Raw genomic sequence first — 103,872 nt, 5'->3', positions numbered from 1 at the left:
ATCGCCCGCGAACTCTACCGAATCATCACCGCAAACCAGCCTCAGCCGACCACTTGACATCCATAGGAGCATCTACGCTCGGCGAGCAGTCGGAGTGGGGTGGCGCAGCAATCTGTGTGGACGGGGTACTAGCTCTTCACGCCGCCCGCGGTGAGGCCGGAGATGATGCGGCGCTGGAACAGCAGCACCATGATGACCAGCGGGATCGTAACCATCGTGCCCGCCGCCATGATCGCCGCATAGGGCTGCACGAGCGGGTTGTTGCCGGAGAAGCGCGCGATCGCGACGGTCACCGGTTCGGTCCGGTCGCTGGAGAGCAGCCGGGCTAGCAGGTATTCGTTGACCGAGGCGATGAAGGCCAGGATCGCGGTGGTGAAGACCGCTGGCGCGGCCAGCGGCAGCATGACCAGTCGGAACGCCTGCATCTTGGTCGCGCCGTCGATGCGCGCGGCTTCTTCGAGCTCCCAAGGCAATTCGGCGAAGAACGAGGCCAGGATGTAGACGGTCATCGGCAGCACGAACGAGATGTTCGGGATGATCATCGCCTGGTATTCACCGATCCAGCCGAGATTGGTGAACAGCTGGAACAGCGGGGTGACCAGCACCACCACCGGGAACATCGATGCGGACAGGATCAGTCCGGAGACCAGGTACTTGCCCTTGAAGGTCAGCCGCGCCAGCGCGTACGCGGCGAGTACGCCGAGCACCAGCGCGGCGGCCGTCGTCACCGCGCCGATGATCACGCTATTGGTCAGCGCCTTGCCGAAGTCGTTGCCGCGACTGGTGTCGAAGGCATTGCGGAAGTTCTCGAGCGTGACGTGGGTGGGCCACGGGGTGTTGTCGAAGGTGTAGTCCGGATCGCGGAACGCCGTGACGGCCATCCAATAGAACGGGGCAAGGCCCCATACGAGCACGATCAGCGCACCCAGGTACAGCCGCACCGGACCCAGTCGCTTGGTCCAGGGTGTGGGTGCCGCATTCTTTTGGGCCGCAGGCTTTTCGGTGATCACCGTGGTCATCAGTGCGCCTCCCGCTGTTCTTCCTGGGTCCGAACGGCATTGGCGCCCAAGACCTTTACCAGCAGGAACGCCACCGCGAAGATCAGCAGGAAGGTGATCGTCGAGAGGGCGGCCGCACTATTGGGGCCCTGGCGAACCTGTTCGACCACCAGCGCCGAAATCGGGCGGGTGGACGGATTGCCCAGCGTCATGATCGCGGGCAGATCGTAGAGGCGCAGGCCGTCCATGGTGCGGAATAGCACCGCGACCAGCAGCGCGGGCTTGAGCAGCGGCAGGGTGATCTGGGTGAAGCGCTGCCAGGCCGACGCGCCGTCAACCCGCGCCGCCTCGTACACATCGGCCGGAATCACCTGCAGACCGGCCAGCAGCAGCAATGCCATGAACGGCGTGGTCTTCCAGACGTCGGCGGCGATCACCGCGAACCGCGCGGGCCAGGCCTCCGAGGTCCACAGGATGTGGGTGCCGAAGACCCGGTTCACCACGCCGTCGTACTGGAACATGAACTCCCACAACCGGGCGGTGACCGCGGTCGGAATCGCCCACGGCACCAGCACCGCGGCACGCAGCAGGGCGCGGCCCTTGAAGGTCTTGCCCATCACCATGGCCATGCCGAGGCCGAGGGTCGCCTCCAGGGTCACCGTGATCACCGTGAAGAACAGCGTCACACCGATGGCCAGCCAGAACTGCGAGCCGAGGTTGCCGGTCGGGCAGGAGACCGTCTCGCCTGCCGCCTGACACTGCTGCAGCAGCCAGTGCGTGTAGTTCGAGAAGCCGGCGCTGCCGCCCTCGACGAACATGCCGGTCGCCGGGTCGAGCCCGGGGTCCTTCTGGAACGACATGTACAGCGCGCGGAAGACCGGATAGCCGACGACCACCGCGAGGGTGATCAGCACGGGCGTGACGAATAGCCACGCCTTACCGGAACGCCGCAGCTCCAACGCCAATGTTCCACCGAATCCGCGCTTGTTCGGCACGGGAGTGGCCGTTCCCGAAGGATCCGACACCGTTTCTACTCTCCTACAAGGTGGTCGGGTCCGCTGCTCTTATGCCTACGACCCGGCTGTCTCGATGCCCTTTTGCATACCGGTGATCGCGTCGTCGACGGACTTGGTTCCGTTCAACGCAGCATAGGCGTTGTCCTGGATGGCCTTCGACACCGCCGGGTAGAACGGGGTAACCGGACGCGGCACCGCATTGGCGATCGAATCCTTGAGCGCGGGCAGGTATGGCATCTTCGCGATGAGCGCCGGATCGTCGTACATCGACGCGCGCACCGACGGCAGCGCACCGGCCGCGACGATGTGCTGCGCGTCCTCGCTGATCAGGTAGCGCAGGAAGTCCAGCGCGGTGGCCTTGTTCTTGGAGAACGCGCTGATGGCCGCGTTGTAGCCGCCCAGCGTCGAGGCGCCGACGCCGTTCTCACCCGGCAGCGGCGCGACCCCGAACTTGTCCTTGACCGCGGAGGATTCCGAACCGGCGTCACCGAAGGTGGACGGCCAGTTGCGCATGAACAGCAATTTGCCGGTGTTGAAGGCGTTGGCGCTCTCCGGCTCCTTGAAGGTGATGGCTTCCTTCGGGATATCGCCGTTGCGGTACGCGTCGACCAGCACCTTCAGTCCGGCGCGCGCCTGCGGGGTATTGACGGTCGGGGTCTTGCCGTCCGCGCCGACGAAGGTGCCGCCGTAGGCGTTGATGGCCTCGGCGGCGTTCACCGTCAGGCCCTCGTACGGTGCGAGTTGGCCTGCGTAGCAGCCGATGTTGTTCTGCTTGGCGATCGGGCACTGCGCCAGCATCTCGCTCCAGGTCTTGGGCGGATTCGGCACCAGGTCCTTGCGGTAGAACAGCAAGCCGCCGTTGGTGTTTCGCGGCGCGGCGTAGAGCGTGTTGTTGTAGGTGGCGCTGGCGACCGTCGGGGAGAGCAGGGCGGAGGTGTCGATCTTGAAGGTGTCCTTCAGCGGCTGGATCCAGCCCTTCGCGGCGAATTCCGCGGTCCACGGCACGTCGAGGGCGACCACGTCATAGCTGGACTGCTTGGAGCGCATGTGTTCGACCAGGTCGTCGTACTGCTGCGAGGCGTCGTTGGACTGCTCTTTGAACGTCACCTGCTCGTCTGGGTGCGAGGCATTCCAGCGCTCGATCAGCTGCTTGACCGCGCCGGTCTCGGTGGTGTCCTTGCCCTCCACATAGGTGATCGGGCCGCGACCGGTGAGGTTCTGGCTGGACGGATTACCGCCGTTATCGCTGGAGCAGGCACTGGTGAACGTCGCCATGAGCAGCGCCGCAGAGGCGGCCGCCACCGTCGCGCGGGGCACGAGCGACGAACGTAGGGACGACACCTTCTTCAAAGCCATCGCGAACACTCCAAGGTCGAGACGTGAGCAGCAGCACACCTTGCAGGTGCACAAGGCAAGATACATGGTTGTTATATGTGACGCAGCGATTGCGCCCGTAAACGGGCCGGGTCCGACGTCACGGCCGCGCTGTCGCAGCTGCTCGTTAGGCTGACCGTGATGACTTCGCCGAATGCGGTTCCCGACCGGATGCTGACCCGGATCGGTGGGTTGCTGCGCCAAGCCGAATCGACCGATAACGAACACGAGGCCGAGGCGTTTCTCGCCGCGGCCCAGCGGTTGGCGACCAGATCCTCGATCGATCTCGCGGTGGCCCGCGCGCATATCGCCGGACGTGAGCGCAGGCCGACCCCGGTGCAGCGGATGATTCCGATCGGCGAACCGGGTAAGAAGGGGCTGCGCACATATGTGCAGCTGTTCGTGGCGATCGCGGCGGCCAATGATGTGCGCTGCGATGTTGCGCGCACCTCGACCCAGGTCTACGCGTACGGCTTCGATTCCGATATCGATGCGTGTGAAGCCCTCTACACGAGCCTGCTCGTGCAGATGGTGCGTGCGTCGGATCAGTACATCAAGTCGGGCCGATACCGTTCGGCCACTGTGGAAAAGATCGTCACGGAGAAGCGCTGGGGCCGCCAGGTGCAGCGCCGGATCCAGGCCCCGGTCGCCCCGGTGACCGCCCGCCTGAACTTCCAGATGGCCTTCGCCGCGCGAATCGGCCGCCGCCTGGCCGAGGTGAAGGCGGAGGTAGAGGCCGAGGTGGTCCCCGCCACCGCTGCCGCAGGTACCGCACTTGCCCTGCGCAATAAGGAAATCGAGCTCACCGATTTCTACAAGCGGACCTCGGAAGCCCGGGGCACCTGGCGCGGGCCGCAGGCTTCGGCCGGACATTCGGCGGCGGCCCGGCGGGCTGGTGATCGTGCGGGTCGGGCGGCGCGGTTGGGGACGTCGCTGGAACTGGGGGCTGCGCGTGGGGAATTGCCTGGGGGGCGGGGTGAGTGAGTTGGGGCGGTCGAGTGCCGCGCGGTTGGGTAGGTTTTCCGAACTCGGTGGCACGCGTGGGCGATTGCCCAGAGGTGAGTTGGGTGAGCTGGCGGTTTCGTTGAGTATGGGGGCGGGTTGCTTCCGGACTGGGCGCCGCATGGGCAATCTGCCAGGATTGCGGGTCGAAGTGAGTTGGGTGCGCCGGTGAGGTTTTGTTGTGCGTGGGGCGTGCCGCGCGGGTGGGTGGGTCTTCTGAACTCGGTGGCGCGCGAGTGCCCGGGATGTGGGGCGACATGAGGGCATCGAGCGTATGAGCGAGACGGAGCGCCAGGAGTTTCGTTGCGTGTGGGTTAGCGGGCTTGGACTCGGCGGGCTGGGTGGGGCGAGGTGGGTGGCTCGGGCGATACCGGATCAGCCGCGTGGTGAGCGCATGAGCTGGGTACGGTGAGTGCGCGAGATGGCCAGCGCGCCAAGGTGTATGACGCCGAGCAGCTGGTGCGAGGGGTCTTCGATCGGGCGGATGAGTACGGTAATCGCACGGTGGAGATCTACGGTTCGCACCTCACGCTGCCGATCGAGCGTCGCTTCGCGTCGGTTGAGTCGGTGCAGGTCTATGCCGATAAAGTGCTGAGTCTCAATTGGGTTCGGGCGCAATGGGAGCGCGCCGCCACGCCGGTGCGGGTCCGGTCCCGCGCCGGAACCTCCGCCGCCCACTATGAGGCCGCGGAAGCGGTGCTTGCGGTCCCCCTGCACACCGGCGCGACCGCGTGGGCACTGCGCGAGCTGGTGATCCTCCACGAACTCGCCCACCACCTCGAACCAGCGGCCGCATCCGTCGCGCCCCACGGCCCCGAATTCTGTAGTCGCTACCTCGAACTCGTCGACGGCATCATCGGGCCCGAAGCAGGTCTGGTCCTCCGCTCGTCCATGCTCAGCTGTGGCGTCCGCCTGAGTTGACGCCTGACGTGTTTCCATCGCGGCCCCGCGGGCAGCCGCCCGTGATGTCGGCAATGCCGGGTCGACACGGGCACCGATCGTTGAGGCGAGTGGAATGGCGGTGCGAATGTGCCAGCCGCTGTTTCGTTGGCCTCGATCAGCGGGGCGGGGGAAGTGCGCGGACTCGGGTTAGGCGGTCTTCCCACCAGCGGATTCGTGCAGGGTCGGGGTGGCGGTAGCGCTCGAGTCGGGCGGGGTCGGGAGTCGGGGGAGTTTTCGGGACGGGCATGAAGCCGTCGACCGGGCGGAGGGAGTCGGCAACGAGGTCGCCGTCGAGGAGGGACAAAGTGCCGAGGCCGCAGGCGAATTCGAGGGTGGGCAACGCGGCGGCAAGGGCGAGTTGGGCGGCCAGGCCGACGCTGGTCTCGAGGGCCGAGGACACCACGCAGGGCAGTCCGGCGGCCTCGGCGACCCGGAGTGCGCGGCGCACCCCGCCCAAAGGCGTGCATTTGAGTACCGCGATATCGGCCGCTCCGGCCACCGCCACGCGCAGCGGATCCTCGGCGCGGCGGATGGATTCGTCGGCGGCGATCCGCACATCGACCCGCCGCCGCACCGCCGCCAGTTCCTCGATGGTGCGGCACGGTTGTTCGACGTACTCCAAACCGCCTGCGGCACGGTCGATCTGCTCGATATGCGCAACGGCGGTCTCGACATCCCAGACCGCATTGGCATCCACGCGAACGGATCCATCCGGCCCCAGCGCATCCCGGACTGCCTCGACCCGTGCCAGATCCTCGTGCAGTGAATCGGCGTGGTCGGCGACCTTCACCTTCGCCGTCCGGCACCCTGATCCGGCCACGATCGCATGCGCCCGTTCCGGATCAACCGCTGGCACCGTGCAATTGATCGGAATCCGTTCGCGCACCGGCTCCGGCCACCCGACCGTCACCTGCTCGACGGCAGTCGCCAGCCACCCCGCCGCCTCCCGATCGTCGTACTCGGGAAACGGACAGAACTCCCCCCACCCCAACGCCCCCCTGATCAACATCCCCTCGCGCACCGTAATACCGCGGAACCTGGTCCGCATCGGAATGGCGTATACAAAGCTATCGCTCATCACCTCCAGCCTAGAGGCCACCAACACCGCCCGTTAGACGGCATCGACTCACCACCGGCGCCCCCCCAGCCACCCGGCCCTCTTCACCCCCACTCCCAGGAGATCCCGCCCAGCATCGCCACACTGCCAACCCCCCAAACCCCATGTCAGCCGAGAATGCGCTGGTGCAGGGGTGCTCTCGACGTTTACCTGCATGAGCGCATGGTGATCGTTTGTCCAGGGGGTTGGGGCAGGCTGAGAGGGGGCGGGGAGGCGAGGGGGATTGTGTCAGCGGGGCTGGGGTGGAGTGGCCTGTGTGGGACGTCGGCCATGGTGTGCGGGTGTTTTGGTGCGGCGGAGGGGGTGTGCTGGGGGTGGAGCGGCGGTCATGCTGGGGGTATGGGATCGGGGCATTGGGGGGTGCGGGTGGCGAATGCCGTTCGGGTGGTGGTCGGGGCGGTTATTGCGGTTGGGTTTTCTTGGGTGGTGGCTGCGTTCGTGCCGTTGTACGAATTGCTTGGGCGGGGGGCGGATCCGGCGGGCGGTGTGCGGTATCTGCCGGTGGCGTATTGCGTTGCGTGGGTTGGTATCGCGCTGTCTGTGGTGGTGGTTGGGGTTATGGTGCTCGGGAAGATTCGGTATCGCCGTCGGATCGCGTGGGTGCCGTTGGTTGCGGTGCCGTTGGTTGCCGAGTCGTGGTTGCTCGGGTTTCTGATTGCGGTGGTGTTGGTTTCGATCTGAGCTCGGGTGGTTGTCCTTGCTGTGAGCCGGGCACCGAATCGTCATAGCCCGCCTTGAACTTCCAGCCCACCGCGACAGACGCTGGTCACCTGGTTCGATCTGAGCTCGGCCGGTTACTCTTGCTGTGAGCCGGGCACCCGCATGCGGGCTACCCGGCTCAGCGGAACGCCGTGGTCAGAGGCGTTCGAGGATGGTGGCGTTCGCCAGACCGCCTGCCTCACACATGGTTTGCAGGCCGTAGCGGGCGCCTCGCTCCTGCATGGCGTGCACCAGTGTGGTCATCAGGCGGGCGCCGGAGGCGCCGAGTGGATGTCCGATGGCGATGGCGCCGCCATTGACGTTCACCCGGGACAGATCCGCCCCGGTGTCGTGGGCCCAGGCCAGCACCACCGGCGAGAACGCCTCGTTGATCTCGACCAGATCGATATCCGAGAGTTGCAACCCGGCGCGCTGCAAGACCTTTCGCGTGGCTGGGATCACCGCGGTCAGCATGAGCAGCGGATCGTCACCGGCCACCGCGAAGCTGTGCAGCCGGGCCAGCGGCTTCAGGCCGAGTTCCTTGGCGCGCTCGCTGGTCATGATCAGCACCGCGGCACTGCCGTCGCTGACCTGGCTCGCGGTCGCCGCGGTGATCTGCCAGCCGATTTCCGGGAAGCGCGCGGCCATGGCCTCGTCGTAGTAGGCGGGGCGCAGTTTGCCGAGGGTCTCGAGGGTGCTGCCGACCCGGATGCCCTCGTCGGTTTCCAATCCGGCGATGGGTGCGAGCTGACCGGTGAACGCGCCGTTCTTCGTGGCCAGCGCGGCCTTTTCGTGGCTGCCGAGGGCGAATTCGTCGAGCTGGGCGCGGGTCAGCCCCCAGCGCGCCGCGATCAGTTCGGCGCTGATGCCCTGTGGCACCAAACCCTCCGGGTAGCGCTCGGCGAAGCCGACGCCGGAGATGTCCTTGGACCCGATCAGGTTGGCGCCCATCGGAATTCGGCCCATCGACTCGACACCCGCCGCGACCACGATGTCGTAGGCGCCGGCGATCACGCCCTGTGCGGCGAAGTGAATGGCCTGCTGGCTGCTGCCGCACTGGCGGTCGACCGTGGTCGCGGGAACGGATTCCGGATAGCCCGCGGCCAGCGCGGCGCGCCTGGTCATATTGGCGCCCTGCTCGCCGACCTGGGTGACGATGCCGCCGATCACATCGTCGATGAGCGCCGGATCGATGCCGCTGCGGTCGACGACCGCGCGCAGGCTGTGCGCCAGCAGGTCCACCGCGTTGACGTTATGCAGCGCCCCGTTCGGCTTGCCCTTGCCGATCGGCGTGCGTACCGCTTCGACAATCACCGCGTCTCTCATGGTGGTTCCTTTCGAACCGCGAGCCAGACCCCTTTGCCTGGCTCTATTGCCTTATAGTCAAATTAACGTCTGGATATAGTCACCTCAAGTCAGATATCGCTATGATGTTCGTCATGGCAGCCGTAATGGAAGGATCGCTGGCCGATCTGAGCGCGTGGAAACCCACGGAATGCTCGATCGCGAAGGCAATGGACATCGTCGGCACCCGCTCGGCGATCCTGATCCTGCGCGAGGCCTACTACGGCACCACGCGCTTCGACGGCTTCGCGGCGCGCGTCGGCATTACCGACGCGGCGGCCTCCGGCCAGCTCCGCAGGCTCACCGAGGCGGGCCTGCTCACCAAACGGCCGTACCAGGAGGAGGGCAAGCGCACCCGACACGAGTACGTGCTCACCGATATGGGCCGCGACCTGCTGCCCGCTGTGCTCGCGCTGATGCAGTGGGGCGATACGTACCTGCAGCCGGGACCCGCACCGCTACTGCTGGTCGAGGAGTCGAGCGGCGCGCCGGTCCGGGTTGAGGTCCGCAGTGATGAGGGTCGTGAGATCGACCTGGAAGAACTCGGGATCAGGCTCAACCCCGACTATGCACGCGCCCGATCAGCGAAGTGATCGCGCGGATGTCGTCCGAGCGTCGAGCGCAGCCCGTCGGCCCACACCGCCGATCCACGTTGGTGCCGCACCACTGGCCCGTGCTGGTGCTGCATCGCCGCCCCGTCTTGGTGCCGCGCGGCTTACCGCGCTGGTCCCATACCGCCGATCCGCGCTGGCGCTGTACTACCGACTCGCGTTGGCGCTGCACCGCTGATCCGCGCTTGGTCCCGTTCTGCTGATCGCGTTGGCGCCGCTGCGTCGATCCGTGCAGGCGCCGAACCGTTCGTTGATCCGCGTTGGTCCCGTACCGCCCGTGGTGCTGCGCACTGCCGATTCGCGTTCGTGCTGCACCGCTGGCTTGTGTTGGTGCTGCGCGGCTGATCACGTTGGTGCTGTACCGCCGATTCGCGTTGGCGCTGCACCGCTGATCCGCGCTTGGTGGCCGCGCACTGCCGATTCGCGTTCGTGCTGCACCGCTGTCTGTGTTGGTGCCGCGCGGCAGACCGCGTTGGTGCCGCGCACCGCCGATTCGCGTTCGTGCCGCACCGCTGACTGTGTTGGCGCCGGAGCGTCGTTCCGTGCTGGCGCCTTCCACGCCCCGCAGTGGTCCCGTACCGCCCGTTGATGTCGCGTACCGCGGATCCGCATTCGCGCGGCATCGCTGGCTTGTGTTGGTGCTGCGCGGCTGATCACGTTGGTGCTGTACCGCCGATTCGCGTTGGCGCTGCACCGCTGATCCGCGCTTGGTGGCCGCGTACCGCGGATCCGCATTCGCGCGGCACCGCTGGCCTGTGTTGGTGCTGTATCGCTGATCTGTGTTGGTGCCATTGCGCTGGCCCGGGCTGGTGCTGTACCGCCCGCCCGCGTACCGCGCGATCCGCGCTGACGCCGTACCGCTGATCAGCAGAAGACGCCCTCAGCCGGTGACAACCGCGTAGTTGATGTCCTCGGTGCCGAGCTTGTTGTAGAGGTGGACCCACAGTAGGACGAGGGGTTCGGTGCTGCGGGCGGTTACTACGCCGCCGAGGTCGATGATCTGCTCGTCGGTCCAACCGAAGGATTTCAGGAGGTCGGCGACCTCGGATTTGGCGGACTCGTCGTCGCCGCTGAGGAAGACGTTGTGCCGACCCGGGATTCGGGACGGGTCGACCATGAGTTGATTGTTCATGGTGTTGAGGGTTTTCACCACGCGCGCGGCGGGGAAAGCCTGTTGGATCTGCTCGGCGACGCTGCCTGCCTCGGGGGTGGCCAGCTTCGGTGGGAATCCGGCGGAGAAATCCAGTGCGTTCGATACGTCCACAATGACTTTCCCGCTCAGATTCGCCGCACCGGCGGCGGTGAGCGCGGCCAGTGAGACGGTGCCGGACGTCGCATTGATCACCAGTTCGGCATCGGCGGCGGCATCGGCGAAAGTGCCATGGGCGCTACCGGTCTCGCGCGCCCACTCGGTCGCTGCCGCATTGTCGGCGGTGCGCGAGCCGAGCGTCACCGCATGCCCGAGTTCGACCAACTTGCTCGCCAGCCTGCGTCCGACCTGCCCGGTCCCCAGCACCGCTACCTTCAACGTCCGCTCCTCGCGTCGATCCTCGTTCGAGCGTCGAGTTTAGGAACACGGGGTGGTCTTCGCGTGGCCTTCCGCCGTGGGCGAACGCCACCGGCGTTGTCTCGGCGAGCGCGCCGATGCATGCCGACTCGCTCGAAAATTCAAGGGGGAAGCATGTCGTCCGCATCGCCGCGCCGGTGGGACTGCCTGTTGCCATTGGCTGTCGACGTTCTCATGTTCGGGGGCTTCGCGCTCTACATGAAACCCCTGTCCATGTACGAGGACTCGTATCCAGCCGCCGCTCCGCCCGGCTTGTGCGCCGCGACCGGTACCAGCCTGTTCCAGCGTTTGGTGCAAGACGGCGTGCCGAAAGGCGATCTACTCATCGGGTTCCGGCGAGGCTTGCCAGTACCGCACCGCCGAAGACCGTCGGATCGACTCCGATACGTATGGCTTCTTGGATGTGCGGCTACGGCGTCATGACCAGGTCAGCCGGGACTCGGGTGCCGACCGTGCCGCCGACGCGCTCGCCTCATCCTGTGCGAACACCGCGCTCGCCGGGTCGCTTCAGACTGCGACCAGTCTCCGGGACGCGGCCTGTACCGCCTACAACGACGGGCGCAAGGACGGCACCGCATACGGTTCGGCCGTGGTCCGACGCGGTGCGGACCTGCTCTGGGTGGAGTACTACACGCACCCCGGCGCCGCCGGACAAGCTCAGCAGGCGGTCACCGAGACAACGCTAGCGGCCCCAGCGGGCGTCCAATGATCGTAATCTGTTCTGCGCGTGCACTTTTCGCCCTTTACGGATCGGCAAAAGTACACGCGCAGGGCAGTTCAGGCCAGGCGACGACCGTCGACAGCGGAGAAGAAGTACGTGTGCTCGGACGTGGCCGTCAACTGCACCCGAGTGCCCTTCGCCGGCGGGTTACGCCAATCCGCCCGCGCCACGATGGTTTCGCCAGCACCGTTCGTCGCGCCCTCGGCGATGGTGCGGCCGTAGATGTACGCGTCGGAGCCCAGCTCCTCCACCACATCGACCTCCATCTGAATGCCCGACTTGTCCACCGCCGCGCCGAACTCCAGGTGCTCCGGCCGGACACCGACCACCACCGAACCCTCGGCCGCATCCGCGACCGACCGCGGTACCGGCAGCGCGGCCCCGCCGAGTTCCACCGCGCCGTCGGCGACCGGCAGCGTGAACAGATTCATCGCGGGCGACCCCATGAATCCGGCGACGAATACATTCGCCGGATTCCGGTACAGATCGCGCGGTGTCGCGCACTGCTGCAGCAGCCCGTCCTTGAGCACCGCGACCCGATCGCCCATGGTCATCGCCTCGACCTGGTCGTGCGTGACGTACACGGTGGTGGTGCCGAGGCGACGCTGCAGCTGCGCGATCTGCGTGCGGGTCTGCACCCGCAGCTTGGCGTCCAGATTCGACAGCGGCTCGTCCATGAGGAATACCTGCGGCTGGCGCACGATCGCCCGGCCCATCGCGACGCGCTGGCGCTGACCGCCGGACAGCGCCTTCGGCTTGCGGTCCAGATACGGCTCGAGGTCGAGCAGTTTGGCCGCCTCCAGCACCCGCCGCTCCTTCTCCGCCTTGGCGACCTTGGCGAGTTTGAGCGCGAAGCCCATATTCTCCGCGACCGTCATATGCGGATAGAGCGCGTAATTCTGGAACACCATCGCGATATCGCGTTCCTTGGGTTCGGCATGTGTGACGTCGTTCTCGCCGATCAGAATGCGTCCGTCATCGACGTCCTCGAGTCCGGCGAGCATGCGCAGCGAGGTCGACTTACCGCAGCCGGACGGACCGACCAGAACGAGGAATTCCCCGTCGGCGATCTCCAGATTCAGCTTGTCGACGGCGGGTTTGGACGAGCCCGGGTACAGCCGGGTCGCGCTATCGAAGGTCACGGTGGCCATGACAGATCACATCCCATCACCGGCAGGAACGTGCCGGACGATCCGAGTAAGGGTTGACCGGCGATACTACTGGATGTGCTCGCTTCGCACACGATGTGCTCGAGTTCGCGCAGGAATCGGGTCGGATCCCGCATCGACGGTGAAATGGTAAGCGCTCGAAGATCGGCGACTTCTTATCGGTCGCTCGCCGGGGTCAGCCGGTAGCCTCGATCGGGGAACCAGTTCGAGCGACGAGGAGCAGGCTCATGACCCGACCGGTTCGAATCGGAGTACAGCTACAGCCTCAGCACGCGCCCGACTACGGACTGCTGCGCGATGCCGTACTGCGCGCGGAGGACGCGGGCGTCGATATCGCCTTCAACTGGGATCACTTCTACCCGCTGGCCGGCGATCCCGACGGCGCGCATTTCGAATGCTGGACCATGCTCGGCGCCTGGGCCGAGCAGACCGAACGGATCGAAATCGGCGCGCTGGTCACCGGCGGCGGCTATCGCAATCCCGATCTGCTCGCCGATATGGCGCGCACGGTGGACCACATCAGCGCCGGCCGACTCATTCTCGGCATCGGCGCGGGATGGTTCCAGAAGGACTACGACCAGTACGGCTATGAATTCGGTACGGCGGGAACCCGGCTGGCGCTGCTGAAGGAGAATATGGCCCGGCTCAGCGCCCGGCTGAAGAAGCTGAACCCGCGGCCGACCCGTGATATCCCGATCTTGATCGGCGGCGGTGGCGAGCGCAAGACGCTGCGGCTGGTCGCGGAATACGCCGATATCTGGCACACCTTCGCCGATCTCGAGGCGATCACGCACAAGAACAAGGTGCTCGCCGACCACTGCGCGGCCGTCGGCACCGATCAGGCGAAGATCGAGCGCTCGGTGCAGTGGCCGGGTGCGGAGCAGGCCGCGACCTTCGTCCAGGCCGGGGTGACCCTGTTCACCGTCGGGGTCAGCGGGCCGAAGTTCGAGCTCAGCGAGGTCGAGCGGGCGATCCGGTGGCGTGATGAGTTCAATCCGGAGCCGGTCAGCGGTTTGGCGTAGGCGGCGCGGAACTCCGGTCGATGGCCGGATTCGAATCACCGTGATCCGAATCCCGGGATCGGGCGGTGGTGCCCTGTCCGCGCACGCCCGGCGGCCGTGAGCTGGGACGGTGTGCTGCGACCGACTGCGAGCGCTCCGGGGTAGCTGCGGATTAGCGCCGATCGGACGCTAGGGTTACGCGTCATGGCTGGTCTGCCCGCTGTGCGGTCTCGTGCGCTGATCGCCGTGATATTGCTTGCCGTCGGCCTAGCCGCCACGGCCTGCGGTTCCGGCGACCATTCAACCGATCGAAATCAATGCACACCACCCGGGCTGAGTGCGGCATCGGCCGCACCGACGAATCTGGGCTCGGCCGCCTCGGCGGGTGCGGACAAATACACCACCGCGAGCACCCTGCCGCTGTCGGCAATCGATGCCAGCAAACTGCGGCTGAGCACGCCGGGCAAACTCACCGTCGGCACGCTTTCGGACGCACCGCCGAGCATCTGCTTGAATTCGGCGGGCTCGTTCACCGGCTTCGACAATGAGCTTTTGCGCGCGATCGGTGCGAAACTCGGCCTCCAGGTGGAGTTTTCGGGCACCGAATTCGCGCCGCTGCTCTCGCAGGTCTCCGGCGGTCGCTTCGATATCGGTTCGTCGAATATCACCACCACTGCCGAGCGCCGCGAGCGCGTCGGCTTCACCAATGGCTACGACTTCGGCTATTTCTCCCTGGTCGTCCCGAACGGCAGTGCCATCAAGGGCTTTTCGGATCTGGGGCGCGGCACCAGAATCGCCGTTGTGCAGGGCACGGTGCAGGACGATTACGTGGTCAACCAGCTGCATCTGGATCCGGTGAAATTTCCGGACTACGCCACCGCGTACGCAAATCTGAAGACCGGTCAGGTCGACGCCTGGGTCGCGCCATCGGCGCAGGCCGAGGGCCAGGTGAAGCCGGGCGATGGCACCTCGATCATCCAGAACACCTTCAGTCTGGACAATTTCGTCGGCTATGCGGTCGCCAAGAACAACCAGCCGCTGATCGATGCGCTCAATAGCGGTCTGGACGCCGTGATCGCCGATGGCACCTACGCCAAGCTCTACACCGAATGGGTGCCGCGGCAGCTGCCGCCCGGATGGAAGCCCGGTTCGAAAGCCGCACCCGCACCGCAACTTCCGGACTTCGCCGCCATTGCGGCCGAGAAGAAGCCGACCGACGCTGGGGCGAACGCGCCGAAATCCACACTGACGCAGTTGAAGGAGACCTTCTTCGACTGGTCGCTGTACCGCAAGGCATTTCCCGACCTGTTCAAGACCGGTCTGCCGAATACCCTCATCCTGGCCGTGGTTTCGGGTGTTCTCGGTACCGTTCTCGGCATGCTGCTCGCGGTGGCGGGCATTTCCCGGACCCGCTGGCTGCGCTGGCCCGCCCGCGTCTACACCGATATTTTCCGCGGCCTGCCCGCCGTCGTGATCATCCTGATCATCGGCCTCGGCATCGGCCCGGTGGTACGAAATATCACCGGCAACAACCCGTATTGGCTCGGCGCTATCGCACTCGCCCTGCTGGCCTCGGCGTATATCGGTGAAATCTTCCGCTCCGGAATCCAATCCGTGGAGCCGGGGCAGCTGGAGGCCGCGCGTGCCATCGGCTTCGGCTACCGCCAGGCAATGACATTGGTGGTGATCCCGCAGGGTGTGCGCCGGGTGCTGCCCGCGCTGATGAACCAATTCATCGCGCTGATCAAGGATTCGTCGCTGATCTACTTCCTCGGCCTGCTCGCCACCCAGCGCGAACTGTTCGCGGTCGGCCGAGATCTCAACGCGCAGACCGGAAATCTCTCGCCGCTGGTCGCCGCGGGCCTGGTCTACCTGCTGTTGACCATTCCGCTCACGCACCTGGTCAACTACATCGACCGCCGCATGCGCACCGGCCGACCCGACCAACCCATCGACCAGGTCGAGGCGGCCACGATTACGGAAGGGCGCGGATAGATACATGAGCGAGCGAAGCGAGCGAATCGAAAACACAGCGCCTAGAGGCGGTCATGCCGGAACCGAGCGCCAGCGAGGTGGAGGCATGAGTGCCTCCCTGACCGGAACCGGCCTGCATCTGACGCTCGGCCACAACCATGTGCTGCGCGGCATCGATATCCACGTCGACGCGGGGAAAACCACCACCGTCATCGGGCCGTCCGGCTCCGGCAAGTCGACGCTGCTGCGCGTGCTGAACCGCCTGCACGAACCCGATCAGGGCGACGTGCTGCTGGACGGCAGATCGGTGCTCACCGAGGACCCGGATGAGCTGCGCCAGCGCATCGGCATGGTGTTCCAGCACTTCAATCTGTTCCCGCACAAGACGGTCGCCGAAAATGTGGCGCTCGGGCCGCGCAAGTTACGTGGGCTGTCCAAGGATGCGGCACGTGCGCTGGCCGTCGAACAGCTGGAGGTGGTCGGCCTGGCCGCGAAGGCCGATACGCGTCCGGCGAATCTGTCCGGCGGTCAGCAGCAGCGCGTCGCGATCGCCCGCGCGCTGGCCATGCAGCCGGAAATCATGTTCTTCGACGAGGCCACCTCGGCGCTGGATCCGGAACTGGTGAAAGGCATTCTCGCGCTGATGGCCGATCTGGCAACCGAGGGCATGTCGATGATCGTGGTGACCCACGAAATGGGTTTCGCGCGCAGCGTCTCCGACAGTGTGCTGTTCATGGACGCAGGTCAGGTCGTCGAAACCGGCACACCCGACGCGCTGTTCGACAATCCGCAGACCCCACGCCTGCAGCGCTTTCTCGCTCAGGTTCTGTGACCTACAGCACACTCCTAGTAAACTCAATAGATGCGCACCTGCTAATGTGTCGACGCTCTCGGCGCTATACGTCCAGCGATGGAAACGAGGAGGTCTGATGGCCACAGCGCATATCGAGCACACCGAACACCAGCACGTCCACGGCCCGGATTGCGGCCATACCAAGGTGGTCCACGGTGACCACGTCGAATACGCCCACGACGGCCATCTGCACCGCGAACACGCCGGCCACTACGACGAATGCGAACCGACCGCACACGTCGAACACCCGGGTCACGACCACGTCCACGGTCCCAACTGCGGCCACGAAGCCGTACAACACGGTGACCACGTCGACTATCTGCACGACGGTCACCGCCACGCCGCCCACAACGGCCACTACGACGACCACTGAGTTCGATCGCTGCACACCGGGGCTGGTGGCGCTCGCACGGCACGATTGTGCTGTGCGAGCGAGTGTGGGGGCGGATCAACACCAGTGGAGCCGGAGCAGGTCAAGGGCGCGATCGAGGAGCGCCTCGGTACGTGGTCCGATACCGCACGGCGCAGGTCGCCCGAAACTGCCTCGCCAGCAGACGCGGGCTCGCGTAGACATGGCGGATGGGTGATTCAGGGGTCCGAGTGCGGCTGCTGACCGCCGACGACTGGTCTGCATTCCGGAGTATTCGGCTGCGTGCCTTGGCCGACGCGCCGCAGGCATTCGGGTCGACACTCGAGCACGCGCGGGCCAGGACCGATCAGGATTGGCGGGAGCTGCTGGCCCATCGAGCGCAGTTCGTGGCCAGTGTCGACGGCAGCGACGTCGGGACGGCTGCGGGGCTGGATGATCCCGAACGGTCAGGAGCGCACCTGATTTCGATGTGGGTTGCTGGAAAGGCACGGGGAACAGGGGTTTCGGATCGCCTCGTGCGAGCTGTGGTCGACTGGGCGGTCGATACGGGGCATCGCAAGGTGTGGTTGGAGGTTGCGGCGGGCAACACGGCGGCCGAGCGGTTGTATCTGCGACACGGGTTCGTGCGCACGGGAATACAGGGGATGATCGGGCCCGCAGATCCACGGCCGGAATTCGAGATGCTGTTGGAGCTGTGATGACGACCCGCCTGAAAACCGGTGCCGCACTGCTGATTCTGTCGATCTCGTACTACGTCATCGAGCTGATCGTGGCCGCACGCTGGCCCGCGCCGCATGACTACAGCTGGTCGCGCAATATGATCAGCGATCTCGGTGTCCCCGAATGTCTCGGTGAAATGCACCGATACGGCACCCCGCGGGACAGGTTCATCTGCTCGCCCTGGCACGCACTGATGTCCGCAGAATTCGTGCTGCTCGGCATCCTCGTGCTCGCCGCCGCGGTGCTGCTGTCGCCGATGCTTCCGAAAAGGCCACTGGCCAGGTCGATTCCGTATCTGGCCATGATCAATTGCCTCGGCAATGTGTTGGTCGGCGTCTTCCCTGGCAGTGCGGGCGAGGTGCCCGATGGCAATCACCTTCGCGCCGTGCTGCATCCCACCGGCGCATACCTGGAACTGTTCTCCGGCATCGCGATCATGGCGATCATCGCCTGGCTGTACCGGCCGCATCGCGGTTACACCGCATTGACTCTCGCCCTGCTGGCCGTGAGCATCTTCGGCATGGTCGCCGCGCTGACCAGCGAGAACTTCGCGCCGGGTGCGGCCGAACGCCTGGCCATCGACCCCTTCGTCTGGTGGCGAATCGGCACCGGTGTCGTGCTGCTCGCGATGGCTCGACGCGGCACCGCGCCGATCACATACGTATAGGTCGGCGAAAAGTACTTATAGATGACTGATTCGGCGCACCCTGCTCTGCCCATAACGTAGTTCCTGTCAGCAAGAACGACAGAAACCGCAGATCAGAAGCCTAGGAGGCCATCATGAACGAGCTCGTCGCACAGTACCTGGAAGTCTGGAACACCACCGATGCCGCCGCACGCAAGGCTGGAATCGAAGCCGTGTTCACCGCCGACGCCACCTACACCGACCCGCTGGCCGCGGTCGCCGGACACGACCAGCTCGACGCGGCCATCGCCGGAGTCCAGGCCCAGTTCCCGGGTTGGGTGTTCACCCTCGCCGGACCGGTCGACGCCCACCACGACCAGGTGCGATTCACCTGGGAACTCGGCCCCGCGGACGCACCTGCCGTCGTGATCGGCTTCGATGTCGCGGTCGTCGAGGACGGGCGCATCGCCAACGTCTACGGCTTCCTCGACAAGGTTCCCGCCGCCGCCTGACCTGCTCCCCGCCGCCGCCATCGGGTCTACCGATGGCCGCGGCCCCCGATCATCCGAAATCGTTACCCCAGAAGGAAATACAGCCATGACCACCACCGCCCCCGCCTACATGTCCACCCTGCTCGCCCCCGGCCAGAACCTGCTGCGCGCCGCCCTGCGGCTGGATGCCGTCATCACCGGCGTCAACGGCCTTGCCTACCTGGCACTTTCGGGCCCGCTGGAATCGCTGCTCGGCCTCGACCGCGAGATCGGTATCCCGATCGGCATCTTCTTGACCCTCTACGGCATCGGCGTCGCCCTGGTCGGCATGGCCAAGACCATCAATACCAAGGCCGCGGCTGTCGCCGCCACCGCCAATGCCGCCTGGGTCGTGGTCAGTCTCGCCGCGCTCGTCGAAGGCGTGCTCGAACTGAACCTGGTCGGCTCGATCTGGACCGTCATGCAGGCGGCCACCGTCGGCGGCTTCGCGGCCCTGCAGTACCTCGGCATCCGCAAGGCCCGCTGAATCTTGGAACCAACCGACCAACTCCGCGAAACGCGGCATCGGCAGTGCTTACCCACCCCGCCGGCTCCGCCGGCTGCCGTCCCCATAAGCCGATGCCGCGTTCGGCGTTTGTGGTCGGTACCGCCCTCTAGAGTCGAGCCCGTGCTCGAGGCAACCACGATTCCCACCGAGTTCGGCACCTTCGACGCGTTGACCAGCGGCGCACCCGGTGGCCGCGAAGTCATGCTGCTGCACGGCTTTCCGGAGGCCGCCATCGCATGGGAATTCCAGCTCACCGCGCTCGGCGGCGGGGGCTGTCATGTCGTCGCACCTGATCAGCGCGGCTATTCGCCCGGCGTGCGCCCCGATAAGGTCGCCGACTATCGCGTGGTAGAGCTTATCGGCGATGTCATCGCCATTGCCGACCAATTGGGTTGGCAGCGTTTCGATCTCGTCGGCCACGACTTGGGTGCGCACGTCGCGTGGGCGGTTGCGGCCGAATTCCCGGGACGGATCCGCACCCTGACCGCCATATCGCAGCCACACCCCGCCGCCTTCCTACAGGCCATGGCCGAGGACGAGGACCAGGCCCAGCGCGCCCAGCACTTCTCCTACTTCCGCCAGCCCCGCACCCCCGAACGCGCCCTACTCGCCGATGACGCCGCCGCCCTGCGCAAGATCTTCGACTGGAAGATCCCGCAGGAGCGCATCGACGACTACATCCGCCGCCTCACCCGCCCCGATGCCCTCACCGCGGCCCTGAACTGGTACCGAGCCCTCCCGCTCGCCGGTCCAACCGCCCCGATAGCCGTCCCGACCCTCTATGTCTGGAGCACCGAGGACACCGCCATCGGCTCCACCGCCGCCCTCGGCACCGCCAACCACGTCACCGCCCCCTACCGCTTCGAAATGCTCGAAGACATCTCCCACTGGATCCCCGAAGAAGCCCCCGAATCCCTCACCCGGCTACTCATGCAACACCTGCTCACCCACCGCTCGTAAGGCGCGTTGAAATGTCTCTACCTGGTGACTCGTTCCCTCGACCCGACCGGTGCCGGTCGGGCACGATGGACCATGCGATGGAAGCCCGCGGTCAACGCGTTCGCGATCACCTTCGCCGACCGCTGGCCACGCCCGAACCTACTGAGAGAAACCGCCGGAAACACCTTTAGCGAGATAGACCCTCGAGATCGGGTGCCGTGCGGGATGGTGCTAGTTACGATCCGCTCGCTGCGGTGTCGCAGCGCTTTATGAACGAGTCTCCGGTAGGCGTGTCGTCGATCAAGATGACGTTCACCTGCCCGGAGACCTCGCGTGGAGACGACATCGGCTTGCGCACGTCACGACCTGACCGACGGCCAATGGGTGGTGCTCGAACCGCTGCTGCCGAGTGCTGGAAAGCCTGGTTGCTCGGCGGTGCATGCCAAGCGGAGGCTGATCGACGGCATTCGGTGGCGTACCCGGGCCGGGGTGCGGTGGCAGGACGTGCCGCCGTTATACGGGCCTTGGCAGTGTGTGCTGGCTGTACTGCCGCTGGCCGCAGGGCTGATCAGCTGGGACGTGTCGGTCGACGCCGGCTTCTGAGCCGTGATTCGAACAGATCCCAGGCCGGGTCAGTATCCGATGGCCTCGCGGAGAAGCAGCACGGTGCCGCGCCCCGGTCGGGGTTCCGCGTTGAGGATGAGCAGGCGGTTCACGGCGCTCGGCATCCCGTACACCGCCTGGGCGCGGGCGCTCTCCAGCGGGAGAGCGTGCTCCTCGACGCGGCGCAGCGCCGTGCTCAGGTCGGGCACCAGCTTCTGCGCGCCGACGATCCAGACCGCATGGGCGGCGCCGCCCGCGTTGGCGGGGATCTGGCTACCGCTGCCCGAGGCGAGGACGAGCGAGCCGGTCTCGGTGACTGCGGCGACGCTGTTCACGACGAAGTCGGGGCTGGCGGCCAGCCTTCGGATCTCGTCGGCGCCGGTGGCACGGTCGATGGCCAGGACGCGCGGCCTGATGGCGTCGTATCGGCCGCCGGCGTTGATGTCCTCGTCGATGCCGGACAGGCGGAGGGTCTCGCTTGCCCCGGTGAACACGCTGGCGCCCTCGGGGATCAGGTCCTTGATTCGGGCGCGCGCGGCCGCGGCGTCATCGAGGATCTCGGCGGCGAAGCCGTTGGCACGCAGCGCGCTGGCTGCCCGCTCTAGTCGTTCGGCGGATGCCGGTTCGGCGAAGGATGCGGTCGGAGCTGGGCTGGCCGTGGCGTCTTCCGGATCGGCCACGGAACCCTGTGCCGCGCGGGGCGCCGAGCCCGCCAGCGGGGAGGTGTCGAGGTACCTGACCTCGTACACCCGCTCGGCGAACTTCCAGCCTTCCGCGGTGCGCTGGTAACGGTCGTGGTAGACGGCGTAATTCAGCCCTTGCCGCCGGTCGAGCGTGCGCGCGAGCTCCTGGATGTAGGCGCGGCCGGTCGCGGTATCGCCGTCGAGCTGGATTGTGCCGGGGTGTGTGGTTTGCACGAAGAAGTCCCACTGGCTCTGTAGCCGCTCGCCAACGACGCGGATCTCCTCGCGGCCGACCAGCTCGGCGGGGATGTTGGGCATGCGCAGCGCGCCGTCGGGCGTGAACAGCGACGCCAGGCGGGCTCGGTCGCGCATCATCGCCGCGTCGCTGAACTCGCCGCGCAGTGCCTCGATCTCGACGCGGTCCGCGATGTCCTGAAAGTCGGTCATCGGAGTCCCCTCTCTGTAGTGATGTCGTCCTCGCCAGTACGACAACGCAGCCCTTCGGAATGTGAGGCGGCGCGTCGACCTCACATTTCGATGCGCTGTCCTGTCGTAACGGATAGCTGCACAGATATGAGCGAGGGAGACGGCGACACGATGACCACCCGATCCGAGCCGGGCGACGACCAGACCGATCCGGGCCTGAGCGCGATCATGAGCGAGCGGCGCCAGCTGATCAACCTCGCCTATCGACTCCTCGGGTCCCTCGCCGACGCCGAGGACGTCGTGCAGGAGACCTACGCCCGCTGGTACGCCATGTCCGCAGCGGAGCAGCAGGCCATCGACTCACCTGGTGCCTGGCTGAGGACGGTCGCCAGCCGCGTCTGTCTGAACCTGCTGGGCTCGGCGCGGGCCAGGCGGGAGACGTACGTGGGCGACTGGATCCCGGAGCCGCTGCCCGAGCCGACTGAGTGGATCACTGGGCGCCACGGCGTCGGCGGGATCGACCCAGCCGATCGGGTCACCCTCGACGAATCGGTGACGATGGCCTTCCTGGTCGTCCTCGATTCGATGACCCCGGCTGAGCGCGTCGCGTTCGTCCTGCACGACGTCTTCCGCTACCCCTTCGGCGAGGTCGCCGAGATCGTCGGCCGCACTCCGACGGCGTGCCGCCAGCTCGCCTCGTCCGCCCGCCGCCGCATCCGCACGGCACAGGCCCCGGCGGGCCCGAGTGCCGAGCAGGCCGGCATAGTCCGGGACTTCAAGGTGGCGTGGGAGACCAAGGACATCGACACCCTGATCAGCCTGCTCGACCCCGACGCCACCGCGACCGCCGACGGCGGCGGGCTGGCCGTCACCCATCTGCACCCGATCGTGGGCGGAGCTCAGATCGCACATGCCTACGCCGAGATCGCCCGGGTGTCGGGCCATCGCACGACGTTCCTGGAACGCACGGTCAACGGCCTGCCCGGCTTGGTAGCGCAGCAGGACGGCAGCATCGCGACCGTGTTCGCGTTCGAGATCGCGGGCGACCGGATCAGGCACATCTGGGCGGTGCGCAACCCCGAGAAGCTACGTCCCTGGCAGATCGGCTGAGGAGCGATCCGAAACACCGCATCGTGGCGCGAAAAAGCTTGTCGGATACGGCCCAAGGGGGCCAGTGAGGTGAAAAGTCGCGCTTACGGCCATCAGGTCGGTGTCGCACGGACCGAGATCGCGTTCTACGAGTGGTCGGGTCGTACGAATACGTTCCACCGCAATCAGATTCGCGGTTCGCTGGGATTTCGTGAGTGCAGCGTCGCGGACGCGGACGCGGTAACCGATTGGCTGGTCGCGCAAGTCACTCAGAGCGAGAGGTCGGCCGATCAGGTCCGTGCGCGGCTGCTTGCGCATCTGCGTGCCGAGTGGATCGAGCCGCCTACCGGCGGCCGGATTGATCGCGTGGTCCGGTCGGCGTTGAGCCGCGGGGAGGAGCTGCTGTTCGAGCGGGTTGCGTCCCGGTTACCGGATGAGGCAGCTGGCCGGATGGTCGCGTTGATCGGCGTCGGCGGCAACGAAGCCGAGACCGAGGACGGCCCGACGGTGTTCGCCGCGATCCGATCCGACCCTGGCGCGGTCAGCTTGAATACGATGACCAGCCAAACTGTACCCACGGCAGCGCCGGAGGATTCTGCTGCGTGCACCCGGATGTGCAGGGATGGCCGGTACAGAGCGGTCGCGTGCCTGCGGCTCTTGGGCGGAGAGACGTCCGGCAAGATATTCCCAACCGTGGGATTCAACATGCTCCGAACTACAGTTCGAACACCCCGAATCCGATGAGGTTTGTCGATGACCCGCACCACACCACCCCGAGTTGTCGACGCCGCAGCCGCGTGTCCCGCACTGGCGCCGCTGGCTCGTCCCGCGACCCGGCTACACCCGCGCAGCGGCGCACCATCGGTATACGACAGTTCGATCGGCGGCCCTTTGCTGTGGCCGACCGATGAACCGTGGCCACACTGTCACGGGCCTCACTACTGGGACTCCTTAACCAACGCGTGGAATCCCCACGAGCTCAACCCGTTACAGTCGTTGGCGGATGCCAAGCTGACGCGACACAACCCCGAACCGTGGCCGTCGATGGCCGATGTCCCGAATGCCATGTTGCCGGTGGCGCAACTGTATACGCGTGACGTCCCCGGGCTACGTCCGCCACCGGGCAAGGATCTGCTGCAGATACTCTGGTGCCCGTTGGACAACGCCGACGCCATGCCCGAGACCGCGCTGGTGTGGCGCACCGCCGCCGACGTCACCGACATCCTGAACACCCCACCGATACCGGCAGCGGTGGAATACGGCTACGACTACATACCCTTGCCGTGCACGCTGGAGCCGGAACGCATCATCGAATACCCGAGCGATTTCAAAGAACTCGGCGGCGAGCCGCTGGAGCAAATGCGACAGTGGGCGAGCCAGCAGCACACCGGGATCGATCCGGATGACATCGAGCGCTGGTACATCGACAACATATGCGTTGCACCCGGGTGGAAGGTCGGCGGCCATATCCGGTGGGGCACCACGGACCCCTTTCCACAGCCATGCCCCACCTGTGGTTCTGAGACCGAACCGCTGCTCACCGTCGCCTCGTGCGAATGGGACGCCGGAACCCACAGCTGGATACCCTACGAAGATCAGGCCCTCGCAGATGATTACAGCACGACCACAGGCCCCGACGTCACAATTGCTCGCGGTTACAACATGATCCTTCGCGTCTGCCCAACGTCACCCGATCACCCCCACATCCAACTGATGCAATAGGCCCGTATCAATGGCCAACCAGTCAGCCTGCGATGGCCACTGACACGGATGTGGTGTCGCGGGCCGGCGTCGCCGCCGCCATCTGGCGGCTGCGCTCATCCAGCAGCGGCTCGGCCGCGGGCATCTGCTGTCGGTACCCGAACTCGCCGGACTCGCCCACGATTTGGGACACGCATCCAAAGTTGTTGGCACACAGTCCAATATGACAAATGGCCGCAGTGCGTCGTTCAGCTGATCACCCTGCGGCACTGTCGAATCCGCGCTGGCCAGAGATCGCTAACGCGACTTTTCTCCTCACTGGACCCCTCGTGCCGATACCAGGACTGGCACATTCGGATCGGTCAGTACCGCATCGTCCACGGGGTCGACGATCAGGTGGTGACCGTCTGCATCGTCGCGAAGCGCTCGGACGCCTACCGATAGGCGCTGGTCACGTTCGGACGGTGGCGAAGGCGGACCAGAGGAGGGGGGAGTGTTCGATGGTGCGTTCGGTGCGCCAGGTAGTCAGGCGGGTGCGTTGCCAGGTGGCGAGGGTGGTTATGGGGTCGGGGTGTTCGTGGGCGGCGTCGATGGCGCAGATGGCGTCTTGTAGGGGGTGGGCTTCGGGGGGTGCTCCGGCCAGGCGTTGGAAGGCGAGGTCGGTGGGGAGGGGCCAGCGGCTGGCGGTGACCAGTTCGGCGCCTCCGTTGATCATGGCGGCCACCAGGCCGAGGGCCTCGCTGAAGCGCATATCGCCGCCGCTTTCGCAGGCGATCAACGCGACCCGGCTGGGGATCGGCCAGAGTTGCGGTCCGGCACTGGGTTCCGTGGTGAGGGTGTGGGTGCCGAGTAGCAGGTCCTTGGCCGAGAGCGGGCGGTGCGCTCGAATGGGTGTGGCGAAGCCGATGGCCTCGGCGGCGCAGGCCAGATGTAGTTCGGAGGCCTCGCTCTGGCCGGATTCGGGGGCTGCCGCGGTCACATGCCCCACATAGGTGAGGCGGCTGGCGCCACTGCGCAGCGCCTCGCTCAACCAGCTCCGATCGATATCGGTGCGCCGGAATACTTCGATCGGATCGTCGACCGCGGGTACCAGCCTGCCTTGGTCGCGGTATTCGGCGACACGTTGGGCAAGTGGCGCTTCGGGATCCATCCGCCCGAGCACCGACCCGAGTGCGGAGTCGGCGCGGAAGCCGGGGACGCGCGGGTCGAGGACCGCCACTACCGGCAGCGCCCGCGTCTCGGACCAGGTGCGCGCCGTCCGGTCCGGGCCGTACACAATGCTGGCCGGGGCGAGCAAGCTGATATCGGCGATATCCACCAGGCGCAGCTCCGGATCGGGAGCGATGATCTCCCAGGGGATCTGGGCCACGCGGGGCGAGGGCTGCAACCGAATATGCGGGCGTATGCCACGCACATACAGCTCGTACAGTTGCGCGGCCAAACCGTAGGGCAGAAGTGCGCGAGAAAGCGCCTGCGCGACGAGATATTCCGAGTCATATGACGCGAAAGCGCCCGTCGTCATGGCGCGTTCGAGTCCGCCGGGTTCCGCGGGGTGGGGCAGCGCCGCCACCAGCTGGGTGACGGCCTCGCCGACCGCCGTACCGGGCAACATGCTCGCGCCCCGGTCATAGCTGTTTCCGAGCCAGCGCCAGGACATGTACAGATCGCCCGCGTCCGCCATCCGCACGATGACGGTGGGTTGTTCCGGTGCGGTCATGCGGGCAATACCCGGCTGTCGCGCACCCGCTGTCCGTAGCGTCGCTCGGCGGCATCGATAAAGGCGGCCAATGCGATATGGCCATCCGGTGCCACGGCCACCCGCGGCGGCGGCGCCACCGGAAGTCCGGCACCGGCCGCGACCTCGGCCAGCGCCGTGCCGAGCTGCGGTGCCGATCCACTCTGCGGCCCGGTCCCGACCTGCACACTCGGCATCTCCTCGACCGAAACCGCTGGCGGATCGAATAATTCCAGGGGCAGCCGGGGCGGCGCACCGGCCGTTGATCTAGCGATATCCAATGTCGTACCCGCGCACTGAGTTTCGATGAGATCCACGATCAGCGGACCATTGCCGGACAGATAGGCGAACCGGAATGCCAGCCGCACCGCCGGATCGGCGATCTGACGGTTCCACTGCTCGCGTTGATTGCCATTGGGCAGCGTGTGGCGCACGGCATCGATGGCCAGCGCCGACGGAACCGCGAGTTCGATCGCCCGCGCCAACAGCGCGCCATCCGGCGCTTCCGCCGCCTCGATAACCGATTCCAGCAGCGTCGCATGCCAGAAATCGATTTGGGCGCAATGCAATCCGAGTCCGCGCTCGGCATAGGCGGCGAATGCCTCGGCGATGAGCACTTCGCCCGCGTCGTAGCGACCGGTCGCGTAGGCCACCGTGGCCAGGCGCACGCGCACATCGGCGGCATCGAGCACCGCGCCCGATTCATGGAAGTACCGCAGGCTGCTGCGGTAGCGCAGCTCCGCCGCGTCGATGTCATCGCGTCGCTCGGCGAGAAAGCCCATGGTCTTCAGGCCGACACCGGCCCGATAGCCGAGTCCGGCCCGCTCGAAATACTCCTGGCTGGACCGCAGCGGCGGTTCGGCCGCGTCGAACCGATCCGATCTGACGTACATGACGGCCAGATTCTGTTCCGTCTCGGCGACGGCATTGCGGTCACCGGCCGCGTCGAATGCCGCGAGCGCCTGGCGCATGAAGTCGACGGCGAGTTCGCGCCGTCCGGTCTCGAAGTAGATCCCGCCGAGTGTCGAAAGCGGATGTCCGGCCAGATGCGGTGCGAAACGCACTGCGGCGTCCAGTGATTCGGTGGCAAGCTCGATGGCGTAGGCCCAGCTCTGGCGGTGGAACGCCACCGCGGTCAGCGAGAGCAGACAGGCCACTCGCTGCATGCTCTCGTCATTGTGTTCGGTGAGCAGCGCCCGCGCCTTTTCCAGCGCCTGCTGCGCACCGTCGAGATCGCCGATGTGCTGTAGCGCCTGGGAGAGATTGATCAGTGCGGCGGTTCGCTTTTCGATCGCATCGTCGGGCATCTCCGCGAGCGCGGCGCGGAACATCACGATCGCCTCGGCATGATCGCCGAGTTCATCGCACATGCTCGCGGCATTGATCAGCGCGCTGATCCGCAGGCCATTCGTGCTCGTCCGGGCTATCTCCTCGAACAGCCGCCTGGCCGCGCCGACATCGCCGCGCTGGTAGGCGGCGGCTCCTTCGGCCAGTCGCGCACGGCCGTCATCCTCGGACATCTCAGAAGTCCGAATCCGATGCGGCGGCGGCGATCTCGGCCAGGAGCGGTGCGTCGACGGCATCATCGGAGCCGGTGGCCCGACGTAGCCGCGCCGCCGCGAGTTCGCGGATCCGCCGACGCATTTCCGGGCCGCCCAACTCCGGATCCGGGGTCGCACCGACGCCTGGCACGTAGACATCCACCGCCGAGACCGAATCCGATGGCGTGGTCGTCGCACCGGTCCAGAGATCGCCGATCAGGTTCAACTCCGCCTCCGCGGTACCGACCGGCGTGGTGATGAATGCCCGCGGGTGCAGATGTGCCGGTGCGGCCGAATCCAATTGGGGTGCGGCAACCGCGGTAATGCGAACCGTCGTGGTCCCCGAATCCCGTATAGATTCCCACGACACCGCCCGCTCGGATGCATCGATGAGCCCCGGCGGGCACCGCCGCCAATCCCAGCCACCGGTGCCGCGTCCGAGCGACAGCGCACCGGCCGGACGGTCCGTGCCGCCACCGGCCGCCAGCGCGTAATCTGCTGCGCGAGCAGATACTTCGACGGCTGCGGTGATATCCACAGCCTCACCGTCCGATGCGGTCTCGTCATCGATGAGCAATTCGCACTCCGCGCGCAAGGCGGTGATCTCCTGGTCGAGCAGCCGGTCGTCGAGCGGGGTGATGCCATCGATCGTCGATGCGGGCCACCAGCGTGTGGCCCAATACGCGAATCCGAGCCGCCAGGCGGCGGTTACGAGTTCAGGCACCGCTGGTTCGGCCGTGAATTCGGCTCCGTCGGTGAATTCGGTATCGGCGATGGCCACGGCGATCCGTTCGCCGTACACCGCCCACAGCCAGTCGTGTGCCAACTCGACATTGTCGATAACGGCGGCCGGAATCGTCTGTCCGGCAAGCAGACTCCAGGACAGATGCCCGCCGACCACCTCCAACACCATGGCATCGATCGCCGCCGCGGCATCGAGTACGGTCGGCGCACCCTCGGGCACGACGGTCCAGATGCCGTCCGCGGTCCGTCCGATCCGCACGGTCGCGCTCATCAGCTCGCCCTCGATTCCGCCGGATCCGGCTCGGTGACCAGGGAACTCGCGCTCAGCGCCTGTTTGACCCGCATCCGGTGGTCCAGCATTACCGAGCGGGCCACGCCGTCGAGCAGATCCCACAGCTCGTCCGGCTCGTAGACGCCGACCTCCCGGACATCGCGGCCGTGCAGCCGGACCCACAGTCGTCGCAGATAGGGCCGCCATGGCGTGCGCAGTTCGGCAGCAATGGCGGCCAGCGGGCCATCGAGCAGGTCGATATCGGCGCGCACCGCGAGCCGCCGGGCCTGCAATACATATGCCTCCCGCTGCCAGCGGCCATTGATCAGCCGATGCGCCGCCGTTTCGGCCGCCTCCGACCCGGCCGGGCTCACGCCATCGGTACTCGCCAGCGCGGCGATCGGCCGCAGCCCGCGTGCGAGCGTCGCTCCGGCCGTGGCCGCGACCCGCAGTGATTCGTCCAAAAGCGCCCATGGCGCACAGCTTCGGGCGATTTCGGCGGTCACCAGTTCCGGAATGGGCGGCAGTTCGGCCCGTTCACTCGACGCCTGCAGCACGGTGAATACGCGTTCGTAGATGCTGCGATCGAATGGCAGCCCCAGACTGGCCTTCGAGGCCGAGGAACCGAGCGCGGGTGATTGTGGCAGCGGGTGCGCGGTGAGACCGAGTTGCTGTGCGGTCGGCGCGGATATGCTGTCCCACAGCCGAATTCCCCCGTGCGTTCCGGCGTGGGTGGCGACCAGCTGATCGAATGTCGGCTGCCCGTCGGCCTGCCCACCGCCGCGGGCCGCCGCACACGCGTCGAGCAGCACCGTGAAGATTTCGGCGTGATCGCCGGTCGGTCCGCCCACCGGACGGCGTCGCCACGCGATATCGATCAACCCGGTGAGTTCGGTGATCCGCGCACCCGCGGTGATGTACTCCTTGAGCGCCTGCGTGGTGCGTCCCGCCGCGAATTCGTGCACATCGCGCAGCGTCGCCTCGGCGATGGCCCGGTCGCGGTGCGGATCCGGCATACCCGATGTGGTGGCGAGTTCGAATGACCGCTGGAAGTACAGATCCTGCGGATTGCCCTCGGTGATCCGCAGCGCCCGCCGGACCTGTTTGAGCAGGGAGAACCAGGCGGCCGTCGCGCGGAGCACATCGGCGGCGGCGTGTATCCGGGTGGCGAGCAGGGTCGCGCCGTCGGCGGTGAGGATCGGCCCCGCACACGTCGGATGTTGAACCGGACGGATAACCAGCGGATCCAGAATCAGTTTCACCGTCCGCCGCAGCGGCCCGCCGTGGGGGCCACTGAGCGGTTCGACGCCGTCGAGTCGGCGCCAAACCTCGTCCAGCACCATCGCGCGCGGCCGTCGCATTCGACCAGGTTAACGGAAGTTTGTCCGTTTCAGACTCCGAAAAACCTGGGATCGGTAGGGCGCGTTCGATTTCTACCTTTCTCGTATCGGCCCAACACCGGGACCGAACGAAGCAAAGGAACAAGTCATGAACACCAAGTCGGTCCGCATCTCCGCCGCCCTCACCGCAGCCGCCGCCGCTCTCGCCCTCTTCGTCACCGGGTGCAGCGACAACTCCAGCAGCTCGTCGCCCACCTCGGCCAAGCCGGGCACCTCGGCCGCCCCGGCCCCCGCACCGGCCCCGGCACCGGGCAAATCGGTCGCCTTGGTCGACGGCAAGGCGCTCGACGGCAAGTTCGAGACCACCTGCGCCAAGCAGGGCGACACCATCGCCCTCGCGCTCAGCGACACCAATAACGCCACCTACGGCACCCTGAGCGTCAGCGCCTCCATCACCGGCACCGATAACGTCCAGGCCGTCGCGGTCGCGGGCAGCAAGGGCGGCTCCAATGGCCTGCCCTACGCCCTGGGCTTCGGCAATGGCATGCCCGGCGGGTCGGCCAAGGTCGTCAAGGACGGCAATACCTACAAGGTCACCGGCGAGGGCGTCGGCGCGCCCGACCTCACCAATCCGACCGCGGGGCCGAAGACCTCGAAATTCGACATCACCTTCGCCTGCTCGACCGTGGTCGGCGGCTGATCCGGACGAAGCACCCCGGCCCGCTCACGCCCCACAGCCACCGGGCGTGAGCGGGCCGAGCAATCCAAATCCATTCACACACAGGGGAATACCATGAAGAACATCGCCCGCTCGCTCGCCCTCGGCTTCCTCGTCCTTTCGATCGGCTACTACCTCTGGCACGGCCTCACCTACACCAGCTCGGGCCCCTTCGACGACGGCACCCTGGCCTGGGTCGGACCACAGATGGCGCTGCCGATCATCGCCGTCACCATCGTCCCGCTGGTCTTCGCCTTCACCGGCGAGGGCATCATGGCGGCCTTCACCGGCAACAACAGCTCGGCCTTCCGCAATGGCCTGGTCGGCATCGGCACCGTCAAGTCCTTCCGACAGACCGGTCTGACCGTCAACGACCAGCCGCAGATCCGCATCGACTTCAGCGTCGAGGGCGTCGACGGCAAGATCTTCGACTCGCACGCCAAGATGATCGTGCCGCTCACCGAACTCGCCCTGCTGCAACCCGGCGTCGTCCTGCCGGTGCGCTATCTTCCCGATCGCACCGATAAGGTCGAGGTCGACCGCTCCGGCGATATGTCTGCCGCGCAGCACGCCATGAACGAGTCCATGATCCGAAAGGGCTTCACTACCAAGGCCAAACTCGATATCGCCGAGCGCGGTATCGCCGCCCAGGCCGTGGTGCGATCGCTGTCGGTTCCCGGCGAAATTCGCAACGGGCACTCCAAAATCGAGCTCGGACTTGTCGTAACCCGCCCGGACGGAACGACTTTCACGACCGGTGTGGAGAAGTTTCTGCCGCCCGCCAGCGTCGGCCAAGTCCAAGTCGGCCGCATACTACGGGTGCACTATCTGCCGGAGAACGAACAAGAGGTCGTAATCGCCCTGCAAATCAATGCCTAGCCCGCGCGGCAAATGTTGCCCTCGCTCACCCGGAGCGGGGGCAATATTCGTTTGTGCACAACCCTAGAAGATCCGGTGGCTGAAAAAGCTGTGGTGGCAGGTCGGGCGCTTGCACATCGCGCCGCCGCCCGCAATGAAGCCGACACAGGTGGGATGGGTACACCTGTTGCAGCCGCCGTCGCCCTCTGTGGACAAATCGTCGTGGTCGATGAGTACGAGGCGGGCCTCGTCCATCGCGCCCGCGAGAATCCAATCGAGATAGTCGAGGGCTGCTGGGCTGAGATGGATTTTTCCTGCGGACCGAGTCATCGCACTGCTCCTGACTTGATACCTAACTCCAAGTTAATCGATCCTCAGGGCGGAAACGCAACGGCAGCCGTAAGCGCTACGCGACCGGGTCGGAAGTTGAGGGTTACCTAATTGGTCGGACGTTCATCTGAGCGTTTCCTGTGGATTGCCTGAGAGGCTTACCGTGCGGTCGTGACTCCCAAGCCCATCGCCTTGTTCGTGAAGAGGGACGGCCAGCCGAAGCGGTCGGCCATCACCTGCCAGTACAAGTGCGGTAACGCCTGCTTCCACGAGGTGCCCAACACCTCGGACAACGAATACTTCGGTGATGTGGTGCGCGCGGCGCTGTCGCGGCGCGGTCTGCTCAAGGGCAGCGCTGGTGTGGTGGTCGCGGTCGGCGCCGCCGGTGTGCTCGCGGCCTGCGGTGACGACGATAAGGTCGAATTGGCGGCGGGCGGCTCGCTGGTCGACGGCGTGCCGGTGGGCACCAATTTCAAGCCGGTCGCGGCGAATTCCGATGACGCCCTGGTCATTCCGGAGGGCTACGAGCACAATGTCGTGATCCGCTGGGGCGATCCGCTTTTCGCGGACGCACCGAAATTCGACCCGGACAAGCAAACTGCGGCCGCACAAAGCAAGCAGTTCGGCTTCAACAACGATTTCGCGGCGCTGCTGCCCATCGAAGGCCAGGCGAACACATATCTGCTGGTGGTGAATCACGAGTACACCACCGAGCCGCAGATGTTCAAGGGCTACGACAAGGCGAACCCGTCACTGGAGCACTACCAGACCGCGCTTGCCGCGCACGGACTCTCGGTGGTCCAGGTCAAGGGCGAATCCGAAACCGGAAAGCTGACACCGGAATTCGGCAAGTACAACCGCCGCATCACCGGCACTACCGAGTTCACCGTCACCGGCCCCGCGGCGGGCAGCGTCTTCCTGAAGACGTCCGCCGACCCGACCGGCGCCAAGGTGCTCGGCACCCTGAACAACTGTTCCGGCGGTATGACTCCCTGGGGCACTGTGCTTTCCGGTGAAGAGAACATCAACCAGTACTTCGCGAACGCGGACAAGGTCACTGACGAGGCCGCGAAGGCCGGGCTGAAGCGCTACGGTTTCGCGAATACCTCGGAGCGCAAGTGGGAGATCCACGAGCCCCGCTTCGATCTGGCCAAGGAACCCAATGAGGCCAACCGATTCGGCTGGGTCGTCGAGGTGAATCCGTGGGACGCCACGGCCGCACCGATCAAGCACACCGCGCTGGGCCGGTTCAAGCACGAGGCCGCGACCATTCACGTCGCCAAGGACGGCACCGTGGTCGCCTATATGGGCGACGATGAGCGCTTCGACTACATGTACAAGTTCGTATCCTCGCGAAAGGTGCAGTCCGGCACCGGCCAGGCGAGCATGCGGCACAATCTGACGATCCTGGATGCGGGCACGCTCTACGTCGCCAAATTCACTGGCGACCACCCGGACAAGATCGACGGCAATGGCGCCGTGCCATCGGATAAAGGCTTCACCGGTACCGGCCAATGGATTCCGCTGCTGGTCACCGGCGAAGACGGCAAGGCGACGTCGAAGGTCGACGGCTTCACCGCCGAACAGGTTTCGGTGTTCACCCGATTGGCGGCCGATAAGGTCGGCGCCACCAAGATGGACCGTCCCGAGGACTTCGAGGCGAATCCCAAGTCCGGCAAGGTCTATGTCGCGCTGACCTATAACGAGCAGCGTGGCAAGGAGGGCAAGCCCGGCGTCGACGAGGCGAATCCGCGCAATATCAACAAGTTCGGACAGGTCCTCGAAATCGACGACGACCACGCGGGTACCAAATTCACCTGGAATATCCTGATGCTGTGCGGTGATCCGAAGACCACCGACACCTATTTCGCCGGATTCGACAAGGGCAAGGTCAGCCCGATCGCCGCACCGGACAACCTGGCCTTCGACGACTACGGCAACCTGTGGATCTCCACCGATGCCTCACGCGCCAACGGCGCGAATGACGGTCTGTTCTCGGTGGTGCTGGACGGGCCGAATCGCGGTGAGACCAAACAATTCCTGACCGTTCCGTTCGGCGCGGAGACCTGCGGCCCGACGGTTTCGGAGCATCGGGTCACCGTCTGCGTCCAGCATCCGGGCGAGCGCGATGATGCGACCGCCGAAAAGCCCGCCTCGCATTGGCCCGATGGCGGCGATAGTCTGCCCCGACCCGCCGTAGTTTCGGTGTGGAAGAAGGGTGGCGGCCGGATCGGCACCTAGCCGAGGGCCGCGCAGCACACGAAACCGCTACTCGAACCTGCAGGGAGTAGCGGTTTCGTGCTGCGGCGTGAGCGACGGGCCCGGAGGCGGTAGCTTGCGTAACCACGGAGGGCCCCGGGAGCGCCGCGAATTGGATACAGCTCAGCCCGCCATATTCGCGTAGCGTGCGAAATCGCCTTGGGCACCGCTGTACACATTGACATCGGTGCGGCCGGCAATACCGGGAATGCTGCCGCCATCGGTGGTTTGCCAGAACGTCCAGGTCGGCCAGCCACCGGGCACCTCGGGTTGTTCATTGCCGCGGTAATCGGCGATCCAGAGCGGATACCGGGTGAATTCATTGGTATTCGCCATAGCTGTCTTCCAGAAATTCGGATACGTGTAGACGATCGGCACTCGCCCGGTCAGCGCCTGCACGGTATTCAGATACCGCCGTGTCCAGTCGATCAGCCCGGCCGGATTCAGCCCGCCCGTACTCTCCAGATCGAGTACCGGCGGCAGATCCAGTGGTCCGTTCTGTCCGAGCACAACCGTCGCATACAGCGCCGCCTGCGGCTCCGGCGGCAGATTCGGGCGTGCGTAGTGATATGTCCCGCGCGCGACGCCGGCCGCCCGCATCAGCAAGCTGTCCGGCACGAAATACGGATTGAGGTAGCTCAATCCCTCGGTCGCCTTGACCATGGCGAAATCGTGTCCCGCCCGCTTCACGGCGAACCAGTCGATGAACCGCCCGTCCACATGCTGCCATGACGACACATCCGGCCCGGTTCGGTCGGCCTCCGCTGTTCCGGCGGAGGTTGCGACAAGGATGCTGCCCAAAGTGATCGCGGACAGCGCCACAGCGCGAGTCGATCTCCAACGAGTGCTATCCATGCCATTCGACGATAGCGACTGGCGCTCCATGTGACCAGTGTTACGTATGGGGTATTTGCGCAGTATTGACTAGATAGCGTTGCTCGATGTCACGTTGGCAGCGCCCGTGCCGAGCCATTGCCCGTCGTCCGTGGCCGGGCCAGTGTCCGTGCGCGAACCGTTCGCGGCGTCAGCCGAGCCAGTCCAGCACCGAGGCCGCGGTCCAGGACTGCTGCATGCTGCCGAGCGGTTCGCCGGTGAAGGGTTCGTAGTATTCGGCGAAGCTGCCGTCGCTGGCCTGACGCAGCCCCTCGGCGCGGAGCATGAAGGAGCGCTCGGCCCAGCCGCGGCGGGCGAAGACCCAGGAGAACAGCCAGCTCATGACCGGCCAGACCGGGCCGCGCCAGTATTCGCGCGGACGGAAATCCTTGGAGACCGGCGAGGTCGACGGCGGCAGGGCGTAGCGCAGGTCCGGGTGGCCGCAGAAGCGCGGTCCCTCGAACAGGCGCAGCAGGCTGCGCTCGGTATCGCGGGGCAGCCCGCCGCACAGCAATGGGGCGAACATGGCGAGGGTTTCGGTGTTGATCCAGCGTTGCAGGCGCACGTCGAAGTCGCGCGCCGCGCCGGTGCGGGCGTCGGTGGTCGCGACCACGCCAGCGCGGAAGCGCTCCGCCCACGAATACAGATCGCGGACATCGGCATGGGGCTGCTTGTACTCCTCGCCGATGTTGGCGAGTACCTCACAGGCCAGCGCGAAGATCGCGGTGACGAAGACATCCTCGACCGCGAAGCTCATGGTCGATGCGAGCAGATAGTCGTCGTATCCGGCGCGGCGCATCTGCTCGACCAGCCACAGGTAGCGGTCGTATTCGCGATCGCTTGGCCGCTGCGAGGGGTCGGAGACGACCAGCACGTCCTCGCGCTGGTACGCCGGCAGGTCGCCGGGGACCACATTCGCATAGGCGCGGTCCCAGCGCGGCGAATTGTCCATCCCGGATTCCCAGCCGTGGTACAGCGTGATCCGGCCGCTCTCCTTGGGATCGCGGGCATGGGCCAGCCAGCGATGCCAGCGCACCAGATCCGGCCAGCGCCGGTTCAGGAATTCCTCGGCCACCGCGCGGGTGCTGCGGCCGTGGCGGCGGGAATGGTCCAGGATGCGCTGCACCGCGATGGCGTGCACCGGCGGCTGGGTGATGCCGGAGGTGTCCGGACCGTCCGGGGCATTGGCGGCCAGTCTGCGGCACTCCCAGCGGGCCGGGCCGGGAAAGTAGCCGTCCACGCCATTGGCGAAGACGATGTGCGGGATCATCCCGTTCTTCCACTGCGCCGAGAGCAGGGTGTCCAGTTCGATGACCGCGCGCTCGACACTCAGCGGGGCGAGGCCGACCGCGACGAAGGCGGCGTCCCAACTCCACATGTGCGGATACAGTCGGGGCGCGGCACTGGTCATGGTGCCCAGATCGTTGCCCCGTAGCAGATAGGCGGCGCGGGCCGCGAGCTGTGTTGGGGTGAAACCCGGGTGTGCCATCCCTTTATTCTGCGATGACACCCGCAGATACGCGCGCTCAGTGACGTCCGTCTCGGGCTGGGTGTCGCGGGCCACCGGCAGATAGTCGGCAGTGGTCTGCGATCGGCTCATCGTCGACTGGTGTGCGGCGGATCTCACTCTGGCATGCCCCGTCCGTGAATCTCTGTGTTCCCGATATGCGTCCATCGCCACCCGCGCTGGCCGTGCCACCGCCCCTGACGGGTTTTCGGCACGCCGGATACGGTGAGCCCCATGATCTCCGCTGTGACCAGCACACCGAAGCCGACCGCGCTGATCACCGGCGCCAGCCGCGGGCTCGGCGCCGCGATCGCTCGCGAACTCGCACCGACCCACGATCTTTTGCTCGGCGCCCGCTCGGCCGAGGCGCTGCGCGCGATATTAGGCGAACTGCCCGGAGCCACCGGATGGCCGGTCGAGTTGACCGACTATTCCGCAGTGGCCGAAGCGGTTTCGCCGATTCGGCGGCTGGATGTGTTGGTACACAATGCCGGTGTCGCCGAACTCGGTTCGATCGCCGATTCGTCGGTGCAGCAGTGGCGAAACACCTTGGAAGCCAACGTAATCGCGGTCGCGGAGTTGACCCGTCTGTTGCTGCCCGCCCTGCGCGCGGCCAATGGTCATGTGGTGCTGATCAATTCGGGTGCGGGCTTGCGGGCCAATCCGGGCTGGGCCTCTTATGCGGCGAGCAAGTTCGGACTGCGCGCCTTCGGTGACGCGCTGCGGCTGGAGGAGCCGACACTGCGGGTGACCTCGATTCATCCCGGCCGCATCGATACCGATATGCAGCGCGAGATCATCGCGGGCGAGGGCCGCGAATACCGCCCGGAGGAGTTCCTGCGCCCGGAGACCGTCGCGGGTACCGTCCGTGCCGCCATCGACACACCGCGCGACGGCCATCCCACCGAGATCGTGCTGCGACCCTACTGATTCGGCGCACCGTGCTTCCGGCGGGTGCTCACCACGGACAAAACGGCAAAATGATGTCACTTTGTCGACTTGTTGTTCCGAGGTTCAGCTCGCGGACAGTTTCGCTCGGTACAGTGTGAATTGTTACCTGCGCGTTACGCCGATGGGCGGCGGGGTGCTGTTCGAGTGAAGTAAAAGGGTTTGGATCGTGGATAGACGTCGGCTGCTGACGCTGCTTGCTACGGGGACCGCGGCGGCATTGACCGGCTGCGTGAAGGCGGAGGGGGAGCCGTTCAACAGCGGTTCGGCGGGCGGCGGGCCCATTCTGCCCGCACCGGCGCCGCTGCTGCCGCCGCCCCCGATCGGACCGAAGACGCCGATTCCGGCGCAGACGATCACCGCGCTGCCCGGTACGGGCACCAGCATGGCGCTCACGGTCGATGACGGCGCGAGTCCGGAAGTGGTCGGTGCCTATATCAAGTTCGCCAGGGATACCGGCGCCCGATTCACCTTCTTCGTTACCGCGTACTACGACTCCTGGGCGATTCACCGAGATGCGTTGCGGCCCTTGGTCGATTCCGGTCAGATCCAGCTCGGCAACCACACCTGGGACCATGCCGATCTGACCAAGCAGTCCGCATCGGGCATCTCCTCCCAATTGGAGCGGGCGAAGTCCTATCTGCGGAACAACTTCGGCGTGGACGGCACGCCGTACTACCGCCCGCCCTTCGGCCGCCACAATGCCACGGTCGACAAGGTGGCGGCGGATCTCGGCTATACGGTGCCGACCATGTGGTACGGGTCGCTGTCGGACTCCGGTGTGATCACCGAGGAGTACCTGTTGCAGTGCGCGCGTAAGTATTTCAATCCGCAGACGATCATTATCGGGCACGCGAACGCACCTGCGGTTACCCATGTCTATGGACAGCTGGTGGACATCATCAAGGAGCGCAATCTGTCCATGGTGACCCTCAACGACGTCCTGCTGCCGCCGCGCTGACTGTTTCCTGGAGCACCGAAACTCCGACAAGTCATCTGGGGGCAACTCACAGCGGTTTTGCTCCGAGACATCTTCGCCCAGAGACACTTTCGCCCGGGCATGCGAACGATGCCCGGGCGAAAGCGTGACTCAGGCGACGATATTGATCAACCGTCCCGGCACCACGATCAGCTTGCGCGGCGCGCTGCCACCGAGCGCGGCCACGATCTTCTCATCGGCCAGCGCCGCCGCCTCGATGGTCGCGTTATCGGCGTCGGCGGGCACCTGAATTCGGCTGCGCACCTTGCCGTTCACCTGGATCGGGTACTCCACCGACTCCTCGACCAGCAGCGCCGGATCCGCCACCGGGAAGGGACCGTGCGCGAGGGATTGTTCGTGCCCCAGCCGTTCCCACAGTTCCTCGGCGATATGCGGCGCCATCGGGGCCAGCATCAGCACCACCGGCTCCACTACCGTGCGCGGCGCACCCGTGGGATAGCTCTTGGTCAGATGGTTGGTCAGCTCGATCAGCTTGGCGCCCGCGGTGTTATCGCGCAGCGCGGCGTAATCGTCGTCCACACCGGCGATCGTCTTGTGCAGCAGGCGCAGTGTCTGCTCCGACGGCTTCTCGTCGGTGACCCGCGTCGTGCCGGACTCCTCGTCCACCACCAGTCGCCAGACCCGCTGCAAGAACCGGTGCGCACCGACGACATCCTTGGTCGCCCACGGCCGTGAGGTGTCCAGCGGCCCCATCGACATCTCGTAGAGGCGGAAGGTGTCGGCGCCGTACATATCGCACATCTCGTCCGGCGAGATGGCGTTCTTCAACGACTTTCCGATCTTGCCGTACTCCTGGAACGCCTCGATCTCGATGCCGGTGGTCGGATCCGGGAAGTAGTGCTTGCCGTCGCGCTCGATGATCTCGGCGGCGGGCAGATACGCGCCACGTGCGTCCTTGTAGGCGTGCGCCTGGATGTAGCCCTGGTTGAACAGGCGCCGGTACGGCTCGTAACCGCTCACATCGCCGAGATCGAACAGCACCTTCTGCCAGAACCGCGCGTAGAGCAGATGCAGCACCGCGTGCTCGACACCACCGACGTACAGGTCGACACCGCCCGGATCGTGCGGGCCGTGCTCCCCGGTGCGCGGGCCGAGCCAGTACTGCTCGTTTTCCTTGGCGCAGAACGCGTCCGGATTGGTCGGGTCGGCATAGCGCAGCTGATACCAGGAGCTGCCCGCCCAGTTCGGCATGACATTGGTGTCGCGCCGGTACTGCTTGGGTCCGTCACCCAGATCCAGTTCGACATGCACCCAATCGGTCGCCTTGGCCAGCGGCGGCGACGGCTCGGAGTCGGCGTCCTCGGGATCGAAGGTCACCGGCGCGAAGTCGTCCAGCTCCGGAAGTTCGACCGGCAGCATGGACTCCGGCAGCGCGTGCGGTGCGCCGTCCTCGTCGTAGACGATCGGGAACGGCTCGCCCCAGTAGCGCTGGCGGGCGAACAGCCAGTCGCGCAGCTTGTACTGGACGGTGCCCTTGCCGTGGCCGTCGGCCTCCAGGCGGGCGATCACCGTCGCCTTGGCCTCCTCGACGGACCGGCCGTTGAGGTAGTCGGAGTTCACCAGTGTGCCGTCGCCGGTGTAGGCCGCGGTCGCAATGTCGCCGCCGGAAATGACTTGCACGATCGGCAGACCGAATACCGAGGCGAATTCCCAGTCGCGCTGATCGTGTCCGGGCACCGCCATGATCGCGCCGGTGCCGTATCCGGACAGCACATAGTCGGCGATGAAGACCGGCACCTGGGCGCCGTTCACCGGGTTGGTCGCATAGGCCCCCAGAAAGACGCCGGACTTCTCCTTGTTCTCCTGACGTTCCAGATCCGATTTGGCCGCGATCGCCTTGCGGTATGCCGCAACGGCTTCCGCGGGAGTTCCGGCGTCATCGAAGGTCCAGCGCGGATCGACACCAGCGGGCCATTCCGCGGCGGTCAGCCGGTCGACCAGCTCGTGTTCGGGCGCCAACACCACATAGGTGGAACCGAACAGGGTGTCGGGTCGGGTGGTGAAGACCTCGATGTGCTGACCGTCGGCGGTGAACTTGACCTGTGCGCCACGGGATCGGCCGATCCAGTTGCGCTGCATGGCCTTGACGTTCTCCGGCCAGTCCAGTCGATCGAGATCATCGACCAGCCGGTCGGAGTAGGCGGTGATGCGCATCATCCACTGCCACAGCCGCCTGCGGAACACCGGGAAGTTGCCGCGCTCACTGCGGCCGTCGGCGGTGACCTCCTCATTGGACAGCACCGTGCCGAGGCCGGGGCACCAGTTGACCACCGAATCGGTCTGGTACACCAGGCGATACGAGTCGAGCACCGCCGCGCGCTGGGCAGCGGGCAGATCGTTCCAGGCCCGACCGTTGGGGGTCGGCCGGGCACCGGAGGCGAACTGCGCCTCCAGTTCGGCGATCGGGCGGGCGCGGTCCAGCTCCTCGTCGTACCAGGCGTTGTAGATGCGCAGGAAGATCCACTGCGTCCACTTGTAGTACTCCGGATCGGTGGTCGCGAACGAGCGCCGACGGTCATGGCCCAGACCCAGCCGGTCCAGCTGGCGTTGCATGGTGGCGATATTCGCCTCGGTGGTCTCGCGCGGATGCGCGCCGGTCTGCACCGCGTACTGCTCGGCGGGCAGGCCGAACGCGTCGTAGCCGAGCGCGTGCAGCACATTGCGTCCGTGCATCCGGTGATAGCGGGCGAAGACGTCGGTCGCGATATAGCCGAGCGGATGTCCGACATGCAGACCCGCACCGGAGGGGTACGGGAACATGTCCTGAACGAACAGTTTGTCCGCCGGAGTGGTGCCCGCGAGCGGGCCTACCGGGTTCGGCGCGTGGAAGGTTCCGCGCTCATCCCAGGTCCGCTGCCACCGGCGCTCGATGCGGCCGGCAAGGCCAGCGCTGTACCTGTGCTCCGGTACATCGCTTTCGGTTGCACGAGTGTCCGCCACGGTCCTGCCTTCTTGTTCTCGCCGATCCCGTCATAAATGTGTCTATCAGGGTAGAACGTCCGGGCCCGGGCACCGAAAATCGGGCCGGGCTCGACCCGTCGGCGCGGTGCGCTAGCCTTCTTGGGTGTTCGTCGTCGCTCTCACCCTGTTCGTGCTGGCCTTCGTGGCCATCGCAACCGGCGTGCTCGGACTGACCGGCCGTCTGCCCCGCAATCGCTTCATCGGAGTGCATACCGAAGCGGCACTGCACGACGATGACACCTTCCGCATTGCCAACCGCGTCGCCGCCCCCACCTCCGTGGCCGCGGGCGCACTGCTGTTCGCGGGCGGACTCGTCGCCCTCGCCGCAGGCGGCCTTCCTGCGATCATCGTCGCGGTGGTCACAGCGACGGTGGCGCTGTTCACCCTCGGCGCGGGTGCGAATGCCGCAGCTCGCGCGGTCGAGGCGCTGGTTCCGGCCGAGCAGATCGGCGGCTGCGGTTCCTCTTGCGGTGCGTGCTCGTTGCGTGACACCTGCGCCCCGGCCAACTAACGCGCGGTCGCGACCAGCGCAGACCCCGATCACGACGTCATGCGTGCTGCTATTCGACCCATTTTCGGAGGTGCTCGGCAATCTCGGGCACGTCCATGTCCCCGACTGCGACGGCAATCATGACCGATTCCTGTTCGTCAGGGAGCGCGACCAGCACGACGCCGTTACGTTCGAGCATGAGCGCCGCCGCAAGGAACGCGGTGCGTTTGTTGCCGTCGATCAGCGCGTGATTGCGAGCAAGCGAATGCAGCAATGCAGCGGCCTTGTCGAACAATTCCGGATATGGATCGACGCCGAAAACCCTGGTGGACGGACGCGCGGCGGCGGAGGCTAGCAATCCGTAATCCCGGATCGCGTCGGTACCGCGGTTCACGGCCCGCGCGATCAGGAGAAGTTCGTGGACCGTCAGGTATCGGATCACGCGAGCCGTTCCAGCAATTCGGCATGCCGTTCCATGGTGCGCGCCAGCATCGCCTCGAACACTTCCTGGTTCGCGGTGAGATGTAGGTGGATCGCTTCCTTCGCGATCTCTTGCTTCGAGCGGCCGGTGCGCGCGGCTTCCTCGCTCAGCATGCGGTCGTCGTCATCATCGAGTCGCAAGGTCATCGCCATAACATGCATGATACCTGCCAGATACCACGTTAATCGATCGCATACCAGTCGACCTGCCGGTAGTTGAGCGCCAACACGCGATGTGAGCGAGGGGCGGGGGCGGGGGCGGCGCAGTCGAAACCACACAGGTCCGGCGAACGCCGCCGATCCAACACCACCTAGCGCAGTGACTCCAGTGCCTTCAGCACCGCGTAGTCCGCCTCGGGATCCCCGACGGCGATGCGGGCGCTGCCGTCGGGATATGCCTTGGCCGCGATGCCCCCCCGGCGTAGCGCCGTTGCCACGCCCGGCCCGGGCAGGTACAGGAAATTGGCGTTGCTGCGGGGGACCTCGATATGCCTGCTCCGCAGTGCGCTGCGCAGGGCCTCGCGCTGGGTGGTGATGCGCAGGATGCGCTCGGCGAGTTCGGGTTCGGCGGCGTAGGACGCGGCGACCGCGGCGACCGCCGCCGAACTCATCCCGAACGGCAATTGCAGCCTGCGCACCCGCCCGATCAATTCGGGTCCGCCGAAGGTGTAGCCGATGCGCAGTCCGGCCAGCCCGTACGCCTTCGAAAAGGTGCGCAGCACCAGCAGATTCGGATGCCGATCCAGCAGTGCCACGGTGTCGACCTGATCCGTGAGATCGAGGAATTCGGCATAGGCCTCATCGAGGATGACCGGCACCCGGCGCGGCACCGAGCACAGAAACGCCTTCAACTCACTGGCCGGAATCACCGTGCCGGTCGGATTGTGCGGACGGCAGACCACCACCAGACCCGTCCGCTTGTCAATGGCCCTTGCCATCGCCCAGAGATCCTGATTGCCCGCGGCATCCAGGGGCACCGGGACGACCTCCAGATCGGCCATCTCCGCCATGATCGGATAGCCGTCGAAGGTCGGTGCCCCGTAGACCATTCCGGCCCCGCGCGTGGTCAATGCCTGAATGATCTGCATGGCCACCCCGGTCGCGCCGGACCCGACGACCACCTGATCCGAATGCACGCCGATATGCCCCGCGATCAGTCTGGGCAGCCGTCGCGGCAGGAATTCCGGATAGCGGTTGGCATGGGCCAGTACGCCGTTCACCGCGTGCAGCACCGAAGGCAATGGCGGAAAAGGGTTTTCGCTCAGGCTCAGATCGAACCGCAGCTGCGGCCGCTGACTCTGACTCCGGCGCTGCTGCGAGGGCCGCGACTCATCGGCCAGCCGCATACTCATCCGGCCGCACCCCAGCGCACCGCCGCGGCTCCGGCGAAGTCACCGGCATGTGCGAAGGCCGACAGCAGCACAACCGATCCATTGCGCAGCCGACCCGCCCGGTTCTCGGTATCGAGCGTGACGGGAATGCCCGCGGCGAAAAGGTTTCCGCACTGGTCGAAGGTATCGGGATGGCGCTCAGGGGGCAGTTCCAGCGCATCGTGCCAGTTGCGCAGGAACAGCCGGTTCGGCTGATTGGTGACGAAGGTGTCGATATCGCGGCCCTTGACCCCGATCCGCTCGCACACCGCCAACGCCACCTCCGGCACCAGGCGATTGCCGCGCGCGAACACCTTGGTGATCTTGGATTCGGTGAAGCTGACGCAGCCCTCCCCCTCGCCCGGCTGCCAGTACTTGCGCTCGCCGTTGGTCGAGAACTCCATATCCCCGGCGAATTCGGGATAGGTGCGGCATTCGATATCGAGGATCGGCGCGGAATCGTCCTTGACCAGCAGTCCGACCCCGCATCCGTCGCCGGGTACCGGGGCCTGGGCGAGTTTGCGGATCTCGGTCTGGGTGAAGACCGGGCCCGCGCAGTTCTGCGCTGCCACGATGAGTGCGGTGCGCGCGTCGGTGGTCTGCAGAATCATCCTGGCCATCGCCATCATGTGCACGAACGCCGCGCAACCGCCGTTGTGTATGTCGTAGACGAATCGGGGCTTCATACCGAGTCGTCGGGCGACTTCCGGACCGCAGCCCATGACCGGATTGTCCGGCAGCTGGGTGTGGGTGATCAGCACATCGATATCGGTGATCGCTTTTGCGCCGTGGCGTTCGATCAGCGGCGCGACGGCGCGCTCGACCATATCCACCGCGGTCTCGTCCTCGGCCACGTGGTGGCGCGCCTTGGGCGAGCGGAACATGACGTTCTTGGCCATCCGATCGGATCGGCTGTACTGCGTGAAGTATTCGGTGCCGACCGGTGCGCCCGGCAGATAGCTCGCCACATCGACCAGGCTGACCGTCGGCAGTCCGGTGGCCTCGGGGGCAGCGGGTCCGTCATAGTTCGAGATCATGGTGTGGCCTCACTTCATCCAGTCGGGCTTGATCGGAAGGCCGTGTGCGGCACGGTATTCGCAGATCGCCTTGAGGTTGTCCATCTCGAGCTGGTGCCCGGCGGAGAACATGTCCCAGAAGTCGCCCACCCACACCGGCCGCTTTTCGGGAGCCGTTTCGGGATAGGGGTTTTCCTCGTAGAACGGGTGACGGCAGTTGACCCACAGCACCACCGACCCCGGCTTGTTGAACACCACCTGGGCATCGATCACCCGCAGCAGGTAGATCATCCACAGGTGCTTGCTCTGGTCCCAGGCACAGTGGTAGTCGACGGTCATGGCGTCGCGGTGCGCGACGGTGCGGGTGAAGATCTTGGTCTCCGGGCCGAGCCGGTCCCAGGCCAGCCACAGCCCCGGTTCCTCGGTTTCGACGAATCCGCGCAGGCTGTAGGTCCATTCCTCCAGGCAGCGGGTATCGGCGAGGTACTCGAACACATCCTGCGGCGGTGCGGCGATATACGCCTGCACCGGACAGTATTCGCCGAAGACCTGGTCGTGCGGATACACCGACCGCAACATGTCCATGATGATCGGGGTGGTGGCGTCCTTATCGGAGTTCTCGATCCGCAGTACTCCGGGGATGACGGCGTCGGGGATATCGCTGAGGGCGGGCAGGGCGCTGGTCGTCACTGCATCTTCTCCAATGTGGCGAGGAACGGGATGAAGGGTGGAACTTCGTCGGGGTCGACGTCGATGGAAATGAACGACGGCCCTTCGGTTTCGACACATCGCCCCAATGCGATGGCCAGGTCTTCGGTGGTACGTACGGAGTACGCGGGAAGTTCAGGGAACATCGCGTCGATGCCCGCGCCCAGGTGCGTGGGCCGAAATCGGTTGAAGCTGTAGCGATCCTGGTAATAGAGCTGTTCACGGGTGACACACATGGCGTGCGCGTTGTTGTTGAGCACGATGAACGTGACCGGCAGATCGTGTTCGATCGCGGTGTGCAATTCCATGCCGTGCATGTAGAACGAGCCGTCACCGGCCACGACAACGGTGCGCCTGGTCCCGGAGGGGCCGCGATGGCGCGCGAATGTCGAACCTATTGCGGCGCCGAAGGCGTAGCCCATCCCGCCCATCCCGAGCGCGACCACGAATCGGCCGCCGCGCGGCACCCGCAAGTGGTGCACCACCGCAGCACCGGTATTGCCCGCATCGGCGAATACGTCTGTGCCCTCGGGCAATAGCGCTTCGATGGTTTCGACCAACTCGCGATAGCGCACACCGGGACCGGTCGCCTCGGGCACGCACAGCGGTGTCAACGGGGTATGCGGGCGCTCGTGGCGCGACATCCTCATGTCGCCGCTGAATTCATCGGCGAGCGCGGCCAGATCGAGCGCGAGATCGGTGCTGGCGGCGTGGATTGCGGTCACGTACGGCGCGGTGACTCCGATATGCGCGACGGTGCCCTCGGCCAGCAGCTCGTCCAATCCGGTACGCGCGGTGACCGGCATCGGGGTCCCGACGATCAGGCACAGGGCCGCGGAGCGCAGCGCCGCCGAAAGCTCGGCATGCCCCATGCTCCCGGCGACACCGCAGTACGCGGGATCGGCATTGTCGTAGGTGTCCTTCGCATCCGGTGCGACGCCGACCGCGGCATCCAATGCCCTTGCCAGCCAGGCGAGTTCGGCACGGGCGTCGTCGCGGGCCACCTGGTCGCCGGCGATGATCACGATCTTGCCCACCTTGCGGGCCGCGATCAGCGCCGCGCGCACCCGGGCCAGTCCGCCGTCATCGCGCCGGTACCGCGGCGCTGTCAACCGGAACGGCGGGATATCGCCGATATCGCTGCGCTGCACGTCCTTGGGCAGCAGCAGTACGGCGGGCCCGCCGCGCCGGGCGCCGTCGACCGCCCTGGCCACCATGTCGGGAAGGTCGGCGGCGGTCTCCACGCGGGCGCAGAACTGGGTGATCTCGGCGAACATCCGGGTCGCGTCGATGCTGCCGGCGAGTCCGCTGGTGTCCTGGAACGCGCCGCGCCCTGCCGATGCGGTCGGCGGCTGCCCGACCAGCGCCAGCACCGGCACCCGCGATGCGTACGATTCGGCAAGTCCGGCAACGAGATTCATCGCACCGCCGCCGGAGGTGGCGGCGACGACGCCGAGCCCGCCGGTCGAGCGAGCATAGCCGTCGGCCATGGTCGCGGCCGAAAACTCGTGTTTGGCAACGATTCCGGTGACGTCGTAGGGCGTGTCGAAGAGCGCGTCGTAGAGATCCTCGATGTTCGCGCCGTCGACACCGAAGATATGTCGCACGCCCAGGGTCGAAACCGCTCGAACCAGATAATCCACGACCCTGCTCGGCATCGGCACTCCTCTCGCACAGGCGCGATCGCACATCGCGTACAGGTGAACTACGAGTCGGACTGCGGAGCGGTTCAATGACTCGCGCAAGATGTACCTCGAAAAAATCCCGATGTGGGCGGCGCTTGTGTGTACGTATACATCTACGTATAGTGATGGCATGCCCAACAAGACGATCTATGTTGCCGATGACGATCTGCCCCTGTTCCAGCGTGCGCAGGAGCTGGTCGGCGGCAATCTCTCGGGAGCGGTGACCACCGCGCTGCGGCGGTTCATCGAGCTGGAGGAGGGCAGGCTGGAGGGCTACGACGAGGTAGTGCTGCGGGTCGGCCACAACGGTGTGCGTCAGGTCCGCTTCTCCGGCGCCCTGCTCGGCGAATACCGTGACGTGAACGAAGAGCGCATCGAACACGTCCGGGTATTTCGCAGTCGGAAGGGCAAATTCGTCATGCACGCCCAGTATTCGAACTGGGACGAATACCCGCAGAATTCCAATTGGATCAAGGATCTGACGAACTGGCGTCGCATGCTCGGCGTGGGCGATCAGGACTGGGGCGACTTCATCTTCGAGGTCGTCGATTCGCTGGGTGAATTGAAGGGGAAGATTCCGGACAAGCTCTATGAGCGGGTGGCCCGGATCGCCGACCGTCCACCGGTCGAGGAACTCGACATCTAGCCGAATCATTCGGCCGAACAACCGAATACCACCACGAATCGCCGCACCGGACTCCGGGCGCGGTGTGGGTAACCCATGCTGTCATTCGCATTATTTAATGAAATTTTCCACGAAAGGACGACCATGACCAACGGTCATCGCGCCCCGGCCATTTCGGCGCTGGGTCTGCGTAAATCGTTCGGTGAGCAGGTGGTGCTCGATGGCATCGACATCACCGTCCCGGCGGGCACGATCTATTCGCTGCTCGGTCCGAACGGTGCGGGCAAGACCACCACCGTGCAGATCCTCACCACCCTGCTGCGCCCCGATGCGGGCGAAGTCCGGGTCGACGGCCATGATCTGAGCACCGAACCCGATGCCGTGCGCAGCGCGATCGGTGTCACCGGTCAGTTCTCCGCGGTCGACGAATTGCTGACCGGTCGCGAAAACCTGATTCTCATGGCCGATCTGCACCATCTGCCGCGCCGGGAGAGCAAGCGCCTTGCCGCCGAACTGCTCGAGCGCTTCGATCTGGTGGCGGCGGGCGATAAGACCGCGGCCACCTATTCCGGCGGTATGGTCCGGCGGCTGGATCTGGCCATGACGCTGGTCGGCGATCCGCGCATCATCTTCCTCGACGAGCCGACCACCGGCCTGGATCCGCGCAGTAGGCGGGCCATTTGGGAGATGATCCGCACACTCGTCGACGACTACAGCGTGACCGTCTTCCTCACCACCCAATACCTGGAGGAGGCCGATCAGCTGGCCGACCGGATCGCCGTACTCGATCACGGCCGGATCGTCGCCGAGGGGACAGCCGCCGAATTGAAGCGGCGGGTACCCGGCGGGCATATCCGACTCGAGTTCGCCGACCAGATCGGACTCAGCGCCGCGGCGACGGCATTGGGGCCGGAGGCGCGCGTTGTCGATGACGCGGGCGAGGCGGAGTTCACCCTCGCGGTCCCGAGTGACGGCGGCGTCAAATCGCTGCGCGCGGTACTCGACCGGCTCGACTACGAGCAGATCGAGGTCGCCGGACTTTCGGTGCACACCCCCACCCTCGACGACGTATTCCTCACCCTCACCGGACATCCCACCGCGGAAAAGGAGACCGTGCGATGAGCACGACGGCCTACGCACTTGCCGATTCGAAGACGATGTTGCGGCGCAATCTGCTGCATGCGAAGCGGTACCCGAGCATGACCATCAGCATCATCGTCATGCCGATCCTGCTGCTGCTCATCTTCAACTTCGTGTTCGGTGGCGCATTGGAGAAGTCGTCCGGCGGCAACTACATCGACTACCTGGCCCCGGGCATGCTGCTGTTGATCCCGGCCTATATGACCGCGGGTGTGGCGGTCTCGGTCTGCACCGATACCACCAAGGGTATTGTGAATCGCTTTCGCACGATGGCGATTTCGCAGCCCGCGTTCCTCGCCGGACATGTGGTGGGCGCATTGATCCAGGCCCTGCTCGGCATCGCCGCGATGGTCGGTGTCGCACTGCTCGTCGGCTTCCGGCCGTCGGCGAATGTGATCGAGTGGATCGCCGCATTCGGACTGCTCGCCATGCTCGTACTCGCGCTCACCTGGCTCGCGGTCGGGATGGGTCTGGTCGCGTCGACTCCGGAGACTGCGAGCAATATGCCCTTCCCGCTGATCATGCTGCCATTCCTGGGCAGCGGCCTGGTCGGTACCGACACCATGCCGGTCGGCCTGCGTCAGTTCGCCGAGTACCAGCCGTTCACCCCGATCACCGAAACCATCCGCGGCCTGCTCATGGGCACGGAGATCGGCAATAGTGGCATCATCTCCGTCGCCTGGTGCATCGGCCTCGGGCTGGTCGGATACTTCTGGTCGACCTCGGTCTTCCGCAAGTCGGGACAGCGCTGAATCGCATTGCGCCCGAATATGTTCGATCCCCTCGCCGAGTTCGGCGAGGGGATCGAATCGCGTCAGACCGTGCCGGAGAGCAGCGTTTCGCCCGTCGACGCCAACCGGATCTCCACCGCCTGGATCTGGTCCGGTGCCTTATCGACGGTCCGGTCGATCGTCAGCTCGGTCCCCGGCCCGGCGGGCCACTGATCGAGTTTGCTCTGACTGCCGTCGGTGCCGATGACGTACAGGTCGAGATTCCAGCTGTAGCGCTGATCGCTCGGCCCATAGCTACAGGTCATCACGATCCGCGCCTTGCTATCGGCGCGAAGGACTTTGAAGCTGGCCGTCACCGGATTCGGCTTGATCGATTGCATACTGCGTTCGGCCACAACCTGTTCGGTGGTCGTCGTTTGCGTCGCGGTCATCGAGGTGACCACCGGAATCGCGATGGCCACCGCCGCGGCGGCCGCCGCGAGCGCGGTGCCGACGGTAACCCACCGACCGCGCCGTCTGCGCCTTTCGGCCACCGCGGCGAGCCGGGGCAGCAGCTGCGCGGGCGGCTCGGCCTCGGCCGCAGGGGCCTCCAGCGGCTCGATCATCGCGAGCGCGGTCTCGGGTTCGACCAGGGCGAGCAGACCGGGTAGTCCGGCGAGATCGGATACCGCGGCCTGGCAGACCGGGCAGCCAGCCAGATGCTCCTCGTACTCCTGCCGCTCGAGTCGGGTCAGGGAGCCGAGTACATAGGGTGCGTCCCACGTCGAGTAGTCGTCGGCGATATCCGTCATCGGTTCGTCACCCCCATCTCCTGTAGTGCCAGCCGTAGCGCCCGCATGCCGTAGTGCAACCGGGATTTCACCGTGCCCGCCGGGATATCGAGTTCCTCGGCGATCTGGTGCGTGGAAAGACCTCGATAGTAGGCACGCACGATCACCTCGCGATGATCGGCGCTGAGCCGACCCAACGCGTCCGCGACCAGCCAGCCGTCCAGGGCCCGATCGGCCTGATCCGGTGCGGCCCGCTCGGGCGGGTTGTCGGTGCGGAACTCGCGGCGGCTGCGCGCGCTGCGATGCTCATCCACGGCGAGATTCCGCGCGACGGTGAACAACCATGCACGCGCCGACGTGGTCGATTGATCGAGCACATTCGGGCGCTGCCAGGCCCGCAACAAGGTCTCCTGCACGATGTCCTCGGCCCGACCCGGGTCGCGAACCAAACCGAGCGTGTAGCGCCACAGCGCCGCGGCATGTTCCTGATAGAGCGCCCGCATGAGCTCGGCTTGTTCTTCGGGCATTTGTCACGTGCTCCTCCGCTGCCTCGCGCCTTTTGCCGGTTTTGGTGTGTTCGGTTGGCTTTGTAGTCGGCCGGCGGCTGTTGGGGTGATCGGCTGTTGGACGTCCCCGACGAGTTATCCATGTGTCGCCCGATCAAGTGTCGTGTCGCATGTCGGTATTGCCTCCTCCATGCAGACCACGTGCCTAGTTGCGTTCTAGTTCAATCGGGTGTGTCGCGAGCAGCGACAGCGGAAGCGGCTGGCGGCGCAGGACGTGGGCCCACAGGTCCGGGCGGCCGGTGCTGATCGGATCCGAGGGCAGGGCGGAGAGCACGATCCAATCGTTGTTCTGCAGTTCGCCTTCGAGCTGGCCGAAGGTCCAGCCCGCGTAGCCGGCGAATATGCGCAGCCCCTCGATCAGCGGGGTGATCTGATCCGGGTCCGCGTCGAGGTCGATGAGCACCACGCGGCCGTCGATCCGGCGCAGGCCGGAGACACCGTCGATCGAGGCGCCGACCCGAACGGTGCCGAGGCAGAGGGCCGCGTCCCGTTTGACCGGGCCGCCGATGAACAGCGTGCGCGGCGCGGCCGCCGCCTCGGTCCAGCGTGGCAGTACATCGTGCACCGCGGTATCGCTCGGGCGGTTGAGCACCACACCGAGACTGCCCGCCTCGTTGTGTTCGATGATGTAGACGACGGTACGCCGAAATGTCGGCTCGACCAGGTCGGTCGCCGACACCAGCAGGGTGCCGGCGCGCACCACCTGCTCGCCGTGCCGGGAATCGCGTCGCCGACGGTCACCGTGTCCGCCGCGAGTCTTCCGATCGTCCGGGTCATCTCCGCGTGCCACTCCGACATCATCGCACCGTCGCGGGCCGTTCGTCGGTCAAGCGGCGTGGCGGATTCCGTTACTGTGTGGCCATGGAACGGCCCGAGGTTCTCCTCGACAATGCGGACACTGTGTACGACTTCTATCGCGAACACCAGCAGAACCGGCTGAAGGCGTGGGGTGCCTATGCCATTCTCGGACGTCGATACCATCCACGCGTCGCCTACGCCGAGGGCGCGCGCAAGCTACTGCACGAGGTGATCGGCCAGCGCAGGCCGCTGCTCCTCGCGATCAACCACCTCTCCGAATCCGATCCCTACACCGTCGCCGCGGCGGCCTGGCACAGCGAATTGCGCCCGGTGATCGGGCGGGTGCGGGTACTGGCCAAGGACGAGCTGTTCCTCGATGACAAGCAGCGCCGCAGGATCGACATGATGGGTGGGATCCCGGTGTTCCGCGGCAAGGACCACGGTCTGCGGGCGGTGAACGCGGCCGGTCAGCGAATGATGGACATCTGTGCCGAGCGGATGGCCGATGGCGATGGGATCGCGGTCTTTCCGGAGGGCACCTGCAATGAGATCGATCACACCGAGGTACAGCCGGTGGGCAGCGGGATCGGTCACATCGCGTTCCGTGCGATGAAGCTGGGTGCGCGGCCCGTGCTGGTCAGCATGGCTTTGAACTATGGACCCCGAGCGGATCCGACGGTGCCGGTCACCAAGGAAGAGGCCAAGGCGGCCAGCGTCTACTTCGGGGTTCCGGTCACCGAGCTGCCCGCCAAGCCCGCGGAGATCGCCCGGCTGGTCCGCACCGATCTGCAGCAGGCACTCGACGGGGCCGTCGCCGCGTACTGAACCCCTGCCTACTGGGGCAGGCCCAGCTTCTCGCGCGCCCACTGCGGGACCAGCGCGATGTACTCCGGTCGCGACTCGATGAAGTGATAGACCATCGGGCACATCGGCAGGATGCCGAAACCCTCCCGACGCGAGGCGTTCAGTGCCGCCTGCACCAGCACCCGGCCATAGCCCTGGCCTTCGTGCTGCGGATAGATCTCGGTGTGGACGAAGGCGCGTTCGGAGGCCGTGTCCTGGTATTCGGTGTATCCGGCGATCGCACCGTCGACATAGATCTCGAAGCGTTCCAGCATGGCGTTGTTACGGACCTCAGTCGACATGGCTCGACGCTACTCGGTGTGGGTGGGTGACGGTGTACCGCAACACTAATCGGCTCCGATCCGGTGCTCGACTTGTCTACCGGTGCCGGGCTGGCAAGAATGCTCTTGGTCGCGCCGAACGCCTCCACCGGGAGTGAGGAACGGCCGGGCGGAGGTACGAAACATGATGAGGGTGCTGGGCAGTTCGCAAGTACTGGGCAGTTCGCAAGTACTGGGCAGTTCGCAGGTACCGGGTATTTCCCGGGTACTGGTCGCGGTGGCAGCCGCCGGCCTGATCAGCGGATCGATCATCACGGCCCAGGCCGCGGCCACACCCGGTGCCGCCTTCGGCGCCTGCCCGGACTCATCGGTGACCGAGGGACGCGGCGTGCAATGCGCGGTGATATCCGTTCCGATGAATTACGCCGAACCCGACGGCGCGCGTATCGAACTCACCGTCAGCCGGATCGCCGCCACCGCGCAGCGCCGTGGCGTCATCGTCGCCAATCCGGGTGGACCCGGCGCGGACGCGCTGGACTACTGGGCGCGCCGGATCGACTCGCTGCCCGCCGAACTCAACGAGCACTACGACCGGGTCGCGGTGCAGCCGCGTGGACTGCGCTGGGCCACGCCGCTGCGCTGTGCTACCCAGGCCGTCGATACCTCGAAATCGGCTGATGGTGAACAGGTTTCACTCGGCGGCGGTAACCGCAACGATATCAAGAAGGCCTGCGACGCCGCACTGCCCGGCTACCTCGACACCATCACCACCGAGAGCACCGCGCGCGATCTGGACCAGGTGCGCGCCGCGCTCGGCGTCGACCGGATCAGCTATCTCGGCACCTCCTATGGCACCTATCTCGGCGCGGTGTACGCATCGCTGTTCCCGAACCGGGTGGATCGTATGGTGCTGGATTCCAATGTCAATCCCGATTGGGTGTGGACCGAGGAGTTCGCCCAGCAGCAGGTCGCTGGCAAGCAGCGGCTCGATGATCTGTTCGCCTGGATCGCCGAGCACGACGGCGAATACCGGCTCGGGGATACGGCACTGCAGGTCTACCAGAATTGGGTGCGGCTGGTCGCGGACCAGGGCGGCGGCTGGTATGCCAATCTGACCCCGCCACCGGCCAGTGTCGCCGATCTGCCGGGAGCGCTGCCCGAACCGCTCGCCGAGATCGCCCGCGACGGCTTCAACGGCAGCGTGGAGCAGGCGGGCAAGGTGCAGAATCTGGTGCGCCTCATGCTCACCGGCGGTGCGTCCGCGCAGGTGCCGCTGGTCGGTGCGACCGCGGTCGCCACCTACACCCGCACGTTCTGGCCGACCTTCGCCAGGGCGATGGCCGATGCCAATATTGATCCGAAGAACGTCCGCCAGCTGCTCGCCATCGAGGGTGCCACCAGCACCGATCCCACCGGCCGCTTCGTCTTCTCCGCCATAACCTGCAATGAGAACGCGGTGCGCGGCCGGCTCGAGCTGATCGGCTCGGCCTTCGCAACCATCGCCTCGGGCGGCAATGCCATGGACGCCCGCGCCGATCTGGTCCGCTCCGGAACCGCCTGCGGTAGCTGGAAACCGGTGACCAAACCGGTGCCGATCAACGGCAAGGACCTGCGCACCCGCCCGCTGCTGCTGCAGAGCCGCCACGACGCGCTGACCACCTACGAGGGCGGCCCGGCCATGGCGCGTGCCATCGGCGGCTCGCTGATCACCGTCGAGGGCGGTGATCACGGTGCCTTCGGCCGCGGCAACACCGTCGTCGACGAGGCCGTGCTGACCTACCTGCGCACCGGCCAGGTCACCATCGACCACGCGGATCAAGCGCCGCTGCACTAGGCGGGTGGATATCACCCCGTCGGCGGGGTGCATGGAGCAGTGGCTGACCGGGGCACGTACTCGTGGTGGGTGGCGGCGGGTATTTCGGCTGGCGCGCTGGGGGTTTCGGTGTGGCGAGACTGGTGGTGTCGCCTACTCGCGAAGTCGACGCCGACCGATAGCCCTGAGCGCGGCCACGACCAAGGGTGACCTGGGGCAGCGCCGCCCTCGGCGCGTGCCGCACCGACTGGATCGCACAGGGCTATCCACAGATCGCGCCTGAACGCGCAACGAGGGTGATGGAAGCACATTCGACCGGGCGCTGCTTTCGTGGCATAGCAGGTCGGCGATGGCCCGCGCACTGCCCGACGTGCGTCCGCCGGAGCCACCCCGGACAATGTGGGGATGACGTCCGCGCTTCGGGTGGTGATCGCCCCGGATAAGTTCAAGGGCTCGCTGACCGCGCCCGAGGTGGCGGCGGCGCTGGCGGCTGGCATCGCGCGCGCGTGCCCGGACGCCGAGATCCGGCAGGTGCCGGTCGCGGACGGCGGCGACGGAACCGTCGACGCATTCGTGGCGGCGGGCTGGGAGCGGATCGAGGTCGATGCGCCGGGGCCAACGGGAGCAGCCGACACCGCGGCCTATGCGGTGCAGGGGACCACGGCGGTAATCGAATTGGCCGCGGCGGTCGGACTGACGAAACTGCCAGGGGGACAACCCGATCCGCTCGGCGCGCACACCTACGGACTCGGTGTCGTCATTGCACACGCATTGGACCGCGGCGCCACCGATATCGTTCTCGGCCTGGGCGGCAGTGCCTCCACCGATGGTGGCGCGGGCATGCTGCAGGCCCTCGGTGCGCGCATCATGGACGATGACGGCAATGAATTGCCCACGGGCGGAGCCGCTTTGGTACATGTCGCGGGAGTGGATCGCACCCGATTGCATCCGGGCATTTCGGCTGCGAATTTCACCTTGGCCTGCGATGTCGACAACCCACTGCTCGGCCCGACCGGCGCGGTCGCGGTATACGCGCCCCAGAAGGGGGCGACGCCGCCGGATCTGCCCATCCTCGAGGCGGCACTGACGAACTGGGCGGCCGTCGTCGCACCGGAATTCGCGGATGTCCCCGGCGCGGGCGCGGCGGGCGGTACCGGCTTCGGCGCGCTGGCGGTGCTCGGCGCGCAGGTGCGCAGTGGCATCGAGGTGGTTCTCGAACTCCTCGATTTCCCAGCACTTCTCGACGGCGCCGCCCTTGTCGTCACCGGGGAGGGTGCCCTCGATGCGCAGAGTCTGCACGGCAAGGCCCCGATCGGCGTCTGCGAGGCGGCGCGCAAGGCGGGTGTCGCGGTGGTGGCCGCCGTCGGCAGAGCGCAGTTGACGCGTGATGAGATCCGAGCGGCGGGTTTCACCGCCTGCTACGCCCTGGCCGATCTGGAGTCGGATCCCGTCCGCTGCATTGCCGATGCGGCACAGTTGCTGGTCCGCGTCGGCGAGCGGATAGCCGTCGACAACATCGGAAATTGATCTGCTCGCAACCCGAATTCAGGCCGACTGCCAGTCCCCCTCCAGATCAATACCTGCCCTACCCACCCCAACTGCTCGCCGAGCGTCGTCGTGGCGGTCGAATACGGTCTGCGCGACCACCATTCGACTACGTTCTGCATAACCCGGTCCCAGGGCTCGATATGGCAGGAGTTGTCTGGACGCGGCACTAGCCCGCGGCGGCGAGCAGGTTGCCGAGGAGTTCGTCGCGGTGTGCATCGCCCCAGGTCTCGAGCGGGCGCAGGGCGACCGCGAGTTCTTCGCCGAGTGGGGTGAGCGAGTATTCGACGCGCGGGGGGACTTCGGGGAAGACCTCGCGGTGGACCACACCGCTGGCTTCGAGATGGCGCAGGTTTTCGGCGAGGACCTTTTCACTGACGCCGGTGAGCAGCTTGCGAATCCGACCGAAGCGCTGCGGGCCGGCCCCGAGCACCCACATCAGATGCAGCTTCCATTTGCCGCCGACGACATCGATCGCAATCGACATGCCGCACACATCGTGATCCGCGTCACTGCCCATATCCACCGCACTCCTTCTGAGCTGAATTCGAACCTCGAGGTAAGCAACCACACCTCAACGTTCGGTCTTCCCGACCCTACGTGCGAGAACGACCATGGATTCCGGCCGTAGCGACTGCTCGCAGGTCGCTCGAAAGGGTCAGCAGCGATTGCTTGCAGGTCGCTCGAAAGGGCCAGCCGACCGATCGAACGAGAACCGAAGGAACACAATGTCCGAACAGACCACCGCTGGATCCGTCTCCGTCCTCGGCCTCGGGCCGATGGGCCAGGCCATGGTCCGGGCCTTCCTGGACGCCGGTATCGAGGTGACGGTGTGGAACCGCAGCATCGACAAGGTCGATGCCATGGTCGAACTCGGCGCGAAGCGGGCCGCCACGGTCGCCGAGGCGCTGGACGCCAATTCGGTGAGCGTGCTCAGCCTTACCCACTACGCCGCCATGTATGACGTGCTCGGCCAGGCAACCGACCACCTGGAGGGCAAGGTGATCGCGAATCTGTCCTCGGATTCTCCGGAAAAGGCCCGCAAGGGTGCGGCCTGGGTGCGCGAGCACGGTGCGGAGTTCATCTCCGGCGGCGTCATGTCGGCGGGGGACAATATCGCGCATCCGGCGTCGTTCATCTTCTACAGCGGTCCCCAGCAGGTCTTCGACGCGCACGCCGAACTGCTGCGCCCGTTGAGCCCACAGGAATACCTCGGTGTGGACGACGGGCTCGCGCAGGTCTTCTACCAGGCCGGACTGATCATTTTCCAGCCGTGGATGCTCGCCTTCGATCAGGCGCTCGCGGTGATCGAAAAGTCCGGTCACAGCATCGACCAGTTCCTGCCCTTCGCGCTGCGCTCGGCCGCTGCTTACCCGTACTTCATCGAGGATTTCGCGACCGCGGCGAAGGCGGGCGGCTGGGGCACCCTGGCCAGCCTGAAGATGATGGACGCTGGCGCGCAGCACATTATCGAGGCCAGCGAGGAGGTCGGCGTCGACGCGACACTCTCGCACGCGTCGCAGGGGCTGTGGCGGCGTGCCATCGCGGCCAGCGAGCAGGCGGACAAGGCGGTTCCGGTGTACCAACTGTTCGTCGATCCGCGGGACTGAATCTCGGTGCTGCCGAGCCGGATCAGCGAACCGTCGGGCTATTCGCCGACGACCCGCGCCGATTCGGCGGTGGAACCGAGTCGAGGGAAGGGGCTGGTGGAGAAGATAACCTCCACCGCCACTTCGAAATACGCTGCGATCCGCAATGCGAGATGCAGGCTCGGACTGTATTCGCCGCGCTCGAGGTAACCGATCGTCTGATAGTGCACGCCGAGCGCCTCGGCCAACTCCCGCCGGGAGATGCCGCGCTCGGCCCGCAACATGGCGATGCGGTTGTAGATGACCTCAGTAGGCACGCTGAATCGCCCTCTCGCGGCGCGCCGCCACGCTCGACCCGGACTCGCGACGTGCCATCCTACGCAGCACCACCGGGGCCAGCAGCAATCCGGCCACCGCCCAAACGCCGAGCACGGCAATGGTTTCCAGATGCCGCCAGGAGTGGCCGAGTTCGATGGCGACCGCATCGCCGGGCAGCATCGCCGCGCGCATGCCGATGCCGACCCAGTAGATGGGGAACACCTGCGCAATGCCCTGTAGCCAGCCCGGCATCGAGGTGATCGGGTAGAAGATGCCGGAGATGGTGACAATGCCCATGACCGGCATCGCGAGGAACCCAATATTGCGGGGATTGCTGAACAGCGATCCGAGCACCGCGCCGGCCGGCATGGTCGCGATCATGCCGAGCGCGACAATGCCGATCAGGCTCAGCCAGGAGCCGACGCTGTCCATCGCGGTGCCGTCGACCAGGAAGAGCCCGGGTATCAATATCACCAGGAACGGGACGACCACCGAACCCGCGGTCGTAACGATCTTGCCGATCAGATAACCCACCATGCCGTTCGGTGTCGCCTTGGCGCGCAACAGTGTTCCGTCCTCGCGCTCCATGGTGAGCGCCTGGGCGATGCCGAACATGCCATTGAAGGCAACGAACATGCCGAGGATGCTCGGCAGGGCCAGTGATCCGAGCCCGAGGCCGCTCGCCTGGAATTTCGCATCGCGCATGAAGAACAGCACGACGATCATGGCGACCGGCCAGAACAGCATGCCCCACAGGTCCTGGGGCGTGGTGAGCATTTGCCGCAGCTCGATCAGTCCGCGCCGGGTTCCGGCCCGTACCGCGGTGTCGATCGGATTCATCGCGCGACCTCCTCCAATGAATGGATCTCGGTGTCGAGCCTGCCGGATTCGTATTGCTGCACGAGCTTCATGTAGGTGTCCTCGAGCGAGGCGCGCCGCACCTCCAGTTCGCCGATCTCCTCGCCGTGCTGCCCGAACAGCTCGTGGACGAATTTGGTCGACTCGGTGGTGGTGTGCACGAATCGCTGTCCATTGTGGGTCCACCGGATTTCGGCCTCACCCGCGATGCGACGCGCTAATTCGTCGGCCGAGCCATCGGCGATGATCCGGCCACCGGCCAGGATCATGATGCGGTCGGCGAGCTTCTCGGCCTCATCGAGATCGTGGGTGGTGAGCAGGATGGTGGTCCGGTCATCGGCGAGTTTATGGACCAGATCGTGGAATTCGCGTCGGGCCTGTGGATCGAAGCCCGCGGTCGGTTCATCGAGGAACAGCAGTTCGGGACGGCCGACGATGCCGATCGCGACATCCAAGCGGCGACGCTGTCCGCCGGACAGCGATCCGATCTTGCTGTTCGCCTGTTCGGTGAGACCGACGGCGGCGATGAGTTCGTCGGTGTCCCATGGCCGTTGGATCGTATCGGTGCGGTACGGCACGTAATAGGTGCCGAGATGCGAAAGTATTTCACGCACACGCCATTTCGCATGGTCGCGCCATGACTGCAGGACCACGCCGAGCCGGGCTCGCCAGGCTTCGTCAGCGCGTGCGGGATCCATGCCGAGCACCTCGACGCGGCCCGCGGAGCGCATGCGGAAGCCCTCCAGAATTTCGATGGTGGTGGTCTTGCCCGCGCCATTCGGTCCGAGTAGTACCAGCACCTCGCCCGGTCGCGCTTGGAACGTCACATTGTGCAGGACGTCGGTCGTGCCGTATCGCATGCGCAGTTTCTCGACGTCGATCGCGACGCCGTCACCCAGAGTCATCTCATCCTCCCGTTGTGAGATCGGGATGATTCGTAGCATACCTACTACATATCGCCATGACAATGCTGTTCTCATCCGTCGGCACGCGAGCACCGCCCGAAGGTCACCTTCGAACTCGAACCCGCCACAACCGATCTCGCAAAACTGACCGTCATCCACAACGGCTTCCCCGTTACCTTCTTCGTGGCCTTGACGCGGGGCCACGGTCGCCAGTCCCGGTATGACTTCTTCCCCCTGTCGCACTCATGATCCGGGGGGTGGTGTCGCCGGGTGCTGGTGGCGTCGACGGACCGCTGATGGGGACAGGGCTGCTCGTAGGTCTCTTCGTAACGTCGGTGCCGGGCGTTGACGCCAGATCGGGCGGCCGTTCTGGGTTTTCGACGCGATGAGGAACTGCGAAGTGGCACAGGCGTATGCCGTGTTCTGCGGCATTGACGTGGGAAAAGGCGAACACCACGCGGTCGGTCTCGATACCGGCGGCAAGCGGTTGTTCGACAAGGCACTGCCCAACGACGAAATCCGGCTACGGGCCGTGTTCGACCAGCTCGCCGCCCGCGGCCCGCTACTGATCGTGGTCGACCAACCCAACACCATCGGCGCCCTGCCGGTCACCGTCGCCCGCGCCTGCGGGCACGACGTCGCCTACCTGCCCGGCCTGTCGATGCGTCGCATCGCCGATCTCTATCCAGGACAAGCCAAAACCGACGCCCGCGACGCCTACATCATCGCCGATGCCGCCCGCACGATGCCGCACACACTGCGCCGCGTCGACACCGGCGACGAAACCCTCACCGAACTCGGTGTCCTGGTCGGCTTCGACGACGACCTCGCGGGCGAAGCGGCACGCACCAGCAACCGCATCCGCGGCCTGCTCACCAGCATCCACCCAGCCCTCGAACGCGTGCTGGGACCGCGGATCTCGCACTCAGCTGTCCTGGAAATCCTGTCACGTTGCGGTGGGCCGCAAGGAATCCGAGCTGCGGGCAAACGCAAACTCACCACGATCGCCACCAGACACGCCCCGCGCATGGGTGCACGTCTGGTTGAGGAGATCCTGGCCGGCGCTGCCCGCGCAAACTGTCACCGTTCCCGGCGCAAATGCCGCCGAGATCGTGCTGCCGAAACTCGCTGATTCATTGAAAACGGTTCTACTGCAACGCAAGAGCATCGCTGAAGATATCGAGAGGATGCTCGATGATCACCCTCTTGCCACGGTCCTGACCTCGATGCCCGGCGTCGGGGTCAGGACCGGAGCCCGCATCCTGCTAGAGCTCGGCGACGGCTCGGCGTTCGCCTCGGCCGGACACCTCGCCTCCTACGCCGGAATCGCACCGGTCACCCACCGATCCGGCAGCTCGATTCGCGGCGAACACCCCGCACGCTCGGGCAACCACAAACTCAAACGCGCCCTGTTCCTGTCCGCGTTCGCCGCCTTGCACGACCCGGCCAGCCGCGCCTACTACACACGAAAGCGTGACGAAGGAAAGAAACACAACGCCGCCCTCATCTGCCTGGCCCGCCGCCGCTGCGATGTCCTCTACGCCATGCTGAAAACCAAACAGCCCTACCGGAACTCGACTCCCCCACCGACCCTGAGCCGATACGGGCGCCTCAATAACGAGGAAAACCCGAACAGGCGGGTAGTGCCCCGCCGATGCGGTCGGCGACACGACGGCGCAGTAACTCGTACTCCCCGACCCTGCGCCGCAGCGGCCCCGAAGGACGGACAATCCTGCCGTTCGTGACGGTTTCCCCGAGCTTGAACTGCTCGAAAGTCAGATCCACTTCCACCCCATCGGGCAGCCGGTTCCACCAGTGATAACCACGCTGCTCACCGTCCAAATACACTTCGCCGAGCATCAGATCGCCGCCGAAAACGTCCTGCACGACCAGCGCGGTGATATCACAATGCCCCCATGCCGGATTGCTGAACTCCCATGCCGCCCTGGCCACATCGTCGGGCGAACACGTATCAGCAGCCCAACTGCCGCGCAGAGCCTGCTCGATCACAGTGAGCGTGAAGGAAGCCACACAGCCAGCCTGCCACCTCAATGGAGTTCGCCCCAGGCAAATGTTGACAAAGAACATAGGGACACCCCCCCGCAGCCAAGCCCTCTAAGGCATCAGCACCAACTGGCCCGCCATCCTCTCCAGCCTCAAAACCCCGGGCCTGGACAAGTGATCACCATGCGCTGGTGCAGGCAAACGCCGAGAACACCCCTGCATGAGCGCATTCTCGTAAGTTTCGAGGAAGGGAGAGCGGTGCTCTTGACTTGGAGAGGGGGGAGTGGAACACTGATCTCAATAGAGAGCGGTGCTCACGAGTAGGAGAGAACGATGGATGCCAGGACTCGTTACATTGGTCCCAGTGGGCTTGATCCGATCATGAATCGGGTTGCCAACTGGCTGCCTCGGCTTGGGATCAGTGTTATGGGGTCGCGGTTGTTGGCGGTGCGGGGGCGTAAGAGTGGGGAGTGGCGGACGACGATGGTGAATCTGTTGACCGATAGCGATGGCACTCGGTATCTGGTTGCGCCGCGGGGGCATACGCAGTGGGTACGGAATTTGCGGGTTGCGGGGGGTGGTGAGTTGCGGCTGGGGCGCAAAGTTGAGGCATTTGCCGCGACCGAGGTGGCGGATGCGGACAAGGTGCCGTTGTTGCGGCTGTACCTGCAGAAGTGGGGGTGGGAGGTGGGGAAGTTCTTCGAGGGGGTTACCAAGGATGCCAGCGATGCGCAGTTGGCCGAGATCGCGCCGGGGTTCCCGGTTTTCCGGCTTGCGTAGTGCGACAGAGCAATTCGGTTGAACTCGAAGCGTTCGATGGCGTGACGCCGGGTATGCGGAATGCGATGCGGCGTTGTGGGGGGCTATGCCGCTTGGCGGTCGGTCGAGCTGGTCCGGCCCAACTGCCGCCTAGCGCTTGATCAGGAATTCGATGGCGGCGGCATAGCCCTGGATTCCCATTCCGGCGACCACTGCGGTGGCGATGGGGGAGATGTAGGAGTGATGCCGAAACTCCTCGCGCGCATGCACATTGCTGATGTGCACCTCGACAATGGGGAGTTCCGGAATCACCAGCGCATCACGCAGCGCCACCGAAGTGTGCGTCAGCCCACCGGGATTGATGACAATGCCGGATTCGACGCCGCGCGCCCGATGGATCCGATCGATCAGCGCTCCTTCGGAATTCGACTGGAACGCATCGATCTCGCGGCCGTACCGCGCGGCGGTCTGCCGGCACAGCTCGATGACATCGTCGAGCGTGGCCGACCCGTAGACCTCCGGCTGGCGGGTGCCGAGCATATTGAGGTTGGGTCCGTTGAGAACCAGGATCGGACCAGGTGTCGACATGGACAAGACACTAGTCGCAGCGACCGCTAGCAGGTCGCTCGACGATCCGAACTAGAGTCCCTGCGGACCTTCCGACCGCAGGTCGTCCACCTTCCGCATGGCGGTGCGCAACTCCTCGAGCCAGGCCTCGGCGTGTTTGCCCGCCAACTTCACCGTCCAGGCCAGCGCATCCGCCCGCGATCGGGCCACGCCGGAATCGACGAGGGTGTCGAGCACCTTGCGCTCCGGCTGACGCAACCGGGTCATGACCGGAACGGCCAAGTGCGTGAACATGGTTCGTTCACCATCCACCGAGACGCCCCAGGCGACGCTGCGCCCGTAGCGGCGCTGGGCCTCATCCGCTATCCGCATCCGCGCCGGGCGGGTGGTCTCGCGGAATCGGGCGATGGCGCCCTCCTTCGTCGCGGCCGGAACCTCCTCGGCTGGCGCATCGGCGTCGGCCTGCTCCGCTACCGCGGGTTTTTCCGGCTGCGGGATCGGCAGTTCACCGATCACCACGATTTCGTCGCGGTCGATTTCGATGACGGGCTGTCCGGTGAACCAATCGCTTGGCAACCGGCCGGCGAACCAGTCGGGGGCATCCGCTGGGTCGGGTAGATCGGCCTGCTGCCAGCCGCCCGGTCGTCCGAAACCCCGTCCCCGATGATCGTGCCTCATTTGGGAATCACCTACTTACTGTCGCTCGTGTATTTCATTGATTACAAGATTACGTCGCAATTGGTGTCCGTGGTTCCGCTCTGTGCGAACGGTTTCGGCGAAGGGCGGCGCGGGTATGCCGCAGAGAGGGTGTGCGCTGGTCAACGGGGTCCTTCGCCCCCGAAACGCCGACGTACACCGTTTTCGTCCGACTTTGCGTTCCGGCCGGTACGGTTGCGGCGCCGGATGTCGCGGCGGGACCGGGGAACGCCTATGATCAGCCACTCGAAGCAAGGGTTTCGGGCACAATCGGAGATGCTGAGCATGGCTAACGTCCGGGCTGCGGCGGCACGGCGGACAACTAATTTCAGGTACGGTGGTCTTGTTACTGGAGTGACAAGAGTAAAGAGTGGGCGACATGGATGTGTGGGGATCCCGCCGCTATCGCGTCCGGGGCGCAATCGCACTCGCCGTGGCGGCGGCATTGGCTATCACGATCGGATCGTGTGGAACCGACCAGAAACGCAATGAGGCCGAAAGTGTCGTAGACCGCTTCACCGAACTGCTCGACAATCAGAACTATGCCAAGGCGGCGGAGCTGACCTCCTATCCCACCGCCGCGTCAGCAACGCTGAAGCAAATGTTCGCGGGTTTGCAGCCGGGCAAGGTCGACTACCAGAAGACCCAATTCATCGGTCTCGGCGCCGAGGGCGGACTGTTCAGCATGGACGTCGCCTGGGACTTCGGCGAGAACAAGACCTGGAAGTACAGCCTGCAGGGCAATGTGCGGAAGTTGGCGATCGGCTGGCGGATCTCCTGGGATCCCGCCGTCGTCATGCCGCAACTGGACCACAACCGCACGGTCCGCCTCGTGCGCACCACACCCACCCCGCCACCGCGGGTCACCGATATCGTCGGCGACGCGCTGATGACCGAACAGGTCATCAATGTGATCAAGCTCGATCCGGCCAAGACGACCGATCCGGTCGCCTCGACCGACGCACTGGCCAAGGCCATCGCACCGGTCGCGCCGCTGATCACCGGACCCTCGCTGCTGCAGCAACTGTCGTCCGCACAGGGCAAGCCGATCGTCGCGGTGAATCTGCGCGAACCCGATTTCGCGATCCTGGAGCCCGCGATGGCCCGGGTGCCCGGCGTGGTGATGGAGAAGCAGCCGCGGCTCATCTCCGCCGATCGCCGGACCTGGTCGCCGATGCTGGACGCGCTGCGCAAGGTGTGGCAGGACAGTCAGGATCAGCATTCCGGTTGGGGCGTGCAGATTTTCGAACAGGACGGTCGCTACGTCGGGCAGATCGCCGGATATCAGGGACCGCCCGGTCCGGACATCGCGGCCACCATGGATCAGCGCCTGCAGCGGGCCGCCGAGGATGCCGTGGTGAGCGTCGGTACGCCCGCCTCGATCGTGGCGATCCGGCCCTCCAGCGGCGCGGTCGTCGCGGTCGCGCAGAACACGCAGGCCAGCGAGCACGGCTCGGTCGCCTTCACCGGGCTGTATCCGGTCGGCACCAATATCGACCTGTTCCGCACGGTCGCCTCGGTCCTGAAGAACAAGGCACCGCAGGACGTTTCGGTGCCGGATGCGGCCGAGGCCGCGCCGAATCTCGGTGTTGGCGTCGATTACAAGGTGCCCGGACTGGATGAGGTCACCGGGCGGGTCGCGGTCGCGGGTCGCAGTGCCGAGCAGGTCCGTCAGGGCGGCGGCACGGATGCGGTACTGGCCAGCCCCTTCGGCATGGCGATCGCCGCGGCCGCCATCGCGCGCGGACAGGTGCCGCCGCCGATGATCGAGGCCGGACGGCCGAGCACCACCGACGCGCAGGTCGGCGGCATGCCACCGGAGCTGACCGACCGGCTGCGCGGACTGTTGCGCGATGGCGCGGGCCGACCGGAATTCGCGCCGCTGCGGCCGTTCCGCGATGTCACGGGATTCGTGGCCACCGCGGGCAATGATGGTTGGCTCATCGCGAATGCGGGGGATCTGGCCTTCGCGATCCATATCAATGACGCCGACAGCGGCGATGCGACCGCGCGGATGGCCGCCAGGATGCTCCAGTACCTGGCGTCGCCGGAGCCCTGATGGCTCAGTTGACGGCCTTGATGGCCGCGCGCCAGCCGAGCAGGAACAGTGCGAGCACGCATGCCGCGACAATGATGAAACTGAATGCCGTGCCCTGACCGCTGATCACGCGCAGCACCATGCCGCCGCAGAGCGTGCCGAACCAGACCAGAACTCCGGTCGGCCACAGGGCGGTCCCGTCGAAGTGCGCGGCGCGCCCCGCTTCGTCACGCATCCGGCTCGCGACCGCGACGGCCGCCACCCAGCCGATTGCGAGTCCGATTCCGAACGGCCAGAACGTCTTCAGCAATCCGGTGAGTATCGCCTCATCATGACTGCGCCTGCCGATCGCGCAGAACAGGACCACCAGCAGTGCATCGACCAGCAACGGCACCAGTTTCTTCACGCGGGCCAGCGTAGTAGTGCCCGTTTCGGCCGCTCGGATGCGGCACCTGCCGGTCAACTCCGGTGCTATATGCCCGCACGGTCCGAGTCTTACGAGCGACCTTGGCGGCCCGGACCGCCGCCACGGTCATCGAACTCGGCCGAGTCGCACGAAGGGTAGGCGTCGAGTCTCGACGACTCGGACGCGAGGCCCACCCGCCGCCCGACCACCACCCCTCATCGAATCGCTACGCGATGCTGAATATTCGGAGGCGCGCACACGCAGCGTCGAAAGCGCTGCCGATGTCACAGCGTTCGGCGCTGCTCGAATTCCTTCTCGAGCTCCGCATCGTCGGCCTGTGGCGTGCGGAACAGGAAGGCGAAGACGATCCAGCCGATGATCGCGACCAGGATGAAGCTCACCAGGCGATAGACGAAGGCGGCGGCGACGGCCTGGGTGATGGGCAGGGCCGCGCCCGCCGTGAGGCCGTAGATGAGGGTCGCGTCGACGTAGACGATGCCGCCGGGCGCGAACGGGATGGAACCGACGGCCTTGCCCGCGGTGAACGCGATGAGCAGACCGGCCAGCTTCGGATCGGCGCCGACCGCGTAGCAGGCGGCGCCGAGGCAGGCGACATCGGCAAAGCGGTGCACCAGCGCCCAGCCCGCGACCAAGACACCGTCGCGCTTGCCCAGATCCACCGATTCCAGCTGCGAGAGCATATCGGCGACCTTGCTCATGCCCTGGTCGGCGGGCCTTTTGCGGATTCGATTGAGCAGCGCGAGGCCGCGGCGCAGTACGGCCTCCAGCGCGCCCGGATTCCTCGACAGGTAGTTGCCCGCCCACACCAGCGCGATCACGCCGACCACTGACAGGATGAGTTTGAACGGCCCGACCTGGTTGCCGACCAGCAGTGCGCCGCCGACGCCGAGCAGGGCGAGTCCGGCGGTGGCCACCACGCCGGAGATCACCAGCTGCCAGGAGGCAACGATCGGACTTGCGCCCCAGCGGCGGGTCTGGCGATAGGTGAAGGCGGTGGAAAACACCTGTCCGGCAGGCAAAGTCACCGACATTGCGGTGGCGCCGTAGACGACGGCGACGGATTTGTGCTGGCGGACATCGACACCGCCCGCGTGCAGCAGCTGTTTCTGAACCCGGCTGAATCCGCTCATCGACAGTGCCGCCATCCAGATACAGGCGGCGACCCAGCCCCAGTGAATTTCGGTGAGCTTATTCCAGGAATCGTGCAATCGTGGCCAGAGGTAGTAACCCTCGCCGATGAGCAATGCCAGCAATGCCATACCGGCGACCCATTTGACCCACCAGAATCTTCCCCGCTGGCCGCGCTTCGCTGGGCTGTCGGTCGGGTCCTCGGGCGGCGGCGGTGCCGGATCGCCTGCTAGTTCCCCGTTGGCCGTCACGCGGTCAGCCTAACTAACCGATCGTTCGGCTGTCTGCATCGACGTGCAGAGCCGGGATTCAATCGCCGGAGCTCTCCGGCGCAACCCAGGCCGGCTCGTCCGGTTCGGTCGCCCGCACCGCGGTGCTCTCCTGCGGCCAGGCCAACCTGGTCTTGCGCCGCCGCCCACGCAGCTGGACTTCGTCCCCGGTCAGCCAAAGGTCCTGCTCACTTTCATCGGCGAAATACAGCGCGCTGCCGGAGGCGAGTACGCGGCCGGGGCGATCCTTTGCCAGCTCGGTCAGCCGCGACGCCTCGTTCACCGGATCGCCGATCACGGTGTATTCGAAACGGTTTGCGGCGCCGATATTTCCGGCGACCGCCAGACCCGCCGATACCCCGATACCGATATCGAGTCCGGGCACCTCGCGCAGGGCTTCGCGCAATTCACGGGCGGCGGCCAGGGCGGCGGTCGGTGCGTCCGGCCGGTCCAGCGGAGCGCCGAAGATCGCCAGCGCGGCATCGCCGACGAATTTATTGACGAACCCGTGGTGCCGGTCGATGACATCGACGACGATGCGGAAGAACTCATTGAGCAGGCTGACCACCTCGGTCGGCGGACGCTCGGCCGCGGTCGCGGTCGACCCGACCATATCGACGAACAGCACGGCCACGAATCGGGTCTCCCCGCCGAGTTCGGTGCCGTAGTCGAGTGCGCGCTGCGCCACCTCCTCGCCGACATGCTGGCCGAAGAGTTCCTGCAGCTCGCGGCGCTTGGCGGCCTCTTCCATCATGCGGTTGAAGCCGACCTGTAGCAGTCCGATCTCGCTGCCGTCGAACACCTCGACCTGCACGTCACGGGCGCCCTCCTGCACCCGTTCGATGGCCTGGCTGAGCTGGCGCACCGGATCGGTGATGCTCGATCCGGTCAGCATGGACAGCGCGAGTGCCTGCATGATCACCACACCGCACAGCAGCAGAATGGAGATGGCCAGCGACTGCGCCGAGAACTTCACATCCGACGAGATCTGGGTGACGCACAGCAGCACAATGGCGATGGTGGGGGCGAATGTGCCCATACCCCAGGTCATCGCCATTCTGGTGCCGACGCCCGGGGTCAGCGAGCGGTCGAACGAACCCTCGGTCAGTGCCTCGGCGGCGACCGGGCGCAGAATCCGCTCGCCGAGCATATAGGTGAAGCCGAAGACGATCGTCGCGGCCATACATTCGGTGACGATGACCGCGCCCGCCAGTTCCGGCGCGTCCACGATGATGGTCGCCGCCAGGATGGCGCCGCCGATCAACCACAGCACCAGATGCAGGATCGCCTGTCGCAGCGGCGCGTGCAGTGCGGCCATCTGCTCCTGCCGGCTCGGCGGCCCGCCGCGCATCTGCCAGCGCATGACCGGCCGCAGCATCAGTGCCGCCGCGGCAAGGCTCAGCAAACCGCCGGTGGTGAATACCAGACCGGGAATCACCAGGCCAGTGCGTCGCGCACCGGCCGCCTCACCCTCGGGAACCGGGAGTCCATATTGGATGAACGCCCACACCAGGACCGCACCGAAGGCATTGGCCAACAGCATCGATGTCAGGTACAGCGGCCAGCGCGTTCGCATGGTCTGTTTGACCGCTTCCAAAGGCGCTGACACGTGACCAATCTAGCGTTTCGATCATGTGTGCATATCCGCGGCGGTCCGCGCCGATTAGGCTCGCGGAGGTGACCGACCAGAAGGTAAGTGCTACGGGGAAAGCCACTGCTGTGCGGTCGGCTGCTGATTCCGTCCACCCGTTTGTCCGGATCTCCGCGGAGTGGGCGTGGCGGCTGCTGGTGATGTTCGCCGCGCTGCTCGCGCTCTCGGCGGTGGTGCAGCGGTTGGCGACGGTGGTGATCCCGCTCGCCATCGGATTGCTGGCCGCCGCACTGCTGGCGCCGCTGGTGGATTGGCTGCAAGGGCTCGGGGTGCCGAGGTCGGTAGGGGTCTTCGTCGCGCTCGTCGGATCGATCGGCGTGGTCGCGGGCATCATGACCTTTGTCGTCGAACAGTTCGTCGAGGGTGTGCCGCAGCTGTCCGACGAGATCACCCACAGCATTCACGAGATTCAGGACTGGCTGATCAATGGTCCGCCGCATCTGAGCAATGAACAGATCCGCAATGCGGGCGACACGATCGTCAAGACGATCCAATCGAACCGGGAGGGTCTCACCAGCGGGGCGCTGACCACCGCGACGGTGATCGGGCACATGCTCACCGGCGCATTCCTGACGCTGTTCATTCTGATCTTCTTCCTCTACAGCGGCGATCAGATCTGGCACTTCGTCACCCGGATCGTGCCGACGCCGCATCGGGAAAAGGTGCGCACCGCAGGGCAACTCGGCTTCGGCACGTTGGTCGGATTCGTCCGCGCCACCGTGGTCGTCGCGCTCGTCGATGCCATCGGCATCGGTGCTGGCCTGGCGATTCTCGGGGTGCCACTGGCGCTGCCGCTGGCCTCGCTGGTGTTCATCAGTGCGTTCATTCCGATCGTCGGTGCATTTCTGGCCGGGACCATCGCGGTCTTCATCGCGCTGGTGACCAAGGGCTGGGTGACCGCACTGATCGTGCTCGGCATCATCATCGCGGTGATGCAGCTGGAGAGCCATGTGCTGCAGCCGTTGCTGCTCGGGCGGGCCGTGAGCATCCATCCGCTGGCGGTGGTGCTGGCGATTGCCGCTGGCATCGTGCTCGGCGGGATCGCTGGCGGTTTGCTGGCGGTGCCGTTCGTCGCGGTGATGAATACCGCGATCCGCTCACTGCTGTCCGAAAGCCCGGAGGAGGCGTTCGAGGAACTGCACACCGGCGAAGGGCACAGAATGTATTCGGCGGAGCCGGATAAACCGGAACCCGGCCGGTTCGACGTGGACGCGACATTGGCGCGGGAGGCGGCCAGGGAGCACCCGGGTGGGGACGAGACCGATGACGCGGCCGGACCGGACTGAGGTCCGACCTGCCGAACTGAGCGCGGCCGATGCGGCAACCGCGCCGCTGTGGCGGGCCGTACAGGCGTTGCGGCTGGTCACGCTGCTCTACGCGGTCGGCCAGCAGATCGCCTCGGTGCAGTACTACCAGCACCAGCAGCTGAGCTGGGTGCTGATCGCGGTAATGGCGGTGTGGTCGGGCACCTCGGCATTCATGTTGTCGCAGTGGCACTTTCCCGAGGTGGTGCGGTTGCGGTGGTGGGTGGTGATCGGCGACCACGTGGTGGTTGTCGCACTCATCGCCTCGACCCGACTGGTCGCCGATTACGGCTGGTACCACGGGCATCAGACGCTGCCGACCACACTGTGGGTCGCCAATGCCGTTGTCTCGGCAGCGATCCTGCGCGGGCCGGTGGCCGGTGTGCTCTCCGGAGTGCTCATCGCGGCGGTGATCGTGACGGTGCGCGAACAATGGGGGCAGGACGTGTGGGCCGATGCGACCGCGCCGGTGCTCGTCTCCATCGGTCTCGCGCTCGGTCTCGCGGCCGATACCGCGCGGCGCGCCCAAGGCCAGCTGGAACGGGCCGTGCGGCTGACCGCAGCCGCCGAGGAGCGGGAGCGGCTGGCCCGTGAGGTGCACGACGGTGTACTACAGGTGCTCAGCTACATCACACGGCGCGGCAACGAGATCGGCGGTTCCACCGAGGAATTGGCCCAGCGCGCCGCGGAACAGGAAGTGGCGCTGCGGGTACTGATCTCCGAACAGGGCAAACACGGGGATACCGGTGGCGCCGATGTCGATCTGCGACCGCTGCTGACCGCGTACGCGACGCCGTCGGTATTCGTTTCGACACCGGGTGGGCCCGTCCGGGTAGGGCGCTGGACGGCGGGGGAGATCGCGGCGGCGGTGGCGAACGCACTGTCCAATGTCGCGCTGCATGCCGGACCGGAAGCGAAAGCCTATGTGCTGCTGGAGGATACCGGCGACGAGCTGATCATCAGCGTGCGCGATGACGGCGTCGGCATTGCGCCGGGTCGCCTGGCCGAGGCGGAAGCCGAAGGGCGCATGGGTGTTTCGCGCTCCATTATCGGCCGGATCGAAACGATGGGCGGGACGGCGGTGCTGCTGACCGAGGCGGCGGGCGGTGTCGGATTCGGCACCGAATGGGAGTTCCGGGTACCACGTACAGGAGGTGCGGTGTGACCGATGTCGGTGCGGCCGAGGCGATTTCGGTCATGGTGGTCGATGACCATCCCATGTGGCGGGACGGTGTCTCGCGAGATCTGGCCGAGGCCGGATTCGAGGTGGCCGCCACCGCGGACGGGGTCGGATCGGCCACCCGGCGGGCGGCGGCGGCGCGGCCCGCGGTGGTGCTGATGGATATGCAGTTGCCCGATGGGAACGGGGCGCAGGCCACCGCGGAGGTGCTGCGGGTATCCCCGCAGAGTCGGGTGCTCGTCTTGTCCGCCTCGGCCGAGCGCGGTGATGTGCTGGACGCGATCAAGGCGGGGGCCTGCGGATATCTGGTGAAGAGCGCGTCGGTCAGCGAGCTGATCGAGGCCGTGCGGGCCACCGCGGCGGGACAGCCGGTGTTCACACCCGGGCTGGCCGGGTTGGTGCTCGGCGAGTATCGGCGGATGGCGACCGCGCCCGCGCAACCGGATGAACCGCATCGGCCCGCACTGACCGAGCGCGAGACCGAGGTGTTGCGGATGGTGGCGAAGGGCTTGTCCGCCAAGCAGATCGCCGCCCGGCTCGGGCTCAGTCATCGGACGGTGGAGAACCATGTGCAGGCCACATTGCGCAAGTTGCAGTTGGCCAATCGCGTCGAGCTGACCCGTTACGCGATCGAGCAAGGGCTCGAATAGCGCGATATCGGCTCGGCGGCGGTCACTGATTTCTTGCCCGCCACTCCCGGGATCCCTGGTGCTGGAAATACCGGAACTGCTCGGGCCGCAGACCCGGCCGATCTCGACGGCACTCGACAGGCCCATCGCCGCCAGCTCGTCGACCATCTCGATGGGCGCATGTCGCTGAGTGTCCGATTCGACCGGAGTCGATTCGGGGCTTGCCTTGCCCGAACGCATCTGTGGATTCACGTGACCACCTCGAACTCATATCGAAGGCATCGGGCGGCGGATGCCCGTGACGTGCACCGGTGCGAGAGGGGGCCGGGGATTCGGGTCGGGGGCCGCGCTGGAATCGGGGTTTGCCCTGATGCACCGAGCGCCCGGGGCTCGGTAATCTCGAATTCATGGGTGGCCCCGATTCGGTATCCAATAGTGTCGGCTCCGGTGACGTCGTCGGCGACCGTGCACTGCGCGTCTCCGACGCCGAACGCGAGCACGTCGGTCAACTGCTGCAGCGGGCCGTCGGGCTCGGCATGCTCTCGCTCGGGGAGTTCACCGAGCGGATGGATACCGCGCTCGCCGCCAAGACCCGCGGTGAGCTCAATGCGGTACTGGTCGATCTGCCCGGTGTCCGGCTCGTCGGCCAGCCCGCCGCACCGCCGTCGACATTCGTCAACGCCGCGCCCGGCGTCGCGAAGCGGCCGGTATCGCCGCCGCCGTCGGTTCCGGCGCATGCCACGCCCGGCAATGTGATCCGCAGCCGTCTGTCCGGCGTCAATCGCCGCGGCCCATGGCAGGTTGCGCCATCGCTGCACCTGAACAACTGGCTCTCCGGCGTCACCCTCGATTTCACCGAGGCGATCATGTCCACGCAGGTCGTCGAGGTGAATGTCGATGACTATCTGAGTTCGCTCACCCTGATCGTCCCCGCCGAGGCCACCGTCGACCTCAATGGCGTCGACCTGATCGGCTCCAGTGTCAACAACAAGGTTCGCACCGGCCCACCCTTCGGCCCGCTGCACCTGGTCGTCCAGGGCCGGATCCGCTTCGGCTCGGTGACCGCCAAACACACCCTGCGCGCCCAATGGCGCAGGTTGATGCGCAGCTGAACGCCGGACTAGTCGTTGACGCCGATGCGGCGGGCGAAGGCGCGCAGCGGGACTCGGCGGTCATGGTCGAGCAGTTCGGAGACGATATGCCTCGGCAGGGTCTGGTATTTGATCCAGTCGGCGCCGCCAACGCGTTCGGCATTGAGTAGTGCGTCGAGTGCGCGCTTGTGCTGGCCGGTTCGGGTCAGGGCGACGGCGGTGTCGGTGAGGTGGCGGGCCCGGGAGGCCTGCGGGAGACCGCAATTCGCGGGCATATCCTTCGCGGCGGCCAGCGCCTCCGGATAGCGTTCGGAGCTCACGTTCACATCGACCGTCTGCATGACGACTTGTGAAGGGCCGAAATAGGTTTCGTAGTCGTGCCGGTCGCTGCCGATGCGCAGTGCAACCTCACCGGCCGCTTGGACCAGCGACAGCGCTTCGGGCACATCCTGCGCGCGGCCCGCCGCGGTGGCGCCCTGCAACACCAGTGAGCCGTACGCGGACAGATGCGCGAGGGTTTCGTCGCCCTCGGGTTCCAGGCTCGCCGCCGCACGCAGCGCGACCTTGCGCGATTCGTCATAGCGGCCCTGCACCAGCAGCTGCCAGGCGACCGAGCCGCGGATGGTGGCCAGCAGCAGCGGATCGTTGCCGAGTTCGGCCGCGGCCAGTGCCTGCCGGATCGCCAGGAATGCCGGATCGGTCTGGCCGAGGTGCACCAGTGTGCAGCCGGTGACCCAATACATCCGGGCGAGTAGTTCATTCGCCGGGGCGACCGTGCCGTTGTGGGCGGCGTGCACCGTAGCCCGCAGTTGGGTGAGCCCCGACGGCAGGATCGTGGTCAGCAGTTCGTAGCGGCCCGTCCAGTAGGCGCCCCACGCGTAATCGACTGCGCGACTTGCCTCGTCGAGGCCGATCGCGTCCTCGTGGGGCATCTCGCCGAGCAGATCGTCGACCGGAGTCAGCGCGCGCCGGATCGCGACGATGCCCGCATCCGGATTGCCGGAGGGTATGCCGTGCCGCTTGCCCACCAGGTCCGAGATGTCGACATCCAGTGCGCGCGCGAGCTTTTGCAGGCTGGCTATGGATGCGGTCTGGCGGCCACCCTGTTCCAGTTTGCGCACCAGGTCCACGCTGACACCGGCTTGGTCGGCGAGTTGGCGCTGGGTCAGCGCCTTGCCGCGGAACAGCCGAATCCGCACGCCGATCGAGGAATCGTCCATCTAGCCAAGTCCTTTGTTACATCCTTGTTTCAGCGTACGACGTTAAGTGATTGCGCTCACCCAAAGTGGGACATTACGTACGACTCGTGCATGCTCAGTTGGAATACCGTTGCCTTTCTGCAACTTTGAGAATGCAAAGGGCGGCGGCAATGATCACCATGCCGATTACCACCGTGCGAGCTCTCCGCGCCGATCGCGCGCTCGAGCCAGGTGCACACACCAATCGATCCGCGCGCCACATCCAGCGCGTGCGCGAACAGCACGGCCCGCTACGCGCAGGGGGCTGCCCGGTCTGCTGGCGAGGTGAAGGGTAGGCCATGTTCGAGCGCTGTCACTCTCCCAATGAAGTCGCGCATATGCTGCGACATCGGTACGGGTTGCCGGTTCAGCTGCTGGCAGGTCGCCCGATGATCACCACCGGCTCCATCCTCGGCGCCCTGGTGATGCCACCAGATCTGGGCCGCAAGGTCCTCGCCACCTTGGAGCGGGGCTACACGGCCCCCGTGGTCGCCGATCCAGGCGAGCGCACCTGGACCTTCCTCGTCGCACCTCCGGGCTCGTCGAGCCCCGTCGATATCAGCGTGCGCCGCTGCCTGGCCGGACACCACGTGACCGTCATCCCCGGCGGCCGCTACGTCATGCTCCCCACCACCGACTCCCAACTCGGCTGGCACTGGGCAGGCGAACCGGCCCCCGGCGTTCTGCGCATGCCACCCCGTTCAGCGGTGATCAACGCGGTCCACCAGGTCACCACAATGCGAGCCCCGACCAAATGACCGCTGCGCCCCGGCTGACCCCACCTGCAATGCGGGTGCGGGTCGGTCGGAGTGTCACGCTGTAGCACCGTGCTACCGAAGCGGTAGGCGAAGCCGCGCAGGCGTCTTGCCGACTTGATGATCGCCTCGACGGCGATTGCCAATGAATTACCGCTGTTCACTATCAACCCCAATGGTTTCGTCGGCTTGGAGCGGCTGTTGACGGTGGTGCCGGTCGCACGACCCGCCGGGTAGATCTGTAGGACCCTTCGACCAACGCGGCGCCGCAAGTCGGGTAGATATCTGGGGTTCCCCGAGGATTTCTACTCATGTGTCGGCGTGGTGTGCGAATCAGCATTGGGGTATGACTACGTCTATCGATCCCGCGCTGATTTCGCGGTTGTCAGGGGAGTTCACGGCGTTGGGAACGCAAATGGGCGTTCTGGGCCGAGACCTGGATTTGCTGCGCTGCCAGATCGAGGCGAGTTCGGTTGCGGCATCTGAGGTTTCGAAATATGCGGCAGATGCACCGGCTGCCGTGGATTCGCCGCTCGATTCCGTTGACGTGCCATCCGGTTCGTCTGTTCCTGCGTCGACGCCGTCAGCGCAGCTCGGTTTCGAAGGCGCAGTCTCAGGGGACCTGGCGGGTCGCCGGAGGCAGTTGCCAGAGGCCGTGCCGCCGGGAGCATCCGGGATGGGTGCGATGCCTGATGCTCCAGCCGTACCCGCCGCCGGTGAGGTGCCTGGTGAGCCTGCGGCGGGTGCGGACCCCGGCGCTCCAGCCATGCTTGCTCAGGGGGCGGTGCCTGGCACACCCGCGGTGGGGGCGGAGGGGTCCGGATCGGATCCTGTCACGGGAACGGAGCGGATTCCGGTGCCGCCTGCTATGTCTTCGGGTTGGGCACAGCCGGTGCCCGCGTATGGGGTCGGCTATACGCAACCGGCTGCTACTGCGGTGTCCGGTTGGGCGGCCGTGGCAGCTCCGGCTGGGGTGGCGGGAGTTCCGGGTGGGTACGGGCAGCCGGTGGGTGTGCCGCCGGGAGCAACGGGAACTCACGGTGGGTACGGGCTGATCGGTGTGCCGCCGGGAGCAATGGGAACTCGTGGTGGGTACGCGCCGGTGGGTGTGCCGCCGGGAGCAACGGGAACTCACGGTGGGCACCGGCCGATGGGTGTGCCGCAGCGGACGGGGGTGGTACCGCCGGGGATGCGGCCGCCTGGGCCGCCGGTGCGGGGTGGGGCGCGTGCGCCGCGGACGCCCTGGTGGCAGCAGGAGGGGATGATCAGTCGGGTATTGGCGGTGGCCGGGGTGGCGGTGACGCTGATCGGGGTGGTGATGCTGTTGGTGCTCGCGGCGCAGGCCGGATTCTTCGGTCCGGTGCCGAGAGTTGTTGCGGGGGCGGTGTTCTCGGTGGCATTGGTTGGAGCCGGTGTGCGGGTGTTCGGGCGAGCCGGTGGACGGGTCGGTGGAATTGCGTTGGCGGCCACGGGTATTGCGGGGGCATATCTGGATGTGGTTGCGGTGACCGCGATCTATGGGTGGCTGCATCCGGTGGTCGGGCTCGGGGTGGCGTTGGCCGTTGCCGCGGGTGGGGTCGGGCTGGCGCTGCGCTGGCAGTCGCAGCCGCTCGCGGTGCTGGTGGTCGCGGGTGCGGCGGTGTTGTCGCCGTTCGTGACGTCGGAATTGGTACTGCTCGCCTTCCTGATCGTGCTGCAGTTGACCTGTGTGCCGGTGCAATTGGCGCGCGATTGGCCGTTCCTGCATGCGGTGCGTACGGTGCCGGTGACGTTGGCGACCTTGGTCGCCATTGCGGTGGCCGCCGTTGGCGATCCGGCACCTGGCCGGATCTACTGGCTGCTCACCGCCGCGGTGGCGATCGCATCGATCGGGCTGGTCGGCGGTTTCCTGGTGGTGCGCAAACGATCCGGGGATATTGTCGCCGCGCTGGCCTTCGCCCTGTCGGCGGTTCCGCTCTTGGCGGCACCCGCGCTGTTCGAGCGGCACTCGGCTGCCTTGGTCGCCGGGATCTACGCGGCGGTGCTCTTGGCCGTGGCGGCATTGTCAATGGCGCCGAAACTGCGTGAGCTGGTGCGGATTCCGGGTTCGATCGCACTCGTCACCGCAATAGCCGGTTCCTTCGCACTGCTCGAAGCCTGTGTCGGGATCACCCGGGTGTCGACCCTGCCGATCGCGCTGTTCCTGGTTGCGCTGGGCTTCCTTCGGGTGGCAGGTCAGCAATGCTCGCGTGTCACCGCCGCCTTCGGTGCGGCCTACACGATGGTCGGCGCCATGGCGTACTTCATCACTGTGACGCCGGAAGCGCTTGCGACACAACGGATCGCGCAGGAGCGCATGGGCATCTCCACCGCATTGGGGGCAGTCCTCGCACTGGCCGTAATCGCCGCGGGCGTCTGGTGTGCCCGGAGACTCCCCGGCATGACCAGGGGCGGCACCGATGAATCGACGCTATTCGTCGTCGCGAGCATCGCGGGCCTGTATGCCGTAACCGCCGCGACGGTCTCGATCGGCATCGCATCCGGTGCCGCCGACGGCTTCATCATCGGCCACAGCGCCGCCACCATTATCTGGATGGCCGCGGCCACCGCCGCGCTGCTCTTCGGTCTGCGCAACCTATCCCGCTCGGCCGCGGTGGCGAAACTCGCCCTCGGCTCCGGACTCCTCGTCACGGCCGCGGCATTGGCCAAACTGTTCCTATTCGACCTCGCCACCCTCGACGGCCTCGTCCGAGTGGCCGCCTTCCTGATAGTCGGCGTCCTGCTCCTGCTCGCGGGTACCCGCTACGCCCGAGCCTTCGCCGAAGCCGGTGCCTCGAAACGAAATTCAGACGACGCCCCAGCCAACTGACGGCGCCTTACATCGGCGGCGGCCTCCCGGCTACCCAGTCGCTGAATCGTGCATCCACGCCCGGAATCCGGTCGGCATTACCCTCCGCTGCCACAGCTGCACGGCCGCGACCCAAAGTTGCGGCCGCACAGTCATTTCTGTCGGCACCCGAGGCAATCTCGTGATCTGCGATTGCCGCACGGGACGGCGCACCGGACTACCCGAAGCCGACGGGGATGCGCTGGCCATCGATATCGCGCCCACCGTAGTGTCTGTCGGCTACCACTGACCACATGCCGCCGCTTTACCTGTCGACGGTCACGTGGCGCTCGGTCCTCTCGACGCACTGAACGTCGGCTACTCGTTCCCCTTGCGACGCAGCAGTTCGTTCACGCTGACGGTGCGGCCATCGGCGCTGTGGTGGCGGCCCCCATCGGGTTTGCCGATGCCGCGGCGGTTGGAGCGCAATTCGGCCATCCAGTTTTCGATGCTGCTCCGGTTCTGGTCCGGGACTTCGTCATTCGATGGCGGGGTGGCGGGTTGTTCGGGCGCCGCGTGGTGGGCCGGGTGGTCCGACGAAGCCGTCGGCAAAGGTGTGGGCTGGCCCGGCGGTGGCGGCATCGGCGCAGGCGTCGGCGGAATCGGATACGTCGGCTCGGACGCCCCTGGAATCCCCGGCAGCGGACGCGGCCGAACGACCGGTTCGGCCACCCGGCGTACCGGCGGCGCGGGCTGCACGGAAGGTATCGGAGGCGCAGACGGATTCGCCCGCGGCCGCGTCGGATCATGCGGCGCGGCAACCGGTCGCGGCGGCACCGGCGGATCCGCCGGGATCTTGGTCAGATGCTGCGTCGGCGCACCGGCCTCGATCTCCTCGATCGTGCGCGGACGGCGCGGGCTGCGGGCCCGGGTCGTGGCGTTATCGGAGAGCGCGGGCATCTGCATGGTCGGCGGATCGGTGATCGGGGTGGTCTTGACCAGGTCGACGAGCTCACCGCCACCGGGCCGCTCATCATCGAGAATCGGCTCGCCGAGTCCGACCTTCTGCTGCACCTTTTTCATCCACGTCGGTGCCCACCAGCAGTCATCACCGAGCAGTTTCATGGTGGCCGGGACGAGCAGCATGCGCAGGATGGTGGCGTCGATGAACAGCGCCGCGATCATGCCGTAGGCCAGGTACTGCATCATCACCAGATCGGAGAACGCGAACGCGCCGGTGACCACGAGCAGGATGAGCGCGGCGGCGGTGATGATCCGTCCGGTCTGCGCGGTACCGATGCGCACCGCCTCGGTGGTCGATGCCCCCTGGGCGCGCGCCTCGACCATGCGCGACAGGAGGAATACCTCATAGTCGGTCGACAGACCGTAGATGACCGCGATGATCAGCACCAGCACCGGCGACATGATCGGCTGCGGGGTGAAGTTCAGCAGGCTCGCGGCATGCCCGTCGACGAAGATCCACGTCAAAATGCCGAGTGTGGAACCCAATCCGAGCGCGCTCATCAATGCGGCCTTGATCGGCAGCACCAGTGAGCCGAAGGTGAGGAACATCAGCAGCGTGGTCACGAACAGGACCAGCGCGATCATCAACGGCATCCGATGCAGCAGCGCATCGATGCTGTCCTTCTGGATCGCGGGCTGACCGCCGACATACATCTGCACGTCGTCGGGCATGTCGAGGGAGCGCAGATAGTCGATGGTCGGATCCGGGTTTTCGGAGTCCTCGAGCGTCGCGCTGGTGCTGTAGACATCCGGGTCGGAGGTGGAGCGCGACGGCACATTGAAGGTGCCGTTCAAGCCGGGCGCCTGTTTGGCCGCGGCCCACACCTTGCCGACGTCATTGCTGTTATCGGAGACGAAGACCAGCTGGATCGGATCGGATTTGCGCAGCGGGAAGATCGAGTCGAACTTCGCCTGCGCCAGTCGAGTCGAATTGTCCGGCGGCAGATACCGCTCGTTGATACCGCCGAATGCCAGATTCTTGACCGGAATGATCAACAGCAGCAACAGGATGCAGATCGGGATGGCGATCTTGAGCGGATGCTGCATCACCCAGCGGGTCGACTTGCCCCAGAAGCCGTTCTCGACTTCCTCGGCGGTCTTGGTCTTGCGGAATCGCTTGAACCCGAGCATATCCACCCGCGACCCCAGGATGCTGAGCATCGCGGGCAGGATGGTGATGGCGGTCAGTGCGGCCAGCGAGACGGTCGCGATGGAGCCGTAGGCAATCGATTTGAGGAAGCCCTGCGGGAACAGCAGCATGCCGCCGAGGCTGGCGATGATCATGGTCGCGGAGAACACAACGGTACGACCCGCGGTCATCACCGACCGGCGCACGGCCGCGCGCGTGTCATAGCCCTCGGCGAGTTCCTCGCGGAACCGGCTCACGATGAACAGGCCGTAGTCGATGGCCAGACCGAGACCGATCATCGAAACGACCGGCGAGACAAACGAGTTGACCTCGGTGAACTCGGTGGCGAAGCGCACGATGCCCCAGGCGCCGATCACCGTGAGACCACCGACGATCAGCGGCAGCGCCGCCGCGACCACACCGCCGAAGATGAAGAACAGCAGCACCGCGACCGCGGGGATGGCCAGGATCTCCATCCGCTTCTGGTCGGCGGCCATGGTGTCGTTCAGCGTGCCCGCCACCGCCTGCAGACCCGCGACCTGCACATCGACGCCGGGAATGGCGAAGGCGTCCTTCACCTTCCGGAAGTTGCGCACCATGGCGGTGTCGTTATCGCCCTTGATGGCGATCGAGGCGAAGGTGTACTTCTTATCCTTCGAACCGAACGTCAACGGTGACGCCGGACCGGTTTCGGTCTGCCAGTAGGCGCCGTTGACCTTGGTGATCTCGTCCGGATGCTCGCGCGGCAGCTTGTTCAGGCTGTCGACGACCTGCTGCCGGAATGCGGAATCGTCGATCGTCTTACCGTCCGGCGCGGTGTACAGCACGATGACATCGCTCGTGTGATCGCGACCGAAGGCATCGTCGGACAGCTTCGCAGCTTTGGCCGACTCCGACGTCGGGTCATCCCATCCGCTGGAACTGAGATGGTCCTCCAGGCCGAGGCCATAGCCGCCAAGTGCCAAGAGTCCGGCCGCGACAATGCCGATGACGGCGAAGCGCAGTCGGTAGACCAGATCGCCCCAGCGTGTGAACACTAAGCGACTCCTTGAGCAGGGCGAGAGGTGAGCAGCGCCGACAGCGGCCGGAACGGCTGCAGCCAGGCACCCTCGTCGGGCAACGAGTCGAGGCTGACCCGGGGCAGCGGTTCACGGAACACGCCCGGGATGTCCTCGAGGTCGATGAATTCGAGGGTATCGGATGTGACGGCCCAACTCGCATGCTCACGGAAGCCGAGTATCTGAACAGGGATTCCGTTGGCGGCCAATTGTTCGAGTGGTTCGCGAAATGCCTGGCCGTCGGCGGAGGCGACCATGATGCCCGCCAGTCCGGCGCCGCGACTGCGTAGCTCGATGTGCGCGAGCATATCCGCGTCCACATCGGAGTCCTCGTCGATCTTGGGCTTGGCGAAGACCGCGTAGCCGACATTGCGCAGCGCCTCCACCCACGGCCGCACCACATCCGCGGTGCCCGGGGCGATATTGGTGAAGACGGTGGCTTCCGGCTCGACCCGGGTCACGCTGCCCACCGATAGCTCGGCGGTGCGCGCGAGCAGCCAGCGGCCGAGCGCGTCGAAGCGCGGTCGATAGGCAGCCGTCGGACGCCCGCCGAGGATGGCGCCGAGTCCCATATCGAGGTTCGGGGCGTCCCAGACCAGCAGCACCCGACGCACATCGGGCCCGGTGGCACCGATCACCTCGGTTCCGGTGCCGTGCATCTCCCCGGCAACCTCTACGACGTCACTGATGCTCATGCTTTCGCCTCGCTGGCGCTCGGCTCCGACATGGCCGTCATGACGGCTGAGCTAATCACTCGCTCGCTGGGCTCGCTCATCATCCGATCTTCCCCCATATGAACTCGTTGATGGCGCTTCCTGCGCGATGTGCCTTGCCTTCGAATTTGGTGACCGGCCTTTCGAAGCCGATCGGCGCGCTGTCGCGATGTTCCGCGCTGTGTCCGCCGGTGGTCTCGTTCAGGCCGATGAGCTGTGGTTCCGCCGCGCCGACCTCGGCGATGAATTCCGCGTAGTCGGCGTGGTCGGTCGCGACGTGCAATACCCCGCCCGGCCGTAGGCGATTCGCGATCAGCGCCACCGTCGATGGCTGCAGCAGCCGTCGCTTGTGGTGTCTGGCCTTCGGCCATGGGTCGGGAAAGAAGACTCGCACGCCGGTGAGCGACTGCTCAGCAATCATATTTTCCAGCACGTCGACGGCATCACCGCGCAGCAGGCGGATGTTGTCGATGTGCTCGCGCTCGACGCGCTGCACCAGTTGGGCGAGGCCGGGTTGGTAGACCTCGATGCCGATCAGGTTCAAATGGGGTTCGGCCTGTGCCATCGCCGCGGTGGCGGTGCCTGTGCCACAACCGATCTCGATGACCAGCGGGGCCTCCCGCCCGAACCAGGCCGTGGCGTCCAATGGCTCGTCGGCCACATCGCGGCCGATGCGCGGCCAGGTGCGATCCCAGGATTGCTGCTGGGTCGCGGTCAGTGCGCCCCGGCGCGAGCGGAAGCTCGTTACTCGGGGGTACAGGCGGGAGCCCGAGCCCTTTCGGGATCCACCGTCCGCCGGAGCCGAAGCTGTGGACGGCGGTCCGGGAACTGACTCGGCAGTGTGGTTCGCGGCGTCGTTCACGCGGTCCATTGTCCAGCATCGGATGATCAGGGCGGCAATCGGCCGCTGGCGATTGCCTGTGGGTCGCTCGAAAGGGGCCCTTGGCGACCTGGTCGCGAGGGCCGGCCGGCTGCTCGCGGCGGGCCCGCTCGCCCCGCTCAGGCGGCGCGTACGCGGCTGATTCGCTTCGTCGGCGCGGTCTCCTGACGCAGCGGCTTGCCCAGTGCCACTTTGAGCGCGGTCCCGAGCATCTCCAACAGCCCGCGCACCCCGGCGGGTGAGGCCGCGACCGACCACACCGTGCTGTCGCTCTCCTCGTGCACCGGCTGCCCGGCCAGCCGATCACTGAGCCAGTCCAGACTGATCGGGGTGGCCAGCGGAAGCAGCGAGAAGTGTTCGCTGAGCCGATCACGCACATAGGTGACCTGCGCACCGCCCCGCCGATACCGCTCGACCTGGCCGTCCACGCCATCCATATGAATGATCTGGTCGTGCACCGGCTGCACGATGAGCAGCGGACAGGTCGGGGTGGAGTGGCCGAGCCGCAGATCGGCGAGCATGACCTGCATATCGGGTGCGGCGAGCACCTCCTCGAGCGGTCGGGTCAGATGGTGGCCGACATCTCTATTGACGAGGCCGAGTATCGCCGAGAGCGGTGTCGCCCGTTCGGCGCGTTCGATCAGCCGATGCCCCTCGGCATCGCAGTCGCTGTCGAATACCGCGGCCAGCGCCGGATACAACCGGCGCAGCGCCGCGACCACGATCGCGGGCAGTCCGGCGTAATGTCCGCCGTTCAGCCGGGTGAAGACCTGTCCGGGATCGCCGACCGGCGCACCGAGCACGGCGCCGACGATATCGATCTCCGGTGCGTAGGTCGGCGCCATCTCGACCAGCCAAGAACTGGCCATGCCACCACCGGAATAACCCCACACCCCGACCCGGGTGTCGGGCCGCAGACCGAGCGGGGCGAAGCGCAGTGCCGCGCGGATCCCGTCGAGTCCGCGGTAGCCGGGCTCGCGCGGCGCGCCGAAGTTCCCGTGCGGACCCTCGTGATCGGCGATGCTCACCGCCCAACCCCGGCGCAGGGCATTGGCCACCAGCATCCATTCGAACTGGGTGACCGAGCCGAGCGCATGGGAACCGCGACGCAATGCGTAGGACGGCGAACACCGCTCGGCGACCGCATCCATGGCGGTCTGGAAGGCCAGCAGCGGGCGGTCCTCGTCCGGCTCGGCGTCCAGCGGCAACAGCACCGTGGTGATCGCCGCCTCCGGTGTGCCGTGCAGATCGCAGCTGCGGTAGAGCAGCTGCCATGCCGAGACCCGCTGCGGCACAAGGCCGAACAGTGCGAGTTCGACGCGGCGGCTGCGCAGGATGGTGCCGGGCGGACGGGACGCGAAGCCCTTCGGCGGCCGCAGGAACGGGTCGACACTGGGTAGCAGTGGTTCACCATCGCCGGACGCACCCGGCTCGCCAGCACCGATGACATCGATGTCCACGGCAACCTCCTCATCAGACCTGAACGGAACGCGTTCCGTTCAGGTCGGCAGGCTAACCGACTCGCGGAGCCCCTGGGGCCTCGCGTGGTTATGTAAGTTTTTTTCTTACGGACCGTCGTTCGTGCTGCGGGCTCGAAAAGTTAAGCCGCGCAGCGACTATCGTGCTGACCGTCAGGTCAGATTAGGTGACCGCGGGTATCTGTGGGAACCCCGAGGTAGGGGGCTTGCCGTCGCACTAGACTGCGCGCATGAGCAGACCGACTGTGTTCATTACCGGTGCGGCGGCGGGTATCGGCCGGGCCACGGCCCTACTTTTCGCTGCACAGGGGTACCACGTCGGCGCCTACGACATCGATGAGGTGGGCCTGACCAGGCTCGCCGCCGATATCCACGCCACCGACGGCAGCGTGCGGACCGGGGTGCTGGATGTGACGAACGACACGCACTGGACCGAACGTCTCGCCGAGTTCCACGCCGATGAGCAGCGGCTCGACATCCTCATCAATAACGCTGGCATCCTGCGTGCGGGTCCGTTCGAATCGATCGACCTCGCCACCCACCAGGCGATTGTCGATGTCAATCTCGGCGGGGTGATCGCGGGCACGCATGCGGCGTTCACCTATCTGCGCGATACGCCGGGTGCGCAGGTGGTGAATCTGTGCTCGGCCTCGGCGATCTACGGTCAGCCCGAACTGGCCAGCTACGGCGCGACCAAATCGGCGGTCAAAAGCCTCACCGAGGCACTGGATCTGGAATGGGAGCAGCACGATATCCGGGTGATCGCGGTGTGGCCGCTGTTCGTGTCGACCGCCATGGTGGACGGGGTGGAGACCGCCTCGACCAAATCGCTCGGCGTGCGCCTGACCGCCACCGATGTCGCGAACGGCATCTGGGACGCGACCCGCAAGCGCGGTCGGCTGCCGCGCGTGCACTACGAAATCGGTACGCAGGCAAAGGTACTGGCGACCGCCGCCAAATACGCGCCGAACTGGGCCGTGCGCACCGCGAATAAATACTTCAGCGGCAGCTGATCCTTTCGAGCCGTTCGCGAGGGTGTGCCGACCCTTTCGAGCGACCTGCGAGCAGTCGCTGCGTCCGGCCGATACCTCGGCCCGAAGTCTGCAAGAATTGCGCACCGAAAAGGGGGTGTGCAGCTTTGCCGACAGCCACCGAATCCGACGGGCCCCGGATCCGACCGGGCGGACCTGCGCGGGAACTCGACCAACTCGACCACCTGCTCGCCACGCTGCGTTCGGGTGCGGATCCGCGGATCGTGGGCCAGGTGGGGGCCGCCATCGCGCGGTGGCGGCGGCCGCCGCGCATTCAGGTGACCGGCCGCGCGCACACCGGCCGGACCACCGTGCTGCATGCGCTCGCGCTGATGTCGGCGGTGGAAACCGCGCCGGTGGACGAGCCGGGAGTAGCCGATCCCGAACTCGACGCCGACATCATCGTCTACGTCCTCTCGGGCGCGCCGCAGCCCGCGGACCGGCGGATACTCGCCCAACTGCCGCCGGAGCGCACGGTCGCGGTATTGAACAAGGCCGATGCGATCGGATCCCGGTGGGGCGATGCGGTGGCCGCCGCCGAGCAGTACAGCGGCGGCCTCGGTACCGTCACACTGCCGGTGGTCGCCTCGCTGGCCGTGCGCACCAGGGCCGGTGCGCTGACCGAGGCCGATATGGTCACGCTGCGCCGCCTCGCCGAGACCGCGGATCCCGCGCTGACGCTCTCGCCCGATCTGTTCGTCGCGGCCTCGGCCGGGCCCGATGTCGCCGAGCGCGAGCAGTTGCTGCAGCGCTGGGACCTCTACGGCATCACCTGTGCGCTCGCCGCGCTGCGCCGGGACCCCGATCTCGGCTCGCACGCACTGCTGCAGACCATGCATGCGGCCAGCGGTATCGATCCGCTGCACCGCCTGCTGCACCTCCGCTACGAACAGCTCTCCGCGCTGCGCGGCGGCGAACTCCTCGACGAACTGACCCGGCTGGCCGCGCGTGCCGTCCCGGTCGACGGCGCCGACACCCGGGACGTGCTGGAGGACTACCTCTTCGGCGATGACGCCCGCTGGCTCGGCCTCTGCGCAGGTCTGGCCTATCCGGAGGTCACCCACCTCGCCGCCGGATATCGCGCACCGGCACCGGCCGACGCCGATGACGCCCTGGCCCGCGCTGCCCGCTGGCGCGCCGTGGTCTCCAGCGATATGTCACCCGCCGCCCGCCGCGCCGCACTGCGCGTCCACAACGGCTACATCCGCCTATGGGAACGGATGAGCAGTGCCGGACTCTGAACAACCTGCCGCGGGTGCGCCCGCGGCAGTGACACCGCCCGACGCCAAAGATCCGATGCTGACACCGGAGGTCGAGGCGGTCGTCGCGCGATGGAATCCGCAGGGGACAGCGCTGTTGCGGGCGGTGCGGGGGACGGGGGTGGCCTCGGCGGTCACCCTGATCGGGCCCGACGACGCGAATACCAGCTTGTTGCGCACGGAGTTGGCGCGCTTCGAGCCGCGGATCGCACTGTCGGATCCGGTACCCGACGCCAGTGCCGCGGTCGAAACCACCTCGCCGTCGGGCACCGCGCCATCGGCGGTCGCACTCATTCTGTTGGACGCCGGTAGCGCCCTCGGCGCGGACACGCTCCACCTGATGGATCGCCTGCGGGCCGACGGCACCCGAATCCTGCTCGCCATGAACGGCATTCACGCCTATCAGGACTGGCGGGCCGTGCATGCGCACAACCTCGAGCTGCTCAGCGCACAGGGCATCGATGATCTCGAGGTCGTGCCGGTTTCCGCTCGGCTCGCGGTGGCGGGCCGCACGGCGGGAGATGCGAGTCTGCTCGATCGCTCCGGACTCGGCGCACTGCACGCGGAACTGGCCGCCGCGACGACGGGCACCGTATCCGACGACCGGGTCGCCGCCGTCACCGCACGGGTGCTGGCCGATACCCGCAGGCGGGTCGCGGAGCAGGTCGCGGTGCTGCGCTCGGGTGCGGCGCCGATCCAGTGGCGCGAGGAGCGCGCGGTCCTGCTCGCCGGGCGCGACGGCGGCCGGGCCACGGCCATGTCCAGCTTGCGCAGCCAGCTCCATCTGGCTCGGGTCGATCTGATGACCGACGTCGGGGCCAGGGTGCGGGCACTGCACACCGCCGCCCGCGGCGAACTCGATCGGCTGCGCCGCGCCGAATTCGGCGACTATCCGGAACGGCTGCAGCAGGCGGCCAACGAGCTGACCATCGCGCTGGACGGAGCCATCGACCAGCGGCTCGCGGAACTCACCTCCCGACTGGGCGCGGCACCCGAACCGGACCTCGGTCTGCCACCGCGCTGGCGCGATCCGGCACCCCGCGTCGGCCCGGATCCGGAGCCGAGGCACCGGGGTGTCGAAGATCACCTCATGATCGCGCTCGGTGCGTCCGCCGGGGTCGGCATCGGACGCCTACTGGTCGCCCCGTTCTCGCTCGTGCAGGCACTGGATTTCGCGACCGTTCCGGTGACGCTGCTGCTCGGAGCGGGTGCGGCGGCCTGGGTGGTGCGTGCCCGCGGTCAGGTGGCCGATCGCGCCCATCTGCGTCAATGGGTCGCTGACGCATTGGTGAATGTGAAGGCCCAGCTGGAGCAGCGCGTGGCCACCGCGCTGGTGGAATCGGAGACCGCGCTATCGGATCGGGTAATGCGCGCGAGCACCGAGCGAATCGTCGAAATCGACCGTCAGGTGGCCGAATTGGAGGCCAAACTGCGCCGGGCCGCGGCGGAGCAACCCGGACAGCTTGCCGCCTGCGAACGTGATATCGCCATCCTCGATCGGTGCAGAACATCTTTTGATTAGGTAATTAGTGGGTACTCCTGGGGGAACCCGATTCCGTACTGGCCGTCACATCGCGTTAACCTCTAAAGCAGGAACCTGGGCGTCCGCTTCGTCCTTGTACGCGGTCCAGCCATGGCGCGCTTTCGACTGGTCGTAGCGGGTGCCTTCCCGCCAACGGTGGCGCTCGGTGTGTTCGCGCTGGTCATGGGCCATACCGTAGCGACTGCTCGCAGGTCGCTCGAAATGGTCAGCCCAGGCGGCGACACCGAAGCCGCCCATCTCAGGAGAGATTTCATGACCTCAGCGACCATTCCTGGTCTTCGCGATTCCGACGGCAAGCAGCCGACCGAGCACAGCGAACTACTCGCCTGGGTACAGGACGTCGCAGAACTCACTCAGCCAGAGCGAGTGGTCTGGGCGGACGGTTCCGATGAGGAGTGGGATCGGCTGACCACCCAGCTCGTCGCGGCGGGCACCTTCAAGAAGCTCAATGAGGAGAAGAAGCCGAACTCTTTCCTCGCCCTCTCCGATCCCTCCGATGTGGCGCGTGTCGAATCCCGCACCTACATCTGTTCCAAGACCGAGGCCGACGCGGGCCCCACCAACAACTGGGTCGACCCCACCGAGATGCGCGCCACCATGACCGAGCTGTACCGCGGCTCGATGAAGGGCCGCACCATGTACGTGGTGCCGTTCTGCATGGGCCCGCTCGGTGCCGAGGACCCCAAGCTGGGTGTGGAGATCACCGACTCCGAATACGTCGTGGCGTCGATGCGCGTGATGACCCGGATGGGCACCGCCGCGCTGGAGAAGCTCGGCACCGATAAGCCGTTCGTGAAGGCGCTGCACTCCGTCGGCGCGCCGCTGGCCGACGGCCAGGCCGATGTGCCGTGGCCGTGCAACGACACCAAGTACATCACCCACTTCCCCGAGGACCGCGAGATCTGGAGCTACGGCTCCGGCTACGGCGGCAACGCGCTACTCGGCAAGAAGTGCTACTCGCTGCGCATCGCCTCGGCCATGGCCCATGACGAGGGCTGGCTGGCCGAGCACATGCTGATCCTCAAGCTGATCTCCCCGGAGAACAAGGCGTACTACATCGCCGCGGCCTTCCCGAGCGCCTGCGGTAAGACCAACCTCGCGATGATCCAGCCGACGGTTCCCGGCTGGCGCGCGGAGACTCTCGGCGATGACATTGCCTGGATGCGTTTCGGCAAGGACGGCCGCCTGTACGCGGTGAACCCGGAGTTCGGGTTCTTCGGCGTCGCGCCGGGCACCAACCGCAGCTCCAACCCGAACGCCATGGCGACCGTCGAGGCGGGCAACACCGTCTACACCAATGTCGCGCTCACCGATGACGGCGATGTCTGGTGGGAGGGCCTGGAGGGCGAGCCCGATCACCTGATCGACTGGAAGGGCAACGACTGGTACCTGCGGGAGACCGAAACGCTTGCCGCGCACCCGAACTCGCGCTACTGCACGCCGATGTCGCAGTGCCCGACCCTGGCTCCGGAATGGGACGACCCGCAGGGCGTGCCGATTTCGGCGATCCTGTTCGGCGGCCGCCGCAAGACCACGGTCCCACTGGTGACCGAGTCCTTCGACTGGCAGCACGGCGTTTTCATGGGCGCCACCCTGTCGTCCGAGCAGACCGCCGCGGCCGAGGGCAAGGTCGGCACCGTGCGTCGCGACCCGATGGCCATGCTGCCGTTCATGGGCTACCACGTCGGTGACTACCTGAACCACTGGATCAATGTCGGCAAGAACGCGGATGCGAACAAGCTGCCGAAGATCTTCTACGTCAACTGGTTCCGGCGCGGTGGCGACGGCCGCTTCCTGTGGCCCGGATTCGGTGAGAACTCCCGCGTGCTGGAGTGGATCGTCGGCCGGATCGAGGGTTCGGCGCAGGCCGAGCCGACCGCGATCGGCAATGTGCCCACCGCCGCGCAGCTCGACCTCGAGGGTCTGAAGGTCGACCCCGTCGATGTCGACGAGGCGCTGGCCGTCGACGCCGACGAGTGGCGCAAGGAGATCCCGCTCATCGAGGAGTGGTTCGAATTCGTCGGCGATAAGCTGCCCTCCGGAGTGCGCGACGAGTTCGAGGCGCTGAAGGAGCGCCTGGGCTGATTGCGCCCTGAAACTTATTCGCCCGCACCATTTTCCGAAATGGTGCGGGCGAATTCGGTTATTCAGCAGGTTATTCGGAGTACGGGGCCATTCGGACGAGTTGCAGAAAGCCGACACTGTTCAGCAGGGCGGCGCGGCCCTTCGGTACCGCCTCGGCCTCGGCCTTGAACGCGGCGATCAGATGCCGCTTGACCTCATGGCGCGGATGGCGCTGCAACAGTTGCGCGACCCACTCCGGGTCCAGTTCCGGATAGCGCGCACCGATCACATCCACCGATGCGCCCGCCGATACGAATCCGCCGGGATCGCTCAGATCATCGGCAACGCCGGGGGTGATGTGCGCGGCGATCGCGGCCCCGATCGCCTGTGCGCGTTCCGGTTCCGCACCCTCGCGCACCGCGAAAGCCGCCGCCCGTTCGCCACCGGCCACCGCGAAACATCTTCCCGGGGTGGGGCTTTCGAGCTGCAGATCATGTAGCAGGCAGGCGATATAGACCAACTCGTCGTCGTAGCGAACACCGTCGAGTTCGGCGAGCACCCGGCCGAAGAAATAGGTGCGATATGAATGCTCGAGCATATGGATCGACAGCGATTCGCGGGCTTCGGTTTCCGCCGCCTTGGCGAGTTTCGAATCGGGCACGCGCAGTCCGGCGAACTCCAGGCGCCCGGTGCCATGTCTGCCGAGCATCCGTTTGAGCTGCGCGCCACCCAGTTTCGGCAGTGTGCGCGCGACCTCGACCGCCAGTTGCCGGTGCTGTGCGCCAGAGAGCGTCCCTCCGGTCCGCGTCGCCCATTCCCAATCGATGCCAGCAGGCGCACCCACGTCGTTCTCCTTCTCTCGAACGCTGCTCGCTGTTCAGTGAAGCGCCCTGGTCGATCGGCGACGAGTGGCAGATATGCCAGTAATGCTCGGATTCACGCCAATCCGAGGGGCGGAAGCGTACTTTACCTGGTGCATCCGATTCTCCCAATGGGCTGCCAGCTCGAACGACAGGAGCGGCAGCTGCCCGAACGACAGGTTGCCGTGTCGTACGGGCTTTACCTAGCGGCCGAGTCGACTGCTCAACGGAAGTCGGTCACGTGGTCTCTTGCCCACTGCGCGAACGAATGCGCAGGGTGACCGGTGACCTCCTCGATAATGGTCGAGACCTGCGGTGCCGTGGTGCGTCCGGCCGCCCATCCGGCCAGGACGGCATCGACGCCGATCGATGGCATGGTCCTGCCGAGTTCCGCGCGCGCCTGTTCGACGGGGATCACCTCGAGGCTGATCTCGCGGCCGATGGCCGCACCGATGTGCTCGACCTGTTCGCGCAGGGTCAGTGCCTCCGGGCCCCATACGGGATAGGCGTGGCCTTCGTGCCCCGGTTCGGTTAGCGCGGTCACCGCGAGCGCGGCCAGATCCTTCTCGTGGATGGGTGCCGTGCGGGCGTCGGCATAGGGCATCCGGACGACGCCTTCGTCACGAATGGACCGCTGCCACCACCACAGTGCGTTGGTGGCGAACATGCCGGGTCGGATGAATGTCCAGTCCAAGGCGGACTTTTCGATGGCGGACTCGATGACGGCGTGCATCCGGGCAATCGGGTTGTCCGCGGCATCGGCCAGCAGCACGGCCCCGGACGACAGGAATACCACATGCCGCACTCCGGCGGATTCGGCCGCCGCGACGAAACCGTCGATGCCGTCGGGTTTGGCATAGAGGAACACCTGCTCCGCGCCTTCGAGTGCGGCGGGCAGCGTCTCCGGGTGTTCGAGATCGGCCGCGACGACCTGTGCGGCCGGCGGGAAGTCCGCGGTGGCGGGTTCCCTGCTCGTCAGACGGACCTGCTCGCCCTGTGAAATCAGTCCCGCCGCGACGTGCCGGCCGACATTGCCCCTGGCTCCAAAAATGACTGTGACCATGGCGGCAGCGTAGGCCCATGAACTTACTTCTAGAAAGGACATACCTTGAGGTAAGCTCCGGAAATGACGGTACGTTCGCAGGTTCGGCACCCTGCCTGGCGGGACATGAGTGACGCATTCAACAGTGATTGCCCGGCCCGCGAGGTGCTCGACCACATCACGAGCCGCTGGGGCATGCTGATCCTGACCGCCCTCGGCAATGGGCCGCTGCGGTTTTCGGAGTTGAACGCCATGATCGGCGGGATCAGCGAGAAGATGCTGTCACAAACACTGCGCACGCTGGTGCGGGACGGCCTGATCGCGCGCACCGTCGAGCCGACCACCCCGCCCCGCGTCAGCTACGAACTGACCGCACTCGGTCAGGGCCTCACCGAGTCCCTGCAGCAGTTCCTGGGTTGGATCCGCCAGAACACCGTCGAGGTCATGGCTGCCCAGAGCCGCCACGACCGCCAAAGTGCCCCGTCCCGATAGCTCGCTGCCCCACCCCCGCCGACTGCTCGCCGAGCGTAGTTGGCCTGGGCAACCACCATTCGACTATCTTCGAACGCCCCTGGACCACCTAGGGGGCGATACGGCAGGAGTTATTCGGACGCAGGATTGGTCTCGCGAATCCAGTTCTGTCGGAGTAACTTTCGCGGTTGCCGAGCTGCCTCGCGATTAGCGTCCCTCCGCAGCTGCTGTGCCGACCACAGTGCAAGCGCGGCACAGCAGCCAGCGTGCACAGGATGTGGTTGCTGACCGGTTGCGTGCCTTGGTCGTCGAGGCGTGGCCCGCCATGGTGGAGGTGGCCGACCCGAATTCCGCTGCCCACCATGCGGCCGACCAGCACAAACGCCGGGTCATCGGCTACCTCGCCGAACTCCTCACCGCCACAGGACGATTCGACGCCGAGGGACTGGCAGGTACGGCGCAAGGGCGTCTGGCGGGAATAGCGGCAATACTCGGATTCATGCCAGACTGAGGGGGTGAAGCAGGTTGTTGCGTTGGCGCTGGACGGGGTCATGACCTATGACCTGGCGTGTGCGGTGCAGGCGTTTCGGCACGGTCCGGGTAAGACCGGTGAGCCGGTGGGGTTCGAGATGCGGACCTGCGGGGTGCGGCCGGGGGCGGTGTGGACGCCAAATGGGTTCGGGCTCGAGGTGGACGACGGACTCGAGGCGCTCGAGAGCGCCGATATCGTGGTGGTGCCGGGGATCGGATTGCCCACCTGGCCGCCGCCCGAGGAGGTGCTGGATGCGCTGCGGGCCGCCGCGGCGCGGGGGGCGACAATGGTCAGCATCTGCACCGGTGCATTCATATTGGCGCGGGCCGGTCTGCTGGACGGACGCCCTGCCACCACCCACTGGGCGTATTGCGATGAATTCGCCGAGCTGTTCCCGGCAGTCAAGCTCGACCCCGCAGCGCTGTATGTGGACGACGGTGATGTGCTCACCTCGGCCGGTCTGTCCGCGGGGATGGATCTGTGCCTGCACATCGTGCGCCGCGAACTCGGTGCGGGCGCGGCAGCGGAGCTGGCCCGCTGGAATGTGACGCCGCCGCACCGCGAGGGCGGCCAGGCGCAGTACATTCCGGATGCCTTGGGCGGCAATGACTTCCCCGGCACGCTTGCCGCCACCATGGCCTGGGCGGTGGCGAATCCGGTACAGGCACCGGATGTTTCGGCGCTCGCCGGGCATGCGCTGATGAGTGAGCGCACCTTCATTCGCCGCTTCAAGGCCGAGGTCGGCAGCACGCCGCGGCGTTGGCTGGAGGCGCAGCGCACGGTGCGCGCTCGGGAATTGCTGGAGACCACCGAACTGCCCGTCGAAGTCGTTGCGGCGCAGTCCGGGTTCGGCAGCATCACGGCGCTGCGGGTGCATCTTCGCGCGGCCACCGGCACGACGCCCGCCGGATATCGCCGGTCGCTGCGTCGCTGACCTCCCCCTCCGACTGCTCGCCGAGCGTAGTCATGCGGCGGTCGAATACGGCCTTGGCGACCACCATTCGAATACCTTCGACAGACCCGGCCTCAGGGCGGGAGGCAGCAGGAGCTAGCTGGATGCGGCGCTAGCGCAGGGCGGGCGGTCGTTGGTACGTGAGTGCACTTGCGGTGCTGCGACCGGGCAGTGTTCCAGATCACAGGACCTGGGGCGTCGGGTGCGCTACCGTGGATTTGCCCGAACAGCGCTTCGAGGTCGATGCCAGGCATGTGATGTATGCCCGGCGGTGGCTTATGCTTTGCGAGTACTCAGTCTCATAATCGACCAGTCAGATTGCTTGACGTTAACTGCGTGACCTGAGATCGACTGAACTACTTCCCTTTTCGACTCGTGAACCCGCGTCGTCGCGGCCAATGATGAGATCGACGCGCGAGAGGTGGTTGGAGCAATGACCGATCTGGACATCGGCCCATTTGTAACGCCCCAGGTAGCCGGAATCGAGCCGGCGACGGCGAGCACGCCGTTGCAGCGCGCCGCTGGCCGGTTGCAGGCGGCGCTGCCGCCCGGCTGGCGCGTCGAAATCATCGACGCGCCCCGTGCACGTGACACCCAGAGTGCACTGGGTAGCCATCGTCGCCAGCCCGTTCTCCGGGTGGTTATGCCGGAGTAGTAATTACCCCGTCCACCCCAGCGGCATCAGCAGCGACTTCTGCTCGCAGAAGGCGTCCAGACCCTCCGGTCCGTTCTCCCGGCCGAGGCCGGAGGTCTTGTACCCGCCGAACGGGGAGCCGGGATCGAACGCGTACCAGTTGATCGCGTAGGTGCCGGTGCGCACCCGCGCCGCGATCTCCGCACCGTGCTCGATATCGGTGGTCCAGACCGAACCGGCCAGGCCATAGACGGAGTCGTTCGCGATGGCCACCGCCTCGTCCTCGGTCTCATAGGGGATGACCGAGAGGACCGGGCCGAAGATCTCTTCCTGTGCGATCGTCGACTTATTGTCGACATCGGCGAAAATGGTCGGCTCGACGAACCAGCCGCGATCCACATCCGCCGGCCGGCCGCCGCCGAGCACCAGCCGCGCGCCCTCTTCCTTGCCCTTGGCGATGTAACCCTCGACGCGATCGCGCTGACGTTCGGAGATCAGTGGGCCGAAGGTCGTCGCCGGGTCGGTGGGATCGCCGGTCTTCAGCGTCTTCACGTGTTCGACCAGCGCGTCCAGGATTTCGTCGTAGCGGCTGCGCGGCGCGAGGATGCGGGTCTGCGCGACACAGCCCTGGCCGCTGTTCATCAGGCCGGAGAAGGCGAGCACCGGAATGTTGGCGGCGATATCCATATCGGGCAACAGGATTGCCGCGGATTTGCCGCCGAGTTCGAGCGACACGCTCTTGAGCTGACCGGTCGCAATCGCGCCGATCTTGCGGCCGACCGCGGTGCTGCCGGTGAAGGTGATCTTGTCGACGCCCGGATGGGAGACGAGGTACTCGGCAGCGTCGGCCTCGGCGGGCAGGATCGACAGCACACCCTCGGGCAGGCCCGCGTCGGTGAAGATGTCGGCGATCTTATTGGCGGTCAACGGGGTCAGCGGCGCGGGCTTGAGCACGATCGTGCACCCGGCGAGCAAGGCGGGCGCGAGCTTATTGGCCGCGAGGAAAAGCGGCACGTTCCAGGCGGTAATGGCCGCGACGACACCGCGCGGCTCCCGCGAGACCCGCGAGGTGCCGAACATGCCGGTGCGGGTTTCGTTCCAGGGGAAGGACTTTGCCAGTCCGGCATACGAGTCGAGCGCAGCTACCGCCGGAATCTGGTTGAGCGTCATGGCGATCATCTGCGGTGCGCCCATCTCCGCGGTGAGCGTGGCGAGCAGATCGGCCGAACGCTCCTCGATCAGGCGCGCGGCACGCGACAGGACCTGGGCACGCTCTTCGGGCGGGGTGGACGGCCACGGACCGTTGTCGAAGGCGTGCCTGGCGGCGGCGACGGCCGCATCGACGTCGGCGCGACCCACCACCGGGACGCTGCCCACCGTCTCGACCGTCGCGGGTGAGATGACCTGGAGGCGCTCGGTGGAGGCTGGCGCGGTCCAGCGGCCGCCGATGAACAAGCTGTCGTAATGCATGAGAACACGTTACAGTTTTGCCGCCCGATTGTCTGTAACCTGTTTCAGTTTTCCGTTCGAACAGCATTCTGAACAGGGCGAATTCCGACCTGTCGGTTCGCTTTTCAGAGAACGCACTATTGCGTTCTGTTGCCGCAACGGTCATGCTGTAGCAACAGTTCAGCTCGCTCGATTCGTTACGCAATTGGGGAGTCCGAGTCATGGCGGTGCAAGTAATCGGCCGGTCGCTGATGACCAGTGATCAGACCGAGCATCAGGCTAAAAGTGTTGGCACGGGCGGGTGGGTGGTCTCTTTCCTGCCGGGCCGGACGCTGACCATCGAGCAGGCAACAGCGGCCATGCAGGCCGCCGAGGCGGTGGCGGTCGTCGGACTGCTAGCCGATCAAGTCGGACTAACCACGCTGGAGACGGTCGGCCTGGCGATTCAGGAATCGCCTTGGGCGGCAACGGCCAACGCATGCGGGCGCAGGAGCTGGCGACGGGGCTGGCTGGAGAAGTAGTCGCACCCTACTTGGTTGCCACTACCACCAGATTGCTCACCAGTAACTCTCGCAGTATCGGTACCCGAACCACCCACCACGCCCATCGCGGGTGGTAGCGCGGAAAGACGGTGCGCACATCGGCGGAAGTGCTTGCCGCCCAACGCAACCCATCGGCGGCGCCGACCGCGAACAGCGACTTGCCGAAGCGATTCTTCGGTTCCCGGCCGGTCTTGCGGCGGTACCGGCGCGCGGCGTACTCCCCACCGAGGTAGTGCCACGGACCGGTCTCGTGACCGCCGAATGGGCCGTGCCACACCGTGTACGACAACACGATCAAACCGCCGGGGCGGGTTACCCGCACCATCTCATCGGCCATGACCCATGGCTGCGGCACGTGCTCGGCGACATTCGAGGAGAAGCAGATATCCACGGCGTCGTCGCGGAACGGCAGTGCCATGCCCGAGCCGCGCACCGCCCCGGGCACCGACAGTCCCGCGGCATGCATCTCCGACGGATCGGGCTCGACCGGGATATAGCGCGCACCGGTCTTGACGAATTCGTCGGCGAAGTAGCCGGGGCCGCCGCCCACATCGAGGATCGTCGCGCCGTCGAGCCCCATTCCGGTTATATCGGCATAGAAATCGCCGATCATCGCGGCGCTGTCGGCGGCAATGCCACCGTAGAAGACTGCCGGATCGGTCTGTTCGAACCGGAAACTGCCGAGCAGCCGCAGCGACCGGCGCAATGTCGCGCGCCGCGCGAACCGGGACAGGGACGGCCCGGTGCGCCGTGGGGCGTGCGCCGCCACGGCCTCGGCTGGTTCGGTTTCAGCTCTCGGCACGGCGCAGAGTCTCGCACAGAGCCGATATGCCGCTGCCGTCCCGCCTGCCCGGAGTGGGAATTCCGCATCGCACGGCGGGTCGATGCGGTGCGAGCTGGATGGACGGGTACACGGGTTAGTGTGTACGGCGATATCCGTCGTCCCGGCCGGGACCCGTCGACCGAGAGAAGCTCCACCGTGCGCGAAGTCCTCCTGCTGTGCTGGCGTGACACCGGGCACCCGCAGGGCGGCGGCAGCGAGCGGTACCTGGAGCAGGTCGGGGCCCAACTCGCCGCCCGCGGGGTCAAGGTCACCCTGCGTACCGCCCGCTATCCGGGTGCGCCGAAACGGGAGCGGATCGACGGCATCGAGATCAGCCGGGCGGGCGGTCGATTCTCGGTCTATCCGCGCGCGCTGATCGCGATCGCTCTCGGTCGCCTCGGTATCGGGCCGCTGCGCGGGCTGCGCCCGGATGCGGTGATCGACACCCAGAACGGCATTCCCTTCTTCGCTGGCATCGCTGCCGATGCGCCATCGGTGGTGCTTGTGCATCACGGACATCGGGAGCAGTGGCCGGTCGCCGGACATTTCGTCGGGCGCATCGGCTGGTGGATCGAATCGCGGCTCTCGCCCCGCGTGCATCGGAACAACCAGTACCTGACCGTTTCGCTGCCCTCGGCCGAGGAACTGGCCACGCTCGGCGTGGACGGGTCGCGGATCGCGGTGGTCCGCAATGGCGCCGAACCTGTTCCCACCGACGCGCCGACCGGCTGTGCGGAGACCCGCACGGATGATCCGCGCATTGTGGTGCTGTCGCGGCTGGTGCCGCACAAGCAGATCGAAGACGCGCTGAATGTCGTGGCCCGATTGCGGCAGCGGATCCCTGGCCTGCGGCTGGATGTGATCGGCGACGGCTGGTGGGCGGACAACCTGAAGGCCGACGCCCGCGACCTCGGCATCGCCGATGCGGTCACCTTCCACGGCCACGTCGATGAGCGGCGTAAACACGAACTGCTCGCCCGTGCCTGGGTGCATGTGCTGCCCTCGCGCAAAGAGGGCTGGGGACTCGCGGTGATCGAGGCGGCCCAGCACGGCGTGCCGACCATCGGCTACCGCAGTTCGCGCGGACTCACCGATTCCATTGTCGACGGTGTGACCGGAGTGCTCGTCGACGATATCGGCCAGCTCGGCGACTCCGTCGGCGAACTGCTCGACGACACCCAGGCGCGTGCCGTGATGGGCGAGAAGGCGCGTGCCCGTGCGCGTGAATTCTCCTGGGAGCAAACGGGAAACGGTGTTTATGAGGTACTCGCGGCGGCGGCCCGAGGTGAGTACACCGCGGGCCTCATGCCGCCCGGACCCTGATCAGCTGCGGTCCACGATCGCGGCGATCGGACCGTCGCGGACGAATTTCCGATCGGCCCTCGACTTCGGTGGGCGTGCCAGCGGCCAATAGGTCCTGGTACGCGATCTCGGTGATCGTGACGGTGCCCTGGGTGCGCAGTGTGATCACCCTGTTCGGCGAACAAGGTGGCGTCGTGGTGCGGAATTCCGCTGCGCCGTAGGCGGATACAGAGTTGTTGCAACCCGAGATAATTGTGCGCAAGCATTTTCAGGCAGGAGGGCGCCATAGTGCGCCCAGTAGCAGTCCGCCGATCAGCAGTGCGGCCCAAATGAGGTGGGCGGCATAGGCGATCACCCGCTGGGTGGTGTGTGATTCGGCGGGCCGGTCGGTGCTGCCGGGGACTCGGTACAGTGCGAGTTCGGAGTCGGTGTAGACCGTCGTCAATTGGGCGAGTGTCGCCTTCGACTCGCCGAGTGGTCCGGGAGTGGTGCGCTCGACCAGGACCCAGCCGACACCGAGGTCCGCCAGCTGCCGCGCCGAACCTCCGTGCAGCAGTACGGATTCCACTTCCCGAGCGCTGGCACCTTCACCGGCGACCGTCCGGCCGTGCACCGGGAGTTCGCCGGTCTGCAGCACGTCACGAGGCAGCATGCGAGGTGCCGGATCCAATACCGGCACTTTGCCGCTGTACGGAAATTTCCGGAACATGCCTCCGGGCAGCACCGCGATATCGCCAGGTCCATCGATCCGGTCGGCGACTTGCTGCCAGCTCACCGGATAGTGCACCGGACGCAGTTGATTGCCAACGCCCCAGGCGAGATCGAACAGCGGCAGTACGAGCAGTGCGATGAATAGCGCTGCGGTCAGCGACATTGCGGTCGTTCGTGAGTTGCGGGTGGGCGGTTCGGTCGACGCGGCTGTGGTGAACCACCTGGCAGCGGTCCGGCACCCGGCCGCGGCGCACAGCGCGTAGGCGGGCATTGCCAGTGCCACGTACTTCTGCGTGTCACGCAGCAGCCCGGTGCCGGGCACATTGGCGACAAGCCATTCCATGACGCTCATGCCCCACGCTGTCGCGCCCAAGGCGGGGAGTACGACCGCGGCCGCCGCGAGTGTCAGTAGTGCGCGCCGAATTCGGATGTTCGCGCAATCGATCGCGGTGGACTCGGCCCCGGGTTTTGTCGAATGGGCAATGGCTGCATCGGATTCGACATGGGGGGTGCGGCCGGTCGGGATTGTGGTGCCGGGTTCGATATCGGTGGGGGCTGTGGACCGGGTCGAATGAGTGGTGGTGGTGGCCGATTCGGTATCCGGGGCAGTGGCGGCTGCGGAGCGGGGCGGGATAGTGCCGGTCGCGGATGTCTTCTTGGTCCAAGCGGCGCGGATGCCGGTTGCCACGAGGATCAGGAGGAGGGCGGTGCCGATCAGGGCGAGTGCGGTGGTGCGGGAGTGCGGGACCGAATCGGCGTTCCAGATGCCGCCGAGTCCGGCCAGGCTGCCGAGCGTGCCGAGGGCGGGTTCGGCGCGGGCGGCGAAGGCGGCGATTCCGGCTGGGTCGGAGGGTTCGGAGCCTGCGCCGGACAGTGCCGTCGCGGTCAACCACGGCGCGGATGCGACCAGCAGCAGTGCGAGTGTTCCGAGGAGGTTTCGCCGTCCGATCAGGACGACAGCGGTACCGCCCGCGAGCAGCGCGCCGGTCGGGGTGAGTCCTGCGGCGGCGAAGCATGCGGCCAGTGCGGCCCATGAGGCTGCCGTACTCCCTGTCGCCTTGGCGGCACGGTGGAATCGCGGGCGGCGATCAGCAGCTTGTGCTGGACTGCGATGCTGAGGTGCCGCGGTAGCGGTCGGATCGGCGCGGTTGGTGGCGGTCGGAGCGATGCGCCGATCCACACCAGACTCGTCGAACGCGCGGAATGCGGCATTCGGCGCGTTGCGCTGGCGAATTCGGTATGCGGCCAGCGCGGTCCACGGCAGCGCGGCATAGCCCGTCAGCAGACTCCAGTGGCCTTGCAGCAGACGTTCGGCCACATACGGATTCCACAGAGCGACGGTGACCGCGACCAGTTGCGGTCCGGTCGATACCCGGAGCAATTCGCGGGCCAGCACCGCCGCGCCATATCCGGCCGCCCACAGTGCGACGACCAGGATTGCTTTGACGATCAGTCCGCCATCGATGATCGATGACAGCGCCGCGAGCAGCGCGTCCTGCGGCACCGCGCGCGGGGCCGCGGCACCGAGCCCCAGCGCCGAATCCGTCGGATAGGAGCGCGGCGTACTCACTGCATCGCGCAGCAACAGATAGCCCGGTCCGAGCAGTGGACCGGCAATGAGCAGCGATAACACCCCGCTGTACCCGGCCGGTGCGAATCGCACCCACCGTGCGCGCCGAGCCGGCCAGTCACTCACGCGTGCACCCTACGTCCCGAATGCGAACCCACCCGCCCCGGGCCATGCCCACCCGCGCCCCCGGGCCTACGCCGTATTCGAATGCGTTTCGCCGCCCGAATTCTCGCACCCGAGAAACGCAGGGCCCGCGCGGGCGAATCTGCCGGTCCCCTGGACGGATGATCACCATGCGCTCATGCAGGTAAACGTCGAGAGCAGCCTGCATCAGCGCATTCTCGACGAATGCGTGATCGCACTGGGGGGTGTCGGTCGGCTGGGCGGGTGTGGCGTGGGGCTTGTTGGGACGGGTGTACGGGGGTCGGGGGGGTGGGTGGGACGATTGCGGCGTGCCTGCCGTCCGTCGTCTACCCGTTGTCGCGGATCTGACGTTGGTGACGGCTGGCGCGATGACGGCGAATGTGGCCGGGTATCTGCTGCAGATGCTGGCCAGCCGGTGGTTGGGGGTCAGCGGGTACGGCGAATTCGCGAGTCTGCTCGCGGTGCAGTTGTTGTGCGCGGTGCCCGCGCTGGCCTTGCAGAATGTGGTCGCGCGGGAATTGGTGCGCGGCGCGAGCGTCTCGGCGCTGCGTCGGTTGCAGTGGCGGTGTGCGGTAATCGTCGCGGTTGTCGCCGCGGTGTTGGTTCCGCTGGTGACCGCGGTGCTGAATGTCGGCGTGGTCGCCTGCGCCGCCGCACTCGGCGCGGCCCCCGCCCTGGTGCTGCTATCCGGCGAACAGGGCATCCTGCAGGGCGGCAGACGCTTTCGCGCATTGGCGATAGTCCTCGGCACGGCCGGAATCGCACGCGTAGCTCCCGCCCTGGTAGTCCTCGCACTGGGCGGCTCCGCCGCGCCCGCCCTCTGGGCTGCCGCCCTCGGCATCGCCGCCGCCGCCGTATTCGCCCGCTATACCGCATCCACACCCTGCACTCGCTCCACAGCCGATGCGGAAACGGAACCGTCCCCCCGGGATGAGGCCGAGGCACCAGGATATGGGGTCGGCGGCACCGGCGATGTGACGCGCGAGGTGGGCTCCGGCCAACCGGCACAGGGAGTTGGCCACGATGGAACGACACGTGCGGTCCGCCGCGAAGGAGTGCGTGGCGCCAATCGGTGGGTGGCGCGGTTATGGGCCTGGGGTGTATCCGGCGCCTCGGACGGGGGAGCCCAGGCGGTTGGGGTGGTGCCGGTGTTGCGGGCGGCGCAGGCGCAGGCGGCATTGATGGCGTTGTCGTCGGCGGATCTGATTGTTGCGCGGATTGTGTTGGCGGAAGCAGATGCGAGTCGGTATGCGCTCGGGGCGATTGCCACGAAGATCGCGTTCTGGCTGCCGCAGGCGGTGGGGGTGGTGTTGTATCCGCGGATGGCGCAGCCGACGCATTCGGCGCGGGCGATCCGGGATGCGCTCGCCGTGCTGTCCGGCATCGGGATCGTCGCGGTAGTGGGTGCGGCGGTGACGGCACCGCTGGCGCCCCTGTTCGCGGGACAGGACTATGCGCCGATCCAGGGCATGCTGTGGCTGTTCGCACTGCAGGGTGCAATCCTGGCGGTGCTCCAGGGCGCACTGCTCTCGGCCATCGCGGTAGACCGCACCTCCCTTGCCGCACTGACGTGGCTCGGCCTCGCGGTCGAGCTGATCCTGATGGCCTCCTTCGCCCGCTCGGTCCCGGCCCTGATCACCACTGCCGTCGCCGTCGCTGCCGCCACCACGATCCTGGTCGCAGCCATCGTCCTGCGAACCGCCGACCGCTCCCCATCACCCGCCTGACCGCAGGTTCGCTAGCGATCGCCTACTCGGGTGCGGCGGTTCGTCGGCGGTCGCGTGGCTGGGTGGCGATTGTCCGTTCGGGTCGGTTGTTCGTCGATGATCGCCTACTCGGGTGCGGCGGTTCGTCGGCGGTCGCGTGGCTGGGTGGCGATTGTCCGTTCGGGTCGGTTGTTCGTCGATGATCGCCTACTCGGG

General features: G+C 66.3%; 99 protein-coding genes and 2 pseudogenes. 53 read left to right on the top strand and 48 right to left on the bottom strand.

Features of this window, described 5'->3' with window-relative positions:
* Positions 1-128: 128 nt before the first annotated feature.
* The 3 genes from ABZ293_RS21965 to ABZ293_RS21955 all read right to left on the bottom strand — a co-directional run bounded on the left by ABZ293_RS21965 (position 129) and on the right by ABZ293_RS21955 (position 3,370).
* Positions 129-1,019 (bottom strand): carbohydrate ABC transporter permease, encoded by an 891-nt coding sequence (locus ABZ293_RS21965; RefSeq protein ID WP_355183284.1) that lies wholly within the window; start codon positions 1,017-1,019, stop codon positions 129-131.
* Positions 1,019-1,993 carry a sugar ABC transporter permease gene (locus ABZ293_RS21960; protein WP_355183306.1) on the bottom strand — a complete coding sequence of 325 codons (975 nt, stop codon included), beginning with the start codon at positions 1,991-1,993 and terminating at the stop codon, positions 1,019-1,021. The genes ABZ293_RS21965 and ABZ293_RS21960 overlap by 1 nt, the downstream gene beginning before the upstream one ends.
* A 75-nt stretch (positions 1,994-2,068) precedes the next feature.
* On the bottom strand, positions 2,069-3,370 hold the full coding sequence (locus ABZ293_RS21955; RefSeq protein WP_355183282.1) for an ABC transporter substrate-binding protein: 1,302 nt from the start codon (positions 3,368-3,370) through the stop codon (positions 2,069-2,071).
* A gap of 159 nt (positions 3,371-3,529) precedes the next feature.
* Here ABZ293_RS21955 and ABZ293_RS21950 point away from each other — a divergent pair, with 159 nt between their 5' ends.
* Both ABZ293_RS21950 and ABZ293_RS21945 read left to right on the top strand, forming a co-directional pair.
* Entirely contained in the window at positions 3,530-4,372 is an 843-nt protein-coding gene (locus ABZ293_RS21950) for a DUF2786 domain-containing protein (protein ID WP_355183280.1), read from the top strand.
* A gap of 426 nt (positions 4,373-4,798) precedes the next feature.
* The gene (locus ABZ293_RS21945; protein ID WP_355183279.1) at positions 4,799-5,311 is read left to right on the top strand and encodes a TIGR04338 family metallohydrolase; all 513 of its coding nucleotides are present in this window, start codon (positions 4,799-4,801) and stop codon (positions 5,309-5,311) included.
* Positions 5,312-5,447: 136 nt separating this feature from the next.
* Here ABZ293_RS21945 and ABZ293_RS21940 read toward each other — a convergent pair whose 3' ends face one another.
* Positions 5,448-6,410 carry an o-succinylbenzoate synthase gene (locus ABZ293_RS21940; protein ID WP_355183277.1) on the bottom strand — a complete coding sequence of 321 codons (963 nt, stop codon included), beginning with the start codon at positions 6,408-6,410 and terminating at the stop codon, positions 5,448-5,450.
* A gap of 405 nt (positions 6,411-6,815) precedes the next feature.
* Between ABZ293_RS21940 and ABZ293_RS21935 the strand changes: the two genes are divergently transcribed.
* Positions 6,816-7,130: a hypothetical protein gene (locus ABZ293_RS21935; protein ID WP_355183275.1), complete on the top strand. Its 315-nt coding sequence runs from the start codon at positions 6,816-6,818 to the stop codon at positions 7,128-7,130.
* Between the two features lie 174 nt (positions 7,131-7,304).
* Here ABZ293_RS21935 and ABZ293_RS21930 read toward each other — a convergent pair whose 3' ends face one another.
* Positions 7,305-8,474, bottom strand: coding sequence for a thiolase family protein (locus tag ABZ293_RS21930; RefSeq protein WP_355183273.1), 1,170 nt, complete (start codon positions 8,472-8,474; stop codon positions 7,305-7,307).
* Between the two features lie 101 nt (positions 8,475-8,575).
* On the opposite strand from ABZ293_RS21930, the gene ABZ293_RS21925 reads away from it, so the two are divergent.
* Positions 8,576-9,085, top strand: a complete 510-nt coding sequence (locus ABZ293_RS21925) for a helix-turn-helix domain-containing protein (RefSeq protein ID WP_355183271.1) — start codon at positions 8,576-8,578, stop codon at positions 9,083-9,085.
* A gap of 898 nt (positions 9,086-9,983) precedes the next feature.
* Here ABZ293_RS21925 and ABZ293_RS21920 read toward each other — a convergent pair.
* On the bottom strand, positions 9,984-10,631 hold the full coding sequence (locus tag ABZ293_RS21920) for an NAD(P)-binding domain-containing protein (protein ID WP_355183269.1): 648 nt from the start codon (positions 10,629-10,631) through the stop codon (positions 9,984-9,986).
* A 436-nt stretch (positions 10,632-11,067) separates the two neighbouring features.
* Here ABZ293_RS21920 and ABZ293_RS21915 point away from each other — a divergent pair, with 436 nt between their 5' ends.
* Entirely contained in the window at positions 11,068-11,379 is a 312-nt protein-coding gene (locus ABZ293_RS21915) for a hypothetical protein (RefSeq protein ID WP_355183267.1), read from the top strand.
* Positions 11,380-11,447: 68 nt separating this feature from the next.
* On the opposite strand, the gene ugpC is transcribed toward ABZ293_RS21915, so the two are convergent.
* Positions 11,448-12,542 (bottom strand): sn-glycerol-3-phosphate ABC transporter ATP-binding protein UgpC, encoded by a 1,095-nt coding sequence (ugpC, locus tag ABZ293_RS21910; protein ID WP_355183265.1) that lies wholly within the window; start codon positions 12,540-12,542, stop codon positions 11,448-11,450.
* A 245-nt stretch (positions 12,543-12,787) separates the two neighbouring features.
* Here ugpC and ABZ293_RS21905 point away from each other — a divergent pair, with 245 nt between their 5' ends.
* The 11 genes and pseudogenes from ABZ293_RS21905 to ABZ293_RS21855 all read left to right on the top strand — a co-directional run bounded on the left by ABZ293_RS21905 (position 12,788) and on the right by ABZ293_RS21855 (position 20,683).
* On the top strand, positions 12,788-13,582 hold the full coding sequence (locus ABZ293_RS21905) for an LLM class F420-dependent oxidoreductase (protein ID WP_355183263.1): 795 nt from the start codon (positions 12,788-12,790) through the stop codon (positions 13,580-13,582).
* 183 nt (positions 13,583-13,765) lie between these two features.
* Complete coding sequence (locus tag ABZ293_RS21900) at positions 13,766-15,556, top strand: ABC transporter substrate-binding protein/permease (protein WP_355183261.1); 1,791 nt, start codon at positions 13,766-13,768, stop codon at positions 15,554-15,556.
* 85 nt (positions 15,557-15,641) lie between these two features.
* Positions 15,642-16,367 carry an amino acid ABC transporter ATP-binding protein gene (locus ABZ293_RS21895; RefSeq protein WP_355183259.1) on the top strand — a complete coding sequence of 242 codons (726 nt, stop codon included), beginning with the start codon at positions 15,642-15,644 and terminating at the stop codon, positions 16,365-16,367.
* A gap of 94 nt (positions 16,368-16,461) precedes the next feature.
* Positions 16,462-16,761 carry a hypothetical protein gene (locus ABZ293_RS21890; RefSeq protein ID WP_354960915.1) on the top strand — a complete coding sequence of 100 codons (300 nt, stop codon included), beginning with the start codon at positions 16,462-16,464 and terminating at the stop codon, positions 16,759-16,761.
* 206 nt (positions 16,762-16,967) lie between these two features.
* A complete protein-coding gene (locus ABZ293_RS21885; protein WP_355183257.1) occupies positions 16,968-17,456 on the top strand; it encodes a GNAT family N-acetyltransferase in 489 nt (162 codons plus the stop codon).
* A complete protein-coding gene (locus tag ABZ293_RS21880) occupies positions 17,456-18,145 on the top strand; it encodes a DUF998 domain-containing protein (protein ID WP_355183255.1) in 690 nt (229 codons plus the stop codon). The genes ABZ293_RS21885 and ABZ293_RS21880 overlap by 1 nt, the downstream gene beginning before the upstream one ends.
* A 113-nt stretch (positions 18,146-18,258) precedes the next feature.
* Positions 18,259-18,615, top strand: a complete 357-nt coding sequence (locus tag ABZ293_RS21875) for a nuclear transport factor 2 family protein (RefSeq protein WP_040697384.1) — start codon at positions 18,259-18,261, stop codon at positions 18,613-18,615.
* Positions 18,616-18,700: 85 nt separating this feature from the next.
* The gene (locus tag ABZ293_RS21870) at positions 18,701-19,120 is read left to right on the top strand and encodes a hypothetical protein (RefSeq protein WP_355183253.1); all 420 of its coding nucleotides are present in this window, start codon (positions 18,701-18,703) and stop codon (positions 19,118-19,120) included.
* Positions 19,121-19,261: 141 nt separating this feature from the next.
* A complete protein-coding gene (locus ABZ293_RS21865) occupies positions 19,262-20,101 on the top strand; it encodes an alpha/beta hydrolase (protein ID WP_355183251.1) in 840 nt (279 codons plus the stop codon).
* A 3-nt stretch (positions 20,102-20,104) separates the two neighbouring features.
* Positions 20,105-20,230 (top strand): annotated as a pseudogene (locus ABZ293_RS21860) (IS256 family transposase); the annotation flags it as partial.
* Positions 20,231-20,413: 183 nt separating this feature from the next.
* Complete coding sequence (locus ABZ293_RS21855; RefSeq protein WP_355183249.1) at positions 20,414-20,683, top strand: transposase; 270 nt, start codon at positions 20,414-20,416, stop codon at positions 20,681-20,683.
* 29 nt (positions 20,684-20,712) lie between these two features.
* On the opposite strand, the gene ABZ293_RS21850 is transcribed toward ABZ293_RS21855, so the two are convergent.
* Entirely contained in the window at positions 20,713-21,813 is a 1,101-nt protein-coding gene (locus ABZ293_RS21850; RefSeq protein ID WP_355183247.1) for an LUD domain-containing protein, read from the bottom strand.
* A 150-nt stretch (positions 21,814-21,963) separates the two neighbouring features.
* On the opposite strand from ABZ293_RS21850, the gene sigJ reads away from it, so the two are divergent.
* From sigJ to ABZ293_RS21835, 3 genes are all read left to right on the top strand, one after another.
* The gene (sigJ, locus tag ABZ293_RS21845; RefSeq protein WP_355183243.1) at positions 21,964-22,902 is read left to right on the top strand and encodes an RNA polymerase sigma factor SigJ; all 939 of its coding nucleotides are present in this window, start codon (positions 21,964-21,966) and stop codon (positions 22,900-22,902) included.
* A gap of 69 nt (positions 22,903-22,971) precedes the next feature.
* On the top strand, positions 22,972-23,625 hold the full coding sequence (locus tag ABZ293_RS21840; protein ID WP_355183241.1) for a DUF4158 domain-containing protein: 654 nt from the start codon (positions 22,972-22,974) through the stop codon (positions 23,623-23,625).
* A 411-nt stretch (positions 23,626-24,036) separates the two neighbouring features.
* A complete protein-coding gene (locus ABZ293_RS21835; protein WP_355183239.1) occupies positions 24,037-24,603 on the top strand; it encodes a hypothetical protein in 567 nt (188 codons plus the stop codon).
* Positions 24,604-24,625: 22 nt separating this feature from the next.
* On the opposite strand, the gene ABZ293_RS21830 is transcribed toward ABZ293_RS21835, so the two are convergent.
* The 5 genes from ABZ293_RS21830 to ABZ293_RS21810 all read right to left on the bottom strand — a co-directional run bounded on the left by ABZ293_RS21830 (position 24,626) and on the right by ABZ293_RS21810 (position 30,216).
* Positions 24,626-24,775, bottom strand: a complete 150-nt coding sequence (locus tag ABZ293_RS21830; RefSeq protein ID WP_355183237.1) for a hypothetical protein — start codon at positions 24,773-24,775, stop codon at positions 24,626-24,628.
* Positions 24,776-25,033: 258 nt separating this feature from the next.
* Entirely contained in the window at positions 25,034-26,299 is a 1,266-nt protein-coding gene (locus ABZ293_RS21825; RefSeq protein ID WP_355183235.1) for a CHAT domain-containing protein, read from the bottom strand.
* Complete coding sequence (locus ABZ293_RS21820; RefSeq protein WP_355183233.1) at positions 26,296-27,837, bottom strand: tetratricopeptide repeat protein; 1,542 nt, start codon at positions 27,835-27,837, stop codon at positions 26,296-26,298. Before ABZ293_RS21820 ends, ABZ293_RS21825 begins: the two co-directional genes overlap by 4 nt.
* Position 27,838: 1 nt before the next feature.
* On the bottom strand, positions 27,839-28,873 hold the full coding sequence (locus ABZ293_RS21815; protein ID WP_355183231.1) for a hypothetical protein: 1,035 nt from the start codon (positions 28,871-28,873) through the stop codon (positions 27,839-27,841).
* Positions 28,873-30,216 carry a hypothetical protein gene (locus tag ABZ293_RS21810; RefSeq protein WP_355183304.1) on the bottom strand — a complete coding sequence of 448 codons (1,344 nt, stop codon included), beginning with the start codon at positions 30,214-30,216 and terminating at the stop codon, positions 28,873-28,875. Before ABZ293_RS21810 ends, ABZ293_RS21815 begins: the two co-directional genes overlap by 1 nt.
* Positions 30,217-30,361: 145 nt before the next feature.
* Here ABZ293_RS21810 and ABZ293_RS21805 point away from each other — a divergent pair, with 145 nt between their 5' ends.
* Both ABZ293_RS21805 and ABZ293_RS21800 read left to right on the top strand, forming a co-directional pair.
* Entirely contained in the window at positions 30,362-30,913 is a 552-nt protein-coding gene (locus tag ABZ293_RS21805) for a lipoprotein LpqH (RefSeq protein ID WP_355183229.1), read from the top strand.
* A 93-nt stretch (positions 30,914-31,006) separates the two neighbouring features.
* Positions 31,007-31,810: a hypothetical protein gene (locus ABZ293_RS21800; protein WP_355183227.1), complete on the top strand. Its 804-nt coding sequence runs from the start codon at positions 31,007-31,009 to the stop codon at positions 31,808-31,810.
* 63 nt (positions 31,811-31,873) lie between these two features.
* On the opposite strand, the gene ABZ293_RS21795 is transcribed toward ABZ293_RS21800, so the two are convergent.
* Positions 31,874-32,119 (bottom strand): hypothetical protein, encoded by a 246-nt coding sequence (locus ABZ293_RS21795; protein WP_355183225.1) that lies wholly within the window; start codon positions 32,117-32,119, stop codon positions 31,874-31,876.
* A 171-nt stretch (positions 32,120-32,290) separates the two neighbouring features.
* Here ABZ293_RS21795 and ABZ293_RS21790 point away from each other — a divergent pair, with 171 nt between their 5' ends.
* A complete protein-coding gene (locus ABZ293_RS21790; RefSeq protein ID WP_355183223.1) occupies positions 32,291-34,360 on the top strand; it encodes a PhoX family phosphatase in 2,070 nt (689 codons plus the stop codon).
* A gap of 141 nt (positions 34,361-34,501) precedes the next feature.
* On the opposite strand, the gene ABZ293_RS21785 is transcribed toward ABZ293_RS21790, so the two are convergent.
* Both ABZ293_RS21785 and ABZ293_RS21780 read right to left on the bottom strand, forming a co-directional pair.
* Positions 34,502-35,233, bottom strand: a complete 732-nt coding sequence (locus tag ABZ293_RS21785) for a glycoside hydrolase family 25 protein (protein ID WP_355183221.1) — start codon at positions 35,231-35,233, stop codon at positions 34,502-34,504.
* A gap of 169 nt (positions 35,234-35,402) precedes the next feature.
* Positions 35,403-36,740, bottom strand: coding sequence for a glycogen debranching protein (locus ABZ293_RS21780; RefSeq protein WP_355183302.1), 1,338 nt, complete (start codon positions 36,738-36,740; stop codon positions 35,403-35,405).
* Positions 36,741-36,992: 252 nt separating this feature from the next.
* On the opposite strand from ABZ293_RS21780, the gene ABZ293_RS21775 reads away from it, so the two are divergent.
* On the top strand, positions 36,993-37,688 hold the full coding sequence (locus tag ABZ293_RS21775; RefSeq protein ID WP_355183219.1) for an SDR family oxidoreductase: 696 nt from the start codon (positions 36,993-36,995) through the stop codon (positions 37,686-37,688).
* Positions 37,689-37,875: 187 nt separating this feature from the next.
* Positions 37,876-38,667 carry a polysaccharide deacetylase family protein gene (locus ABZ293_RS21770; protein ID WP_355183217.1) on the top strand — a complete coding sequence of 264 codons (792 nt, stop codon included), beginning with the start codon at positions 37,876-37,878 and terminating at the stop codon, positions 38,665-38,667.
* A gap of 129 nt (positions 38,668-38,796) precedes the next feature.
* Here ABZ293_RS21770 and leuS read toward each other — a convergent pair whose 3' ends face one another.
* Positions 38,797-41,646: a leucine--tRNA ligase gene (gene leuS, locus ABZ293_RS21765; protein ID WP_355183215.1), complete on the bottom strand. Its 2,850-nt coding sequence runs from the start codon at positions 41,644-41,646 to the stop codon at positions 38,797-38,799.
* Positions 41,647-41,770: 124 nt separating this feature from the next.
* On the opposite strand from leuS, the gene ABZ293_RS21760 reads away from it, so the two are divergent.
* Positions 41,771-42,178 carry an SdpI family protein gene (locus tag ABZ293_RS21760; RefSeq protein WP_355183213.1) on the top strand — a complete coding sequence of 136 codons (408 nt, stop codon included), beginning with the start codon at positions 41,771-41,773 and terminating at the stop codon, positions 42,176-42,178.
* Between the two features lie 49 nt (positions 42,179-42,227).
* Here the strand turns inward: ABZ293_RS21760 and ABZ293_RS21755 are convergent, their stop codons facing one another.
* The 6 genes from ABZ293_RS21755 to ABZ293_RS21730 all read right to left on the bottom strand — a co-directional run bounded on the left by ABZ293_RS21755 (position 42,228) and on the right by ABZ293_RS21730 (position 47,389).
* Positions 42,228-42,587 carry a type II toxin-antitoxin system death-on-curing family toxin gene (locus tag ABZ293_RS21755; protein ID WP_355183300.1) on the bottom strand — a complete coding sequence of 120 codons (360 nt, stop codon included), beginning with the start codon at positions 42,585-42,587 and terminating at the stop codon, positions 42,228-42,230.
* 8 nt (positions 42,588-42,595) lie between these two features.
* Positions 42,596-42,790, bottom strand: a complete 195-nt coding sequence (locus ABZ293_RS21750) for a ribbon-helix-helix protein, CopG family (protein WP_063045758.1) — start codon at positions 42,788-42,790, stop codon at positions 42,596-42,598.
* 158 nt (positions 42,791-42,948) lie between these two features.
* Positions 42,949-43,989 (bottom strand): aminotransferase class I/II-fold pyridoxal phosphate-dependent enzyme, encoded by a 1,041-nt coding sequence (locus tag ABZ293_RS21745; RefSeq protein ID WP_355183211.1) that lies wholly within the window; start codon positions 43,987-43,989, stop codon positions 42,949-42,951.
* Entirely contained in the window at positions 43,986-45,044 is a 1,059-nt protein-coding gene (locus tag ABZ293_RS21740; RefSeq protein WP_355183209.1) for a 3-oxoacyl-[acyl-carrier-protein] synthase III C-terminal domain-containing protein, read from the bottom strand. Before ABZ293_RS21740 ends, ABZ293_RS21745 begins: the two co-directional genes overlap by 4 nt.
* A gap of 9 nt (positions 45,045-45,053) precedes the next feature.
* Positions 45,054-45,713 carry an SRPBCC family protein gene (locus tag ABZ293_RS21735; RefSeq protein ID WP_354960881.1) on the bottom strand — a complete coding sequence of 220 codons (660 nt, stop codon included), beginning with the start codon at positions 45,711-45,713 and terminating at the stop codon, positions 45,054-45,056.
* Positions 45,710-47,389, bottom strand: a complete 1,680-nt coding sequence (locus ABZ293_RS21730) for a thiamine pyrophosphate-binding protein (protein ID WP_355183207.1) — start codon at positions 47,387-47,389, stop codon at positions 45,710-45,712. The genes ABZ293_RS21735 and ABZ293_RS21730 overlap by 4 nt, the downstream gene beginning before the upstream one ends.
* A gap of 157 nt (positions 47,390-47,546) precedes the next feature.
* On the opposite strand from ABZ293_RS21730, the gene ABZ293_RS21725 reads away from it, so the two are divergent.
* From ABZ293_RS21725 to ABZ293_RS21715, 3 genes are all read left to right on the top strand, one after another.
* A complete protein-coding gene (locus ABZ293_RS21725; RefSeq protein WP_355183205.1) occupies positions 47,547-48,062 on the top strand; it encodes an EXLDI protein in 516 nt (171 codons plus the stop codon).
* Positions 48,063-48,185: 123 nt separating this feature from the next.
* A complete protein-coding gene (locus tag ABZ293_RS21720) occupies positions 48,186-49,163 on the top strand; it encodes an ATP-binding cassette domain-containing protein (protein WP_355183203.1) in 978 nt (325 codons plus the stop codon).
* Positions 49,160-49,933, top strand: a complete 774-nt coding sequence (locus ABZ293_RS21715; protein WP_355183201.1) for an ABC transporter permease — start codon at positions 49,160-49,162, stop codon at positions 49,931-49,933. Before ABZ293_RS21720 ends, ABZ293_RS21715 begins: the two co-directional genes overlap by 4 nt.
* 62 nt (positions 49,934-49,995) lie before the next feature.
* On the opposite strand, the gene ABZ293_RS21710 is transcribed toward ABZ293_RS21715, so the two are convergent.
* From ABZ293_RS21710 to ABZ293_RS21700, 3 genes are all read right to left on the bottom strand, one after another.
* Positions 49,996-50,703 carry a zf-HC2 domain-containing protein gene (locus ABZ293_RS21710; protein ID WP_355183199.1) on the bottom strand — a complete coding sequence of 236 codons (708 nt, stop codon included), beginning with the start codon at positions 50,701-50,703 and terminating at the stop codon, positions 49,996-49,998.
* On the bottom strand, positions 50,700-51,209 hold the full coding sequence (locus ABZ293_RS21705) for a sigma-70 family RNA polymerase sigma factor (RefSeq protein ID WP_354960887.1): 510 nt from the start codon (positions 51,207-51,209) through the stop codon (positions 50,700-50,702). The genes ABZ293_RS21710 and ABZ293_RS21705 overlap by 4 nt, the downstream gene beginning before the upstream one ends.
* Before the next feature lie 184 nt (positions 51,210-51,393).
* Entirely contained in the window at positions 51,394-52,038 is a 645-nt protein-coding gene (locus ABZ293_RS21700; protein WP_355183197.1) for a YqgE/AlgH family protein, read from the bottom strand.
* 71 nt (positions 52,039-52,109) lie between these two features.
* Here ABZ293_RS21700 and ABZ293_RS21695 point away from each other — a divergent pair, with 71 nt between their 5' ends.
* Positions 52,110-52,871: a lysophospholipid acyltransferase family protein gene (locus tag ABZ293_RS21695; RefSeq protein WP_354960889.1), complete on the top strand. Its 762-nt coding sequence runs from the start codon at positions 52,110-52,112 to the stop codon at positions 52,869-52,871.
* 8 nt (positions 52,872-52,879) lie between these two features.
* Here the strand turns inward: ABZ293_RS21695 and ABZ293_RS21690 are convergent, their stop codons facing one another.
* Positions 52,880-53,191, bottom strand: a complete 312-nt coding sequence (locus ABZ293_RS21690) for a GNAT family N-acetyltransferase (RefSeq protein WP_354960890.1) — start codon at positions 53,189-53,191, stop codon at positions 52,880-52,882.
* A gap of 163 nt (positions 53,192-53,354) precedes the next feature.
* Here ABZ293_RS21690 and ABZ293_RS21685 point away from each other — a divergent pair, with 163 nt between their 5' ends.
* Together ABZ293_RS21685 and ABZ293_RS21680 are read left to right on the top strand one after the other, a co-directional pair.
* Complete coding sequence (locus tag ABZ293_RS21685; RefSeq protein ID WP_355183195.1) at positions 53,355-55,004, top strand: alpha/beta hydrolase; 1,650 nt, start codon at positions 53,355-53,357, stop codon at positions 55,002-55,004.
* 384 nt (positions 55,005-55,388) lie between these two features.
* On the top strand, positions 55,389-56,510 hold the full coding sequence (locus tag ABZ293_RS21680; protein ID WP_355183193.1) for a glycerate kinase: 1,122 nt from the start codon (positions 55,389-55,391) through the stop codon (positions 56,508-56,510).
* 187 nt (positions 56,511-56,697) lie between these two features.
* On the opposite strand, the gene ABZ293_RS21675 is transcribed toward ABZ293_RS21680, so the two are convergent.
* Positions 56,698-57,048, bottom strand: a complete 351-nt coding sequence (locus ABZ293_RS21675) for a helix-turn-helix domain-containing protein (RefSeq protein ID WP_355183191.1) — start codon at positions 57,046-57,048, stop codon at positions 56,698-56,700.
* Positions 57,049-57,256: 208 nt separating this feature from the next.
* Here ABZ293_RS21675 and ABZ293_RS21670 point away from each other — a divergent pair, with 208 nt between their 5' ends.
* Entirely contained in the window at positions 57,257-58,138 is an 882-nt protein-coding gene (locus tag ABZ293_RS21670) for an NAD(P)-binding domain-containing protein (protein ID WP_355183190.1), read from the top strand.
* A gap of 38 nt (positions 58,139-58,176) precedes the next feature.
* On the opposite strand, the gene ABZ293_RS21665 is transcribed toward ABZ293_RS21670, so the two are convergent.
* Genes ABZ293_RS21665 through ABZ293_RS21655 form a run of 3 tightly spaced genes read right to left on the bottom strand, consistent with a single transcriptional unit; the run spans position 58,177 to position 60,198 of the window.
* Positions 58,177-58,434, bottom strand: coding sequence for a helix-turn-helix transcriptional regulator (locus tag ABZ293_RS21665; RefSeq protein WP_355183188.1), 258 nt, complete (start codon positions 58,432-58,434; stop codon positions 58,177-58,179).
* The gene (locus ABZ293_RS21660; protein ID WP_355183186.1) at positions 58,424-59,275 is read right to left on the bottom strand and encodes an ABC transporter permease; all 852 of its coding nucleotides are present in this window, start codon (positions 59,273-59,275) and stop codon (positions 58,424-58,426) included. The genes ABZ293_RS21665 and ABZ293_RS21660 overlap by 11 nt, the downstream gene beginning before the upstream one ends.
* On the bottom strand, positions 59,272-60,198 hold the full coding sequence (locus tag ABZ293_RS21655; RefSeq protein ID WP_355183184.1) for an ABC transporter ATP-binding protein: 927 nt from the start codon (positions 60,196-60,198) through the stop codon (positions 59,272-59,274). The genes ABZ293_RS21660 and ABZ293_RS21655 overlap by 4 nt, the downstream gene beginning before the upstream one ends.
* 385 nt (positions 60,199-60,583) lie before the next feature.
* Between ABZ293_RS21655 and ABZ293_RS21650 the strand changes: the two are divergent.
* A pseudogene (locus tag ABZ293_RS21650) lies at positions 60,584-61,751 on the top strand (IS110 family transposase); the annotation flags it as partial.
* 58 nt (positions 61,752-61,809) lie between these two features.
* On the opposite strand, the gene ABZ293_RS21645 reads toward ABZ293_RS21650, so the two are convergent.
* Complete coding sequence (locus ABZ293_RS21645) at positions 61,810-62,286, bottom strand: hypothetical protein (RefSeq protein ID WP_355183183.1); 477 nt, start codon at positions 62,284-62,286, stop codon at positions 61,810-61,812.
* Between the two features lie 249 nt (positions 62,287-62,535).
* Between ABZ293_RS21645 and ABZ293_RS21640 the strand changes: the two genes are divergently transcribed.
* Positions 62,536-62,982, top strand: a complete 447-nt coding sequence (locus ABZ293_RS21640; protein WP_354961956.1) for a nitroreductase/quinone reductase family protein — start codon at positions 62,536-62,538, stop codon at positions 62,980-62,982.
* Positions 62,983-63,111: 129 nt separating this feature from the next.
* On the opposite strand, the gene aroQ is transcribed toward ABZ293_RS21640, so the two are convergent.
* Together aroQ and ABZ293_RS21630 are read right to left on the bottom strand one after the other, a co-directional pair.
* Complete coding sequence (gene aroQ / locus ABZ293_RS21635; RefSeq protein ID WP_355183181.1) at positions 63,112-63,549, bottom strand: type II 3-dehydroquinate dehydratase; 438 nt, start codon at positions 63,547-63,549, stop codon at positions 63,112-63,114.
* Positions 63,550-63,600: 51 nt separating this feature from the next.
* Entirely contained in the window at positions 63,601-64,206 is a 606-nt protein-coding gene (locus ABZ293_RS21630) for a hypothetical protein (RefSeq protein ID WP_354962063.1), read from the bottom strand.
* 397 nt (positions 64,207-64,603) lie between these two features.
* Between ABZ293_RS21630 and ABZ293_RS21625 the strand changes: the two genes are divergently transcribed.
* On the top strand, positions 64,604-66,283 hold the full coding sequence (locus tag ABZ293_RS21625) for an NTF2-like N-terminal transpeptidase domain-containing protein (protein WP_355183179.1): 1,680 nt from the start codon (positions 64,604-64,606) through the stop codon (positions 66,281-66,283).
* A 4-nt stretch (positions 66,284-66,287) separates the two neighbouring features.
* On the opposite strand, the gene ABZ293_RS21620 is transcribed toward ABZ293_RS21625, so the two are convergent.
* From ABZ293_RS21620 to ABZ293_RS21610, 3 genes are all read right to left on the bottom strand, one after another.
* Positions 66,288-66,668: a DUF3054 domain-containing protein gene (locus tag ABZ293_RS21620; RefSeq protein ID WP_355183177.1), complete on the bottom strand. Its 381-nt coding sequence runs from the start codon at positions 66,666-66,668 to the stop codon at positions 66,288-66,290.
* Between the two features lie 284 nt (positions 66,669-66,952).
* On the bottom strand, positions 66,953-68,068 hold the full coding sequence (locus tag ABZ293_RS21615) for a YbhN family protein (protein ID WP_355183175.1): 1,116 nt from the start codon (positions 68,066-68,068) through the stop codon (positions 66,953-66,955).
* A 58-nt stretch (positions 68,069-68,126) separates the two neighbouring features.
* A complete protein-coding gene (locus tag ABZ293_RS21610) occupies positions 68,127-69,662 on the bottom strand; it encodes an adenylate/guanylate cyclase domain-containing protein (protein ID WP_355183298.1) in 1,536 nt (511 codons plus the stop codon).
* 101 nt (positions 69,663-69,763) lie between these two features.
* Between ABZ293_RS21610 and ABZ293_RS21605 the strand changes: the two genes are divergently transcribed.
* The 4 genes from ABZ293_RS21605 to ABZ293_RS21590 all read left to right on the top strand — a co-directional run bounded on the left by ABZ293_RS21605 (position 69,764) and on the right by ABZ293_RS21590 (position 73,962).
* A complete protein-coding gene (locus ABZ293_RS21605) occupies positions 69,764-71,023 on the top strand; it encodes an AI-2E family transporter (RefSeq protein WP_355183173.1) in 1,260 nt (419 codons plus the stop codon).
* A complete protein-coding gene (locus ABZ293_RS21600; protein ID WP_355183171.1) occupies positions 71,001-72,206 on the top strand; it encodes a DUF5931 domain-containing protein in 1,206 nt (401 codons plus the stop codon). The genes ABZ293_RS21605 and ABZ293_RS21600 overlap by 23 nt, the downstream gene beginning before the upstream one ends.
* Complete coding sequence (locus ABZ293_RS21595; protein WP_355183169.1) at positions 72,167-72,871, top strand: response regulator transcription factor; 705 nt, start codon at positions 72,167-72,169, stop codon at positions 72,869-72,871. The genes ABZ293_RS21600 and ABZ293_RS21595 overlap by 40 nt, the downstream gene beginning before the upstream one ends.
* 386 nt (positions 72,872-73,257) lie before the next feature.
* Positions 73,258-73,962, top strand: a complete 705-nt coding sequence (locus ABZ293_RS21590; protein ID WP_355183167.1) for a DUF1707 domain-containing protein — start codon at positions 73,258-73,260, stop codon at positions 73,960-73,962.
* 8 nt (positions 73,963-73,970) lie between these two features.
* Here the strand turns inward: ABZ293_RS21590 and ABZ293_RS21585 are convergent, their stop codons facing one another.
* Positions 73,971-75,161, bottom strand: coding sequence for a helix-turn-helix domain-containing protein (locus tag ABZ293_RS21585; RefSeq protein ID WP_355183165.1), 1,191 nt, complete (start codon positions 75,159-75,161; stop codon positions 73,971-73,973).
* Positions 75,162-75,517: 356 nt separating this feature from the next.
* On the opposite strand from ABZ293_RS21585, the gene ABZ293_RS21580 reads away from it, so the two are divergent.
* Together ABZ293_RS21580 and ABZ293_RS21575 are read left to right on the top strand one after the other, a co-directional pair.
* The gene (locus tag ABZ293_RS21580) at positions 75,518-75,937 is read left to right on the top strand and encodes a hypothetical protein (protein WP_355183163.1); all 420 of its coding nucleotides are present in this window, start codon (positions 75,518-75,520) and stop codon (positions 75,935-75,937) included.
* A gap of 1,258 nt (positions 75,938-77,195) precedes the next feature.
* Positions 77,196-78,782 carry a DUF2339 domain-containing protein gene (locus ABZ293_RS21575; protein ID WP_355183161.1) on the top strand — a complete coding sequence of 529 codons (1,587 nt, stop codon included), beginning with the start codon at positions 77,196-77,198 and terminating at the stop codon, positions 78,780-78,782.
* 336 nt (positions 78,783-79,118) lie between these two features.
* Here ABZ293_RS21575 and ABZ293_RS21570 read toward each other — a convergent pair whose 3' ends face one another.
* The 4 genes from ABZ293_RS21570 to ABZ293_RS21555 form a co-directional block, all read right to left on the bottom strand.
* Positions 79,119-81,929: an MMPL family transporter gene (locus tag ABZ293_RS21570; protein WP_355183159.1), complete on the bottom strand. Its 2,811-nt coding sequence runs from the start codon at positions 81,927-81,929 to the stop codon at positions 79,119-79,121.
* Positions 81,929-82,609 carry an NYN domain-containing protein gene (locus tag ABZ293_RS21565; protein WP_354956626.1) on the bottom strand — a complete coding sequence of 227 codons (681 nt, stop codon included), beginning with the start codon at positions 82,607-82,609 and terminating at the stop codon, positions 81,929-81,931. Before ABZ293_RS21565 ends, ABZ293_RS21570 begins: the two co-directional genes overlap by 1 nt.
* Positions 82,610-82,724: 115 nt before the next feature.
* Positions 82,725-83,534, bottom strand: a complete 810-nt coding sequence (trmB, locus tag ABZ293_RS21560; RefSeq protein WP_355183157.1) for a tRNA (guanosine(46)-N7)-methyltransferase TrmB — start codon at positions 83,532-83,534, stop codon at positions 82,725-82,727.
* Between the two features lie 128 nt (positions 83,535-83,662).
* The gene (locus ABZ293_RS21555; RefSeq protein ID WP_355183155.1) at positions 83,663-85,003 is read right to left on the bottom strand and encodes a lipase family protein; all 1,341 of its coding nucleotides are present in this window, start codon (positions 85,001-85,003) and stop codon (positions 83,663-83,665) included.
* Between the two features lie 248 nt (positions 85,004-85,251).
* Between ABZ293_RS21555 and ABZ293_RS21550 the strand changes: the two genes are divergently transcribed.
* The 3 genes from ABZ293_RS21550 to ABZ293_RS21540 all read left to right on the top strand — a co-directional run bounded on the left by ABZ293_RS21550 (position 85,252) and on the right by ABZ293_RS21540 (position 88,833).
* Entirely contained in the window at positions 85,252-86,034 is a 783-nt protein-coding gene (locus ABZ293_RS21550; RefSeq protein WP_355183153.1) for an SDR family oxidoreductase, read from the top strand.
* A 125-nt stretch (positions 86,035-86,159) separates the two neighbouring features.
* A complete protein-coding gene (locus ABZ293_RS21545) occupies positions 86,160-87,293 on the top strand; it encodes a hypothetical protein (protein WP_355183151.1) in 1,134 nt (377 codons plus the stop codon).
* Positions 87,280-88,833: a hypothetical protein gene (locus ABZ293_RS21540; protein ID WP_355183149.1), complete on the top strand. Its 1,554-nt coding sequence runs from the start codon at positions 87,280-87,282 to the stop codon at positions 88,831-88,833. Before ABZ293_RS21545 ends, ABZ293_RS21540 begins: the two co-directional genes overlap by 14 nt.
* Positions 88,834-88,878: 45 nt before the next feature.
* Here the strand turns inward: ABZ293_RS21540 and ABZ293_RS21535 are convergent, their stop codons facing one another.
* Entirely contained in the window at positions 88,879-89,091 is a 213-nt protein-coding gene (locus tag ABZ293_RS21535; RefSeq protein ID WP_355183147.1) for a hypothetical protein, read from the bottom strand.
* A gap of 15 nt (positions 89,092-89,106) precedes the next feature.
* Here ABZ293_RS21535 and ABZ293_RS21530 point away from each other — a divergent pair, with 15 nt between their 5' ends.
* Positions 89,107-90,939: a phosphoenolpyruvate carboxykinase (GTP) gene (locus tag ABZ293_RS21530; protein ID WP_355183145.1), complete on the top strand. Its 1,833-nt coding sequence runs from the start codon at positions 89,107-89,109 to the stop codon at positions 90,937-90,939.
* A gap of 70 nt (positions 90,940-91,009) precedes the next feature.
* Here ABZ293_RS21530 and ABZ293_RS21525 read toward each other — a convergent pair whose 3' ends face one another.
* Positions 91,010-91,762 (bottom strand): HD domain-containing protein, encoded by a 753-nt coding sequence (locus tag ABZ293_RS21525; protein WP_355183143.1) that lies wholly within the window; start codon positions 91,760-91,762, stop codon positions 91,010-91,012.
* Between the two features lie 239 nt (positions 91,763-92,001).
* A complete protein-coding gene (locus ABZ293_RS21520; protein WP_355183141.1) occupies positions 92,002-92,841 on the bottom strand; it encodes an NAD(P)H-binding protein in 840 nt (279 codons plus the stop codon).
* Positions 92,842-92,946: 105 nt separating this feature from the next.
* Here ABZ293_RS21520 and ABZ293_RS21515 point away from each other — a divergent pair, with 105 nt between their 5' ends.
* The 4 genes from ABZ293_RS21515 (at position 92,947) to ABZ293_RS21500 (ending at position 95,430) form a co-directional block, all read left to right on the top strand.
* A complete protein-coding gene (locus tag ABZ293_RS21515; protein ID WP_355183139.1) occupies positions 92,947-93,312 on the top strand; it encodes a helix-turn-helix domain-containing protein in 366 nt (121 codons plus the stop codon).
* A gap of 208 nt (positions 93,313-93,520) precedes the next feature.
* Positions 93,521-93,802, top strand: a complete 282-nt coding sequence (locus tag ABZ293_RS21510) for a hypothetical protein (protein ID WP_355183137.1) — start codon at positions 93,521-93,523, stop codon at positions 93,800-93,802.
* A 4-nt stretch (positions 93,803-93,806) separates the two neighbouring features.
* Positions 93,807-94,757 carry a helix-turn-helix domain-containing protein gene (locus ABZ293_RS21505; RefSeq protein WP_355183135.1) on the top strand — a complete coding sequence of 317 codons (951 nt, stop codon included), beginning with the start codon at positions 93,807-93,809 and terminating at the stop codon, positions 94,755-94,757.
* Positions 94,758-95,208: 451 nt separating this feature from the next.
* On the top strand, positions 95,209-95,430 hold the full coding sequence (locus tag ABZ293_RS21500; RefSeq protein WP_355183133.1) for a hypothetical protein: 222 nt from the start codon (positions 95,209-95,211) through the stop codon (positions 95,428-95,430).
* Between the two features lie 3 nt (positions 95,431-95,433).
* On the opposite strand, the gene ABZ293_RS21495 is transcribed toward ABZ293_RS21500, so the two are convergent.
* Complete coding sequence (locus tag ABZ293_RS21495; RefSeq protein WP_355183131.1) at positions 95,434-96,879, bottom strand: aldehyde dehydrogenase; 1,446 nt, start codon at positions 96,877-96,879, stop codon at positions 95,434-95,436.
* Positions 96,880-97,079: 200 nt separating this feature from the next.
* On the opposite strand from ABZ293_RS21495, the gene ABZ293_RS21490 reads away from it, so the two are divergent.
* A complete protein-coding gene (locus tag ABZ293_RS21490; RefSeq protein WP_355183129.1) occupies positions 97,080-97,379 on the top strand; it encodes a hypothetical protein in 300 nt (99 codons plus the stop codon).
* 7 nt (positions 97,380-97,386) lie between these two features.
* Here ABZ293_RS21490 and ABZ293_RS21485 read toward each other — a convergent pair whose 3' ends face one another.
* A complete protein-coding gene (locus ABZ293_RS21485) occupies positions 97,387-98,133 on the bottom strand; it encodes a class I SAM-dependent methyltransferase (protein WP_355183296.1) in 747 nt (248 codons plus the stop codon).
* A gap of 246 nt (positions 98,134-98,379) precedes the next feature.
* On the opposite strand from ABZ293_RS21485, the gene ABZ293_RS21480 reads away from it, so the two are divergent.
* Together ABZ293_RS21480 and ABZ293_RS21475 are read left to right on the top strand one after the other, a co-directional pair.
* Positions 98,380-99,546 (top strand): glycosyltransferase family 4 protein, encoded by a 1,167-nt coding sequence (locus ABZ293_RS21480; RefSeq protein WP_355183127.1) that lies wholly within the window; start codon positions 98,380-98,382, stop codon positions 99,544-99,546.
* A gap of 68 nt (positions 99,547-99,614) precedes the next feature.
* The gene (locus ABZ293_RS21475) at positions 99,615-99,746 is read left to right on the top strand and encodes a hypothetical protein (RefSeq protein WP_355183125.1); all 132 of its coding nucleotides are present in this window, start codon (positions 99,615-99,617) and stop codon (positions 99,744-99,746) included.
* A 47-nt stretch (positions 99,747-99,793) separates the two neighbouring features.
* Here the strand turns inward: ABZ293_RS21475 and ABZ293_RS21470 are convergent, their stop codons facing one another.
* Positions 99,794-101,932: a hypothetical protein gene (locus ABZ293_RS21470; RefSeq protein ID WP_355183123.1), complete on the bottom strand. Its 2,139-nt coding sequence runs from the start codon at positions 101,930-101,932 to the stop codon at positions 99,794-99,796.
* 386 nt (positions 101,933-102,318) lie between these two features.
* On the opposite strand from ABZ293_RS21470, the gene ABZ293_RS21465 reads away from it, so the two are divergent.
* Complete coding sequence (locus ABZ293_RS21465; RefSeq protein ID WP_355183294.1) at positions 102,319-103,677, top strand: polysaccharide biosynthesis protein; 1,359 nt, start codon at positions 102,319-102,321, stop codon at positions 103,675-103,677.
* The last annotated feature ends 195 nt before the right edge of the window (positions 103,678-103,872 follow it).

This window comes from Nocardia sp. NPDC005998 (genome assembly GCF_040614395.1).
Taxonomy (GTDB): domain Bacteria; phylum Actinomycetota; class Actinomycetes; order Mycobacteriales; family Mycobacteriaceae; genus Nocardia.
The sequence above is the reverse complement of the archived record's forward strand: the minus strand, read 5'-3'. Positions and strand labels throughout refer to the sequence as shown.

Coding starts and splice junctions, on each gene's coding strand:
- ABZ293_RS21685 (WP_355183195.1), top strand. CDS start 53,355: ATGATGAGGGTGCTGGGCAGTTCGCAAGTACTGGGCAGTTCGCAAGTA.
- ABZ293_RS21630 (WP_354962063.1), bottom strand. CDS start 64,206: ATGAGGCACGATCATCGGGGACGGGGTTTCGGACGACCGGGCGGCTGG.
- ABZ293_RS21745 (WP_355183211.1), bottom strand. CDS start 43,989: ATGAGTATGCGGCTGGCCGATGAGTCGCGGCCCTCGCAGCAGCGCCGG.
- ABZ293_RS21655 (WP_355183184.1), bottom strand. CDS start 60,198: ATGACTCTGGGTGACGGCGTCGCGATCGACGTCGAGAAACTGCGCATG.
- ABZ293_RS21645 (WP_355183183.1), bottom strand. CDS start 62,286: ATGTTCTTTGTCAACATTTGCCTGGGGCGAACTCCATTGAGGTGGCAG.
- ABZ293_RS21520 (WP_355183141.1), bottom strand. CDS start 92,841: ATGGTCACAGTCATTTTTGGAGCCAGGGGCAATGTCGGCCGGCACGTC.
- ABZ293_RS21710 (WP_355183199.1), bottom strand. CDS start 50,703: ATGACGGATATCGCCGACGACTACTCGACGTGGGACGCACCCTATGTA.
- ABZ293_RS21875 (WP_040697384.1), top strand. CDS start 18,259: ATGAACGAGCTCGTCGCACAGTACCTGGAAGTCTGGAACACCACCGAT.
- ABZ293_RS21750 (WP_063045758.1), bottom strand. CDS start 42,790: ATGGCGATGACCTTGCGACTCGATGATGACGACGACCGCATGCTGAGC.
- ABZ293_RS21785 (WP_355183221.1), bottom strand. CDS start 35,233: ATGGATAGCACTCGTTGGAGATCGACTCGCGCTGTGGCGCTGTCCGCG.
- ABZ293_RS21670 (WP_355183190.1), top strand. CDS start 57,257: ATGTCCGAACAGACCACCGCTGGATCCGTCTCCGTCCTCGGCCTCGGG.
- ABZ293_RS21640 (WP_354961956.1), top strand. CDS start 62,536: ATGGATGCCAGGACTCGTTACATTGGTCCCAGTGGGCTTGATCCGATC.
- ABZ293_RS21675 (WP_355183191.1), bottom strand. CDS start 57,048: ATGGGCAGTGACGCGGATCACGATGTGTGCGGCATGTCGATTGCGATC.
- ABZ293_RS21500 (WP_355183133.1), top strand. CDS start 95,209: ATGACCGATCTGGACATCGGCCCATTTGTAACGCCCCAGGTAGCCGGA.
- ugpC (WP_355183265.1), bottom strand. CDS start 12,542: ATGGCCACCGTGACCTTCGATAGCGCGACCCGGCTGTACCCGGGCTCG.
- sigJ (WP_355183243.1), top strand. CDS start 21,964: ATGACCACCCGATCCGAGCCGGGCGACGACCAGACCGATCCGGGCCTG.
- ABZ293_RS21705 (WP_354960887.1), bottom strand. CDS start 51,209: ATGCCCGAAGAACAAGCCGAGCTCATGCGGGCGCTCTATCAGGAACAT.
- ABZ293_RS21680 (WP_355183193.1), top strand. CDS start 55,389: ATGACGTCCGCGCTTCGGGTGGTGATCGCCCCGGATAAGTTCAAGGGC.
- ABZ293_RS21805 (WP_355183229.1), top strand. CDS start 30,362: ATGAACACCAAGTCGGTCCGCATCTCCGCCGCCCTCACCGCAGCCGCC.
- ABZ293_RS21565 (WP_354956626.1), bottom strand. CDS start 82,609: ATGCACGGCACCGGAACCGAGGTGATCGGTGCCACCGGGCCCGATGTG.
- ABZ293_RS21795 (WP_355183225.1), bottom strand. CDS start 32,119: ATGACTCGGTCCGCAGGAAAAATCCATCTCAGCCCAGCAGCCCTCGAC.
- ABZ293_RS21775 (WP_355183219.1), top strand. CDS start 36,993: ATGATCTCCGCTGTGACCAGCACACCGAAGCCGACCGCGCTGATCACC.
- ABZ293_RS21720 (WP_355183203.1), top strand. CDS start 48,186: ATGACCAACGGTCATCGCGCCCCGGCCATTTCGGCGCTGGGTCTGCGT.
- ABZ293_RS21955 (WP_355183282.1), bottom strand. CDS start 3,370: ATGGCTTTGAAGAAGGTGTCGTCCCTACGTTCGTCGCTCGTGCCCCGC.
- ABZ293_RS21515 (WP_355183139.1), top strand. CDS start 92,947: ATGAGTGACGCATTCAACAGTGATTGCCCGGCCCGCGAGGTGCTCGAC.
- ABZ293_RS21905 (WP_355183263.1), top strand. CDS start 12,788: ATGACCCGACCGGTTCGAATCGGAGTACAGCTACAGCCTCAGCACGCG.
- ABZ293_RS21800 (WP_355183227.1), top strand. CDS start 31,007: ATGAAGAACATCGCCCGCTCGCTCGCCCTCGGCTTCCTCGTCCTTTCG.
- ABZ293_RS21660 (WP_355183186.1), bottom strand. CDS start 59,275: ATGAATCCGATCGACACCGCGGTACGGGCCGGAACCCGGCGCGGACTG.
- ABZ293_RS21870 (WP_355183253.1), top strand. CDS start 18,701: ATGACCACCACCGCCCCCGCCTACATGTCCACCCTGCTCGCCCCCGGC.
- ABZ293_RS21880 (WP_355183255.1), top strand. CDS start 17,456: ATGACGACCCGCCTGAAAACCGGTGCCGCACTGCTGATTCTGTCGATC.
- ABZ293_RS21550 (WP_355183153.1), top strand. CDS start 85,252: ATGAGCAGACCGACTGTGTTCATTACCGGTGCGGCGGCGGGTATCGGC.
- ABZ293_RS21965 (WP_355183284.1), bottom strand. CDS start 1,019: ATGACCACGGTGATCACCGAAAAGCCTGCGGCCCAAAAGAATGCGGCA.
- trmB (WP_355183157.1), bottom strand. CDS start 83,534: ATGGACCGCGTGAACGACGCCGCGAACCACACTGCCGAGTCAGTTCCC.
- ABZ293_RS21490 (WP_355183129.1), top strand. CDS start 97,080: ATGGCGGTGCAAGTAATCGGCCGGTCGCTGATGACCAGTGATCAGACC.
- ABZ293_RS21940 (WP_355183277.1), bottom strand. CDS start 6,410: ATGAGCGATAGCTTTGTATACGCCATTCCGATGCGGACCAGGTTCCGC.
- ABZ293_RS21930 (WP_355183273.1), bottom strand. CDS start 8,474: ATGAGAGACGCGGTGATTGTCGAAGCGGTACGCACGCCGATCGGCAAG.
- ABZ293_RS21815 (WP_355183231.1), bottom strand. CDS start 28,873: ATGAGCGCGACCGTGCGGATCGGACGGACCGCGGACGGCATCTGGACC.
- ABZ293_RS21690 (WP_354960890.1), bottom strand. CDS start 53,191: ATGTCGACTGAGGTCCGTAACAACGCCATGCTGGAACGCTTCGAGATC.
- ABZ293_RS21625 (WP_355183179.1), top strand. CDS start 64,604: ATGGATGTGTGGGGATCCCGCCGCTATCGCGTCCGGGGCGCAATCGCA.
- ABZ293_RS21580 (WP_355183163.1), top strand. CDS start 75,518: ATGCTGCGACATCGGTACGGGTTGCCGGTTCAGCTGCTGGCAGGTCGC.
- aroQ (WP_355183181.1), bottom strand. CDS start 63,549: ATGTCGACACCTGGTCCGATCCTGGTTCTCAACGGACCCAACCTCAAT.
- ABZ293_RS21780 (WP_355183302.1), bottom strand. CDS start 36,740: ATGGCACACCCGGGTTTCACCCCAACACAGCTCGCGGCCCGCGCCGCC.
- ABZ293_RS21585 (WP_355183165.1), bottom strand. CDS start 75,161: ATGGACGATTCCTCGATCGGCGTGCGGATTCGGCTGTTCCGCGGCAAG.
- ABZ293_RS21575 (WP_355183161.1), top strand. CDS start 77,196: ATGATCAGTCGGGTATTGGCGGTGGCCGGGGTGGCGGTGACGCTGATC.
- ABZ293_RS21725 (WP_355183205.1), top strand. CDS start 47,547: ATGCCCAACAAGACGATCTATGTTGCCGATGACGATCTGCCCCTGTTC.
- ABZ293_RS21595 (WP_355183169.1), top strand. CDS start 72,167: ATGGGAGTTCCGGGTACCACGTACAGGAGGTGCGGTGTGACCGATGTC.
- ABZ293_RS21465 (WP_355183294.1), top strand. CDS start 102,319: ATGACGGCGAATGTGGCCGGGTATCTGCTGCAGATGCTGGCCAGCCGG.
- ABZ293_RS21810 (WP_355183304.1), bottom strand. CDS start 30,216: ATGGTGCTGGACGAGGTTTGGCGCCGACTCGACGGCGTCGAACCGCTC.
- ABZ293_RS21695 (WP_354960889.1), top strand. CDS start 52,110: ATGGAACGGCCCGAGGTTCTCCTCGACAATGCGGACACTGTGTACGAC.
- ABZ293_RS21900 (WP_355183261.1), top strand. CDS start 13,766: ATGGCTGGTCTGCCCGCTGTGCGGTCTCGTGCGCTGATCGCCGTGATA.
- ABZ293_RS21610 (WP_355183298.1), bottom strand. CDS start 69,662: ATGCGAACGCGCTGGCCGCTGTACCTGACATCGATGCTGTTGGCCAAT.
- ABZ293_RS21850 (WP_355183247.1), bottom strand. CDS start 21,813: ATGACCGACTTTCAGGACATCGCGGACCGCGTCGAGATCGAGGCACTG.
- ABZ293_RS21530 (WP_355183145.1), top strand. CDS start 89,107: ATGACCTCAGCGACCATTCCTGGTCTTCGCGATTCCGACGGCAAGCAG.
- ABZ293_RS21895 (WP_355183259.1), top strand. CDS start 15,642: ATGAGTGCCTCCCTGACCGGAACCGGCCTGCATCTGACGCTCGGCCAC.
- ABZ293_RS21740 (WP_355183209.1), bottom strand. CDS start 45,044: ATGATCTCGAACTATGACGGACCCGCTGCCCCCGAGGCCACCGGACTG.
- ABZ293_RS21715 (WP_355183201.1), top strand. CDS start 49,160: ATGAGCACGACGGCCTACGCACTTGCCGATTCGAAGACGATGTTGCGG.
- ABZ293_RS21590 (WP_355183167.1), top strand. CDS start 73,258: ATGGGTGGCCCCGATTCGGTATCCAATAGTGTCGGCTCCGGTGACGTC.
- ABZ293_RS21730 (WP_355183207.1), bottom strand. CDS start 47,389: ATGCCGAGCAGGGTCGTGGATTATCTGGTTCGAGCGGTTTCGACCCTG.
- ABZ293_RS21825 (WP_355183235.1), bottom strand. CDS start 26,299: ATGACCGCACCGGAACAACCCACCGTCATCGTGCGGATGGCGGACGCG.
- ABZ293_RS21495 (WP_355183131.1), bottom strand. CDS start 96,879: ATGCATTACGACAGCTTGTTCATCGGCGGCCGCTGGACCGCGCCAGCC.
- ABZ293_RS21885 (WP_355183257.1), top strand. CDS start 16,968: ATGGGTGATTCAGGGGTCCGAGTGCGGCTGCTGACCGCCGACGACTGG.
- ABZ293_RS21535 (WP_355183147.1), bottom strand. CDS start 89,091: ATGGGCGGCTTCGGTGTCGCCGCCTGGGCTGACCATTTCGAGCGACCT.
- ABZ293_RS21820 (WP_355183233.1), bottom strand. CDS start 27,837: ATGTCCGAGGATGACGGCCGTGCGCGACTGGCCGAAGGAGCCGCCGCC.
- ABZ293_RS21600 (WP_355183171.1), top strand. CDS start 71,001: ATGACGCGGCCGGACCGGACTGAGGTCCGACCTGCCGAACTGAGCGCG.
- ABZ293_RS21925 (WP_355183271.1), top strand. CDS start 8,576: ATGATGTTCGTCATGGCAGCCGTAATGGAAGGATCGCTGGCCGATCTG.
- ABZ293_RS21950 (WP_355183280.1), top strand. CDS start 3,530: ATGACTTCGCCGAATGCGGTTCCCGACCGGATGCTGACCCGGATCGGT.